General features: G+C 69.1%; 92 protein-coding genes, 1 tRNA gene and 11 pseudogenes (2 of these 104 cut by a window edge). 56 read left to right on the top strand and 48 right to left on the bottom strand.

Translation table 11 applies throughout. From position 1 onward, the window contains the following. Window positions 1–328, bottom strand: partial view of a DUF5954 family protein gene (locus OG462_RS41180; protein WP_406066056.1) — the 5' portion only. The gene continues 362 nt to the left of window position 1, outside the view; only the first 328 of its 690 coding nucleotides appear in the window; the start codon lies at window positions 326–328; the stop codon falls past the left edge of the window. A 784-nt stretch (window positions 329–1,112) separates the two neighbouring features. On the opposite strand from OG462_RS41180, the gene OG462_RS41185 reads away from it, so the two are divergent. Beyond that, the gene (locus tag OG462_RS41185) at window positions 1,113–3,347 is read left to right on the top strand and encodes an arylsulfatase (RefSeq protein WP_406066058.1); all 2,235 of its coding nucleotides are present in this window, start codon (window positions 1,113–1,115) and stop codon (window positions 3,345–3,347) included. Window positions 3,348–3,739: 392 nt separating this feature from the next. Next, the gene (locus OG462_RS41190) at window positions 3,740–4,141 is read left to right on the top strand and encodes an RICIN domain-containing protein (protein WP_406066060.1); all 402 of its coding nucleotides are present in this window, start codon (window positions 3,740–3,742) and stop codon (window positions 4,139–4,141) included. 1,025 nt (window positions 4,142–5,166) lie between these two features. On the opposite strand, the gene OG462_RS41195 is transcribed toward OG462_RS41190, so the two are convergent. After that, the gene (locus OG462_RS41195; RefSeq protein ID WP_406066062.1) at window positions 5,167–5,616 is read right to left on the bottom strand and encodes a hypothetical protein; all 450 of its coding nucleotides are present in this window, start codon (window positions 5,614–5,616) and stop codon (window positions 5,167–5,169) included. Between the two features lie 301 nt (window positions 5,617–5,917). Here OG462_RS41195 and OG462_RS41200 point away from each other — a divergent pair, with 301 nt between their 5' ends. Both OG462_RS41200 and OG462_RS41205 read left to right on the top strand, forming a co-directional pair. After that, window positions 5,918–7,741: a protein kinase domain-containing protein gene (locus tag OG462_RS41200; RefSeq protein ID WP_406066064.1), complete on the top strand. Its 1,824-nt coding sequence runs from the start codon at window positions 5,918–5,920 to the stop codon at window positions 7,739–7,741. Window positions 7,742–7,887: 146 nt separating this feature from the next. Beyond that, window positions 7,888–8,253 carry a hypothetical protein gene (locus tag OG462_RS41205; RefSeq protein WP_406066066.1) on the top strand — a complete coding sequence of 122 codons (366 nt, stop codon included), beginning with the start codon at window positions 7,888–7,890 and terminating at the stop codon, window positions 8,251–8,253. A 432-nt stretch (window positions 8,254–8,685) separates the two neighbouring features. On the opposite strand, the gene OG462_RS41210 is transcribed toward OG462_RS41205, so the two are convergent. Continuing rightward, window positions 8,686–9,690, bottom strand: a complete 1,005-nt coding sequence (locus OG462_RS41210; RefSeq protein ID WP_406066068.1) for a GAF domain-containing protein — start codon at window positions 9,688–9,690, stop codon at window positions 8,686–8,688. Window positions 9,691–10,253: 563 nt separating this feature from the next. Here OG462_RS41210 and OG462_RS41215 point away from each other — a divergent pair. The 8 genes and pseudogenes from OG462_RS41215 to OG462_RS41250 form a co-directional block, all read left to right on the top strand. Next, window positions 10,254–12,218, top strand: coding sequence for a beta-ketoacyl synthase N-terminal-like domain-containing protein (locus OG462_RS41215; RefSeq protein ID WP_406066070.1), 1,965 nt, complete (start codon window positions 10,254–10,256; stop codon window positions 12,216–12,218). Then, window positions 12,215–13,798: an amino acid adenylation domain-containing protein gene (locus tag OG462_RS41220; protein WP_406066071.1), complete on the top strand. Its 1,584-nt coding sequence runs from the start codon at window positions 12,215–12,217 to the stop codon at window positions 13,796–13,798. Before OG462_RS41215 ends, OG462_RS41220 begins: the two co-directional genes overlap by 4 nt. A gap of 85 nt (window positions 13,799–13,883) precedes the next feature. Beyond that, entirely contained in the window at window positions 13,884–15,068 is a 1,185-nt protein-coding gene (locus OG462_RS41225; protein ID WP_406066073.1) for an FAD-dependent oxidoreductase, read from the top strand. A gap of 223 nt (window positions 15,069–15,291) precedes the next feature. Next, window positions 15,292–18,015 (top strand): nitrate- and nitrite sensing domain-containing protein, encoded by a 2,724-nt coding sequence (locus tag OG462_RS41230; RefSeq protein ID WP_406066075.1) that lies wholly within the window; start codon window positions 15,292–15,294, stop codon window positions 18,013–18,015. Between the two features lie 32 nt (window positions 18,016–18,047). After that, on the top strand, window positions 18,048–18,479 hold the full coding sequence (locus OG462_RS41235) for a roadblock/LC7 domain-containing protein (protein ID WP_187620541.1): 432 nt from the start codon (window positions 18,048–18,050) through the stop codon (window positions 18,477–18,479). Beyond that, the gene (locus OG462_RS41240) at window positions 18,472–18,843 is read left to right on the top strand and encodes a DUF742 domain-containing protein (RefSeq protein WP_319312842.1); all 372 of its coding nucleotides are present in this window, start codon (window positions 18,472–18,474) and stop codon (window positions 18,841–18,843) included. Before OG462_RS41235 ends, OG462_RS41240 begins: the two co-directional genes overlap by 8 nt. Next, entirely contained in the window at window positions 18,824–19,420 is a 597-nt protein-coding gene (locus OG462_RS41245) for a GTP-binding protein (protein ID WP_406066078.1), read from the top strand. The genes OG462_RS41240 and OG462_RS41245 overlap by 20 nt, the downstream gene beginning before the upstream one ends. A 508-nt stretch (window positions 19,421–19,928) precedes the next feature. Further along, window positions 19,929–20,215, top strand: a pseudogene (locus OG462_RS41250) (transposase); the annotation flags it as partial. Between the two features lie 31 nt (window positions 20,216–20,246). On the opposite strand, the pseudogene OG462_RS41255 reads toward OG462_RS41250, so the two are convergent. Continuing rightward, window positions 20,247–20,854, bottom strand: a pseudogene (locus OG462_RS41255) (IS5 family transposase); the annotation flags it as partial. Between the two features lie 122 nt (window positions 20,855–20,976). Beyond that, window positions 20,977–21,429: a MerR family transcriptional regulator gene (locus OG462_RS41260; RefSeq protein WP_406066080.1), complete on the bottom strand. Its 453-nt coding sequence runs from the start codon at window positions 21,427–21,429 to the stop codon at window positions 20,977–20,979. Window positions 21,430–21,524: 95 nt separating this feature from the next. On the opposite strand from OG462_RS41260, the gene OG462_RS41265 reads away from it, so the two are divergent. Continuing rightward, on the top strand, window positions 21,525–22,352 hold the full coding sequence (locus OG462_RS41265) for an oxidoreductase (RefSeq protein WP_406066082.1): 828 nt from the start codon (window positions 21,525–21,527) through the stop codon (window positions 22,350–22,352). A 278-nt stretch (window positions 22,353–22,630) separates the two neighbouring features. Here the strand turns inward: OG462_RS41265 and OG462_RS41270 are convergent. The 3 genes and pseudogenes from OG462_RS41270 to OG462_RS41280 form a co-directional block, all read right to left on the bottom strand. Further along, a pseudogene (locus tag OG462_RS41270) lies at window positions 22,631–23,254 on the bottom strand (helix-turn-helix domain-containing protein); the annotation flags it as partial. 221 nt (window positions 23,255–23,475) lie between these two features. Beyond that, window positions 23,476–23,640, bottom strand: a complete 165-nt coding sequence (locus OG462_RS41275; RefSeq protein WP_406066084.1) for a hypothetical protein — start codon at window positions 23,638–23,640, stop codon at window positions 23,476–23,478. A 356-nt stretch (window positions 23,641–23,996) separates the two neighbouring features. Further along, window positions 23,997–27,413: an AfsR/SARP family transcriptional regulator gene (locus tag OG462_RS41280; protein ID WP_406066901.1), complete on the bottom strand. Its 3,417-nt coding sequence runs from the start codon at window positions 27,411–27,413 to the stop codon at window positions 23,997–23,999. A 183-nt stretch (window positions 27,414–27,596) separates the two neighbouring features. Between OG462_RS41280 and OG462_RS41285 the strand changes: the two genes are divergently transcribed. The 3 genes from OG462_RS41285 to OG462_RS41295 are packed head-to-tail and all read left to right on the top strand — an operon-like array spanning window position 27,597 to window position 33,017. After that, window positions 27,597–28,529 (top strand): hypothetical protein, encoded by a 933-nt coding sequence (locus OG462_RS41285; protein ID WP_406066085.1) that lies wholly within the window; start codon window positions 27,597–27,599, stop codon window positions 28,527–28,529. A 16-nt stretch (window positions 28,530–28,545) separates the two neighbouring features. Then, on the top strand, window positions 28,546–30,858 hold the full coding sequence (locus OG462_RS41290; RefSeq protein WP_406066086.1) for a protein kinase domain-containing protein: 2,313 nt from the start codon (window positions 28,546–28,548) through the stop codon (window positions 30,856–30,858). Beyond that, window positions 30,855–33,017: a protein kinase domain-containing protein gene (locus OG462_RS41295; protein ID WP_406066088.1), complete on the top strand. Its 2,163-nt coding sequence runs from the start codon at window positions 30,855–30,857 to the stop codon at window positions 33,015–33,017. The genes OG462_RS41290 and OG462_RS41295 overlap by 4 nt, the downstream gene beginning before the upstream one ends. A gap of 592 nt (window positions 33,018–33,609) precedes the next feature. On the opposite strand, the gene OG462_RS41300 is transcribed toward OG462_RS41295, so the two are convergent. Together OG462_RS41300 and OG462_RS41305 are read right to left on the bottom strand one after the other, a co-directional pair. Then, window positions 33,610–34,062 carry a hypothetical protein gene (locus OG462_RS41300; RefSeq protein ID WP_406066090.1) on the bottom strand — a complete coding sequence of 151 codons (453 nt, stop codon included), beginning with the start codon at window positions 34,060–34,062 and terminating at the stop codon, window positions 33,610–33,612. A gap of 81 nt (window positions 34,063–34,143) precedes the next feature. Then, complete coding sequence (locus OG462_RS41305) at window positions 34,144–35,418, bottom strand: MFS transporter (protein ID WP_406066092.1); 1,275 nt, start codon at window positions 35,416–35,418, stop codon at window positions 34,144–34,146. A 99-nt stretch (window positions 35,419–35,517) separates the two neighbouring features. On the opposite strand from OG462_RS41305, the gene OG462_RS41310 reads away from it, so the two are divergent. Next, window positions 35,518–36,603, top strand: coding sequence for a DUF5937 family protein (locus OG462_RS41310; RefSeq protein ID WP_406066094.1), 1,086 nt, complete (start codon window positions 35,518–35,520; stop codon window positions 36,601–36,603). A 13-nt stretch (window positions 36,604–36,616) separates the two neighbouring features. Here the strand turns inward: OG462_RS41310 and OG462_RS41315 are convergent, their stop codons facing one another. Both OG462_RS41315 and OG462_RS41320 read right to left on the bottom strand, forming a co-directional pair. Further along, window positions 36,617–37,375: a Tn3 family transposase gene (locus OG462_RS41315; protein WP_406066096.1), complete on the bottom strand. Its 759-nt coding sequence runs from the start codon at window positions 37,373–37,375 to the stop codon at window positions 36,617–36,619. Further along, window positions 37,329–37,979, bottom strand: coding sequence for a nitroreductase family protein (locus tag OG462_RS41320; RefSeq protein WP_406066098.1), 651 nt, complete (start codon window positions 37,977–37,979; stop codon window positions 37,329–37,331). The genes OG462_RS41315 and OG462_RS41320 overlap by 47 nt, the downstream gene beginning before the upstream one ends. Window positions 37,980–38,047: 68 nt before the next feature. Here OG462_RS41320 and OG462_RS41325 point away from each other — a divergent pair, with 68 nt between their 5' ends. Then, window positions 38,048–38,437: a winged helix-turn-helix transcriptional regulator gene (locus tag OG462_RS41325; protein ID WP_406066100.1), complete on the top strand. Its 390-nt coding sequence runs from the start codon at window positions 38,048–38,050 to the stop codon at window positions 38,435–38,437. Between the two features lie 863 nt (window positions 38,438–39,300). Here OG462_RS41325 and OG462_RS41330 read toward each other — a convergent pair. Next, window positions 39,301–40,536, bottom strand: a complete 1,236-nt coding sequence (locus OG462_RS41330; protein WP_406066102.1) for a PP2C family protein-serine/threonine phosphatase — start codon at window positions 40,534–40,536, stop codon at window positions 39,301–39,303. A gap of 230 nt (window positions 40,537–40,766) precedes the next feature. Between OG462_RS41330 and OG462_RS41335 the strand changes: the two genes are divergently transcribed. Beyond that, window positions 40,767–41,237: a universal stress protein gene (locus OG462_RS41335; RefSeq protein WP_406066104.1), complete on the top strand. Its 471-nt coding sequence runs from the start codon at window positions 40,767–40,769 to the stop codon at window positions 41,235–41,237. Between the two features lie 557 nt (window positions 41,238–41,794). On the opposite strand, the gene OG462_RS41340 is transcribed toward OG462_RS41335, so the two are convergent. Further along, window positions 41,795–42,268 (bottom strand): hypothetical protein, encoded by a 474-nt coding sequence (locus OG462_RS41340; protein ID WP_406066106.1) that lies wholly within the window; start codon window positions 42,266–42,268, stop codon window positions 41,795–41,797. Window positions 42,269–42,424: 156 nt separating this feature from the next. Between OG462_RS41340 and OG462_RS41345 the strand changes: the two genes are divergently transcribed. Next, window positions 42,425–43,260, top strand: a protein-coding gene (locus tag OG462_RS41345; protein ID WP_406066108.1) for an IS5 family transposase whose coding sequence is annotated in 2 segments (ribosomal slippage) — window positions 42,425–42,794 and window positions 42,794–43,260 — 837 coding nt in all. Because the reading frame shifts where the segments join, the coding sequence is not laid out codon by codon here. A gap of 468 nt (window positions 43,261–43,728) precedes the next feature. Then, window positions 43,729–44,274 carry a hypothetical protein gene (locus OG462_RS41350; protein WP_405862057.1) on the top strand — a complete coding sequence of 182 codons (546 nt, stop codon included), beginning with the start codon at window positions 43,729–43,731 and terminating at the stop codon, window positions 44,272–44,274. Here OG462_RS41350 and OG462_RS41355 read toward each other — a convergent pair. Beyond that, window positions 44,231–44,911: an IS5 family transposase gene (locus OG462_RS41355; RefSeq protein WP_406066110.1), complete on the bottom strand. Its 681-nt coding sequence runs from the start codon at window positions 44,909–44,911 to the stop codon at window positions 44,231–44,233. The genes OG462_RS41350 and OG462_RS41355 overlap by 44 nt on opposite strands. Window positions 44,912–45,440: 529 nt before the next feature. Further along, window positions 45,441–46,241 carry a maleylpyruvate isomerase N-terminal domain-containing protein gene (locus tag OG462_RS41360; RefSeq protein WP_406066112.1) on the bottom strand — a complete coding sequence of 267 codons (801 nt, stop codon included), beginning with the start codon at window positions 46,239–46,241 and terminating at the stop codon, window positions 45,441–45,443. Between the two features lie 858 nt (window positions 46,242–47,099). Between OG462_RS41360 and OG462_RS41365 the strand changes: the two genes are divergently transcribed. The 9 genes from OG462_RS41365 to OG462_RS41405 all read left to right on the top strand — a co-directional run bounded on the left by OG462_RS41365 (window position 47,100) and on the right by OG462_RS41405 (window position 54,542). Beyond that, complete coding sequence (locus tag OG462_RS41365) at window positions 47,100–47,912, top strand: DUF6042 family protein (protein ID WP_406066114.1); 813 nt, start codon at window positions 47,100–47,102, stop codon at window positions 47,910–47,912. Further along, window positions 47,909–48,472, top strand: a complete 564-nt coding sequence (locus OG462_RS41370) for a kinase (RefSeq protein ID WP_406066116.1) — start codon at window positions 47,909–47,911, stop codon at window positions 48,470–48,472. Before OG462_RS41365 ends, OG462_RS41370 begins: the two co-directional genes overlap by 4 nt. Window positions 48,473–49,401: 929 nt before the next feature. Continuing rightward, complete coding sequence (locus OG462_RS41375) at window positions 49,402–49,581, top strand: lasso RiPP family leader peptide-containing protein (protein WP_406066118.1); 180 nt, start codon at window positions 49,402–49,404, stop codon at window positions 49,579–49,581. A 41-nt stretch (window positions 49,582–49,622) separates the two neighbouring features. Continuing rightward, complete coding sequence (locus tag OG462_RS41380; protein ID WP_406066120.1) at window positions 49,623–51,476, top strand: asparagine synthase-related protein; 1,854 nt, start codon at window positions 49,623–49,625, stop codon at window positions 51,474–51,476. Continuing rightward, entirely contained in the window at window positions 51,436–51,759 is a 324-nt protein-coding gene (locus tag OG462_RS41385) for a hypothetical protein (protein WP_406066122.1), read from the top strand. Before OG462_RS41380 ends, OG462_RS41385 begins: the two co-directional genes overlap by 41 nt. Further along, window positions 51,756–52,184, top strand: coding sequence for a lasso peptide biosynthesis B2 protein (locus tag OG462_RS41390; RefSeq protein WP_406066124.1), 429 nt, complete (start codon window positions 51,756–51,758; stop codon window positions 52,182–52,184). The genes OG462_RS41385 and OG462_RS41390 overlap by 4 nt, the downstream gene beginning before the upstream one ends. A gap of 752 nt (window positions 52,185–52,936) precedes the next feature. Then, window positions 52,937–53,167, top strand: coding sequence for a hypothetical protein (locus OG462_RS41395; RefSeq protein WP_406066126.1), 231 nt, complete (start codon window positions 52,937–52,939; stop codon window positions 53,165–53,167). Window positions 53,168–53,283: 116 nt separating this feature from the next. Further along, complete coding sequence (locus tag OG462_RS41400; protein ID WP_406066902.1) at window positions 53,284–53,835, top strand: phosphotransferase family protein; 552 nt, start codon at window positions 53,284–53,286, stop codon at window positions 53,833–53,835. 269 nt (window positions 53,836–54,104) lie between these two features. Then, window positions 54,105–54,542: a hypothetical protein gene (locus tag OG462_RS41405; RefSeq protein ID WP_406066128.1), complete on the top strand. Its 438-nt coding sequence runs from the start codon at window positions 54,105–54,107 to the stop codon at window positions 54,540–54,542. Window positions 54,543–54,590: 48 nt separating this feature from the next. On the opposite strand, the gene OG462_RS41410 is transcribed toward OG462_RS41405, so the two are convergent. Then, window positions 54,591–56,906, bottom strand: a complete 2,316-nt coding sequence (locus OG462_RS41410; RefSeq protein WP_406066129.1) for a tetratricopeptide repeat protein — start codon at window positions 56,904–56,906, stop codon at window positions 54,591–54,593. Window positions 56,907–57,045: 139 nt separating this feature from the next. On the opposite strand from OG462_RS41410, the gene OG462_RS41415 reads away from it, so the two are divergent. Beyond that, window positions 57,046–57,381 (top strand): hypothetical protein, encoded by a 336-nt coding sequence (locus tag OG462_RS41415; protein WP_406066131.1) that lies wholly within the window; start codon window positions 57,046–57,048, stop codon window positions 57,379–57,381. A 105-nt stretch (window positions 57,382–57,486) separates the two neighbouring features. Here OG462_RS41415 and OG462_RS41420 read toward each other — a convergent pair whose 3' ends face one another. After that, a complete protein-coding gene (locus tag OG462_RS41420; protein WP_406066133.1) occupies window positions 57,487–57,897 on the bottom strand; it encodes a hypothetical protein in 411 nt (136 codons plus the stop codon). Window positions 57,898–58,154: 257 nt separating this feature from the next. Here OG462_RS41420 and OG462_RS41425 point away from each other — a divergent pair. Beyond that, window positions 58,155–58,706 (top strand): annotated as a pseudogene (locus OG462_RS41425) (SDR family NAD(P)-dependent oxidoreductase); the annotation flags it as partial. A gap of 36 nt (window positions 58,707–58,742) precedes the next feature. Here OG462_RS41425 and OG462_RS41430 read toward each other — a convergent pair. Together OG462_RS41430 and OG462_RS41435 are read right to left on the bottom strand one after the other, a co-directional pair. Then, a complete protein-coding gene (locus OG462_RS41430; protein WP_406066135.1) occupies window positions 58,743–59,006 on the bottom strand; it encodes a hypothetical protein in 264 nt (87 codons plus the stop codon). A 276-nt stretch (window positions 59,007–59,282) separates the two neighbouring features. Further along, window positions 59,283–59,558: a DUF6296 family protein gene (locus OG462_RS41435; protein ID WP_406066137.1), complete on the bottom strand. Its 276-nt coding sequence runs from the start codon at window positions 59,556–59,558 to the stop codon at window positions 59,283–59,285. 412 nt (window positions 59,559–59,970) lie between these two features. Here OG462_RS41435 and OG462_RS41440 point away from each other — a divergent pair, with 412 nt between their 5' ends. Continuing rightward, window positions 59,971–60,285 carry an HPP family protein gene (locus tag OG462_RS41440; protein ID WP_406066139.1) on the top strand — a complete coding sequence of 105 codons (315 nt, stop codon included), beginning with the start codon at window positions 59,971–59,973 and terminating at the stop codon, window positions 60,283–60,285. A 32-nt stretch (window positions 60,286–60,317) separates the two neighbouring features. On the opposite strand, the gene OG462_RS41445 is transcribed toward OG462_RS41440, so the two are convergent. The 4 genes and pseudogenes from OG462_RS41445 to OG462_RS41460 form a co-directional block, all read right to left on the bottom strand. Further along, complete coding sequence (locus tag OG462_RS41445; protein ID WP_406066141.1) at window positions 60,318–61,436, bottom strand: serine hydrolase domain-containing protein; 1,119 nt, start codon at window positions 61,434–61,436, stop codon at window positions 60,318–60,320. Window positions 61,437–61,805: 369 nt separating this feature from the next. Further along, window positions 61,806–62,527 (bottom strand): annotated as a pseudogene (locus OG462_RS41450) (transposase); the annotation flags it as partial. Window positions 62,528–62,650: 123 nt separating this feature from the next. Next, window positions 62,651–67,318, bottom strand: coding sequence for a glycosyl hydrolase family 18 protein (locus OG462_RS41455; RefSeq protein ID WP_406066143.1), 4,668 nt, complete (start codon window positions 67,316–67,318; stop codon window positions 62,651–62,653). A gap of 283 nt (window positions 67,319–67,601) precedes the next feature. Next, window positions 67,602–68,655, bottom strand: a pseudogene (locus OG462_RS41460) (transposase); the annotation flags it as partial. Between OG462_RS41460 and OG462_RS41465 the strand changes: the two are divergent. Next, a pseudogene (locus tag OG462_RS41465) lies at window positions 68,625–69,516 on the top strand (IS5 family transposase); the annotation flags it as partial. The pseudogenes OG462_RS41460 and OG462_RS41465 sit on opposite strands and share 31 nt — an antisense overlap. Here OG462_RS41465 and OG462_RS41470 read toward each other — a convergent pair. The 3 genes from OG462_RS41470 to OG462_RS41480 all read right to left on the bottom strand — a co-directional run bounded on the left by OG462_RS41470 (window position 69,505) and on the right by OG462_RS41480 (window position 71,863). Beyond that, window positions 69,505–69,855 (bottom strand): hypothetical protein, encoded by a 351-nt coding sequence (locus OG462_RS41470; protein ID WP_406066145.1) that lies wholly within the window; start codon window positions 69,853–69,855, stop codon window positions 69,505–69,507. The pseudogene OG462_RS41465 and the gene OG462_RS41470 sit on opposite strands and share 12 nt — an antisense overlap. Before the next feature lie 51 nt (window positions 69,856–69,906). Next, on the bottom strand, window positions 69,907–71,094 hold the full coding sequence (locus tag OG462_RS41475) for a serine hydrolase domain-containing protein (RefSeq protein ID WP_406066147.1): 1,188 nt from the start codon (window positions 71,092–71,094) through the stop codon (window positions 69,907–69,909). Window positions 71,095–71,230: 136 nt separating this feature from the next. Continuing rightward, a complete protein-coding gene (locus OG462_RS41480; protein ID WP_406066149.1) occupies window positions 71,231–71,863 on the bottom strand; it encodes a TetR/AcrR family transcriptional regulator in 633 nt (210 codons plus the stop codon). A gap of 107 nt (window positions 71,864–71,970) precedes the next feature. Between OG462_RS41480 and OG462_RS41485 the strand changes: the two genes are divergently transcribed. From OG462_RS41485 to OG462_RS41495, 3 genes are all read left to right on the top strand, one after another. After that, a complete protein-coding gene (locus OG462_RS41485; protein ID WP_406066151.1) occupies window positions 71,971–73,527 on the top strand; it encodes an acyl-CoA synthetase in 1,557 nt (518 codons plus the stop codon). 12 nt (window positions 73,528–73,539) lie between these two features. After that, the gene (locus OG462_RS41490) at window positions 73,540–74,709 is read left to right on the top strand and encodes an acyl-CoA dehydrogenase family protein (protein WP_406066153.1); all 1,170 of its coding nucleotides are present in this window, start codon (window positions 73,540–73,542) and stop codon (window positions 74,707–74,709) included. A gap of 124 nt (window positions 74,710–74,833) precedes the next feature. After that, window positions 74,834–76,147, top strand: coding sequence for an MFS transporter (locus tag OG462_RS41495; RefSeq protein WP_406066155.1), 1,314 nt, complete (start codon window positions 74,834–74,836; stop codon window positions 76,145–76,147). Between the two features lie 619 nt (window positions 76,148–76,766). Here the strand turns inward: OG462_RS41495 and OG462_RS41500 are convergent. From OG462_RS41500 to OG462_RS41510, 3 genes are all read right to left on the bottom strand, one after another. Continuing rightward, window positions 76,767–76,846, bottom strand: a tRNA-OTHER gene (locus tag OG462_RS41500). 53 nt (window positions 76,847–76,899) lie between these two features. Next, on the bottom strand, window positions 76,900–77,163 hold the full coding sequence (locus tag OG462_RS41505; protein ID WP_406066157.1) for a hypothetical protein: 264 nt from the start codon (window positions 77,161–77,163) through the stop codon (window positions 76,900–76,902). Window positions 77,164–77,209: 46 nt separating this feature from the next. Then, a complete protein-coding gene (locus OG462_RS41510; protein WP_406066159.1) occupies window positions 77,210–77,413 on the bottom strand; it encodes a hypothetical protein in 204 nt (67 codons plus the stop codon). 437 nt (window positions 77,414–77,850) lie between these two features. Here OG462_RS41510 and OG462_RS41515 point away from each other — a divergent pair, with 437 nt between their 5' ends. Continuing rightward, window positions 77,851–79,125 carry an MFS transporter gene (locus tag OG462_RS41515; protein ID WP_406066161.1) on the top strand — a complete coding sequence of 425 codons (1,275 nt, stop codon included), beginning with the start codon at window positions 77,851–77,853 and terminating at the stop codon, window positions 79,123–79,125. 476 nt (window positions 79,126–79,601) lie between these two features. Beyond that, the gene (locus OG462_RS41520; protein WP_406066162.1) at window positions 79,602–80,069 is read left to right on the top strand and encodes a lamin tail domain-containing protein; all 468 of its coding nucleotides are present in this window, start codon (window positions 79,602–79,604) and stop codon (window positions 80,067–80,069) included. Window positions 80,070–80,249: 180 nt separating this feature from the next. Here the strand turns inward: OG462_RS41520 and OG462_RS41525 are convergent, their stop codons facing one another. From OG462_RS41525 to OG462_RS41535, 3 genes are all read right to left on the bottom strand, one after another. Next, window positions 80,250–80,648, bottom strand: coding sequence for a hypothetical protein (locus OG462_RS41525; RefSeq protein ID WP_406066164.1), 399 nt, complete (start codon window positions 80,646–80,648; stop codon window positions 80,250–80,252). 161 nt (window positions 80,649–80,809) lie between these two features. Then, complete coding sequence (locus OG462_RS41530; RefSeq protein WP_406066165.1) at window positions 80,810–81,067, bottom strand: hypothetical protein; 258 nt, start codon at window positions 81,065–81,067, stop codon at window positions 80,810–80,812. A gap of 82 nt (window positions 81,068–81,149) precedes the next feature. Further along, the gene (locus OG462_RS41535; protein WP_406066167.1) at window positions 81,150–81,404 is read right to left on the bottom strand and encodes an FG-GAP repeat domain-containing protein; all 255 of its coding nucleotides are present in this window, start codon (window positions 81,402–81,404) and stop codon (window positions 81,150–81,152) included. Window positions 81,405–81,772: 368 nt separating this feature from the next. Between OG462_RS41535 and OG462_RS41540 the strand changes: the two genes are divergently transcribed. The 6 genes and pseudogenes from OG462_RS41540 to OG462_RS41565 all read left to right on the top strand — a co-directional run bounded on the left by OG462_RS41540 (window position 81,773) and on the right by OG462_RS41565 (window position 86,531). After that, on the top strand, window positions 81,773–83,449 hold the full coding sequence (locus OG462_RS41540; protein WP_406066169.1) for a protein kinase domain-containing protein: 1,677 nt from the start codon (window positions 81,773–81,775) through the stop codon (window positions 83,447–83,449). Between the two features lie 621 nt (window positions 83,450–84,070). Beyond that, window positions 84,071–84,352 (top strand): annotated as a pseudogene (locus OG462_RS41545) (transposase family protein); the annotation flags it as partial. 213 nt (window positions 84,353–84,565) lie between these two features. Further along, a pseudogene (locus OG462_RS41550) lies at window positions 84,566–84,727 on the top strand (XRE family transcriptional regulator); the annotation flags it as partial. A 21-nt stretch (window positions 84,728–84,748) separates the two neighbouring features. Beyond that, window positions 84,749–85,120: a hypothetical protein gene (locus tag OG462_RS41555; protein WP_406066171.1), complete on the top strand. Its 372-nt coding sequence runs from the start codon at window positions 84,749–84,751 to the stop codon at window positions 85,118–85,120. Window positions 85,121–85,224: 104 nt separating this feature from the next. After that, window positions 85,225–86,178, top strand: a complete 954-nt coding sequence (locus OG462_RS41560; protein WP_406055974.1) for an IS481 family transposase — start codon at window positions 85,225–85,227, stop codon at window positions 86,176–86,178. A gap of 71 nt (window positions 86,179–86,249) precedes the next feature. Next, window positions 86,250–86,531 (top strand): hypothetical protein, encoded by a 282-nt coding sequence (locus tag OG462_RS41565; RefSeq protein WP_406066172.1) that lies wholly within the window; start codon window positions 86,250–86,252, stop codon window positions 86,529–86,531. Window positions 86,532–87,058: 527 nt separating this feature from the next. Here OG462_RS41565 and OG462_RS41570 read toward each other — a convergent pair. Beyond that, a complete protein-coding gene (locus OG462_RS41570) occupies window positions 87,059–87,751 on the bottom strand; it encodes a hypothetical protein (protein ID WP_406066174.1) in 693 nt (230 codons plus the stop codon). Window positions 87,752–87,856: 105 nt separating this feature from the next. Between OG462_RS41570 and OG462_RS41575 the strand changes: the two genes are divergently transcribed. Continuing rightward, the gene (locus tag OG462_RS41575; RefSeq protein ID WP_406066176.1) at window positions 87,857–88,027 is read left to right on the top strand and encodes a hypothetical protein; all 171 of its coding nucleotides are present in this window, start codon (window positions 87,857–87,859) and stop codon (window positions 88,025–88,027) included. Between the two features lie 221 nt (window positions 88,028–88,248). Next, window positions 88,249–88,563 (top strand): hypothetical protein, encoded by a 315-nt coding sequence (locus OG462_RS41580; RefSeq protein ID WP_406066177.1) that lies wholly within the window; start codon window positions 88,249–88,251, stop codon window positions 88,561–88,563. Window positions 88,564–88,582: 19 nt separating this feature from the next. On the opposite strand, the pseudogene tcmP reads toward OG462_RS41580, so the two are convergent. Further along, a pseudogene (tcmP, locus tag OG462_RS41585) lies at window positions 88,583–89,023 on the bottom strand (three-Cys-motif partner protein TcmP); the annotation flags it as partial. 535 nt (window positions 89,024–89,558) lie between these two features. Beyond that, the gene (locus OG462_RS41590) at window positions 89,559–90,413 is read right to left on the bottom strand and encodes a patatin-like phospholipase family protein (protein WP_406066178.1); all 855 of its coding nucleotides are present in this window, start codon (window positions 90,411–90,413) and stop codon (window positions 89,559–89,561) included. Between the two features lie 83 nt (window positions 90,414–90,496). Between OG462_RS41590 and OG462_RS41595 the strand changes: the two genes are divergently transcribed. From OG462_RS41595 to OG462_RS41620, 6 genes and pseudogenes are all read left to right on the top strand, one after another. Further along, window positions 90,497–91,057 (top strand): TetR/AcrR family transcriptional regulator, encoded by a 561-nt coding sequence (locus tag OG462_RS41595; protein WP_406066180.1) that lies wholly within the window; start codon window positions 90,497–90,499, stop codon window positions 91,055–91,057. Between the two features lie 78 nt (window positions 91,058–91,135). Next, window positions 91,136–92,375, top strand: a pseudogene (locus OG462_RS41600) (IS701 family transposase). 795 nt (window positions 92,376–93,170) lie between these two features. After that, entirely contained in the window at window positions 93,171–95,594 is a 2,424-nt protein-coding gene (locus tag OG462_RS41605) for a DNA/RNA non-specific endonuclease (RefSeq protein WP_406066181.1), read from the top strand. Between the two features lie 17 nt (window positions 95,595–95,611). Continuing rightward, window positions 95,612–96,163, top strand: a complete 552-nt coding sequence (locus OG462_RS41610; RefSeq protein ID WP_406066183.1) for a hypothetical protein — start codon at window positions 95,612–95,614, stop codon at window positions 96,161–96,163. Between the two features lie 154 nt (window positions 96,164–96,317). Beyond that, on the top strand, window positions 96,318–97,562 hold the full coding sequence (locus OG462_RS41615; protein ID WP_406066184.1) for a protein kinase domain-containing protein: 1,245 nt from the start codon (window positions 96,318–96,320) through the stop codon (window positions 97,560–97,562). Further along, a complete protein-coding gene (locus OG462_RS41620) occupies window positions 97,546–97,869 on the top strand; it encodes a peptidoglycan-binding protein (protein ID WP_406066186.1) in 324 nt (107 codons plus the stop codon). The genes OG462_RS41615 and OG462_RS41620 overlap by 17 nt, the downstream gene beginning before the upstream one ends. 99 nt (window positions 97,870–97,968) lie before the next feature. On the opposite strand, the gene OG462_RS41625 is transcribed toward OG462_RS41620, so the two are convergent. The 3 genes from OG462_RS41625 to OG462_RS41635 all read right to left on the bottom strand — a co-directional run bounded on the left by OG462_RS41625 (window position 97,969) and on the right by OG462_RS41635 (window position 100,077). Further along, window positions 97,969–98,391: a hypothetical protein gene (locus tag OG462_RS41625; RefSeq protein ID WP_406066188.1), complete on the bottom strand. Its 423-nt coding sequence runs from the start codon at window positions 98,389–98,391 to the stop codon at window positions 97,969–97,971. A 213-nt stretch (window positions 98,392–98,604) separates the two neighbouring features. Continuing rightward, a complete protein-coding gene (locus OG462_RS41630; protein WP_406066190.1) occupies window positions 98,605–98,835 on the bottom strand; it encodes a hypothetical protein in 231 nt (76 codons plus the stop codon). A gap of 402 nt (window positions 98,836–99,237) precedes the next feature. After that, window positions 99,238–100,077, bottom strand: a complete 840-nt coding sequence (locus OG462_RS41635; RefSeq protein ID WP_406066191.1) for a helix-turn-helix domain-containing protein — start codon at window positions 100,075–100,077, stop codon at window positions 99,238–99,240. 478 nt (window positions 100,078–100,555) lie between these two features. Here OG462_RS41635 and OG462_RS41640 point away from each other — a divergent pair, with 478 nt between their 5' ends. Together OG462_RS41640 and OG462_RS41645 are read left to right on the top strand one after the other, a co-directional pair. Continuing rightward, window positions 100,556–100,975, top strand: a complete 420-nt coding sequence (locus OG462_RS41640; RefSeq protein ID WP_406066192.1) for a hypothetical protein — start codon at window positions 100,556–100,558, stop codon at window positions 100,973–100,975. 528 nt (window positions 100,976–101,503) lie between these two features. Further along, entirely contained in the window at window positions 101,504–102,058 is a 555-nt protein-coding gene (locus OG462_RS41645; RefSeq protein ID WP_406066194.1) for an RICIN domain-containing protein, read from the top strand. A 128-nt stretch (window positions 102,059–102,186) separates the two neighbouring features. Here the strand turns inward: OG462_RS41645 and OG462_RS41650 are convergent, their stop codons facing one another. From OG462_RS41650 to OG462_RS41675, 6 genes are all read right to left on the bottom strand, one after another. Beyond that, complete coding sequence (locus OG462_RS41650; protein ID WP_406066196.1) at window positions 102,187–102,936, bottom strand: transposase family protein; 750 nt, start codon at window positions 102,934–102,936, stop codon at window positions 102,187–102,189. A 75-nt stretch (window positions 102,937–103,011) separates the two neighbouring features. Then, a complete protein-coding gene (locus tag OG462_RS41655; RefSeq protein ID WP_406066198.1) occupies window positions 103,012–105,339 on the bottom strand; it encodes a hypothetical protein in 2,328 nt (775 codons plus the stop codon). A gap of 194 nt (window positions 105,340–105,533) precedes the next feature. Then, window positions 105,534–105,941, bottom strand: coding sequence for a hypothetical protein (locus OG462_RS41660; protein WP_406066199.1), 408 nt, complete (start codon window positions 105,939–105,941; stop codon window positions 105,534–105,536). After that, the gene (locus OG462_RS41665; protein WP_406066201.1) at window positions 105,938–106,228 is read right to left on the bottom strand and encodes a hypothetical protein; all 291 of its coding nucleotides are present in this window, start codon (window positions 106,226–106,228) and stop codon (window positions 105,938–105,940) included. The genes OG462_RS41660 and OG462_RS41665 overlap by 4 nt, the downstream gene beginning before the upstream one ends. A 47-nt stretch (window positions 106,229–106,275) precedes the next feature. Further along, on the bottom strand, window positions 106,276–106,518 hold the full coding sequence (locus tag OG462_RS41670; protein WP_406066203.1) for a hypothetical protein: 243 nt from the start codon (window positions 106,516–106,518) through the stop codon (window positions 106,276–106,278). Between the two features lie 17 nt (window positions 106,519–106,535). Then, entirely contained in the window at window positions 106,536–107,174 is a 639-nt protein-coding gene (locus OG462_RS41675; protein WP_406066205.1) for a hypothetical protein, read from the bottom strand. Window positions 107,175–108,067: 893 nt separating this feature from the next. Here OG462_RS41675 and OG462_RS41680 point away from each other — a divergent pair. Beyond that, a complete protein-coding gene (locus OG462_RS41680; protein ID WP_406066206.1) occupies window positions 108,068–108,292 on the top strand; it encodes a hypothetical protein in 225 nt (74 codons plus the stop codon). Between the two features lie 20 nt (window positions 108,293–108,312). Here the strand turns inward: OG462_RS41680 and OG462_RS41685 are convergent, their stop codons facing one another. The 3 genes from OG462_RS41685 to OG462_RS41695 all read right to left on the bottom strand — a co-directional run. After that, complete coding sequence (locus tag OG462_RS41685) at window positions 108,313–108,891, bottom strand: dihydrofolate reductase family protein (protein ID WP_406066208.1); 579 nt, start codon at window positions 108,889–108,891, stop codon at window positions 108,313–108,315. 77 nt (window positions 108,892–108,968) lie between these two features. Beyond that, window positions 108,969–115,025, bottom strand: a complete 6,057-nt coding sequence (locus tag OG462_RS41690) for a hypothetical protein (RefSeq protein WP_406066210.1) — start codon at window positions 115,023–115,025, stop codon at window positions 108,969–108,971. A gap of 168 nt (window positions 115,026–115,193) precedes the next feature. Further along, window positions 115,194–115,343, bottom strand: the end of a protein-coding gene (locus OG462_RS41695; protein WP_406066212.1) for a hypothetical protein. The gene runs 2,199 nt beyond the window's last position; only the last 150 of its 2,349 coding nucleotides appear in the window; its start codon lies off the right edge, out of view — the gene reads right to left on this strand; its stop codon occupies window positions 115,194–115,196.

The raw sequence follows: 115,343 nt of genomic DNA on the forward strand, positions 1-115,343 counted from the left end.
CCAGGGTCCGGCGGGCGTCGTGGGCGGTGGCCTGCAGACCACCGCCCGGTGTCCAGGGCTCGTTGCCGGACCGCTCGACGATCAGGAACGCTGCCGTCATGAGCACGACGTCGGGGTGGGTCTCCAGTGCCTGCGCGGAGTCGTGCAGTACGGGGTACGGGAACCTGGTCCCGGTGTAGGTCAGGGAGCGCAAGGACAGCCGTTCCGAGGTCTGGAACGGGGAGAGGGGTGCGTCCGGGTCCAGGACGAGGCCGTCGTCGACCCGCGGACTGCGGGCGCCGGGGCTCCAGTCGGGGGAGAGGGGTTCGGGTTTCGCCGGATCGTCCACCGTCCCGGGCTGGAGACAACGAGGTCGGCTTCGTCCTCAGGCGGACTTCCGGTGACGCGCCGTCGCTTGCTTCGGCGCCGCCTTCTTCGCAGGGGTCCTCGACAAGCCGACTTCATGACGATGGAGAAGTCCGGGCGCAGCCTCTTCCTTGAGTTTGCCGAGGTGTCGGGCTCGCAGAGCGGGCGGAGAGGCGAAGGGACATGGGGGCGGGCCGGCCTTCTGGCGGTCGTGCGACAGGAAGGGCAGGGACTCGACGTCGACTCGTTCTCGGTGGCCAGGCCGCCTTACGGCAGGACGTCCCGTGCCCCTGCCGTCTGGGCAGAGGTACGGGACGTCCTCGATGACATCGCAGATGTCATGCCGCTCGCTGATCAAGGGCTGCAGATCCGCGCGTCGGGCGGAGCTGACGGCGGAGTCCTACGTCGGCTCCGTCGCGTTGTACGCGCGCTGCGGGGGACCAGACAGCGCACCCCGCTCGCTGACCTGATGGTGGCGGCCTAGCGTGGAGGAGCCCGGGTCTGGCCTTTGTCAGGGCCACGGCCTCCTGCTCGGCCGTCCGGTTCGGATCCCGCGTCGATGGCAGGGCTCTGGGGTCGTAGTAGGCCACACAGCCGCATACACATCACCGGTGTCCGCGCCGCTGGTGGGACGGAGACAGATGGCGCAGTCGTCGTGGAGTGAGTACAGGCCGGGGCAGCGGTTTCCGGGGGAGATCGGTCGGACGACCGATGAGTCGAGTCCGGCGTGGCCGCAGCCGGTGCGGGCGGTGGCGGGTGCGCCGAACGTGCTGTTCATCGTGCTCGACGACACCGGGTTCGGGCAGCTGGGCTGCTACGGCAGTCCGATCGAGACGCCGAATCTGGACGCGCTTGCCGCAGGCGGGTTGCTCTACAGCAACATGCACACCACTGCGCTGTGCTCGCCGTCGCGCTCGTGCATCATCACGGGCCGCAACCACCACGCCAACGGCATGGCGGCGATCACGGAGCTGGCCACCGGCTACCCGGGCTACAACGGGCAGATTCCGTTCGAGAACGGGTTCCTGTCGGAGACGCTGCTGCAGCACGGCTACAACACGTACATGGTCGGCAAGTGGCACCTGATGCCCTCGGAGCAGGAGTCGGCTGCGGGCCCGTACGACCGGTGGCCGCTGGGACGGGGCTTCGAGCGGTTCTACGGGTTCCTGGGCGGCGACACGAGCCAGTGGTATCCGGACCTGGTGTACGACAACCACCAGGTCGAGCCGCCGGCCACGCCGGAGGAGGGGTATCACCTGACGGAGGACCTCGTGGCGCGGGCGATGTCGTTCATCGCCGATGCCAAGCAGGTGGCCCCGGACAAGCCGTTCTTCCTGAACCTGTGCCTCGGTGCGACGCACGCCCCGCACCATGTGCCGCAGGAGTGGGCCGACCGCTACCGGGGACGGTTCGACGACGGCTGGGACGCCTACCGCGAGCAGACCTTCGCCCGGCAGAAGCAGCTCGGCGTGGTGCCTTCGGACGCGCAGCTGTCCCCGCGCGATCCGGACGTGCCCGCGTGGGAGTCGCTGTCCGCGGAGGCGAGGCGACTTGCCGCACGGTTGATGGAGGTCTACGCGGGGTTCCTCTCCCACAGCGACCACCATCTCGGGCGGCTGCTGGCCTTCCTGAAGGAGACCGGCGAGTTCGACAACACGCTGATCATGGTGGTGTCCGACAACGGGGCGAGCGCCGAGGGCGGGGTGACCGGCACCACCAACGAGATGCAGTTCTTCAACAACGCGCCCGAGACGCTGGAGGAAAGCCTGGCGCGGATCGACGAGCTCGGTGGTCCCACCACGTTCAACCACTACCCGTGGGGATGGACATGGGCGGGCAACACGCCGTTCCGGCGGTGGAAGCGGGAGACCTATCGCGGCGGCGTCAGCGACCCGTTCCTCGTCCACTGGCCCGACGGCATCCGGGCCCGCGGTGAGGTCCGCGACCAGTTCGCGCACATCATCGACATGGTCCCCACCGTCCTGGACGTGCTCGGCATCGAGGCGCCCGCGACCATTCGGGGCGTCACCCAGTCGCCCCTGCACGGCGTCAGCTTCGCACACACCTTCGACGACGCCGACGCAGCGAGCCGCCACCGCACCCAGTACTACGAGATGCTCGGACATCGGGCGATCGACCACGACGGGTGGCGCGCCGTCTGTCCCTGGCCCGGCCCGTCATTCGAGGAGGCCGAGCGACCCTTCGGCACGCCGATCACGATGGCGGACCTCGACGACCTCGACGCCCACCACTGGGAGCTCTACCACGTCGACGAGGACATCGCCGAGACCAAGAACCTCGCCCAGGAGCACCGCAGCAAACTCATCGAGATGATCGCACTGTGGTACGTGGAGGCCGGCAAGTACAACGTCATGCCGATCGACGGCAGCGTCCTGCAGCGCATCATGACCGAGCGCCCGCAGATCACCGAGAACCGCACCAGCTACACCTTCCGCTCCGGCACCCAGACCGTGCCCGCCGCAGTCGCCCCCCGGCTCCTCAACCGCCCGCACAGCGTCACCGCCGACGTCGAGATCCCGCCCGGCGGCGCGCAGGGCGTCCTGCTCTGCCAGGGCACCAACGCCGGCGGCTGGTCCCTCTACGTCAAGGACGACCACCTGCACTACGCCCACAACTTCGTCCAGCGGGCCCTGTACCACGTGGTCTCCGGCGAGAGCCTGCCCGAGGGGCGGCACGCGCTGCGTTTCGAGTTCGAGCCCACCGGCGCCCCGGACATCACCCACGGCAAGGGCGCACCAGGGCGCGCCCAGCTCTACATCGACGGCCGCCTCGTCGGACAGAGCGACATGCCGGTCACCACCCCGATCGCCATCAACCCGGGCGGCATGGCCTGCGGCGCCAACCCCGGGTCTGCCGTCACCTCCGACTACCAGGCGCCATTCCACTTCACCGGCACCCTCCACAGCGTCACCGTCGACCTGTCCGGCGACCTCATCGTCGACGCCGAGAGCGAGATGCGCATGCACATGGCCCGCCAGTAAGCCGACCGCCCCGCTGGCGACCGGTCGCCGAGCGGGGGGTGATGGCCCAGCGCCACCCGGTATGGGGGTGGGCGTCCAGGCGCGCGGTGGTCATACCGTGCTGATGCCGGGCGCCCCGCCGATGCCGCTGGCGCCGGGGTCGAGTTGCTTGTCGTAGTTGGTGGCCGCGGCCCGGTCCTGCTCGCAGATATGACGTCCGTGGCAAGCAAGATCAAGATAGGGTCCACCCAGATATGTCTCGGCCGGGACCACCGGCCTTGTCTAGGGGGATCTCCATGAGAAACGGCATCATCCGTATGGTTCGCAGAGCCGTTGGGATAGCGGCGGCGGGCGCTTCCATGGGCCTGTGCCTGGCGTCCTCGCCCGCATCCGCAGCGGCCAGCGTGGCGCCCATGCAGTACGTCAACCAATACAGTGGCAAGTGTCTTGAGGTCGCGGACTGGCGGACGGACAACGGTGCCCCGGTCCGACAGTGGGACTGCTCAGGCCAGCCGAATCAAGCCTGGTACGACTTGGGCCGCGACCCGAACCCCTATTACGTGGATCTCGAGAACCAGCACAGTGGCAAGTGTCTCGAGGTGGCGGACTGGCGGACGGACAACGGTGCCCCGGTCCGACAGTGGGACTGCACAGGCCAGCCGAATCAGCGGTGGATGGTCCGCGTTTCGACCCGAGGGGTCGTCGTCGTCAACAAGCACAGTGGCAAGTGTCTTGAGGTGGCGGACTGGCGGACGGACAACGGTGCCCCGGTCCGACAGTGGGACTGCACAGGTCAGCCGAATCAGCAGTGGTAGTGCGGACTCTCTTCGGCCTGCTCCGGCTTGTGGAGAAGGCCGAAGCGCGCGAGGCGGGTGCGGCCGGCGGATGAAAGGGAGGGCCCGGCTACCCGGGGCTCTTCTGTTTGCCCGGTTCGGCGTGTTGCGGGTATCTGCTGCCGGACAGCCCGGACACCTGTACTTTGAGCTGTCCGGACCGTTCTTGCAGGTGAGAGGCGTAAACGGACACTCGGACTTGCGGGACACCCTGTCGTGGTCACCGCGTGCATTGCCGAGTGTGCAACGACTGGTCCTGTTCGACCTGGATGCACGGGCGTCGAGAGCTATGCACTGTACGACCGCCGCGCGTCGGCCTGCTTGGGGCACCAGCGGTAGTAGCTGTCGTCGAGATTGAGGCTGTGCGTTGCCCGGCCGTGTTGGGGCCGCCATCCATGCCCAGGGGCCGCTCGGCTTTGGCAGCCCGGCCCCTGGGACCCTGACCGCATAACCTCATAACCTCACGTGCTCGCAACCCGGCACCCCAAGAGCAAGCCGCCGGCCGCGAACAGGAGGCCGCTGCCGCGCGGTCCGGACAACCCCTGGGCCGTGACGGACGCCTGTGCCTTGGCGTGGCCAACGGCGCGACATCACGCGCAGCCGCAGCCGCAGCCGTGTGTCGGGGCGCAGGGGCGTGGACGCCCGCGGCCTTTCGCTTTGGGCGAGTCGCGCCGGCGGCGGCCGTAACGCCGGCGCCCGATGTCTTGGGAGTGGCTTCTCAGCGCACGCGAAGAGATCTTGGGCCCCGCCCATCTCATCGTTCTCGGCCGCAGCTATGTCGGCACGTGGACCAGAAGCGCCACAGACGCTACTGGCGCGTCGAGTCCGCCGCGGGACGCGAAGAGCCGCTCTGGATAGCCCCCGGGGCCGCTATCCGGGCCAGTGCCGAGTGGGTGTCGGTCCTGTGCATCGGTGTGTTCTGGCGCTCGCCGACGTCGCCCGGGAGCAGCTGGCTCGGGTTTCCCCAGGGCCCGCTGCCGCGCTGAGGGAGTGCGGGACGGCGTGGGCTACGGGGTATTGATGTCGGTGACTTGCCATACGGAGCCGGCACGGGTGAGGCCTAGCCACGTGTAGCCCTCGGGGCAGTCGATGGAGACGCGCACGGAGTCGGCCGTGTCCTGCTGCTCCTCCTCGTAGTTGGCCGGCGAGCCGAGACATCCGGGCTGGGTGAAGACGTACCTGTCATCCGCCGCGAGCTCAGCGAGCGCCTCGGCGCACGGGACGCCGGGGACTACTGCACGGAAGCGGTCATCGGCCAGCCCGCAGGCCACCTGCGCCTCGCCTCGCGCGAGAGCTTGGGCGAACCGCTGAGCGGTATCGCGGGCGGTGGCCGGCGGCTTCATCTCGGGCGGCGGGCCACCTGGAGAGTCTGAAGAGTCGGCGCACCCCGTGAGAGCCGCTGCTAGTAACAGCGCGACGGTGGCGGTCATGCGAGAGGCGGCGTGCTTAGTGATCACCTCCGCAGCGTAGGCGGGTCGCGGCGGGTGGACCAGAACCGTTGGCAAGGCCCGATGCTGCTCCCGCGGGAGAGGTCCGGGCTCAGGGAGGGCACGCGCCACGACGGGCCACCCAAGATCATTTGAAGGCACTGCCCAGGCCACGCTGCCTGAATGTCCCAGACACTTGTGATTTGCCATGTGGTGGTCAGGTGCATAAGAGGCTGTCTTGGCCGCTGCGAGGCGTCATTCACCGGTGGTGGTTGGTGAGCCTTGGCTAGTCTTGATCGACCGAAGTGGCCTTCCAGGGGAGCTAGTTGTCGTGCAGCCTTTGCAGGAACAGGACCCGGACCGGGTGGCCGACTACCGGCTTCTTGGCCGGCTCGGGGAAGGTGGCATGGGGGTGGTCTATCTGGCCCGGTCGCCGCGGGGCCGGATGGTGGCGGTGAAGACCATCCGTGCCGAGCTGGCGGCGGCCCCGGACTTCCGCCGCCGGTTCGCCAAGGAGACTGCCGTGGCCCAGCAGGTCGGCGGGGACTGGACGGCCGCCGTGCTGGCGGCCGACCCGGAGGCGGCACTGCCGTGGGTCGCCACGGCGTACGTCGCCGGTCCGACCCTGCAACAGGTAGTGGCGGAGCAGAACGGGCCGCTGCCGGAGCATTCGGTGCGCGGCCTGGCCTCAGGACTGTGCCGGGCTCTGGGTGACATACATGCCGCCGGTCTCGTCCACCGTGATCTGAAGCCGTCGAACGTCATGGTGACCATCGACGGGCCGAAGGTCATCGACTTCGGCATCGCCCGTGCCCTGAATTCCACCACTGGTGGTCTGACCAGCACCGGAGTGGTGATCGGGTCGCCCGGCTTCATGTCACCGGAGCAGATCCGCGGCGAGCGGCTGACCGAGGCGAGCGACATCTTCTCGCTGGGCACGGTGCTGGCCTTCGCCGCCTCCGGGCGGCTCCCGTTCGATGTGGCGGAGGGCCAGGCGCACGCCCTGATGTACCGGGTGGTGCACGAGGCACCGGACCTCACCGGGGTGCCCGATTCGCTGCGCGAGCTGACCGAGGCCTGCCTCGCCAAGGATCCCGCGGATCGGCCGACTCTGGCCGAGCTGCGGGAACGGCAGGAGACGCAGTACCGCTCGCTGGGGCCCTGGCTGCCGCTGGAGGTGCTGACCCGGCTCGGGCAGGAAGCCGTCCAACTCCTCGACCAGGAGGACCCGCACACCCGGATGGGTCCGGTCGCGGACGCCGTGCTCGACGGGGGCCCTGCCGCCGAGGCGACGACCGAGGGCCCGACCCGGCCGCTGTACCCGCCCACTGTCGCCGACCAGGCGGAGCGGACAGTCCTGCCCCACCAGGCCGGCCCTGCGGATGAGCCGCCGTCCCGGCTGGTCGACGAACGCCGCCGCGCGCGCGGCAGGACGGAACCGGCCGACGGGTACCGGGCCGCCGTCTACTGGCTGCTCGGACTCTCGGCCCTGGTGTCCGCGCTCACGGCGGTCCACCAGTTCGTCGTCGCCGTCACCGTCCCGGGGCGTGAGTACGACTACGATGATCTTTACCCGGCCTGGGAAGATTCCTGGGAGAACATCGCTGACGTGACGCAATGGGAAAGCATTCCCTTCCACATCCTGTTCGCCGCCCAGCTCCTCTTCGGCGCAGGGCTGGTGGTGAGCTGGCTCCTCTGGTTCGCCCGGGTGCGTGCCGTCGCCGAGCAGTTCGCGCCCGGTCGGCTGCGCTACCGCCCGTACATGGCGGTGGTGGGATGGTTCATCCCCGTCGCTAATCTCTTCCTTCCCAAGCAGATCGCCAACGACGTCTGGCATGCCTCCAGCCCACCCGGCCAGGGCGACGGCACAGCCCCGGCGCCCCGTCTGCTGCAAGGCTGGTGGGCGGCCTGTCTGGTCACCCTCGTACTCGGGCCGCTCGTGCTGAGTCCATGGACCGCCCTCGTCGGCCGGGTGCCCTTCGACGCTGGAATCCCGGAAGGACAGACGTACTCCGAGACGGATTACAGGTACGAGTTCAACCCGGAGACCTGGCTCACCCTGGTCCTGCACGTGCTGGTCGTTCCGGCGGCGGTCGTCGCCGCTCGCTACGTCCGCCGACTCACCGCCATGCAGGCGGCCAAGGCCCGGAACTGACGCTGCCGGGGCCGGGCTACAGCCCGGGCCGTTGTACTTGCCGCGGTGCGGCTTCGTGGTCGCGGACACCGGGTCGGGTCGACCGGCCCGGTGGGGTGGACGGTGCACGCGGTGGTGGAGGCCGGGCCCCGCGCGGTGGGGGACGGGTGGCACACGCTCGTCATCTCGGTCTTGGTGAGGGCGACTTCCTCGAGATCACCGTGCCGTTCCACAACATCGGCGACGAGACCGACCTCGACACAGGCGACGCGTTGGTAGCGGTGATGCTCCGTTCGCGTGCGTACCAGGACCGCCTCGCGGACGAGCACCTTCAGGCGCTCCAGGCCGGAGCGTTCGCGCTGCCGGATGTACGCGAGATGTACGGCCAGTTCACCAGCCCCGGTCGACCGGCCGCCGGGGGCGCGGTCCTCGCCGTCCGGCTGGAGGGTTCGGGGCGGGATTCATTGCGGGTGGCTGCCGTGGTGGACGCCGCGCTGCGGCTTCTGCGCGCGCCCCGGGCCCGGCACACTTGACCCGGACGGCTTCACACCGATCGGGTTGCGTGCCTCGAAGAGTTGGGGCTTCGATGGAGTGACCTGTGGAGTATCAGAGCCTGACCATCGCCACCGAGTACTTTGCGGAACATGGCCCGTAATTGCCGAGGCAGAAGGACATGGTCGGCGGAGTGTATGTGAGGGCTTGGCTTGATCGGCAGATCGCGCAGTATCGCAGTGGCGACCCCACACCCGAGCAGGTTGCACCCTTGAGGGACATCGACCTGCACCAGCTGGTGGAAGGCCACGATGCCCGTGAACTGAGAGGCAATCACCTCTCCACTGGAGGCCATCAGTAGGAGGTGCGCTCTCGGGAGCTCCGCTCCGGGTGCGAGGGCCCCCGCACCCGGAACCGCTAGCGGAACGTTCCTGGGCGGCTGCCTCGATCGGCTCCTGTGTGAGAGTCGGGGCTCACCCGGGCTGACCGGGGAAGGGTGCAGAGCCCCCTCCAGCGCCCAAGCGCTCGAACTGCTGTTGCACGTTGACGGAGAATGCGTGCGGGTCGGAGACCGTTGAGGCGTTCATGGCGACAGTCAGGATGCCGCTGATCGGAGCCCCGGGGGATGTTCTGACAGGAGTGCAGAGGAAGTCGAACTCCTGGTATCCGCCGTGGTCGGCGGTCGGCAGGGAAGCTCGGTGCGTGAACGGCTGTCCGCTGTGAAAGGCGGTATCCATGGCGTCGAAGACGCCGGCACTCCGCAGACCGGGCAGTTCCGACGGACCGGGCAGGTACTGGCGGCCCATGCCGAAGACGACCGCCTGGCGGCCGTTGGCGTAGCGCATCAAGTGGCGGGGGCCTTCGGTGAGCATGATGGGGAAGGGAGCCCCGTCGAAGACGGCGAACAGCTCCTGTTGCTGCGCGAGGAGGCTGTCCCGGAGCCTGAACTCCGACACGAGTGTCTGGGCGAGGTCGTGCATCAGCTCCTTGGTCTGCGGGTCCCATTGGCGGGGCGACGTGTCGGCCACACACAAGGTGCCGAGGATCATGCCGGTGTTGTCGCGCAGGGGAGTGCCGAGGTAGGAACGCACGCCCATGTCGTTGACCAACGGGTTGCCGGCGAAGCGCGGATAGTCGAGCACGTCGTCGAGAGCCAGTTGGGCTCCCTGCGCGACGACGTGGGGACAGAACCCGTAGTCGCCAGGTGCTTCCCGGGCAGCAGAGTTGCTCAGGTCGAACGTGATGCCGGAGTCGGCGCTCGTCAGCTCATCGGGGGAGGCATCAGGGGCCCGGGGTACGTACATGCCCCGGAACATCTGTGTCTGATCGTTGATGAAGTTGACCATGGCCAGAGGTGCTCCGGTCACGGTCGCCGCCACCTTGGCCACTCGATCGAAGGTGGCTTCCGCGTCTGCCGAGTTGAGGCCGAGGGCCTGCAGGCGCTGCCGCCGGGCCTCGCCACTTGTCTGGGGATCCATGAGATCACATGAAATCAGATCCCAGGACCTGGTGGTCCGTCACCTACCCAGATTTTGGGCCTGGTTGGCGGTGTTGAGGCTGTGTGATGCTGCCGAGGCCGTCACGGTTGGTCGATTTGATGCCTTGCGTCACGAAAACCAGCAGTATATCTGAAAAAATCAGATGTTTCAACGAGCAGCGATCAATTCACGCCAACTGATCGACAGAAGGCGAGAAGTGACGGCAAGGCATATGACAATCATGCGGGGTTGATCTAGGACGCGGGAGCACGCGTGGGCCGAGGAGACAGGCATGTGAACACAGTGACCCAGGGGCAGTCGGCCTGGTGGGGGCTGGTCGGCCCTTCGGAGGCGCACTCGAGGTGCCTGAAAGAGGCGGAGCCCCGTCCGGGCTTCACCTGCCACCCATGAACGCCGCTCTGGCGAGGTGCGGTTCGGGCCCCGGACGGGCCCACTCCCAGAACCGCAGGCCAACGCCTACTGTACTGCCCAGGCGCGGTCCGTTGAATTGAAGCTGCTCCGCACTGTACGTGCTGCGGTGAGGCATTGAGGGAGTTTTCTGAATGAACGGAGCGAACGCGGATGCGCGCTCAGTGGCGGTGGTCGGTATGGCCTGCCGACTTCCGGGGGCCAGAGACATCGACGAATTCTGGCAGTTGTTGTGCAATCGGACGGATGCCACCGCGGAATCCTCACCCGATCGCTACGACGCCGACTTCCTGAACGCACCGAAGGCCGAGCCCGGCACCATAGGCAGCCGCCGCGCCGGATACGTGGACGGCCTGGCGGACTTCGACGCCGAGTTCTTCGGCATGTCCAGCAGTGACGCGGCCGAACTCGACCCTCAACAGCGCCTGTTGCTGATGACCGCCTGGGAAGCCCTGGAGGAGGCCGGGCTGAGGCCCGATCGCCTGGCGGGAACCAGGACCGGCGTGTTCGTCGGGGCCACGCGAGCGGACTTCGTCGAGCGCGCCTTCCGTCACGGTCCGCAGGCCATGACGGCCGTGCAGTACCTCAACTTCCGTTCGGTCATTCCCGCTCAGGTGTCGTACGCCTTCGACTTCCGCGGCCCGAGCATGCTCATAGACACGGCGTGCGCCTCCTCCCTGTACGCCGTGCACAGTGCTGTGCAGAGCCTTCGCGTGAGGGAGAGCTCCCTCGCGCTCGCCGCGGGCGTGAACCTCGTGCTGCGCCCCGACGAGGGCATCATGATGGGTCACGCCGGAACGCTGTCGCCGGACGGACGCAGCCGGTTCGGCGACGCCCGGGCAGACGGTCACGCCCCGAGCGACGGGGTCGGAGTGGTGGTCCTCAAGCGACTGGCGGACGCCATCGCCGACGGAGACAGGGTGCACGCGGTCATCGCCGGGAGCGCAGTGGGCACGGACGGCCGCACCACGGACCAGCTCCTGAACCCGTCGCTCACAGGGCAACTTGACGTACTGCGGTGGGCGTACGAGGACGCGGGCGTCGACCCGAGCGAGGTCGACTACGTGGAGGCCCACGGCACCGGCAGCCCCTTGCTCGACCCGCTGGAACTGCAAGCCCTGGGAGAGGTGCTGGGGGAGGGCCGCCCGGACCACAGGCCGCTTCTCGTGGGATCGGCGAAGTCGAACATCGGCCACGCGGAGGCCGCCGGCGGTATGGCCGGCCTGATCAAGACCGTGTTGTGCCTGCGGAACGGGCAGATACCGGCCAGTCTCCACGTCGACGCGCCGACCCCCGAAGTGGACTGGAAGCGGCTGCCGGTGCGGATCCCGGGCGACCTTCAGGACCTCCCGTCATCGGACCGCCCGGCACTCGCCGGCGTGTCGAGCCAGGGCGTGTCCGCCCTCAACGCGCATGTGGTGCTGCGCCAGGCGGACCGGACCCTCGCCCAGCCCCCGCTGGAACCCGCCTCGGACACTCCGTACGTCCTGGCGCTCTCCGCCCGTTCCCCCGAGGCCCTGCTCGACCTCGCCGCCGCCTATGTCACCTACCTCGGGGCAGGCGGTCGCGGCACCGCGTACAACCTGCGCGACATCTGCTACAGCGCGACCGTCCGCCGCACCCACCACGTACACCGGCTGGCCGTTGTCGGGGCCAGCCACGAGGAACTGGCGCTCGCCCTGGCCCCCGGGGGAGCACCGGGACACGGGCGCACCGGGGTCCCCGTACCTCTGTTCGCCGCCGCCGAGCACTACCTGGCCGGCGAAGAGGTGCACTGGGAGGCCCTGTTCGACGAACCCGGGACGGTCGTGCCGCTGCCCCGGTACCCGTGGCAGACCCGCAGATACTGGCCCGGCGAGGATCGGGCGGCCGGCGCGGAGAGCGCCGCGGACTGGTTGCTGCGCGAGCACGCCCGTACCGACTTCGACGACGCCTCGCGCCTCTCCGACATAGGGATCGACTCCCTGGCCAGACTCCAGCTCATCGTGGAACTGAGCCAGCAGACGGGACTGGAGATCGACCCGGAGGAGGTGGGACGGCTCTGCACCGTGGGGGAGTTGCGCCTCTGGACCGACTCGCTCGAGGTCGGTGCGCGATGACCGACCCGCAGCACGTGTACGGCTGGTTCGCTCGATCCGTCGAACGGTACGGCGACCAGCGTGTCGCTCTCGAAGCGGGCGGACAGTCCCTGACGTACCGCCAACTGGGCGCCCTGGCGGAGAACCACGCCGCTCAGATCCTCGCGCGCACCGGATCGGGCCCCCGGCGCGTCGGGCTGCTGGCCGGCCGCACCGTCAGCGCCTATGTCGGCTATCTCGCCGCACTGCGCGCCGGCGCGACCGTCGTTCCCCTCAACCCCGAGCACCCGCCGTCCCGCACCGAGTCCATCGTCGACGCGGCCGGCCTCGACCTCGTGCTCACCGACACCCCGGGAGCCGCCGTCACGCTGGGCGTGACCGAGCTGCTGCTCGAGCCCACGACCGCGCCCGGCCCACCGCCGTCCTCCCCGTCGGACCTCCCCGAACCGGGCCCGGACGACATCGCCTACATCATCTTCACCTCCGGATCGACCGGCAGCCCCAAGGGCGTTCCTGTCCTCCACCGGAATCTCTGCGCCTATCTCACCGCGATGGCCGGCCGCTACGGGATCGGGGCGGACAGCCGGATGTCGGCGGCCTTCGACCTGACCTTCGACGGTTCCGTGCACGACCTCTTCGTCGCCTGGGCGGCCGGTGCGACTCTGGTGGTGCCGAGCGCGGCCCAACTGCTTTCGCCGGTGGCGACGGTCAACAATCTGCGGCTGACACACTGGTTCTCGGTGCCCTCGCTGATCTCCTTCGCGGAGCGGCTTGGCACGCTCAAGCCGAACAGCATGCCCACCCTCCGGTGGAGCGTCTTCGGCGGTGAGGCCCTCCCGCTCACCGCTGCCCGTGCCTGGCGGACCGCGGCACCGCGGAGCGCGATCGAGGTGCTCTACGGGCCGACCGAGCTCACCATCTCCTGCACGGCCTACCGCCTCCCGGACGATCCCTCCGCGTGGCCCACCACGCCCAACGGCACCGCACCGATCGGGCACTGCCATCCGGGCCTGGAGCACCGGATCCTGGACGAGGAAGGGCTTCCCGCCGATACCGGTGAGCTGTTGGTCCGCGGGGCGCAGCGGTTCCCCGGCTACCTGGACCCGACGCACGACGCGGGCCGCTTCCACCCGCCCGCAGCGGGGGAAGGGGACGCGGGCCACCGGGACGACGGGGACCACCGGGTCGACGGCGACGCCGGGGACCACACGGACAAGGTGGCCGTCGACCACTGGTACCGCACCGGAGACCGCGTCACCGTTCTGGACGGCGCTCTCGTGCACCTCGGCCGAACCGACCACCAGATCAAGGTGCGCGGTCACCGCATCGAACCGGGCGAGGTCGAGGCCGTACTGCGCGATCTGGACGGCGTGCGCGAGGCGTACGTACTCGCGGTGCCGGACGTCCACGGCTCGCCCGAACTCCACGCGGTGGTGAGCGGCGGCGCGTGCGATCCGCAGAAGCTGTTCGCGGAGCTCACCGACCGCCTCCCGCCCTACATGCGACCCCGCCGCATCTCGGTCCTCGAGAGCCTTCCCCTGAACGCCAACGGAAAGATCGACCACCGAGCGCTGCTGACAGAGCTGTCCCTTTCACACTGACCGACACCGCGCGGGCCCGGCCTCCCGGGGGGAGGGGCCGGCACCGACGCGATTCAACCCACCATCCCTATGAGGCAGCACCCACATGCTCGACGTCATCGTGGTCGGCGCGCGCGTCGCCGGCTCCGCCACCGCCCTCCAGCTCGCACGGGCGGGCCACCGTGTCCTGGTTCTCGACCGCGCCACGTTTCCCTCCGACACCCTCTCCACGCACCTCATCCACCAGCCGGGAGTGGCGGCTCTGGCCCGGTGGGGCCTGCTGGACGAGTTGAAGGCCACCGGCTGCCCCCCGCTGGAGCGCGTGGGGTACGAGGTCGCCGGCATCCGCCTCGAGGGCTGCGGGCGAGGCGTGGACGGACAACGGGCCGCCTACGCGCCCCGCCGGCACATCCTTGACCCCCTGCTGGCCGAAGCCGCGGCCAAGGCCGGCGCCGAGATACGGCAGGGCTGCCGCGTGACAGGGCTGCTGCACGACACCACGGGCCGGGTCGTCGGCGTGGAGGGCACACACGCCGGGAAGGCCTTCCGTGAGCACGCGCGACTGGTCATCGGCGCGGACGGCATGCGCTCCACCGTCGCCGGCCTCACCCGCGCCGCAGTCACCGTCGAGCACCCACGACTGACGTGTGCCTACTACTCGTACTGGCAGGACATGCCGGCCGACCTCGAACTCTACGAGGCCCCCGACCGCTGGGTCGCCGCCGTCGCAACGCACCAGGCCACCCTGGTGCTGACCTACTTCCCACAGTCCCGCTTCGAGGAGATCCGCGCCGACGCGGAGCACCACCACCTCCAGCAGGTACGGGCCACCGCTCCCGCTCTCTACGAAAGACTGCAGGGAGCCACCCAGGTGGAGCGCCTGCGCGGCACCGGCGACCAGCAGAACTACTTCCGGCAGGCGGCAGGGCCGGGGTGGGCCCTGGTGGGCGACGCGGGACACCACAAGGACTCCATCACCGCGCGCGGCATCAGCGATGCCTTCCTCCAGGCGGAGATGCTGGCCCAGCACGTCGGCGGACGGCTCGACGGTGATCCGGCCATTCTCGACGAGGCCCTCGTCCAGTACGGAAGAGACAGGGACGCCGCCCTGCTGCCCGGCTACGAGGCGACCCTTGCCGTGGGCCGTCTCGCCGAACAGCACCCTCAGCGCCTGAAGTTGCTCCGCGCGATCCGGCAGGATCCCGAACTCACCTCGATCTACTTCGACATGGTCGCCAGCACCGCAACGATCGGTGACCTCTACACCCCGAAGTTGCTCGCGCTGCTGTGACCGGACCCAATCGGTGCCGTCGCTCATCAACTCGCCTTGCCCATGAGTCAGTTGACCGGGTCTGATGGTGGCGGGCGAGGCGTACCGGTAGCACGGACTCCTGATACGGTGCGCCTTGATCACTGCCGTGGTGCTCCTGCGTCAAGACGCCACGCCGCAGGCCGATCAGGACCGCTCAGCATCATCTTCACTGTCGTCAGCTCGCTGCGAGGATTCCATTCAGATGTCAGGCACTAGCGACCCGAAGGCGCGCCACCGGCTTGTCCCGCGCAGGTCTCTCCGCACGCAGCTGATCATGCCGATCGTCGCCCCCGCCATCGCCCTCACCGGCCTCTGGGGCTACACGGCCGCCGGTCTGGCCGGCGAGCAGATCCAGCTCCAGGACGACGCGGAGCGGACCGCGACGACCGGCGGCAGGACGCTGAACGTGGTGTCCGGCCTGCAGCAGGAGCGGCGCCTCACGGCCCTGTGGCAGGCGAGCCGTTCGGCCGCGGCGCGCAGCGCCCTGGACCAGGCCCGCGCGAGGACCGATGCCGCGGTCGTGGAGTTCCGGGCTTCCCTGTCCACCGCGGACAGCTCGCTCGGAGGGCCGGCGCGGCGCCTCGAAACCTCCCTGGACACGCTGGTCGGCCGACGCGAGGCGATCGACGCCCGCACCATGTCCTCCGCCGACGCCTTCGGACACCTCACCGACGTCATCAAGAGCGGTACCGACCTGATCGGCGCCGCGGTGCGCAGCGAGGACGGGCCGCTCTCGCAGGGAGGCAACGCCACCGCCACCCTGGTCCGACTCGTCGAGATGCTGTCGCGCGAGGACGCTCTGCTGTCCGCCGGCCTCCCCCAGGGTGGCATCTCCACAGCCGCCCACCAGCGATTCAGCCACTCCGTGGGCGCCCAGCGGGAGATAAGGGCCTCGCTGGCGGTGGACGACCTGCCCGCCGACGCCCGCGCTCGATACGAGCAGATCGCCGCCACCCCGCAGTCCTCCTCGATCGCCTCCATCGAGGACGCGGTCGTAGCGGCGTCGGCGACACAGCTGCCCTCCTCGGCGAAAGCCTGGAGCGACGACGCCGAGACCCTCGTCACCGACCTGCAGAAACTCACCGCCGCCTCGTTGGACGAGCTGGCCGATGCGGCCTCCGACCGCGCGACCGGTCTGCTCCTCGGTCTGATCGCCGGAACGACGCTCACCGCGGCGCTCCTCACGGCCGGTGCGGTCCTGGGGCTCAGGGCCCGCAGGTCGACCCTGGACGCGGTCGCCGAACTCCAGCGCCGGACCGAGGAGATGGCCCGCCAGTGGCCTCAGGCGCTGGCCCAGTCCGAGCGCGGGGAACCGCTCGCCCCCTTCCCCCAGACGCCGCCGCTCCTGGCCGCCGGTGAACTCGAGCTCCTCGGATCCGCGATCGAGGGACTCCGCCACACGGCCATCGACACCATACTCAGCCAGTCCCGAGGGCACGCGGGCGCCGAGAAGGTACTCGGCCAGTTGACGCGACGCACACAGACCCTGATCCACCGCCTCATCGCGCTCCTGGACGACCTGGAGCGCAAGCACGGCGACTCCGATCTCCTCAAAGACATCTTCAAGGTGGACCACCTCGCCACTCGTGTGCGACGGCACGCCGAGAACCTGGTGATCCTCGGCGACACGCCCCCCAGCCGCCGGATGACCGAACCGGTGACCATCACCGACGTGATGCGCAGCGCCGTCGCCGAGACCGAGCACTACACCCGCGTCAAGGTCGAGAACCTGCCGGCGACGAAGCGGATAGCGCTGGCCGGCCGGGCCGTCGCCGACGTCACCCACCTGCTCGCCGAACTCGTGGAGAACGCCACCAACTTCTCCCCGCCCTACACCCAGGTCGTCGTCAGCGCGTTGCATGTCGCCGAAGGCGTGGCTCTGCACGTCGAGGACCACGGCCTCGGCATCCCGGCGGACAAGCTCGTCCAGGCCAACCACATCCTGGCCCATCCGCAGAAGCCCGACATGGCGGCCCTCGGCGCGGACCCGCGCCTCGGGCACTTCGTGGTCGCCCGCCTGGCCCAGCGCCATCAGATCCGGGTCGAACTGCGCCCCTCGGTCTACGGCGGCACCCTCGCCATCGTGTTCCTGCCGGTTCACATGCTCGAGGAACTCGACTCCCCGGTCATGGACCAGCTCAGGGCCGCCGCCCAGGTCTCCGTCAACGCGATCAACGCCGGCACGGTCCCGCAGCCCGGGGTCGCTCCCTCCTACGGATCCGCGACCTCCGCCCTTCCCGAGCCGACGCCGTACATACAGCCGTTGGACGGGCCGCCCGGCCTCGTCGGGGTGCTCGGGGGCCGCGACGAGTACGACCTCGTCGCGGACACTCGGGACATCGGCGAAGCCCCCGCCGCGCCTCCGCAGGAGACTCACAGCCGAGTCCAGGACTACAGCGGATTCCCCACGTACGGAGGCGCCGGACTCGTCTCGCCGCACCACCCGGACAGCACCGAGTCCCTCGATGCGCATCAGCGGCCGGCGAGCCCCGAGCCTCCCCGCGCCGCACCCCGTCCTCGCCAGGCGCCGACCGGCCGTCCCATGGCCGACGTACCCGTGCCGTCGACGCCGACCGGCCGTCCCATGGCCGACGTACCCGTGCCGTCGACGCCGACCGGCCGTCCCATGGCCGACGTACCCGTGCCGTCGACGCCCATCGCTTCCGAGAGCCCGTACGGAACGCCGGGCGGCCACAGGCCGAACCTCGGGCAACCCACCACACTGCCCCAGCGCACCCGCGGGTCCAGCCTTGCCGTGCAGCTGCGCCGTGAGGCAGCGGAGGCCGGCAGCCGTCTCGACAACGAGGGCGGAGGTCCGCCCTCGCCCGAAGCGTCGGCCCGCGTCATCGCCGCCATCCGACGCGGGATGGACCAGGCCACCGGAACCCACAGCGCACCACGTAACGACGGTGGATGGGCGAACTGAGCATGGGACCCAACGAACTGCGAAGGAATGCAATGACTGAAGTGGCCACCAGCAGGCAGCTGGACTGGGTCCTGGACGATCTCGTGGGCCGTATCCCGGAGATACGATGCGCCATCGTGCTGTCAGGAGACGGTCTCCTGATCGGGAAGTCGCATGATCTGGGCCGGGACGACGCCGAGCGCCTTTCGGCCCTGGCGTCCGGCATGCACAGCCTCGCCCGGGGTACGGCGCAGTACTTCCGCGGCGGCGCGGTCCAGCAGACCGTCATTCAGATGGAGCACGCGTTCCTGTTCATCACCGCTGCCGGTCAGGGGGCGCGTCTGGCGGCCCTCGCCTCGCAGGAGGTGGACGCGGGCATGATGGCCTATGAGATGGGAACCATGGTCAAGCAGGTCGGAGCGTATCTGAGTGCCGCGCCGCGCATTCCAGGCCACCACACCGTCGCACACAGCCAGGATGCCTGAGCCGCGCGAGCTCGACGGGGCGATTGCCGGACGTCACCTCCGGCCCTACACCATCACTGGTGGTCGTACCCGACACAACCACTATCACTTCACGCTGATCACCCTGGTGGTCACGCGATCGCCCGACGTCGACCATCCCCACTTGACGCCGGAGGCGGCGCAGATCCTGGAGCTGTGCCGCCACAGGGCCATAGCGATCGCGGAGATCGCCGCCCATCTGGATCTCCCCGTAAGCGTCGTCAAAGTCCTCTGCGGTGATCTCCTCGGAGACGAGAAGGTCATCGTGCAGGCACCACCCTCACAGTCCGACAGACCGAGCGTGGAACTCATCGAAAGGGTTATCGATGGCATCCGCCAGCTCTGAACAGATCCATCTCCCCACGGCCGTGAAAATCCTTGTCGCGGGTGGATTCGGTGTCGGCAAGACAACGATGGTGGGGTCGGTGAGTGAGATCGCGCCGTTGGAGACGGAGGAACGACTCACTCAGGCCGGCCAGAACGTCGACAGTCTTGACGGCGTGGAAGGCAAGACGTCCACCACGGTCGCCATGGACTTCGGCCGCATCACGATCAGCCCGGAACTGGTGCTGTACCTCTTCGGCACACCGGGCCAGGAACGCTTCTGGTTCATGTGGGACGAGATCGCCCACGGCACGCTGGGTGCGCTCGTCCTCGCGGACACCCGCCGCCTGGAAGCCTCCTTCGGCTCGATCGACTTCTTCGAGGAACGCGGCATCCCCTTCGCGGTCGGTGTGAACTGCTTCAACGGAGAACGGGCCTGGACCACGGAAGAGGTACGCTCCGCCCTCGACCTGGACCCCGCCGTTCCGGTGGTCCTGTGCGACGTCCGCGTCCGGGAGTCCAGCAAGGAAGTCCTCCTCGCCGTCCTGGAAGCCGCCCACCGCCGGGCATCCCCGCAGTTCTCGACGACGGGGCCGTGACGGATCAGCAGAACACGGGACGGTTGCATCACTTCGCGAGTCTTGTTCTCTCGGTCCCGTTCACCAACCACGACCAACAAAAAGCGGTCGGGCGCATGCGAGCACGCCACGCAAGTGCAAGAGCCGGCCTACCGTGCCCACCGAATCGCAGCTGACCGGCTCCGTCGAGCGCGGTGGTTGTTTGGTTCGTGGTGGAGGCCGACCGGCACGGTGTTGCGGGCGTGGCCGAGCGCCTGGTGACCTGCCTCCAGTCGCTCCGGCCGCTGATCGTGGTCGTCTGGTGCCTCCGCGGCCAGCGCCGCGCCGCTGGCCGTCCCGACCGTGCGGGATGAACGCGACCGCCCCCGTCCGTGCGGGGTGGCCGGTCGGTGGAACGTGACCGGTCATTGCGGTCGTGACTGTCGGTGAGGCCTGCGGGGTGCGTGGCTCAAGCCGGAACTCGAAGCCGAGGGTGCCCGGGGCGAGTGCGGTCGCGGCGCCGTCGACGGTGAGCGTCGCACCGTTAGCACTCGTCGAGCATGCCGCCACTCTCGGTATATCGACGTGGAGATCACAGCCCGCAAGCCCGGGACCAGTGGTTTCACCCCGATACCGAAGCGGTGGGCGGTGGAACGGACCTACGGCTGGCTCATGCTCCACCACCGCCTGGCCCGCGACTACGAAACCCTGCCCACCCGCTCGGAAGCCCTGATTCACCTCGCGATGACCGGCCTCATGGCCCGCCGCCCCACCAGCGAGAACACCGCCTCCTGGCGCGACCCGAAGAAGGGCACCAAGCAATCCATATCGGGATGAAACATTGGACGAGAGCGACCTCTTAGAGGTCCTAACAGAGGCGTTGGACGTGTCGGTGGGTGATGAGGCAGGTGGCGAGGCCGAGGAAGGCTTCGTGGATGCCGTCCCGCCGTTCCCAGCGGACGCGTAGGCGCCGGAAACCGTGCAGCCAGGCGATGGTGCGTTCGACGACCCAACGGTGGGCTCCGGGGCCTGATCCGTGTGGGACGCCGCTGCGGGCGATGACCGGCTTGATGCCCTGGGCCCAGACGAGGCGGCGGTACTTGTCGTGGTCGTAGCCCCGGTCGCCGAGCAGGGTCTCAGGCCGCCGTCGCGGCCGGCCGACCAGGCCCGGAACGGGCGGAATCTTCGCGATCAGGGGCATCAGCTGGGTGACGTCGTTGCGGTTTCCGCCGGTCAGTGACACGGCGAGCGGGATGCCCTGCCCGTCGACGAGGACGTGGTGCTTGCTGCCCGGACGTGCTCGGTCGACCGGGCTGGGTCCGCTTTTGGGCCCCGCCGAGCGGCCCGCACGTGGCTGGAGTCGATCACCGCCCTCGACCAGTCCAGCTGCTTCGCCGACCGCAGCTTCGTCAGCAGGACGACGTGCAGTCGGTCCCACACGCCGGCCTCGTTCCACGCAGCGAGTCGTCGCCAGCAGTCGGTTCGAACGGGGTTCCGGGCGGTGCGCAGTCGGATGACGCGGGGCCGTCAGGCTGGGGACTGCGGGTGAAGGAGCGGCAGATGTCGCGGCCGACTTCACACGGGTCGTAACCGGACGATCACGTGCCCTCTGGTGGCTGGCACTCCTGGTGAGTGCTGGCCTGTGCGGCATCTGAGTGGGACGGATTCCAGAGCCGGTCGGCTTCACCGCGGGCGACATGATCCTCGTAGATTCGCACCTTGTGCCGCATCACATCCAGGGTGTCCTGCAGCTCGCGGATCTGCGTCTCCACGTGGTTCTCGTGCTGGCGCAGTAGCTGAAGGCGCTCGTGTTCGTTGCCCGGGCCCTGACGGGCCAGTTCGATGTACTGCCGGATCATCGCCAGGGACATGCCGGAGGAGCGTAGCTTCGTGCAGATGGCCAGCCACTCCAGGTCTTCTTCGTGATAGATCCGGCGGCCGTTGGACAGGCGGCGTACCGGGTTGGCGAACAGGCCCTCCCGCTCGTAGAACCGCAGCGCGTGCACGCTCAGCCCACTGCGTTGTGCCACCTCACCGATGCTCAGGTCCATGAGCGCCCCTCCCTCGCATAACTGTTGATCTAGACACGACTCTAGGTTCTAGCGTCGGGTTGTCGGCCCATCGGGCCATCGGAACAGGGGAGAGCATGAGCGTTTGGTTTGTCACCGGGGCATCGCGTGGGCTCGGCGCGGAGATCACTCGGGAGGCGCTGGACCGAGGGCACAGCGTGATTGCCACAGCGAGGGATGCGTCAGTGGTGCTCCGGGCGTACCCGCAAGAGCCGGACGGGCTGCTGGCGGTGAACGTGGACGTGACCGAACCGGAGCAGCTGATGGCTGCGGTGGAGGCCGGCCTGGCAAATTTCGGCCGGATCGACATCGTGGCCAACAATGCCGGTCACGGCCTCATCGGCGCGATCGAGGAGATCTCCGACAAGGCCGCCCGGGCACTGTTCGACGTCAACGTCTTCGGCGTGCTCAACACGTTGCGGGCGACCCTGCCGACGTTGCGTGCCCAGCGGACCGGACACGTCCTGAACATCGGCTCCGTGGGCGGCTTCGCCACCGCTCCGGCGGCGGGCTTGTACGGCGCGTCGAAGTTCGCCCTCGAGGGCATCTCCGAGGCGCTGCACGGCGAGCTGGCCCCGCTCGGCGTCCGCGTCACGATCGTGGAGCCGGGCGGGTTTCGTACCGACTTCCTCAGCAGATTGAGCATGCAGGTCGAACCGGCCTCCATCGCCGACTACGCCGCCGGCGCGGGGCCGGTGCGCAAGGCACTGGCCAAGAACGACGGCCGCCAGCCGGGCGATCCGGTGAAGGCAGCGAAAGCCATCGTCGACATCACCGAGGTCGCCGAGCCGCCACTGCGCCTACAACTGGGCGCGGACGCGATCGAGCGCGTCGAGGCGAAGCTGGATCTGGTGCGACGCGAACTTGACCAATGGCGCCACGTAGCCCTCTCCACCGGAGCCTGAGCGGCCACCCCCTTACCGGGCTGTCGGTTCGAACGCGGGTGCCTGATCGGGTGGTTGCGCCGGGGCCAACGCATGAAGACGGGGCCTCCTGGTAGCTCGGCGATGCGAGTCGGCTGAGCGCAGGGAGATTCTGTTGTCGTCGTTGTACGCGTCTCGGTCCGCGGAGTCCGACCCGACTGTGTCGTCGTGCGATTGCCTCGCTCACTGGTTCGGCAACGCCGCGGACCGGCCGGACCGGCCCCGTGCTACGGGTCCGATATGAGCGAGGCGGAGTGGATGGCGGTGTGCTGGCGTTCGTCGGGCAGGATCTCGCTGTAGGCCAGGCGGGAGTGGTCGTCGACGGCTGAGTGGATGTAGCTGCAGCCGATCACCGGTGTGCAGCTTTTGCGTTCGGTGGTGGTGGCCTGGCGGTTGCGGTCACCGGCCGCCCTGCCGACGGTTCGCCAGCCGCCGCAGTCGGGGATGTTGCCGAGTTTCTTGATATCGACGTGGACCAGTTCTCCCGGCCTGGCGCGTTCGTAGCGTCGGATCGGTTCGCCGGTGGGGCGGTCGAGCCAGGCAAGGCGGTTCAGACCGTGTCGGACCAGGATGCGGTGCACGGTCGAGGCGGGAAGGCCCAGGATCGGGCCGATCCGTGTCGGGCCGAGTTTGCGGTCGGTCCGCAGTCTGCAGACCCGGGTCTCGACAGCGGTGGACGTCCGGTGCGGGGTCGTGCGGGGCCGGCTGGAACGGTCGCTGAGACCTGCGTCGCCCTCTGCCCGCCAGCGGCGGACCCATTTGTGGGCCGTGGGCCGGGATATGCCCATCTCCGCGGCAACGTGCGCGACCGGACGGCCGGACAGGACACGTTCGATCAGGATCCGCCTGCCGTGAACGGTCAGCCGGGCATTACGGTGTGACACGAAGACCTCCGTGTGCGATGAAGCCTAGACACCTCCACCACACCGGAGGTCTTCGCCATGATCAAGACCAGGCCCCGTTAACAACGCTCGTGATCAATACAGCTAGGTCGCGCACCTTGTGCGGGACCGGGCGCGGCGTCACCCCGGCACGGGAGCGGCGTACGGGAGCATCAGGAGCGTGTTGGCGGCGCCCGGCATCGTCCGGGCCCGGGGCCGCCCGATCACATAGCAAGCGGTCGGGCTACAGGCGTGTAGTGGATGACGGTGGTCTTGCAGGCTTCCGCGTACAAGGTCAGCGCGTCGGCCTCGGCCTCGTCTGCGGAGAGGCCCCAGCGGAGCTTCGTGGCGGTCCACTCGCCGATGTACCGGCAGTGCGCATCGGGCAACGGCGGCATCCACTCGGCCGGGTCACGGTCCGCCTTTGCCTGGTTGACCCGGTCGGTGACCGCGACGAGCGAGGTGGATGCGTCCTGGTCGTTGGCGTAGGCCTCCCGGAGCGCCGGGGTCCACGCGCTCGCACCAGCTGGCGGGGAGCGTCATTCGATTGTGGCGAGGGCGTCGAGCTCGCTGACCGGGTTCACCGGCGGCCCGAGCGGGCCGATGGGGCGGCGGCCTGCGCCGCGGCGGCGCCGAGGCACGAGAAGGCGGCGGCGACGGCCAGGACTGAGGAGATGCGTCCGGTCTAGGTCACACCCTCACAACGGGCCGAGACCCCAACGGACACGCTCGCTCACCCGGGCCGTCAGCAGCTGTCCAGTCCGTCGCGGGCCATGTCGTAGGCGCGGGGGTGGTCGCCCGCCCCGGACAGGGAGAGGGCGGTCCGGAATTCCCGCCGTGCCTCGGTGCGACGGCCCACGGCGGCGTAGCTCTGGCCGAGGCGGGTGCGGACCTCCATTTCCAGCCAGGTGCTCGTGTGCTCGGTGAGGGCCGACAGGGCCTCGTGGTGGGTGTCGACGGCCGCGTGCAGGTCCCCTTGGGCGTGCTCGGCGGCGCCGAGCCGGGACAGGGTGTTCGCGCGCAGGGGCGCGTCGCCCGCCTCGCGGGCCAGGTCCGCCGCCCGTCGCAGCAGGCTCGTGGCCTCCGCGTGGCGGCCGAGGGCCAGGTGGGCGTCGGCGGCGAAGCACAGGGCCTCGCTGATCGTCCTGGGCCGGCCGTTCTTCTCCGCTACGGAGAGCGCGGTGCGGTAGTGCGCCAGGGCCTCCTCGTACCGTCCGTGATTGCCGTGGATGGCGCCGAGGTTCAGGGTCGCGGTCCCCGCCAGCCAGTCGTCGCCGAGCCGGGCCGCCAGCTCCACCGCCTCGCTCAGGTGGGCGACCGCCTCCTCGATGTGTCCCAGCGGCCACCGCGCGGCTCCCATCCCGGCGATCGCCCGGGCCCGGTCCCGTTGATCGCCCTGGCCGCCGCTGAGACGCAGCGCGTCGGTGAACCAGGCGTACGCCTGACGGAACCTGCCCTGGTGGATGTCGACGAGGCCCATGCAGTTGCGGAGGGAGGCGGACATCCGGCGGTCGGTGGCCATGTCCGCGCAGGTCAGGGCCGTCTCCAGGGCGGCGCGGGTCTCGTGGTGATGGCCTTGGCGGACCAGCTGGCCGACCATCGCCTCGGCGATCCAGCAGGCGTGGTCGTACTGCCCTGCGTCAGCGGCGTACGCCACCACGTCGACGAGTTCGCCGCCCGCGCCGTCCAGCCAGGCGGTGGCCTCCCGCCAGTCGGCGAAGGGGGCGGAGGTGACGTCGGGGCCGGTCGGGAAGCCCTCGGGCCCCCAGTCGCCCGCGATGCGGCAGGCGGCCGTGTAGAGGTGCAGTACGGCAGCGTGGTCCGCGGCGGCCTGCCCGGGGGCCTCGGCAGCGAGGCGCCGGGCGTAGGCCCGTACGAGATCGTGCAGCCGGTAGCGGCCGGGCTGCGGCTGGTGCAGCAGGCTCGCGTCGACCAGGTCCTCCAGGAGGTCCTCGGCGTGTTCACGGGAGCTGTCCAGCATGGCGGCGAGGGTGAGTCCGTCGAAACGGGCCGTCGGGGACAGGCTCACCGCACGGAAGCCGCGCTGCAGTTCGGGCGTGAGCTGGTCGTACGACATCCGGAACGCGGCCGCCATGCTGCGGTCCTCGGCCTTCAGCTCGCCGAGGCTGCGCGCGTCGTCGGACATCCGGCCGACCAGATGCGCCAGGGTCCAGGACGGGCGGTTCTGCAGCCGGGCGCCCACGATGCGCAGCGCCAGGGGCAGACCGCCGCAGCGCCGGGCGAGCTCACGGGCGGCCTCGGGCTCGCGGTCCGCCCGGTCCTCGCCGAGCAGCGTGCGCAGCAGGCCGACCGCGCCGCCGGTGTCCAGGGGCTCCACGGTGAGCCGCACATCGGCGTCGAGACCGGGCAGCCGCTGCCGGCCCGCGACCAGGACCCGGCTCCCCGGTCCTGCGGGCAGCAGCGGCCGCACCTGTTCGGCGCTGCGGGCGTCGTCCACGACCAGGAGCAGCCGTAGCGCACTGGTGGCCGTCCGCCAGGCCGTCACCAGATCCGTCAGCTCGTCGGGCCCGTCCTCCGGCAGGTCGTCGCCGGTGCCGCGTACCGTGCGCAGGAGCCGGCGCAGGGCCCGCCGCGGGTCGACGCTCTCGTGCCCGGCCCCGTGCGCGTGCAGGTCCACGTACAGGGAGCCGTCGGGGCAGGCGTCGCCGAGCATCCAGGCGGCCCGCACCACCAGAGCACTCTTGCCGACACCGGCGGTGCCGTCGACAGCCACCACGGACACCGCCCCTGACGGCACAGACGCCGTGAGCAGGCCGAGCTCCGCTTCGCGCCCGACGAGACAGGCGGTGTCGCCGGGAAGTTCGTTGTGGCGGGGCCGGGGGCGGTCGGGGCGGGAGCCGCCACGGAGGGGTGCGGGGGCCTGGGGCGGGGCGGCCGGGAGCGGGGCGTCCTGGGTCCGGCCGTCCTGGAGCGGGAGGCCGCGGGGCGGGGCGTCCCGCCGCCGAGCATCCTCGGGCAGGGCGTCCCGATGCCGGGCGCCCCGGGGCACACCATCCTGGTGCGGGACACCCTGGCGCAGGGAGTCCTGGTGCGGAGCGTCCTGTGACGGCGAGTCCTGGCGCCGACCGTCCTCGTGCGGGACGCCCCGGTGCAGGAAGTCCTGGTGCGGGACGCCTTGGTGCAAGGAGTTCTGGTGCGGAGCGTCCTGAGACGGCGCGTCCTGGCGCCGGCCGTCCTGGTGCCGACCGGCCTCGCGCCAGCCGTCCCCCGGCGCCGAGGCCCCCGGCCCGGCCGCGCGCGGCCCGGGCGACCCAAGCGGCCCGGGCGGCCGGCCAAGCAGCACCCGGTCGTCCCGGCGCAGCACCGCCTGCTGTATCCGGCGCAGTTCCTCGCCTGGCTCCACGCCCAGCTCGTCCAGGAGCCGCCCTCGCGTCTCCTGGTACGCGGTGAGCGCCTCAGCCTGTCGGCCGCTGCCGTACAGCGCGCGCATCCGCAGCGCGGCGAGGGGCTCGTCGTGTGGCTGGGCCAGGGGCACCGCCATGAGCTCGTCCAGGGCGTCCGAGTAGCGCCCGAGCAGGACCAGGCACTCGACGCGGTCCTGGTGCAACGCGCGCCGCTGCCGCGCGAGCCGTCGGCGTTCGGAGTCGGCGAGCGGACCCGGCAGCCCGGTCAGCGGCTCGCCGCGGAACAGGCCGAGGGCCCGACCCGCGTGGCCGAGCGCGGAGTCGTGGTCCCCGGCGGCCTTCGCCCGCCGGGCGAGCGCCGCCTCGGCGGCGAGCTCGTCGAGGTCGGTCCTGGCGCTACCGGGCACGAAACGGTAGCTGCCGCGCCCGCCGAGGATCACCGACCGGTCGGGCCCGGCGCCCGCCGTGTCGAGGGCCTTGCGCAGCGGATAGACGTAGCTCGGCAGGACCCGGTGGCCGGTACCCGGGGGTTCGCTTCCCCATACGTCGTCCAGGAGTTGCCGGTACGTCACCAGGTCCGGGCCGCGCAGGACGAGGGCGGCGAGGAACGCCTGCCGTCGTACCGGGCCGAGGGACAGCGGCGCCTCGGCCCGGCGGGCCCGTACCGGACCTAGAAGGTCGATCCTCAACGGCGCCGTCGTCCCGGCCCGACCCGCGCCGATGCCGGTACCCGTACCCGTACCCGTACCCGTACCCGCACCTGAGCCCGTGCCCGTTCCCGTACCCGCTGCATCCATTCCCACGTCCAAGTCCCCACGTCCCCCGCGCCCCGTGCTGCGCGCGCAGTTCTCAGAATGCTTGCTTCAGCAGGATTTCATCGGCATCGCAGCACCACACCACAGAGTCTGCCAAGTCATGCCGGGATCCGGCCAACCTCGTAGCCCGCGAGCGAGAACCGTACGAGAAGAGAGGGCTGCCCCGTGAGTGAGACCCCGCAGGTGGACCCCCGGCAGAGCTTCGGCGACCGTCCCACCCAACCGTTCGGGCAGGCCGATCCGTCCTGGCGACCGGCGGCGCAGGGCCCCGGCCAGGCGCCGCCCCCGCTGCCGGGGCAGGCCCCGACGCCAGGCCAGGCCCCGCCCCCGTTCCCGCCGCAAGGCCCGCCGCAGGCCCCGCCCCCGTTCCCGCCCCAGGCGCCGGCCGCGCCCTCGGCCTGGGCGCAGCCGGTTCCCGCGGGCCCGGGCGGAGGCCCGCGCGGCGGCGGTTCGCGGGTCTGGCTGATCGCCGGCGCGGCGGCGCTCGCCGTGGCCGTGACCGTCGGTGTGGTCGTCGCCGTGTCGGGCGGTGACGACAAGGGCACGGCCTCGGGGCTGCCGTCCGGTGTGCCGGGAGGTGCCGCACAGCCCGAGGAGCCGACGGAGAAGGCGTTCACCAAGGTGCCCAAGGGGTGCGAACTGGTCAAGGCGTCCACCGTCGAGAGGATCATTCCGGGAGCCGAGTGCACGCCCGGTCTCTTCGACGACAAGGACCTGGCGTCGATGATCACCAGGAGCCCGAGTTGGGAGAGGCCGGGCTATGACGGCCCGTTCCAGAACCTGGACGTGCATCTCTCGGTCGGCGTGGGGGCGAAGGAGAACTACGACATGAAGAAGGGGTCCGCCCTCAAGGACATGGGCACCCTGCGCAAGGTGATGGACTCCAAGCCCGTCAGCGGGCTCGGCCAGGAGGCCTTCGTCGTGTACGCCGGGGACTCCGAGGGGTCCCTGACCCAGGCCCAGGTGATCGTCCGTGAGGGCAACGCCGTGGTCACCTCGGACTACACCTTCAGCCGGAAGGACTCCGACACGACGCAGAAGCAGGCCGAGGACGCCGCCGTCGCCGTGGCCCGTGACGTCCTCGGTTCGCTGAGCTGACCGCCGCGACGACGACGTGCACACACCCTCCTCCTGGGGCGCCGACCCCACGGCCGAGCAGCCTCCGTACACCACGGTTGCGCGGGAGCCGGACGCGGCCACCCGACCGTTCACCGCCGTACCGCTGCCGCGCGGCCAGGTCCCTCAGCAGCAGAGCCCCGCGCGAATCGGCCCCTACGAGGTCTTCCAACTCCTCGGCGAGGGCGGCATGGGCCGGGTCTTCCTGGCCCGGTCTCCGGGATCGCGACTGGTCGCCCTGAAGGTGATCCGGCCCGAGTACGCCGACGCGCCGAACTTCCGCGGGCGTTTCCGACGCGAGGCCGAAGCCGCCCGCAGCGTCAGCGGGTTCTTCACGCCGCCGGTGCTCGACGCGGACGCCGACGCCCCACAGCCCTGGCTTGCCACGGCCTACGTCCCCGCACCCTCGCTGCACGACGTCGTACGCGGCTTCGGCGCGCTGCCCGAGCCCGCCCTGCGCGCCCTGGGCACCGGTCTCGCCGAGGCGCTGCTCGCCATCCACGAGGCGGGCATCGTCCACCGCGACCTCAAGCCGGGCAATGTGCTGATCGCCGAGGACGGGCCCCGCGTCATCGACTTCGGCATCAGCAGGGCGGTGGACGCGACACAGGTGACCCGGACGGACGCGGTGATGGGGACACCTGGCTTCATGGCGCCCGAGCAGATCGTGTCGAGCCGCGAGGCCGGACCGGCGGCCGACGTCTTCTCGCTCGGCTGTGTCCTGGTCTTCGCAGCCACAGGGCAGGGCCCCTTCGGCGCCGGAGGGACGGCCGAGATCCTCTACCGGGCCGTCCACCACCCTCCTCGACTCGACCGCGTTCCCCCGGGGTTGGCCCCGCTGATCGGTGCCTGCCTGGACAAGGACCCCGTCCGCAGGCCGCCCGCCGCGTCGGTGCTCGCCGCGCTGGGGGCCGCCGACCCGGCCGCGCTGCTCACCGAGGGCCTGCGGCAGGATCTCGCGCGGCGGGCGGCGCACGCCGCCGTCCTGGTGACCGCACCGCCCGTACCCATGGCGCCCCTGTCTCAGCCCGTCGCCCCGGCCGGACCGAAGGGGCCGAGCCGTCGTACCTTCCTGTGGATCGCCGCGGGCGGCACCACCGCCGTGGCGGCGGGCGGCGCCGCGGCGCTGACGGAATGGAGGTCCCGGCGCGGCAAGGACCCGGCGCGATCGGGCGGCGGTACGAGCGCGGGCGGGGGTACGGGCGGTGGTTCGGGCACCACCGGGCTCCCCGAGCCCAAGGTCCCGGCAGGCCCCAAGCCACGATGGACGACTCCGCTGAAGAAGCTGGAGAGCGGACAACTCCGGCTCATCGGGAACACCTTGGTCCGCTGGGACACGACCCACGCGATCGGCTACGACACCACGACCGGGAAGCAACGCTGGACGGGTTCGCTCCGTACGCCCTCCGAGGTCACGAGTGCACCGAAATGGCTGGGCGTCCAGGGTTCGACGCTGTTCGCCGAGGGCTGGAGCGGTGAGAACGGCTATCTGTTCGGTGTCGACGCCACGGGCAGGCAGAAGTTCGCGTACGCGGTCACCCGGCCCGGACCCGACGGCCAGAACGCACACTTCATTCACAGCGTCCAGTCCATCGTCGGTTCGATCGCCGTCCTCGGTACCAGTGGCAACGACGGCTACGGAGTCCTTGCGGTCGACCTCGGCTCGGGCAAGGCCCTGTGGTCGCGCAGGATCCGCGGCAGCGACTTCCAGGCCCACGTCTCCGGTCGTCTCTGTTTCCTGCAGGACAACGGCACCCTCCGGGGCCTCGACCTGCGCTCCGGCACCGAGCGGTGGAGCGTCCCGGACGTCATCGAACCCGGCGCCTACCCGCGACTGGCCTCCGACGGGACGACGCTGCTCGTCGTCAGCGTCAAGGTGCAGGCCTTCCGCGCCTCCGACGGCGCGAAACTGTGGACCGCCGTCAACGAGACGACGACCATCAGCCCGTCCACGGTCCGCGGCGGGCGGGCCTACGTCTTCGACGGTCAGGACACCGTGTTCGCCCTGGACATGAAGAGCGGCGAGCAGACGTGGCACACCGCGAGCCCGCTGAACCTGTCGACCTCCGGCGGTGCGATGTCCCAAGGGCCCGTCGTCTCCTCGTCCGTGGTGGCCATCCCCACGTTCGCCACCGGCGAGGTCCCGGGGTTCGTCGTCCTGCGCGCCTCGGACGGCAAGCTGCTCTGGGCGCATCAGCCCGGCGGCAGCGAGGCCGGGCGCAAGGACACCTGGCACCTGCAGACCTCCGGCGAGACCCTCTTCGCCGCGTCCGAGACCACCCTCTACGCCTTCCGGAGCACCACCTCGTGACCACGCCGCCCACCCCTCCGCCGTCGTCCCCGCCACCCCCGCAGGCCGGCTCCACCGGCCCGTACATCGGCCCGTACCGGGTGATCCGTGAGCTCGGTGCGGGGGGCATGGGCCGTGTCCACCTCGCCGCCTCGCGCAGCGGCCGTGCGGTGGCCGTCAAGGTCGTACGCCCCGAACTGGCCGCCGATCCCGACTTCCGCCGCCGCTTCAAGGCCGAGGTGAACGCCGCCCGCGCGGTCTCCGGCGCCTTCACCGCGCCGGTCGTCGACGCCGACCCCGAGGGGCCGCAGCCCTGGCTGGCCACCGCCTACATCCCCGGCCCTTCGCTCTCCGACGCCCTGGACGCCCACGGGCCCATGCCCGAGGCCACGTTGCGCGTGCTCGGCGGAGGCCTGGCCGAGGCGCTTGCCGCGATCCACCGCGCGGGGCTCGTTCACCGCGACCTCAAACCGTCCAACATCCTGCTCACCCTCGACGGCCCCCGGGTGATCGACTTCGGCATCAGCCGGGCCGTCGACGGCACCGTCCTCACCGCCGAGGGCCAGGTCGCCGGCTCGCCCGGCTTCATGTCGCCGGAGCAATCGCAGGGAGCCCAACTCTCGGGTGCGAGCGACGTGTTCGCGTTCGGCGCCGTGCTCGCCTTCGCAGCCACCGGCATACCGCCGTTCGGCACCGGCGCGGCCCACGCCCTGCTCTACCGGGTCGCGTATGAGGAACCGCAGCTGCACGGCGTCCCGCACGGCCTGCTCGGGATCGTCACCGCGTGCCTGGACAAGGACCCCGCCCGGCGGCCCGACGTCGAGCAACTGCAGTCCTGGCTCCGGCCGGAGACCACCACGGGCTGGCTCGGCGCGGTCGAACTCCAGGTGACCGAGGACCAGCGCACCCTGCAGGACGCGGTACGCCCGCCGCTGCTCAGCCGCCGCCGGCTGCTGCTCGGCGGCGGGGTGCTCGCCGTGGCCGCCGCGGCCGGTGGCACCGCCTGGTTCCTGCGCGGGGGCGGCGAGGGCGCCGCGGCCACCCCCGTGCTCGACTGGACCCACGACCTGCCCCGGCCCGGCATGTCCTTGAGCGCGGTGACCAAGTCCACGCTGCTGTGCGTCCAACAGGCCTCGGGGGCCGCCTTCGACCGGGCCACGGGCACATTGCTGTGGCAGGACCCCGGCGGGCAGAACACCGACGCTCTCGTCGACGACGAGCGCGTCTACACGGTTCGTACCGACGGCAAGGTGCACGCGTTCGGCGGCCGGACCGGGAAGGAGGTTTGGAACGCGACCCCGGACGGGGACAACGCGCCCCGACTCGAGTTCGGCGACGGCAAGATCGTCGTCACGGCGAGCGGCGAACGGCTCCAGGCGCTCGACGCGTCGAGCGGAGAGGTGCGCTGGACGTCGTCCGCCGTGAAGGGAGCCCTCGCCGTCATCGGCACCACCCGGGCCGGTGCTCTGATCGCCTGGGGCAGCTCCTCGAAGACGGACCCGGCCGCGACCACCATCGGATACGCCGCCCTCGCCGCGGACTCGGGCGAGCGCGTCTGGGCGAAGGACCTCGTCACCCTCTACCCGCCGGCCGACGGCAAGGTGCTCTACGCCATCGACGCCCGCATGAACCTGCTCGCACTCGATCCCGAGGACGGCAGCACACTCCGGAGCGCGCCCACGAAACTTCCGCCGACGAACAGCGAGGTCCTCCTTTGGAGCGGGTCCTTGAGCCTGCTCGAAGGAACCCTGTTCTGCTACCCGGGCACCGGGGCCAACGGCTCGACGCGCGGCCTGCTCGTCGCCTTCGACCCGGAGACGGGCAAGACCCTGTGGAGCGTAGGGACGGCCGCCCGCGGCAACCGCGGCTACGCCCGCTCCGGCGCGACCGTCTGCTACCTGGACCAGAAGGTCCTGTACGGAATCGACGCCACGACCGGCGCGAAACGCTGGACGGCGGGTTCCGGCCTGGGGGACCCGGTGTTCCTCGGCGCCCTGGGCGGACTCTTCCTCGCCGCGGGCGAGAAGGGCCTGTACGCCTTCCGCGCCGAGACCGGCGAACAGGTCTGGCATCACGCTGCCGACGGCGCCTCCGGCTCCTGGTCGACTCACATCGCCGGCAAGCACCTCTACGCCACGTGGTCGGGCAAGCTGCTCCGCTTCTCGGTGCCGAAGGCCTGACGGCGATGTGACGGGTCCGTTCGAAACGTCGTCATTCAGCCTGCGGCGCACCTCCCGGCCGCCTGCACGACGACCGCAGCCTGGACCTGGCCGCGCAGCGGCGGGCCATTGAGGACGCCCGCCGCGCGGGCATCGCCCGGTTGGACATCACACCGAGGCACCTGCCCCGCACCCCAGCCCTGCCCCGCATCTCAGTCCTGCCCCCGTCCTCGAACACGCCGACGTGATGGCCCGGATCGAGCCGACCCGGCGACCGTGAAGTGGACGCCGAGGCACGACGACCCGACCGTCCGAATCCGACAACGGTGCCACCTCCGGCCGGCCGCGCGCTCCTGCACGGGGCGCCTTCTCCAGCGCAGGGTCGCGTCCCGTGACCGCCGGCAGGCCCTCGTCGCCCGCCGGAACTCGCCACGCGTGCCGCGCACGAGCGCGGTGTCGACCGGGAAACGATCGCCCGGACGATCGGGTTGAGTCAGGCCCATGCAGGCCGGGCGCTGCGCGGGGAGCCCACCACCGAGTAGCCCGACGAGTGCGGTGGCCGGCGGTGGTTCACCTTCGGGCGATTGCTTCGCCGGCCCGCCCGTCGCTCCTGTCAGGTCTGGTCGAGGGCTCGACGTGCGGCCTCGATGTATCGCTCACGAAGGCGGTCGATCCTCCGGCGCTGCTCCGCATCTCGCGATGAACCTTCGGACGCGGCGGCATACTGGCGGCCGGCTTCCTCCACGTCCACCGGCCCTTCCAGTGAGACCAGCTGGACTGCGCTGAGCATCCGTACTCCAGCGTCTGGCTCCCGGTTCACTTGCCAGGCCTGGCAGGCCTCAAGGAGCTGAACGTAGACCTGTCGCCGCTGGTCGACCGCGCGGGCGCGGCGTTGTGCGTCAAGGGTGGTCTGGACGCTGGCGATCAGCGCGTTCGCCTGCGCGTTGCCCGCCGCCTCGGCGGCGGCGGCCTGCCGGTGGCCGGCCTTCCACGCGAAGAACCCTGTCACTGCGCTGCCCAAGATGGCCGACCCGGCGGCGATCAGGGCGAACCCCCACTCAGTCATGCGGGGGATCCTGCCACCTAGGGCTGCGTCCCGGGTTGTTCCTCCGCGCTCCCGACACAAGAAGCCGGAGAACGTCCGCCGCTACTTCGAACCGTCGCCGGAGGCGATGGCCGAGTTCATGAGCCTGCTCGCGCCCGGTGGAATCGACCGCTGAGCCGCGTCTTGATCCTTCTCGGTGGCGACGGCGGAGGCGGAGAGGAGCGTCGCAGCAGCGAGGCTGCCCCAGAGGGCGGCCGGGCCGTGGGGTGCGAGAGTGGTGACGACTGCCGGGGAGACGGCGAGGCCGAAGCCCGTGGAGAGCTGGAAGCGCGCGAGGGTGCGTCCCAGGACATGGGCCGGGGCGAGGGCGGTGATGAGCGCGGTGGCGCTGCCGGCATAGATGATCTCGCCGAGGGTGCAGACCACGGACACCGTGGCGACGGCCGGGGCGCCCCATCCGTGTCCCAGTGAGGCGGCCGCCAGGAAGCCGAGGTAGGACGCGGTGAGGACCACGCCGGCGAGAGCCAGCACGGTCCGCCGGGAGAAGCGGGACATCAGGACGGTGACCGGAACCTGCAGGGTGACCACCAGCACCGTGTTGGCCACGAAGATGGCTGCCGACCACACCGGGGATGCGTGCAACTGGGTCACCAGGACCAGAGGGAGCGCGATTTCGGGGACGTTGAGGCAGAAGGCGTAGACCACGTTGGCGGCCAGCAGCGCGCGCATCCGGGGTGGCGGCCCGTCGTTTTTGTCCTTGGCCGGGGTAACGGCCGGATGCGTGTGCAGGTGGACCGACCATGCCAAGGCCGCGGCAGCGAGATAGGCGAGAGCGGTGACGGCTGCCAGCGCCTGCAATGCGGTGGTGCCGCCCGCCAGGCATGCGGTGGCGAGAAGCGCACCCGCGCCCAGGCCGGCGTTGCGCAGGGCGCGGCCTGCCGCGAGAGCGGCGTCGCGTTCGCGGCCGTGGGCGACCGTGGCCACGAGAGCGGCATGGGCGGCCGGCCATGCCTGGTTGCCGATGCCGAGGAAGAGCGCCGCCGTCGCGAACAGCCAGACGTGCCCTGCCGGGGTGGCCAGCAGCAGCGCCACGCCCAGCACCCGCACCAGCATCGACGCCGCCACGACCGTGCTGCGTGCACCCCGGTCCAGCCATCGGCCCACCGCGGGCATGCACACCAGACCGACAACGACGCCGGCCGTCATGGCGATGCCGGTGGCGGGCGCGGACAGCCTCAGCACGGTCACCCCGTAGAGCAGCAGAAAGGGCCGCAGCAGGCCGGTGCCGAGCGCGTCCACGGCCAGGGCGACGGCATAGCGGGGCCCTCCGGAGGCGCGGACGAGGGCGCGGGGCCGGATCTTGGTGGTGGTTGGCATGGCGCCAACGGTGTGTTCAACCGCCGTGCCGGCCACGTCGGTTGACGACCATCGTCAACCGACGCCGTCGCCGGCCGTCCGGTCGGCGATGATGGGGGAGTGACGTTGAGGATCGACATCAGCGGCCTGCCGTCCGAGCGATTGCGGTTCGCCGCCTCTCCGCTGGCCGAGCTGACCGCGATGCTGCACGTGCTGGCCGAACCCGGGCATCATCCGCGACTCGCCGGCTGGGCCGGGGACGTCTGGGCCAGGCTGCGGCCGGAGCTGGCGGAGCGGCTGCGGGAGGCGGAGTTCCTCTGGCGTTCCTCACGAGCCGATTTCCTGGTCCCCGCCCGGCCTCGGCCGACCCTCGCCGAGGAGTTGGACGGCGTGGACCGGATAGACGACGAAACGTATGTGAGGTCCGCGCTCATCACCACGTGCGGCAGCAACCGGGTCCACTTCGCTGCGCCGTCGCCGCTCACCGACGCGACGGCGCGCGAGCGGGCCCTGGACCTCGCCCAGGCCCGCGGCCCGCTGCAAGAGGCCTTCGCGGAACGGCTGCTCGCAGACCCGGCCGCCGTGCGGGCACGGGTGCGCCGCACCCTCGAACAGTGCGCCGACGCCTTCTTCGACGCCGCCTGGACGAGCGTCGCCGTGCAACTGGCCACCGACCTGCGTCTGAAGAACGACCTGCTGAAGCGCCAGGGCATCGGGGCGGCACTCGCCTCGGTCTCCGGCGCAGTCACCCTGGCACCGGACGGCGACTGCATCACCGTGGACAAACTGCAGGACAAGGCGACCGCCGCCCACGGTACCGGGGTCACCTTCATCCCCAGCGTCTTCGGCCGCCCGCACCTGGTGGCGGTCCACGCGCCCGGGTGGCAGCCGGTGGTGCAGTACCCCGTGGCCGAGCCGAGTCCGGCAGAGCCGGTGTCGCTGGAAGCCGTCACGCTTCGGCTGGAGGCGCTCGCCCATCCGGTACGGCTGCGGCTGCTGCGTACCTTGGCCCGCGGCCCGCACACCACCGGCGAGCTGGCCCACGCCTGGGAACTTTCACCCCCGGAGGTATCCCGCCACCTCGCCGTCCTGCGCCACGCCGGGCTGCTCACGGCCCGGCGGCGCGGTCGCTACGTCCACTACACCCTCGACCTGTCCGCGATGACGGCGCTGGGCACGAACCTGCTGTCGGCGGTGCTGCGCTGAGTGCCCTCGGTGCTCAGTGGCTTCGTCTGCCGGAGACGAGGGCGTCGCGTCGGTCGCCCGCAGGACGACTCGTCGCTCCTGGTCCACGTCGCCCTGATCGACGACGAGCGAAACACGGTGCTGGGTGAGTGGGCCGTGCACTTCTACGACGGGCACGTGGAGGCCGGGAAGGTCTGCGACCAGTGTTCAACGTTGATGAGCGCTCAGACCGAGGGTTCTTCCGGGCGTCGGGGACAGCGGAGGAACCGGCCGAGCGCGCAGATTGGTTGGAGACCCTGCTCGAAAGACCGATCAGCCGCACGGAGTGGCACCACCAGGGCCAGGAGTATGAGACAACCTGGAACTTCGCGGACACCCTTGAGCTCGTCAGCCCCGGCGTCGTACAGGTTGCCAGCACGAGGTGCAGGGTCTTGAAGAGCCGCCCGTAGTGCGTGAACGTGTCCCCGAGCCCGGTGGGTCGCCCGTCGCGATAGACCATGCGGATCAGGCCGTAGCCGCAGACCTCTCCGGTGGTCAGAGAGACGGCCACTCGCAGCGTGCCGCCCCGCACGCGGTCGAGGCGCACGGTGTGGCCGGCGGCTTCCTGGAGGGGGCCGTAGTCGGCGCTCGCGTGGGTGCGCCACAGACAGGCGTTGCCGATGTCGGCGATCCGCGAGGAAGAACTTGGTAGCCGCAGATCGCGAACAGCTCGACCAAGATGTCGGGGTACGAGGCGGTGTCGGCGATCACAGAGCCCCGTACGTTTCGCGGAACACGGTGTGCTCCCGGGCACGCCGCCCCGGATGACGCCGCGCCTCCGCCGGGTAGCCGACCGACACCAACAAGGCGATGGCCAGGTCGTTACGGTCACCGATACCGATCACCTCCTTCACCTTCTTCTCGTCCCAGCCGTTCATGGGCGAAGTCGCCAGGCCCATCTCCGTTGCTGCGAGCATCACGAAGGAAGCCGCGATCATGGCGTCTTTGACCGCGTACTCCCGGAGCAGACCCCGCTGGTCGAGATCCTCCTGGAACGCCCGCGATGCGGCGGAGAACATCGCGACGAACTCGTCGCTCCACGCTCCGCCGCAGCGCGCCTGCTCATAGACGTCGCTGTGGTCATCACGCCAGGACTGAGGCTCGGCGACGAAGACCAGTACGACCGGAGCCTCTTGCGGCTGGGGCTGGCCCCCCGTGGCCCATGCCAGCCCCGCACGGCCCTCGTCTCCGGATACCGCGACGATCGACCGGTCCTGCAGGTTCCAACTGGTGGGGGCCTCAACGGCGAGACCGAGAAGCGCGTCGAGCATGCTTTCCGGGATCGGGTCGGGCAGGTAGTGGCGGATGGTGCGGCGGGTGCGGATCGCTTCTGCGACAGACATCGTGTGACTCGTCATGTCACTCACTATTGGAGAGTCACTCTCCGATAGGAAGAGGGCACTATTTTGTGCGTTACTCTCCCCGCATGGAGACCATTGTGGAATCGTCCGGGCTGCCGGCCGACGTCTACTCCGCGAAGTGCCCGACACGCCAGGTCCTCGATCACATCTCCGGCAAGTGGACCATTCTGGTCGTGGACGCGCTCCTCGCAGGCACCTTGCGGTACACGGACTTGAGCCGACGCATCGAGGGGGTGTCGCAGAAGATGCTCACTCAGACCCTGCGCGGCCTCGAGGCCGACGGGTTCGTCTCCCGCACCGTCCATCCCACCGTTCCGCCCCGGGTCGAATACGACCTGACGGAGCTCGGCCACAGCCTCGCAGAGCCGATCACCGCGCTCCGCCAGTGGACGGAAGCCCACATCAACGAGATCGAGCGGGCCCGGGCCGCGTCGCAGGCCGGGAAGGCCCCCTGATTCGTTGCACCCCCATGCAAACGGCATACCAAGAGCGAGGATCGGCATTCCCCGACTCCCCGCTCTGGCCGCGCGCGGTGGGCTGGGCGCTCTCCCAGCGGTCTCCGCTCAGGAGCTTGGCCAGCGGTCGCCCCCATGCTCGCCGGGCCGGGCGTAGACGTCGCGGCGACGGGAGTGCGGCGGCCCCGGCAGGCCGCGGGTGCCGGGGCCAGGGGCCGGTAGGAACCGAGCGCCGGGGACTACGCCGCGGATGCGGGGCGGGTGGGGGAGATCAGCAGCCGTGCCGAAGGTCGCCAAAAGATGCGCCAGGAAGCTCTCGAAGAACAGCATCAGGCGCCGCCGTCCACGACACCTGCCCAGACGCCCAGGCGTCGCCACGGGTGCAGGCGGCCGAGCGGATAGCCGGCCGCGAGTGCGACGATCACGGCGGCGACGACCATCACGACCACCGCATCCCGAGGGCGGAGAGCTCCTCCGTGCGATCGGGCGCCAGCTTGACGGCCTTCGCCTGCTGCCGGCTGGGTTGTTCAGCGGTCGCGGGTGGCCGCAGTCCGGGCAAGGATGCGCAGGGCGGCGGTGACGGCAACGGGGAAGGGTGCGGAGTCCAAGGCGGTCAGGTCCGCGTGGCGGCGGTGGTCGATCGTGTCCTCGACGGCGGCGCGGGCGCCGGTGGCGGTCAGGACGTGGCGGATGTGGTCGGCAGCGCTTCCAGGCCGATTCGTCCCGCCTCACCGCCTCCGGGTCGATGATCGCCCGGTAGCCCCGGAGCCACCCCGTCCTGCCTCCAGCTGACGCACGCGCCGGAGGCAGGTGTCCCCTGAGGCCGAACTGGATCGCTGGGAGCTGGCTGCCTGTGCGCGTGGTCAGAGGCGGACGACGATCAGGGCGATGTCGTCGCGGGCGCCGCCGGCCACGCCGAGGCGGGCAAGCAGTGCGTCGGCGAGGGCGTCGGGGCCGGTGCGGACGTGGTGGGTGAGGGCGTCGACGAGTCGGTGCAGGCCGGCGTCGATGTCCTCGTCGCGGCGTTCGATGAGTCCGTCGGTGTAGAGCACGAGGGTGTCACCGGAGCTGTAGGGGAGGGCGGCCTGCGGGCGGGTGACGTGTTCGGGACGTGCGCCGAGCGGCGGGTCGGTCGCTTGGACCAGCAGGTCGTAGGTGCCGTCGGAGTGCAGCAGAACGGGCGGGGGATGTCCGGCGCTGCTGTACGCGATTTGTTGCTGACGAGTGTCGATCACGGCCTGGAAGGCGGTGGTGGCCAGCGCGCCTTCGACCGATCGTGAGTACAGGCCGAGGACTTCCAGCGACTTGGCCGGTTCGTGCACGGCTCGGACGGCGGCGCTCAGGGCACTGCGCAGCATGCCCATGACGGCGGCGGCCTCCAGACCGTGGCCGACGACATCGCCGACCGCGACGCCGAAGCAGCCGTCGGGCAGATTGACGACGTCGAACCAGTCGCCGCACACGTTCAGCGACCCGACCGCCGGCAGATAGCGCACCGCGACATTCTGGTATTGCTCCAGGTCAGGCGAGTGCAGCATGGCCTCCTGTAGGGTCACGGCGACCTGGCGTTCGCGGGCGTGTGCCTGCCGCAGCTCCTCGTTCAGCCGCTGCAGCTCCCGTGCCCGTGCGTACAGCTCGGCCTCCATCACCTGCCGCCTGGCCAGTAGCCCCCCGGCCTGTCCGGGCGGCCGGGAGCGGACGAAATCGGTCACGTCCTCCACCCGGTGGATGATCCACGCCACCTGCCCGGCCGGTCCCAGTACGGGGGTGTTGATCGGCGACCACCACCGCTCCTCGAACGTCCCGGGCCGGGACACGACGGGGATGTCGTACTTCTGTACCGCCATCGTGTCCGGTTGCTTCGACCGCAGGACCCGCTGCAGCGAGGCGTTCAGGTTCCGCACGCCGTCCGCGTTCGCGTCCGCCGGGTTGTCCGGGAACGCGTCGAACAGGTGCTGGCCGACCAGGTCCTGCATGGTCCGGCCGGTGGCGCGGAGGTATGCCTCGTTGACGTCGACGATCACCAGGTCCGGACCCAGTACCAGATAGGGACTGGGCGTGGCCGCGAACAACGCCGTGTAGTCAATGTCCGGTCCCACGGCATGCACCGGTCCTCTCAGCTGTGCAGCGGTGAACGTGCGTCGTCACCGGGAATGCCATGCGATGCCCAGGGCTGTGATACGCGAATTGTCCCTCCACGCCGACAGCAGGTCCAGGACCGCTACGGCATCGTCCTGGCTCCCGTGGCCTCCGTCGGCCGCCGCGTTTCGGTGGCAGCGTGAGGGCAGTCCTGGACGCCCTCATCACACGACCTCGACGATTAGGAGTCATGGCAGGCGCTCACTTCCCCGCTCTGGGCTTGCTTGTCGTCGGTGTCGACGGATCGGCCTCCGCACGGACGGCGGTCCTGTGGGCTGCTACCGAGGCCGACATGCGTGGCTGGCTCCACATCGTCCACGCCTGCGACTCCGAGCACCGCACCCACTACCTTTCCCCGGCCGATGTCGCTCGCGTCCACCGAGCCGGCCACGGGTTGCTTGAGGCGACGACCGAAGCGGTCACCGCGCGCCACTCCGCGCTGCCGGTGAGTAATGAGCTCAGCCGTGACGCCCCTGCTTCCAGCCTCGCCCGTGCGGCCTCACGGCGCGACACGATCGTGGTCGGACACCGTGGTCTCGGCGGGTTCTCTTCACTCCTGCTCGGCTCAGTCGGTCTCAAGGCCGCGGCCGGGGCCGTCACGCCAGTCGTGGTTGTCCGGGACGGCGGCGAGCCCGCCGAGGCCGGACGCCTGAAGGCATGAGACGCGCACCCTTCCGAGCGGCCTACCCGCGTCGTCCAGACACAAGGCAGCCGCGGCCAGTTCCCAGGCCCGCAGCTCGCCGTCTGTGCAATTCGCTTGAGCGTCAGTGATGGTCTGCGGGGGAGTGTCAGTGGAGAGTCGTCATCTGGTTGTCAGCGGTGCAGCCCGAGTGCTCTGGTAGCTGGTGCTGATAGGTCGTGGCGGCCTGGTGCTGACATGGGTGACGAAGAGGCAGGTCATTCTCGCGCAGACCATCACCCGTCCTCGCTGAAGCCGGTGCCATCCAAGAATGGTTCGCCGAGGGGGCCGCCAGTCAGTTTCAGGGTAGTCGTGCCCGGTCTGCGGTCTGCGGTCTGCGGTCTGCGGTCTGCGGTCTGCGGTCTGCGGTCTGCGGGGCTCTGGTCGGCACCGGAGCGGGCTCCTGTGAGCACCAGCCGCCGAGCCTCGCCTCGTGCAGGACAGCGCCCGGGACCCCGAACAGGTCGATCCGTTCAAACTGTTCGGGAACTGCCCCCTCCATGGATGCCTGCGGTGCAGGGTGCGCTGGTCGCAGGCGGTCAGAGCTTCAGCAGGCGGGGCCGCCATGTCCACCCGGCGCCGAGAACCGCCTCGCGCAGGACGTTCCTCATGTCCCGGGTGTCGAGCGTCTTGACCCTGCGGCGGCGGCCGTCGGGGCCCTGCTCGTATGTCCATTGCACCGAGAACCCGGCCCCGCGGCCGTACTCACGCGACGCCGACAGCCGGCCCCTGGTGCTCGACCGCTGCTCCTGGAGGGCCCGCACCTCGCGCCGGTGAGGGTCCAGCCGCATGCGGATGCTCAGACGCAGATCCACATCCTCGCCGAAGGCGCGGTGCTGGATCCGCCAGTCCGCTATCAGGTCGGCCTTCTCCGAAGGGCTGGCGAGGCGCACCCGGTAGGGCACCTCCGGGCCGCTCACCGCGAGGATGGCGTCGCGGACCGCGGCCGCGGTGAGCGGTGTCACTCCGCCTGCCGGGTGCCTGGTGCCGGTCAGTCGTTCGAAGAACCCCATCGGGTCAGCCTACGGCGGTCAGTCCAGGGGTCAGGAGGGAGTCCCCACTCCCAGTCGAAGTACCGTGCCTCACTCGCCCCGCGGCCGTGCAGGGCGCGCCCTCCAGCTCCTTAGAGGTCCTAACGGAAGCTGTTGATGGTGTGACTGTCGGCTTGGATGGTCGTTGGTTCCTTCGTGGGGGAGAGGAACTCTCGGCCGTGGGTCGTCTCGGACGAACTGTGGGGATTGATCGAGCCGTTGTTGCCGGTCCCGCCGCCGAAGCTGGTGGTGGGGCGGCCGCGGGTGCCTGACCGGCAGGCTCTGTGCGGGATCCTGTTTGTGCTCCATACGGGGATCCAGTGGGAGTACTTGCCTCAGGAGCTCGGGTTCGGGTCGGGAATGACGTGCTGGCGACGACTCGCTGCGTGGAACGAGGCCGGCGTGTGGGATCGGCTCCATGTCGTCCTGCTGACGAAGCTGCGGTCGGCGAAGCAGCTGGACTGGTCGAGGGCGGTGATCGACTCCAGCCATGTGCGGGCCGCTCGGCGGGGCCCAAAAGCGGGCCCAGCCCGGTCGACCGAGCACGTGCGGGCAGCAAGCACCATGTCCTCGTCGACGGGCAGGGCATCCCGCTCGCCGTGTCGCTGACCGGCGGAAACCGCAACGACGTCACGCAGCTGATGCCCCTGATCGCGAAGATTCCGCCCGTCGCGGGCCTGGTCGGCCGGCCGCGACGGCGGCCTGAGACCCTGCTCGGCGACCGGGGCTACGACCACGACAAGTACCGCCGCCTCGTCTGGGCCCAGGGCATCAAGCCGGTCATCGCTCGGCGCGGTGTCCCGCATGGCTCAGGCCTCGGAGCCCACCGTTGGGTCGTCGAACGCACCATCGCCTGGCTGCACGGTTTCCGACGGCTACGTGTCCGCTGGGAACGGCGGGACGGCATCCACGAAGCCTTCCTCGGCCTCGCCGCCTGCCTCATCACCCACCGACACGTCCAACGCCCCTGTTAGGACCTCTAAGAGGTCGCTCTCGGTGATGAGCGCGGCGCCCTCGGCAAGGTCGACGACGCGCACGAGCAGGATGACGATCTGAAGACCCACCCCCACCCCGCTTCGCGTTGCGATGGTGATGACGATGTAGGCCAGGAGCGTATGCGGAAGCCCGAGAAGTAGTACCTTCCGCACCTTGGCAGCATCTGGGACCTGGGCGGGAGCCGCAACAGGCCTGGGGGGGCAGGAGCGGTGGCGGAGGGGCCGCCGCAGCGCGCCGGCGTGTGGCGGTCTGCGGCGGTGGGCTGTGAGGCACGTGGAGGACCCTGGCCATCAGCTCAGCGAACTCCGGGTGCGCTCGCAATTCGTCGGTCAGCACTGAGAGGTTGTTGTCTTTCCGGGCTTGAGGACTGCGTTCTCGCTGGTCAGGCATAGGGTCGGCGGTCTCGTGGCAGTGGTGTCGTGTCGTTGCTTTGGTGGAGGTCGAGGATGCCGTCGGTCGTGGGACTGCTGGAACAGCGTGAGCTCACCGCTCGCCGTCGTGTCGACGATCTGCGGGAGGAGGCCGACCGCCTCCAGGCGGAGCTGGCCTTGGCTGAGCGGGAGTGGAACGAGTGGGTCATCGCCCGCTCACGCGTTGGCGAGGTACTGGCCCCGGGCAACGACGCCGTCGTCGGCCCCGCCGCCTCCGAGGGTCTGCCGGCTCCCGGTGTGCAACCGGCGCGGCCTGAACCGGCGGAGGCGGCGAAGCCGAAAACAGTGGTGCCGGTGTGGCGCGCGGGGCTGGCCTGGTCGGCGCTGTCGGTGGACTACCAGCGCATCCTGCAGGCCCTCAGCGACCGTAACCGACTCGGTCAAGGAGCGTTGACGTGCCAGGAGATGGCCGCTTGCTTCGGCCTGGACCCCGTACCGGGAAAGGTGGAGGCACTGCGATCGAAGGCCAAGCGGCTGACGGCGCGCGGCTGGCTGATTGAGCCGGCACCTGGCCGATTCACGCTCGCGAAGGACGTGGCCGGGCAACGCGGCGGGTCATGAGCATCGTCATCGACCAGTAGACCATCGCCTCAGCGCTGGCGATGGAACGCTCGAAGTCGCGCACGAGACGGCGACTTCGCATCAGGTGGGCGAAGAACCGCTCGACGATCCACCGCTTGGGCAGCACGACGAAGCCGCGCATGTCGTTGCCGCGTTTGACGATGGCGAGGGCCGCGAGGCAGTACTCGACGAGGCTGCCGGTGTATCCGCCGTCGGCCCAGACCAGGGCCAGCAGGTGGTGCGCGGCAGTGACCTGGGTGAGCAGGACCTGGGCCGCAGCGCGGTCGCCCACATCCGCTGCGGTGACCATCACCGCGAGCAGCAGGCCAAGGGTGTCGACCACGACGTGCCGCTTGCGCCCGTTGATCAGCTTGCCGCCGTCGAAGCCGCGGCTGTCAGAGCCGACGACCTCGTCCGCTTTGACCGACTGCGAATCGATCACGCCCGCGCCCGGCTCCGAGTCCCGCCCGGCCCGCTCGCGGACCAGGCGGCGGAGCCGGTCGTGGAACTCGCGGACCAGATCGTGGTTGCGCCAGCGCCGGAAGAACGCGTAGACCCGGTCCCACGGTGGGAAGTCGGCAGGCATGGCCCGCCACTTCGTGCCGTTGTCGACCAGGTAGCGGATCGCGTCCAGCATCGCGCGGTGGCAATAAGCCTCCGGTTGCCCGCCCCGGCCCCGGCCAGCCCGGCACCGGCAGCAGTGGCCGGACCACCGCCCACTCGGCGTCCGACATGTCGGTGGCATACCGACGCTCGCGCGCCCCGTGGTCTCTGGCGTTCCCGAACCTGTGAGCCAGACAGTCACACGCGAGAGTGGCTGAAGTGGACCCCACTCCCGCGTTGCCGTAGAAATGCGACAACAGGACCTCCTGGAGCGCACGTTGGCTTCGACACCCTTCGAGCTACCAAGAGGCCCTGCTCTCATGCACGGCAGCCGCCGCAGTCACCCGATCGACTGACTTCTCGACGAGATCGGGACGACGACAGTCGCGTCGCTTCTCGTGATCGCTGGGACGGACAAATTCGCACTGCCATCCAGGTAGACGGTCGGCTTGGTGACGCCCCGAGGCCGCCTCGCGGGTTTGAGCCCGGTGCCGCGACTGACGAACCTGGCGAAGAGTCGTGTCCTACCGGCTCGAGGCGCGGCCAACAGCCCCCGCTACGTCCTACTTCTCCTCCGGCTCCCAGGCGCGGAGCAGGTCGAGCAGCCCTGCGTCTCCGTCAACGTGCAAGGAGTCGGCCTGGATCCGGTCGTACAGGTAGAGGACCAGCTCACTGGCCGTGCCGTGGACGGAGGCGCCGGCTGCGTCCGAGTCTTCGCCGGTCGCGGCGGTGGGCGCGGGGATGTGGGTGGTGCGTGCGCCGTCGCCGTCGACGGTGAGGCGCCAGGAGCGGCCCTCGGCGGCGTGGAAGTCGAAGGCCGTGGGCTTGTGCGGCCAGGCACTCGGCGTTGCGCAGACGGTGAACAGGAACTCCTCCACACCGTCGAGTGCCAGCTCGACCGGCAGCGGCTGCGGGGCGCCCCCGGCGAGCTGGGCGTCGTAGGTGTGCACAGCGGTCTCCTGGACCCGGTGCCGGGCGGTGCCGCCGGCGGTCTGCGGTGACTGCGACGCGGGCCACCACGTCCAGCAACCGCTCTCCGGTCCCGCCGCGCGCAGGGCGCCCAGCAGAAGCTGCGTCGACGCGTCCAGCCAGGCCAGCAGGGCCTCACGCTCCTGCGGCACTTCCAGCGCGGCGCGCGCGGCGACGGCCTCGGCCGGGGGAGCGTCGGCAGACCCCGCGCCGACGATGGCGGCCCAGAAACGGTCTCCCCCACCCAGGTGCTTCACCAGATCGAACAGCGTCCACCCGGGGCAGGTCGGCACCTGCGCGTCGAGACCGGGCGCGGCGGCGACCACGGCGCGGAAGGCGGTCGACCGTTCATCGATCAGTCGCAACAGGTCAGGGAACTCAAGATTCTTTTCCACGCCGGATGTCTATCACCGTGCTCCGGTGATCGGACAGCGATTTTCACAGTCGCCGCCGGTTGGCCATTGCGGACGTCCTCGCCTCCCACCGCTCGGGTGACAAGCTGCGCACTGCTGCGAGGACGCTGGTGGTGGCGGTACGCCAGGCGTCGTGCCTGTGGGTGCTCTGGCCTCGCCGTGCGGCCGGGCACCTCGGCGACGTGACGTCCACCCGGTGCGCGCGGTCATGCTGCCGCTCGTTGTGATGGACGCGGAGGTCACGACGGCGGGGAAGGACCGGTCGGGTCGGGAGTTCAGGTGACCCCCGTTCGACCAGCACTCCTCAAGTTCGGAACAACAACAGCCACTGAGGCCACGATGCCTGCTGATCCCTCGCCGGGCTGCTCGTGCAGCCGGGCCGGCGCAGAGGCGCCCAGAGTGCTTCTCTCAAGGCGGCTCCAGACCAGTTCCTGAACTACCGTCTTCTGCCTGGCTGTGACCGGAGTCCCTCCGGTCACACCTGTACCGCTGCAACGGCCAACTCCGAAGCCTGCATCGCCGCCCCTCCCCGCCCAGGGCCTCCACCTGATCAGCCAAGGGCTCAACGACCGTACCGGCAGCCAGATTTCAGTGACAATGAAACGACATGCGTTGTCTCCCGTCAGACCGTCACAGCCCTCGCCGACGGGTTCTGGCCGCCCCTTCGGCACCGGCAGCTTCGCCAGGAGGTGGTAGCCGGCCGAGCAGCGTGACCAGCACCCCCGTCCCAGCCGTGCCCGGAAATGGACATAGGCTCGCGAACCCGTCCACTGAGAACGCTTCGTGCACCACAGTGCGTACGCTGCCAGCGTTTGGCCGTCTTTCGAGGAAGAGCTGCGGATGACTGACAATCCGTCTGTGCCCGGACCGCGCCGGGACATGGCGATGCACAACGACTGGTGGGCTTCGGGCTGGGACCACGTCCTGCCCCGCCAGGGCTTCCCGTTGACGATGCTGATCGGCACCGCGAGCCAGCCCGGCTTCACCGGCTCCCTGGACGACCTCCTGCAGGAGATCTTCGACGGCCACTGGGACATGATCGGCGGCGATCTCGACGGCGCGCTCACGTTCTCGTGGCCCGATGAGGAATGGGACTACGAGGAAGCGCCGGAGGGCCGCGAAGCATCCGAGGCGAACCGCTGGGAGAAGTTCGGCGCCATGCTCACGGCCGCCGGCTTCCCGGTGCCGACGACCGTGCGGGACCTGTCCGAGCTCTACCTGACCTGGAGTCTGGCGCGCCGCGAGGAGACGCCGGACGGCATCCGATGGTCGATGCCCGCCGCGCTGCCGCTGCCCGGTGACCTGCTGCCCCTGGATGCCGAACTCACCAAGCGGCTCGACTGGATCCGCTGGACGATGCGCACCGGCCCGCTCGTCAACGGGCTCATCAAGTACCTGGTCGACGATCTGGGTGAACCGCAGGAGGTCCTCACCTCCCTCGACCGCCTGGCGGTCGCCACCGGCCAGGATGCCGACGACGTCCGCATCGCCCTCGCGGAGCTCGTGGAGTCCGGCGACGCCCAGGTGCACCGCGGGAAGGAGCGGGCCGACGCGGAGAGGCTGGAGGCACATCAGCGCTTCCGCCTGGTCATGGACTGGGACCACTTCAACGAGACCCGGATGCACCTGAGCATCAAGACCGACGACGCATGACCGAGAGCGTGCCGGGCCCGGTGGGAACGCAGGACACGCGCCTGATCGTGGTCCGCGGCAACAGCGCCTCGGGGAAGTCGTCCGTCGCGGCCGGCCTGCGCGAGAAGTTCGGCCGCAACCTCGCGATCGTCGGCCAGGACAACCTGCGCCGGATCGTGCTGCGCGAACACGACCGGCCTGGAGCTGTGAACATCGGCCTGATCGACCTCACCGCCCGCTACGCCCTGGACAACGGCTTCCACGTCGTCGTGGAGGGCATCCTGTACGCCGACCGCTACGGCACGATGCTCCAGGACCTGGTGCACGCCCACCGCGGTGTCTCGCGCTGCTACTACCTCCACGTGCCCTACGCGGAGACGGTGCTGAGGCACGCGACGAAGCCCGACGCCGAGTACCTCAAGCACGTCACCGCCTACCACCTGAGCGACTGGTACAGGGAGAAGGACCTGCTGCCCGACGCCCTGGAGACCGTCATCGACGCGGCCAGCACCCTGCACGACACCATCCAGCAGATCCTGCGGGAGAGCGGCCTGGACCGAGTGCTCCCGATCGACCGCTGACGAGCCAACGGGACATCTATCGTGGCTCGGAGGTCGCATCGTCCAACGACGCCACGTCCTCGGGTGTCACGCTGTGGCCGGCTGTGGCTCCTCCAGGACCTCGGCGACCATTCGCGCGAGCGAGGCGACCTGCGGTGGCAGGTAGCTGTCCAGTGGCGCGGATCAGCGTCATCCGTATCCAGTCGTGCGCGAAAGGTGCGCCGGGATTTGGACGCCGGCAGGATCTTGCCGGACCGCGTGGTGGAGCGGCGGGAGCGGGAGGAGCAGCAAAACGCCTACTCCGCCTTCCTACAAGCTGCCGGAACATACGGACGCCTCCGACACCAGACATGGCGTCCATGGTGATCGCCGCGTACTGCCAGCAGCACACCGATATCTCGATGGACACACTCTCGTCCCACCTCCAGGCCGATCCGCAGCGGCTGTTCACCGAGGCGTGCTTGTACGGGCTGTCGCGGCAGGCGCCGGCTGACCTCGCTCTGGCCGGGCCATGTGAGCGCGGCGCGGCGAAGACGACTGCGCTCCGGCCGCCGCGCCCCGCGCCGGCAGCTGCTATCGGGAGTCTGCCGACCTCGTCCCTCCCTGGTGAGCGACCGAGTCGGCGTCATCCAGCCACAGCGGCTACGTCGAGTGCTTGGCGGAGCTGGTCGACGCCGGGTCGCCCGATCCGCCAACCGAGCGAGCACGACGAGACACCGTCTACCGTGCACGAGCTCGTCAGACACTCACCACCGACCTGGGGCAACGGGAACACGATCCGGCCAACTTGACGCGGTACGGGGAGGAGGGGCCGATTCCCCACTGCGCCGGGATGGACCCGCCGGTGTGGACTGGCCATGCTGACAACTTCGGAAAGCCTCGCGGAAGGCATCACAGACGGTCTATCACGGCCTGTCACTGTTCTTGACGATCCATCGGGAGTGAGAGCGATGAACTCTGCACACCAGCACCGCGACCCCGCACACGAGAACGCCCCCGCCACCGCGGTGGACGGGCGCGACCCCGAACTGCTCCTCGTCGACGCCGGATCGGTGCGTGACGTCACCCTGGGGAACTGGTCGCACGGCCACCCCGACGACACGCAGCACTGGACGCCGACCCACGACTGATGCGCTGGGCGGCCGGGTTCCGGGCAGGACCGGACACGAGCTTGACGCATGTCCCGGCGCCTGTCGCCGGGGAGGGGATCCCCGGCTTCGCCACGGCGTGGACTGTCGGACCCGTCCTGGTGCGCACGGTCGAGGGCGACGGCCCCGGACCGTCCCGGATCGCGGCCGCCGGCGACTGCCCGCCCACGCATGACGAACTCGCCGCCACGCTCCACGCGATACGGGCCGGGCACCTGGACCGGATGCCGGAACGGCCGGGTTCGTGTCTGCTGATGGCCGAGACCCGCGACCGTACGGTGGTCGTCGGCGACCGCGCCGGGGTCTGGCCGGTGTTCTACCGTACGGATCTCGACGGCGGAGTCTGGTGGTCGAACGCGGCGACACCGCTGGCCGCGCTCTCCGGCCCGCCGATCCCGGAACTCCGCGCGCTCGCGGCCCGCACCGCACTGCCCGACGTGGTGCTCGACCCGCACGCCGCCCTGTTCCCGCAGGTCGCCCGCGTGCCACCCGGCATGGCCCTGCTCTGCGAACGTGGCTCGGCCCGCCTCGTCCGTACCGGTACCACCACCCGGGCGCACGCGGAGCACCTCACCCTGCCCGAAGGGACCCGGCTCCTGCGCACCCGGCTGACCGAGGCGGTCGACCGCCGCGTACGGTCGACTTCGCTGCGCTCCGCCGACCTGTCCGGAGGGCTGGACTCCACGACCCTGGCCCACCTCTCCGCGCGGGCGGGCAAGACCCATGCCGTCACGTACACCGACGAGTGGCTGCGCAACGACGATCTCCCGTACGCGACGGCCGCCGCCGACGAGATGCCGGGCGCGGTCCATCACGTGGTGACCGGCGACCGCTCCACCCTCCACTACACCGGACTCAGCCCGGAGCACCTCGCCGTCCCCGTCTCCGACGCCCCGAGCCCCACCGTCGTGCTGTGGGCGATGAAGGCGAAGGTCCTGGGAGCGATGGCCGCGCACGGCTCGCGCGGCCACTTCGTGGGCACCGGCGGCGACACCGTGCTCACCGCGTCCGGTGTCCTGACCGACGCCCTGCGCGCCGGACGGCGCCGCCAGGCCGCCGCGGCGGCCAGGGCGGCGGCCCGGGTCACCCACACCTCCGCATGGAGCCTGTGGCGGGCCGCCCGGTCCAAGGCCGCGCTCACGTTGACCGTGGAGGCCGGGCACCTCACGGACCGGCTGCGCGGGCCCGCAGCCCCGGCCGCCACGGCGCACCGTGGGACCGGCGGCGCCGATGCCGCCTGGCTGCCGGTCCAGACGGTCGCCGGCTGGATGCCCCGCCCGGCCCGTGACCTCCTGGCAGACCACGTAACCGACACCTGCCGGTCCCGCGAACAGCCGAACCGCCTCGCACCCTGGCGCGACGCGCACGGCCTGGCCAGGGTCGGTGACGACGTCGCCCAATATGCGCACCTGGCCGCGAGCCTCGGCATGCCCCTCTGGGCCCCGTACCTGGACGACGAGGTGGTCGCCGTCTGTTTCGGCGTACCGCCGGAGGAGCGGCACGTGCCCGGCGCGTACAAGCCGCTGCTAACTCGCGCCATGCGCGGCATCGTCGCCGACCCGGTCCTGGACCGCCGTACCAAGGGAACCTTCGGCGGGCCCGTCTACGCGGGCCTGGCCGAACACTCCGCCGCACTCACCGAGCTGCTGGGCACGGGCTCCCGCCTTGCCCGACTCGGGCTCGTCGACCCTGCCCCCGTGACCGCCGTACTGCGCCGGGCGGCGCCAGGGCTACCGCTGCCGCTCGGCTCGGTGCACAACCTCGTCGCGGTCGAGGTGTGGCTGCGGCAGCTGGAAACCCAGAGCCGCTCGACGTGGTGGAAGGAGGACCGATCCCGTGCCCTGGGTCCTGCCCCGCACCGTGCACGTCGTCCATGACGAGACCGCGGGCGCCGCTTTGCTCGACGAGCGCTCCGGACGCTGGTACCACCTGTCCCGGCCAGGAGCTGCACTCCTCAAGGCGATCCTCGCCGGCGCCGACCCGGAGGCCGCCGCAGCCGAGGCGGCCGTACCGGGCGATGACGCGTCGCGCTCGGACCGCGCCTTCCTGGCCCTGTTCCACGACCTGCGCGCCGCGGGACTCCTGATCCGGCACCCCGACGTGCCGCCGCGCCGCCGGTGGCCGTTCACCGGACTGTTCACGGGGAGGACCGGACGATGAGCCTGCCCGTCGCTCCTGCCGCCGGCCCGCAGCCCTCCTTGCCCCAACTACTCTGCGGATCCTTCGGCTTCCTCACCGCCGTCCTCCTGCTGAGACTCCCGCTGCACCGCACCACCGCCCTCGTGCGCCTGCTGCACCGTCTGCCCCTGAGGGAACCGGCGCAGCCCCGGGCCGCCCGCATTGTCCAGGCGGCGCGCTCAGCCGGCGCCTGGTGGCCGGGGCGCGCGGCCTGCCTTGAGACCTCGCTCGCCGCGAGCCTGGCGGCCGTCGCCCAGGGCTACCGCCTCTCCTGGTGCCTCGGCGTGCGCTTCCTCCCGCCGCCGCGCGTCCACCACGCCTGGGTCGAGACCGCGTCCGGCCCGACCGGCGAACCCGAGACCGCTCTCCCACACGGCTGGCCCTACGCGACGGCCCTGCGCGTCTGATGCGTGCCGGACACCCGGCGGCTCACGCCTCGTCAGCGCCCGTGGCCGGCCGGTGTAACAACCGCCGTCCCACGTGCCGCGCCACCATCACGAAACCCGAAGCGGTCGACCTCCAGACAGAGAACGACGTCCGGCTCGTGTACTCCCCGGTAGTCACCCCGCACGCCCGTGGCGGCCAGCTCGTGGTACTCCGGCCGGGCCGTCGGGGGTTGCGGTAGATCCGGCAGACGACCGACGGGATGGCGCCAAGCTCGGCGAACGGGTCGCGGCCGTCGATGAGGATCGTCGGCCGCAGGGCGGGGGCGGGTGGGTGGATCCAGTAGGGCGCCGCTGCCATTCCCTGAGGTGGTCGACTGGCGGTGCCGTACCGGAGAGTGGAGCCCGCCCCGGGCTACGCGTAAGGGCCTGCGCGGGGAACACGGTCCGGCAGCAGGCCGGGGGCGGAGTAGAGGAGGAGCTTCGGCGCTGCCTTTTGGCGGCATGCGAAGCCCTGTGCGAGGTGAGCGCCCGCAGGGTCCGCGAAGCACGAGAGCAGTGATCTGACCCTGTTCGTAGAGGTCGTAGCGGGTGCTCGAACTCCAGCTCTGCTGGAGAGCCGTCACCTGGCCCTCGGTGAGGCCGACAGGGCGGCCGATCTTCTCGGTGACCGCTGTCGTGACGTGCAGAGCGCCGTCCCGGGCGAGCAGCCGCGCGGCGTCGTGGATGAAGCGCGGGAGCTCCAAGAACTGGAGAGCGTGATGGCAGGAGATGACGTGGACGGATCCGGGCCGGAGGCGGCCGGGTATCTGGTCGGCGTCGGAGCCGTGCCGGAGGAAGGCGGCGGTGCTGTGGTCACCGTGGAGCTGTACCGGGCGTGCTCGACCGCCACGGTGGAGAAGTCGAAGCCCATGGTGATCAGTTCGAGGCCGGCCAGTTCGCAGGTGAACTGGCCGAGCCCGGCACCTACGTCGATCGCGGCCCTGTCCGGGGCGGGATCCACGTAGTACCGGAACCGGGCGGTCTCGGAGCGGCACGGGCTCCGCGACCACGCCGGGTCGCACGTACATGTGCGCGATCGGTCTCGTTGTGCGAGGACCTGTCGGTGGAATGGCACACGATCGTGCCAGAGGTCGGGACCTCAGCGATCCATGGTGACGCGTGGCCGGGCAACCTGGTCCGAACGCCTGGTGGTCCCCTCCTCATGGACCTGGGGCGTTTCTCTCTGGGGCCAGCAGACTGGGACCTCGTCTCGACGGCAGTCCGGTGGCGGACAACAGGCGCGGTCACCACAACCGAATACCGGCGCTTCTGCGAGATCTACGGCCGAGACGTGACGGCACGGCCCACTACCGTCTGCTTGCCGGGGCCAGAGAACTACGGATGGTCTCCTACGCGGCTCAGCACTCAGCGACCCATGCCGAATGGGCCTCGCAGGCTCAGTGCCGCGTGGACTGCCTTCGCGGCCGTAAGGGTCCTCGCAGTCCTCGCCCCTGGAACTGGAAGGGCATCCTCTAGTCATCTGAGTCAGGAATTCTGTTCAGATATGAGGCGAGGCGGTCGAAGATCTCGTCTGCGGTCCTGGTCCAGATGGAGGGCTTGGGCCGGTGTTCCAGGCTGCCTGGCCGCGTTGGCTGTGCTCGCGGCCATACTCGCAGTAGGGGGCTTCCGGTGACCGGGGGGAGAGGAGCTGGCAGGGTGCCTGAGCGGGTGTGATGGTGGGCCTCGCGCCGTGCGATGTACGCGGGCCCACCACCGTGATCGCCCTGTCGGAGGGGTGTTTCGACGGTACGGGGTGTTGCGGACCTGCGGCGCGGGGAGTTGGTCCGGACGGGGCTCTGGTCCACGGCCTGGAGCGTGGGGGCAGCCCGTCAAGGCGCAACAAGTTCGAGAGGTGCGACGACGCGCTCCCGCCCTCTCAGAGCAAGGGAGAGTGGACACGCGATGAGCGGCGCTGGTTTCGCAGGGAGCATCCGCTACGAGGTCTTCCTGCAACGTGAGAGCCCTGCAGTGGATCGAGCAGCGCAGAGGATCGGAGAGATCCTTGGGCACCCCATCGTCCCCGCCTGGCCTGAGGCCTGCGCGATTTGTACGTGCGGCGACCTCAAGACCGGCTGGGTGCCGTTTCACACGGCCGAGACTCAAGCGGTGAGCCACGGCATCTTTCACCTCACGGAGAAGTTTGACTGGGGAGTTCGCTGCGCTGCCTGCAGCCGCTTTGATGCCGCCTACCTTGACCTTGAGCAGTCGGGGGACAAGCTATGGGTGCTGTCCAAGTGCGACGAGCACCACGGTGTGCCGCAACAGCCAGGGGCGTTCATTGTTGCCACGGAGCAGGTGTTGCCGGGTAGTCCCCCGAAGAAGCGATGGTGGCAGCTGTGATGTGGTGGCCTTGACGAAGGACGGATCCTGCGGGGACACGGCCGGCTCCTACCGCAGTTGCTGGCCAATGCGAGCGAGCAGAGTTGCGGTTGACGTGAGGCCGTCCTGTTCGGAGATGTCGTTGAACTCCTTCTGCGCCTCGAGAGCCCGGTCCCTGGCCTCCTCGGGGCGATCGAGGGCGAGCAGCGCCTCGGCCCAGACCTGTAGGGTCCGGCCGGTCCACAGAGGCTGCCCCAACGGGGTGAGCCGGGCCAGGGCGGCTTCGGCGATCTGAGTCGCCCGGGTTGCGGAACCGCTGCGCAGGGCGATGGTGGCGAGGGCGACGCGGCCGTAGCACTCGCCGAGCCGGTAGTCGATACGCTGGGAGACATCCACCAGCTCTTCGACGCATCGCTCGGCCTGCGGGAATTCCTCCCGCTCTAGATGTAGCTCGACCAGGGCACCGAGGGCGTTGACGCGGCCCCGGCCGCTGCCCAACTCTCGGTAGATGTGCAGCGCACCCAGTGCGCTGCGTTCGGCATCGTCGTAGTCGCGCATGCTGCGTTGCGCCCAGCTCAGCGCACGGAGCGACTCGGCCTGCTCGAAACTGTTGCCCGCCTCCTCGCTCAGTTCACAGGCGGTTGCAGCCAGTGTCGCCGCCTTCTCATAGTGGCCGAGTCTGCGGTGTGCCCAGCTGAGGTTGCGCAGGGCGTAGGCCTCACCGGCGGCGAGCCGCAGGGTGCGGTAGCGCTCAAGCGCTTCCTCTGCGAGTCGGATGGAGACGCTGACGCTCCCACGCTGGAACTCCAGGTCGCTGAGCAGGGCGACAGCGTCGGCCAGACCGGTGGAGTCCTGGACCGAGCGGCACAGGACGCGAGCAGCCTGAAGGGCCTCGTGACACTCATCCCACTGATTACGGAAGAAGGCCAGTCGGCCGGCGAGGAGACTCCCTCGTGCGAGCACGGCGTTCCCGCCCGCAGCCTCAACACGTTGGCGCTGCTCTGTCAGCACATTCAGGTGGAGCATGGCGGAGCCCAGATCGTGGCTCAGTATGGCCTCCTCCGTTGAACGTTCCCATTCCCGTGCCGTCGTCATGTCGCCGACAGCGAAGCGGTGGTACGTCTGCTCAAGGAACATCGTGCGCCCGACTGCCGCGAAGTACCGGGCCGCGGTCTCATGCAGCATGCGCAGCCGAAGGGGTTCCTCGTTCGCGAGGTCGGCAAGCATCGGTTGGCGGATCAGAGCATGGATCTGCCGATGTCCTGTGTCCCCCAGCGGGCGGACGAACGAGTATTGCCGGAAGCGTTCGAACCACCCCTGCGGCAGTTCTTCTCCTGCCAGCAACGTCGCCAGCGCCTCCCGTGTCGGGGACCGCAACACCACAGCAGCTTTGAGGACTTTCTGCTGAGCCGGAGGAAGCCGCGAGAGAAAGACTCGGGGCAGCCAGGTCTGCGCCGGACGCCCGGCAGCTTCCCGGCGCAGCAGACCAGGGCTGAGCCGCTCCCCGCGTTCTGCCAGGGTCTGCTCCAGATCGGCAATGAGCGAGAGCCACAGAGGTACGCCGTGACAGGCCTCGTGGGCTGCCTGCGCAAGGTCCTCGTTGGTCATCTCGCAGGAGGCGAGGAACCTGACCGTATGAAGGGTCTCCCACGCGGAGAGTTCATGGCTCTCGACCCCCAGCCCCTTGGGCATCGGTATCTCGTCACGGCCCGCGACGACCACCTTGATGAGGGGGCTGCTCTGCAGCAACGCGGGAAGTGCGACATGCGTGAACCAATGACTCAGCGGCGGTTGCCCCCGTCCGGGCTGTTCCACTGCGATGTCGTCGAGAAGTGCCAGCAGCTCTGCGGTGTCGAGCAGGAGAACCCCGGGACGCCTCAGGCGACGGACGAGCTCTGTTAGCGCGTGGAGCAATTGCCGCCGGTACTGTGTGTAGACCTCCGCGGACGGCCCAGGATCGATGTTGATGGTGTTGCCGGTGATGACGCCGCCGTTCTCGGCGGTGAGTCTTACGTCGACGTCAGCAGGCTCCAGGAGACGAACCGCCGCCTTCGCTGCGCGTTCGTACTTGGCGATCCGGTGGCTCAGGGACGGGTCCCATGAAGCCACAGCGTGGGCGATGCGTGACAGCAGGTCACCTGTCGGAGGCTGATCTCCCCGGGCCGCGCGGTCGTGGCCCCCGCCGATCAGGACACTCAGGTCGATGAGTTCGCTGCGCTGGTCGGCAGGGACACGGCTGTGTAGTTCATCGAGCAGCCGGGACTTGCCCATTCCGGCGATCCCCCACAGGGCAAGCACTTGAGTGTCCGCCTGCCCGACGAACCGGTCGAAGGCCGCTATCGAGGCTTCTCGGTCTGTGAAGGCTCCCTGCCACGGCTCCACCATGCTGTACCCCTCCGCAATCGCGGAACCCCGCCTAGGATCGCACTGTATCGCTCGTCAAGTCTCCTGCGGGGGTGTACAGATGACTGACCAGAGGGGCCGCGCAATCGCTGTCGCAACTGTCCTTCCGATCATGGCAGGCGTGGTCACCAACCTGATGACCGGCTTCACCGACTGGATCTGGATTGGCGTCGGCGCAGCCGTACTGGCAGCGATTACGGGGGCACTGGTCGCAGTGAACCAGCGGCTGACCGGACGCGGCGATGGACAGCGAACCAGCGTCACGCTCACGGCGACGGGCGCTTCGCAGATCCGGGACTCAAGGCTGGAGACGACCGGCACAGGAAGCATCGACATGACAGCAGCCGAGAACTCGAAGATCGAACAATCCGGCCTCAGCGCAGCCGACAGGGACATCCGCCTTCGCGCCGAAGGCGGAAGTGAAATCTCGGGCACTGATGCCTCCTCACGCGACTGAGGGACCGGCGCACCTCCTGGAGACAAACGCCCTCTCAGGAACATCCCGCGTTAGGGCCGCTGCCATCAGCCACGGCAGAACCCATCCCGTACCTCCTCCAGACCGTCACGTCACGTGTCCGGCCACTATGTTGTGGGCACGGCGATCCCGGCCTTCGTCCGCAGCGATCAGTGAGGTACTGAACCAGCCGTTGGGCTCCGACAGCGTCACTACTGTCGCCGTGGAGTTCAGCAAGATCGTGAACACTGACGACCTATCCACCGCGTCGATGCATCCGGTACGAACCAGCTCTTCCTCGGCCCGCAGAAGGATGTCGATGCTGTCGGCAAGGCCATCGATCGTGTAGCCACGCCTCAAGGCGAGGCGCATTCGATTCAGGAAGACACCCGCGCGCCGGTTGGCCGGGACCAGGTCGTCCCAGAGGAGGAAATCACCCCCGGCGATCAAGGCGTCACGCGCAGGCCCGCATACCGGGGTCTGCTCGCGGAGCATGGCGATGAGGTCGTCGCGAGGCACACAGCGACCTGTGCCACCGAACTGGGATCGATCGCCATCGAAGTTGGACCGAGCGCGGTTTGTGACACCGAAGATGGACCGCCGCAGGTCAAGGTCGATGCGCGGCTGCCCGCGCCATGTCGGTCGGCTGTCGGTGGGGTCACCGACCTGTCGGCGGAATGTGGGTGGCGTGAGGGACCGTGGGAACTGGGCCTGGCCGGCTGTGAATGTGCGGTCCCGCCCGCCTCCAGACCCCTCCGAGAATCCGGGAGACCGCCATGCCCTCCGTACCCCAGGTCCCGCAGTGGGACGTCCGCCGGCTGCCTCACGCCGAAGGAAGGAGCTTCCTGGTCACCGGCGGCAACGCGGGCATCGGGTATTTCGTTGCCGAGCAGCTCGCCGGCACCGGGGCCACGGTCGTTCTCGGTAGCCGCGACAGGGCGAAGGCCGGAGAAGCGATCGCTTCCATCCGCTCGCGCGTCCCCGGCGCCAGGGTGAAGCACCTGCCCTTGGACCTGGCCGATCTCGCTTCGCTCAAGGCATCCGTTGACGCGCTCGGACTGGATCGCCTCGACGCCGTCGTCCACAATGCCGGCGTTGCGCTCGACCATCCACCGCGCCGCGAAACCACGGCCGGCCACGAACTGATGCTCGCGACCAACCACCTGGGGCACTTCGCGCTGACCCACCACCTGGCCCCCCTGCTCAGGGCAACCCCGGGGAGCCGGATCGTCACCACCGGCAGCTTCGCCGCCAAGTCCGAACGCCTGGACCTCGACGATCTCCAGAGCACGCACGATTACCAGCCCAAGCGCGCCTATGGCCGGTCGAATGGCAGATAGGCAGGCGGGCCCGCTCCGGCCTGGTCAAACCGTCAGGCTGACCGGGCCGCCGGTGCTGCTTGGGTAGTTCTCCTGCTCCGGGCACAGACGAGAGAGCCGCTCGTTCGCGAGGTCCACAGCGTCCCGCGCTGCCACCGCAGTCGGCGGGGTCGAAACGCGGCGGCCGGCCGTCGCGGGATCCGAGCCGCCGGGGACTTCACCGGTGTGGCAGCCGCTGCCGACGGCGGCCTGACCGTCGACCTCACTGAGGTCGGCGCCCGGCGCCTCGTCGTGGCTGCGGCCCAGCACGCGACCGTGCTGGAGGCAAGCGACAGGTGGCGCGAGGCGTGATGGCGCGCCCTGCCGAAACGAGGACCTGGTGGATATGGCCATCAGCCGCTTCGGTGAGCCGGACCCATACGTCGTCGCGGAGGCCGCGCGCCGGATGAGGTGGTGGCCGCGCGGCTACGCCCAGCCCTGACAGCCCTGTCCGCCTCTGGCCTCGTCGCCGGGGGAGGGTCGTGAGGCGCCCCTACCCGAACGTGGAGCGCGCTCGCCGGGTAGATCGGCCGGGTCGGGTACCGGTCAGGCCGTGGAGGTGGAGGGGCCGGCGGGATCTTTCGGATCGGCGTCGGTGAGACGCCGGGCCAGGACGTGCTGGGTTGGAGCCTGGTGTCCGCCTGAGGCGAGGATGCGCACCTCGTCCCGGTCGCTGATCTCCGCCCGGATGATGCCGGTGCGGTCGGCGTAGACCGGATGGCCGCCGGGCCCCTTGGAAGAGGTGCGTTCGACGATCACAACGTCCTGGGCCGAACCCGAGTCGTCGTCGGAGAACACCAGCTCGTATCGGAGTGGGCTCATTCGGCCTATTTTACGCCGCAGGCCCGGCTACGCCTCCGGCCGACCAGCCGAGAACCCGCTGGTTAGAGTGGTGCGAGGCCGCGCCGCCGCACCAGGGTCGGGCGCGAGACCGGGCCGGCTGTCGACCACAGGGCCCCCGGGCGACCGACCGCCCCGCTCCGTCTCGTCCGACCCACGGCTGCCTGCCCGGAAACCCCGCATCACAGGAGTACCGACACCGCTCCGCCTCCCGACCCCGCCCCGGCCGTGACCGGCTCCGCCGCCGTCCACCGCAGCCGGCGCCCGCGCCTGGCCCGGATGGCCGGCCGTGCCCCGGCGCGACCGACGCCCGCGGCCACCGCCCACAACGTCAGCGCTGCCACAGCAGCCCTCCTCGCACTCGTCGCGATCGGCGCCGCCCTTCACCAGCCGGGTGCTCATACCCCCGCTCGCCGCCAGCGCCGCACTGGTCCACTGCGCCCCCGCGCTGCCACTGGCCCAGTCGCGAAGCGTGGTCGTCGGCCACCTCCTCGGTGCCGCCGCTGGGTACGCGGTGGCCCTCGCGGCGCACATGGTCAGGAAGCCCCGGCCTCGCGGGAGTGCCGCAGCGAGACCGACAGGCCGGCCACCGCCCACGAGATGCCACAGCCGACGAAGAGGACCTCGGCCGAGAGGACCACGAAAAGTGAAGTCGTCCGCCAGGAAGTCCGCGGCGAAGAGAGATTGTAGGCGTCGCCTGTCCACGTGATCCTGGCGGGTGACGATCGACGAAGCAGAATCCTATTCCTGCTTCGAGCACGCGGCCGCATCAGTGAGCTTCTCGACTGCACCTTTCGTCTTCTGCTGCATGGAGTTCGGGTCGTAGTTCATCGCGATAGTCGATTGACGCTGACCATTCGTCGTTGCGTACGATTCGACGAGGTATCCGGGGAAGTTCCCACTGTGCCCCCACCAGGTTCCGCAGGAGAATTTACGGGGTACGATTCCGAGACCGTATTTTGCGCCACTTTTGCCTGTTACCGTCGTCATCATCTCTTTCAGCAGGTCAGGCGGGAGCAGGCGGCCCGTCAGCAAAGCGTGGTAGAACGACGAGACATCACCTGAGGATGCAATGATTCCACCGCCGGCCCACGCGATGGAGGGACTGAATCGCGTCACGTCGGTAGCGGGCGGCTTCCCGAGCACAAAGTATCCGTGCGCATGGGAGCCGGCGATATCGGGCCCGGTGGGCAAGTAGGAAGAATCCAGCTTGAGTGGTTTGAAGATGCGGTCGTTGAATTGGGTGGCCAGAGAGGCTCCGGCCACCTTCTCGATGATGAGGCCGGCCACCGCATAGTTCGTATTCGAGTATGCGGCGTCTGTGCCAGGCTGAAACGTCCTTGGCAGGGATGTTCCCAATTTCACGAGCTGCTGTGGCGCCGTGACATGCGTGACGTCACCGGCGAGGTACGGGGCCAGGTATTGCGGGTTCTCCTCGTAGTTGGGGATTCCGCTCGAGTGGTTCAGGAGCTGGCGGACGGTGATCTTTTCGCCTTCGGGGACCAGCCCGGGCAGCCACTTCTGCACGGAATCATCGAGAGTCATCTTCCCTTCGTCGACCAACTGAAGAATGACGACTGCCACGTAGGACTTAGCCAGGCTGCCAATCCTAAAGCGGTCCTCCACCTTCATGGGGGTGCGGGATGCGATGTCGCCCAGTCCCCAAGCGTTAGCGACCTGGCTCCCTTTGTCGGCAGTCACCACCACTGCGCCGGGGACGTCACTGGCCAGCACCGCTTCGACGTCCTGTTGCAAATTCTTCTTCTGGGATTCTGAACTCGGTTCTCCCTCATCGCCACAAGCGCTAATGAAGAGGGCAACACCAAGGGGAATGACAATCAGCCTGATCGGAGCCTTCACAGTACACATCTCCAGCGTGGGGGTCGCGGCTCTACAATGCCCATCCTCGAGTCCTGTGTTAGGGAGGCACGCCGTAGCGGGCGGGCTCGGGGAGAGGTCTTACCGGAGTCTGGGGACGTGCAGCGAATAGGCGTGTCTCGGAAGTGGCGGGTCCAACCTCGATCATTCATGAGTCCCCGTCAGCTTGCTGACGGGGACTTTTTGGCTGTGTGATGGGTCTTTTCGGGGCTGGGGCAGGTTGAGGGCCCGGTTGTCGCGTCGGGTGGGCGCCGGGTTCCACTTCGCCGGTGTGGTGGTGCGGGTTGTCGGGATGGTCGAGGTGGCTGGTCAGATGGGGTTCGGGAGCCTGTAGAGCCTGTCGATCGCCTGGGTGCCGCCGCCGGAGTCGGTGCGGATCAGTGTCCGCCGTCCCTGCCGCAGGCGTTGGGGCAGTTGGGCCAGGGCGAGCTGGGCGGTTTCGATGTGGTCGCTCGTGGTGTTGGAGCCCGCGTTGCCGGGCCGTAGCAGGGCGGCCACCGGCTCCCCGGACCCGGTCTGGCCGTGGTCGACGAACGCGACGAGCGGATGATGGCCGAAGGCCTTCTTCCAGGTCGTGGTGGCGTCCTGTTTTTCGGAGTGCGCGAGCACCAGCACACCGTCGATGTCCACGATCACGCTGTCCTCGGCGGCCGGACCGTCCGCACCGGCCAACTCCCAGACTCGCCCGCGCACTTCGGCTCGCGCCGTGCGAATCGCGGTGAGCGCCTTCGGCCCTGCTGCGGCAAGGACGTCGACGAGCCGGGAGACCGTCGGGTCGGACGCCACCCGGCCGAACATGTGGGGCTCGGCCCGCAGCATTCGGCCCGCAGCATGGCGACATCGGCCGGGCAGTCCTCGCCCAGAGCCGTCGCGAGCGCGATATCCAGCAGGACCTTGCCCAGGTCGTGCACCGTCCGCCGCTTGCGCCACGGCGCCGGCGCCGCCGATATCGCGGTGTCCAGGCCCGCCGCGCGGACCGTCTCGACCAACAGCGCCGCCCCAGCTTGCGAGACCACCCCACTGCCATCGCCCTCGACACGAACACGCGGGTACAACCCGATACGCCTGCTCACCTGGAGAGTGCTTCTTCCCGTGCAGCCAACAGGACCCCATACGAGTCCCATCGTTGCAGTTCAGAAGCACTCTCCGTTTATTTGATCAAGACGTGGAGTGTCAGTCTGGGTGGCTGAGAACGGTCAGCTGGCGTTGCCGATCAGCTTCCAGGGCTCGTGGTCGGCGTCGGCCCCGGTCCCCGGTGCACTGCCCTTCGTCTCCCACTTGGCCTTCCAGACCTTGCCGTTGTACTTGACCGTGGTCTGCTCGATCGGCTGGCTGGCCGGGGAGTAGATCTTGGTCGCGTCCCAGTTCCCGGCACTACAGCCACCAGCCGGCGGGGTCGCCGTACCGAGTCCCTTGAGGTTGTCGTTCACCGGCGCGTACGCCGTACCGCCGATCGACAGACTCGTGTTCACCGGGCCGGTGATCGGGAGGAAGTAGATGATCGGCAAGTCGAGCGACTTCCCGGCCGGGATGATCTGGCAGTAGTCCAGCGTCGTGCTGACCCGGTGGAACGTCGTACCGGGCACCAGCTTCCACTGGCCACCTTGGACATCGGTCTGCCAGTTGGCGTCCTTGACCAGCGGTGACGTCGAGGCCGGAATGTCGAACGACAGCTTCGTGTCCTTGCCACCGCCGAGCGTGCGCCCGGTGTTGTTGGTGATCCGGACGGTCGGCTGCAACGGCCACAGGTTCGCCGTGGCGGTCGGATAGTTGACCATCTCGACGCTCAGGTTGGCGGTCACCGTCGGCGCGACACCACCGCTGCCGGTGCGCAGATTGTTGTCATAGGCGCCGATATTGCCCAGCTTCTCGTTCAGCCGCGTGGTCAGCGTGTACCCCATCCCGCACGGGGTGTCCGGCTGGATGTCCGCCGGGCAGGAGTAGTCGCCGCCCAGCTCCCACATCATCACGCCGCCCGCACCGGTCGACTTGACCAGATCGCTGACCGCGTCGATGCCCTGCTCGTCCTCGGTCGACAGGAACACCTTCTTCTGGGCGTTCCACAGCCACGACGTCTTCGTGGCGTCGTCCCAGTACCGGGTGTATTGGCCCGTGCGCCGGTCGGTGATGTCGGTCTCCGGCTTCAGCCCGACGCTGCGCGCATAGACCGGCGTGATGTTCTTCTCCAGGTTCTTGGTGTGCCACAGCGGGTTCGTCCCGGAGCCGAGCTCGCTGCCGTTGTTGGTCTCGTCGTGCCAGATGTTGTCGATGCCGAAGGCGCCGTCACCACACGGCCGCTTGACGCCCGTACCCGGCTCGCACCCACTCGGCTTCCGCGACGTGCCCCACAGACCGTTCGTACCGCCGGTGACGTTCTGCCAGCCGCGCGTGTAGTAGGGCACACCGATGTTGACGCGCCCGGCCTGCATCGCGCCACGCATGTACTTCATCGCCCAATCGGTGTTGAAGTACCCGATCTTCCCGTACTCCGGAGTGGCGTACTGATCGGTCAGTTCCGGGTCCTTGCCGTCGTCGAACAGCGCCGCGTTCGGACCCACCACGTCGTTCCAGGTGCCGTGGTAGTCGTAGGCCATCAGGTTGGTGAAGTCCTGGTAGTCCAGCGCGGTCTGGTTCGCCATCCCGCGGGCCAGGTAGCCGGAGGCCGACGACGCCGAGGTGAGCAGGTAGTACTTGTTGTCCGCGACCGAAGCCCGGTTCAGCGAGTCCCGCAGCGTCTTCATCAACGCGGCGTACGTCGTGGGCAGACCCTTGCGACGCGGGTTCGACACCGCCCAGTCGGTCGGATTGCCGGTGTCCTCGAGGACCGTGGGGTACTCGAAGTCGATGTCGACACCGTCGAACCCGTAGGTCCGCAGGAAGTCCACGACCGAGCGCGAGAACGTGTCGATCCCGCCCTGGTTGACCGAGCCGTCGGCGTTGGTGGTCATCGCGTAGAAGCCACCGGAACCGGCCCAGCCACCGACCGAGATCAGCGTCTTCACCCGCGGGTGCAGGCGTTTGTACTTCGTCAGCAGGTTGAAGTGCCCCTTGTAGGGCAGCGAGGGATCCATTTCGGCGCCGACCTCGCCGGGCCACTCCTTCTGGGTGGCGTTCGAGTCGACCTTGATCTGGTTGTTCTCCACCGACGCGAACGCGTAGTTGAGGTGGGTCACCTTCGACCACGGGATGTTCTTCACCAGGTAGTGCGGCGTGCCGTCGGCGCCCGTGCGGCCACCGTTGAAGTAGCCCACGACCCGGCGGTCCCGGCCCTGACCGAGCCATTCCCGGCCGTCACTCTGATAGACCTTGCAGTACGGCGTCGCCACACCCGCCGTGGCCGCCAGACCGTCCGGCCGGCAGTCGCCGGACGCACCCGGCCGCGAACCGCCGTCGTCGCCACCGGGGTGAGACTCCATCGGGTCACCGGCACCACCGTTGACACCGAGATCACCGGCACCGCCGTCGCTGCGGCTGCCATCGCCGTAGCTCGGCACCAGCCAGCCCTCGATGTCACCGGCGCCACTCGCCACGGCCGCCTTGACGGCGGTCTTCGCCGTCGTACCGGAGCGGATCATGGCGAAGTCCTCGATCCCGTCGCCGTCCAGGTCGGCGAAGGTCCCGATGGTGCCCTGGAACGGATCGTCGGCGCGGATCACGCCCAGCGACTTCCAGCCCTTGGTGACGCTCCATGGAGCGCCGGTGTTCTGCCAGGCCCGGACCTCACCGGTGATGAACTCGACCCGGACCGTGTCGGCCTTGCCGTCACCGGTGATGTCGGCGAAGGCGACCTGCGCGCCGCGAGCCTCCCCCGGAGTGCCGAAACCCTCGACCTTTTCCCAGCCGCCCGGAGTCGGCATTCCCTTGCCCTTGTTCTGCCAGGCGGTCGGGAAGCTCATCCGGTCCAGCGTGATCAGGTCGTCGCGGCCGTCACCGTCGATGTCGGTGAAGTACAGGTCCGGCTCGTAGATGAGGTTGTTCGCGACGATCGTCGGGCTGTCCCAACTGATCTTGCTGCCGCTGCTGGTGTTCCGCGACATCCGCATCGCGGGGATGCCGGTCGGTGAGTCGGGCGGCATCAGGATCCGGATGTAGTCGTCCTTGCCGTCACCGTCGAGGTCGGCGAAGTAGACCCGGTCCGGGTCGTTCCCGCGGTCGGCCGGGCTGATGTCGCCCAGCGAGACCGCGGTCTTGCGCGGGTCGTCGTTGCGCCAGCCGGTGACCTTGCCGTCCGTACCGACCACCGCGTAGTCGGCCTTGCCGTCACCGTTCAGGTCGGGGAACGCGATCTTCGAGCCGGCCGGGGCGGCGTCCCGGATCTTGCCGATCGGCTCCCAGCCGTACGAGCGGCCGCTGATCATGCGCTGCAGGACCGCGATGCGAGCGCCTTCGGCGAAGGCGTCCGCGATCTTCTGGTGTCCGGCGTCGGTCGGGTAGATCTCGTTGGTGATGTCCTGCGGGGTGACCTCGCCCAGGTCGACCAGCACCAGCCGTGCGCCGCCCTTGATCTTGGCGTAGGCGATCGTGCGGAGCTCGCTGTTGTAGGCGTCGATCCGGGCCTGATAGGTCGGGTTCGTCGACGGCGGCAGGGTCCCGAGCAGGACCGTGGTCGTCGGCGAGGCCTGGTAGATCTCGTCCAGGAAGTTCCGCATCTTCCCGGCCGTCGCCGCACCGTCGGCACCGCCGGCCAGGTCGGCCGTGCCCGCGAGCAGGGTCATCATGTTCGGCCGCAGTGTCCGCAGCGCGGGGATCGACTCGGCCTTGATGGCGTCGATGCCCTTGCCGTCGAACCCCATGTGGTCGGGGTCGCCCCGCTTGCCGTTCTTCAGCTCACCGACGAAATCCGTGCGCGTGAAGATGAGACTGGCCGCCGTGCCACCGACCACCGCAATGGTGGTCAGACCCTTCAGGATGGTCTTCAGGTAGTCCCGGAAGCCACCGTCGTCGGTGCTGTGCACACCGGCCGTGATCCCGTCACCGGTCGGCATCAGCCGGAGCTCGTCGATCGCGCCGGGCGACGGGCTGGGACCGGGCGGCGGGCTGGTGCCGCCCGCGTTGAGCCGGCCGGACTGGGTCGGCCGGTGGTCGGAGTTGCCCTCGGGCCGGACCGTGACCGTCAGCGCGTGGTCGAAGTGGGTGGTGACGAAGTAGTCCAGCTCACCACCTTCCTGGTGGGTTCCCTGCCCCGAGCCGTGGATCCGCATGGTCGGTGGGAAGCTCGTCCGCTCCTCGAGGACCTCCGGCTCGACGTTGAAGTCGCCACCGACCGTCGCGTTGTAGGTGACGCCACGCTGGTTACCGAGACTCTCGATCTGGTCGTCGATGGCGTCCAGCAGCGTCCCGGAGTCGCCGCCACCGCCGGACAGGCCGTGCACGGTGAAGTACCACTCGTTGCCGAACCGCGCACCGAGCGCGTTCCGGCCGGCGTCGATCGGGTTGCCGACGACGATCAGCTCGTCGGGCGCCTCGGTCAGGACGAGCGCGTTGTTGACCCGGCCGCCGATCCGGCGCGGGTTGGTCGCGTCGTCGGCGGTCTGCAGGAAGTAGACCTCACGGGTCGGGATGGTGCTGCGGTAACCGCTGTCCACGGTCCATGTCCGGTGCAGCACGGTGAACTGATGCGTGCCGCCGTGGCTGTCGGTCGTGGTGAAGGTCTGGTCGGGCTGTGCGGCGCTGTTTTCAGGCGGGTGCGGGCCGACCTCCTGAAGCATCAGGATCGGCACCTGCAACGCCAGCCGCTGGACCGTGGTCCATTTACTGCCGCTCTTTGCCTTGTTGTCGGCCCCCTGCATGTTCCAGGTGACCAGAGGCGTGGTGGCCGGAGGGAAATCGGTGGCGGCGGCCGGCACGACAAGCGACGCTGTCAACCCGGCCATCACCACCACTGCGGAGATCAATCGGCGGAACAAAAGTCCCCCTTCTCATTCAACAGATCGGGAACGAGTGAATCGTTGGACGGTACATGGTTCTCAACTGCAAGCCTCCAACGTTCATGAGGATCCGTCAGCTCGCCGACGCCCTAGTGGCGAGTTTTCGTCGTGACTTCGGAGTCCGGGCAGGGCTGGGCGCACGGCTGCCGCGTCGGGTGGGCGCCGGGTTCCACGGCTGCGGTTGGCTCGTTCTGCCCGCAGGGACGGGTAGGCGCGGGTCAGCCGGGGCCGGGAGGGCGTGGAGCCGCCCAGGGCGTCGGTGATCACGTCGGTCCAGGGCCGGTGTCCGGCAAGGCGAAGGACGCGGCGGCGGCCGGTGGTGACGAGTTGGGCGGCGGAGAAAGGGCGGAGCCGCAGGCGGCGGCGCTCCCAGAGCCGGGCCTGGCCACTCGGCGCAAGCATCGGCATCGAGGCGAGCAGGTCCACGGCGATCTGGATGATCTCCAGCCGGATCTGGTTCTGCACGGCGTCGTGCAGTGGCAGATTACGCAGGCCAGTGGCGCCTGCGGCACGGATGTGGCCCTCGGCCCGGACCAGCTGCCGGTGATGCAGTCGAGGGCGGCGATCGCCTCCCCGCCGTGTGGGTGGCGCAGCAGGTCAACCGCATGCCGTCGGCGTCGGTGAAGCGCAACTGGGCCCTGAGGTCTGGCCGTTCCTTGCGCACGATCGACCGCAGCCCCTTCGGCCGGCCAGTCAGGCAGTCGCCGGCGAGTTCGGCGACCCAGGCGCCGTCGCGGATGTCGCCGTCGGGTTCGACGGCCGGCGTCCAGGCCGAGGCAGGGACCTTCAAGACGGCCTGGTGGATGGCGTCGGTGAGGTTCATGCCGATCGAGTACTACTGCCACTGCCCGCGCCGGGTGAGCCAGGCGCCGAACTCGTGGGTGCCGCTGCCGGAGTCGGTTGAGGGTCTGGCGTCCCCGCCGGAGGTGCTTCGCCAGCTGGGCCAGGGCCAGTTTCGTGACTTCGATGTGGCCGGCGGCGGTGTCGGAGCTCGCGTTGCCGGGCCTCAGCAGGCCCACGGCCGGCTCGCCGGAGCCGCCCCGGCCGTGGCCGACGAACCTCGTCTGCGGGTGGTGGCCGAAGGTCTTCTTCCAGGTCGCGGCGGTGTCCTGCTTCTCGGAGTGCGCCAGCACGAGAACGCCGCCGATGTCCATGATCACCTGCCCGCCCGCGTCCGGCGCCGCATCACCAGCCAACTTCCGGACAGGTACGCGCACTTCGGCGCGGGCGGTGCGCAGCGCGGCCAAGCCCCGCTTGCCGCCCGACGCCATGGCGGGACCACAGGCAGGTGATCGACGGGATTCTGCACCGGGTTCGGACCGGGGTTCAGTGGCGTGACCTGCCCGAACGGTTCGGCCCGTGGAGGACGGTCTACGAACGCCACCGGCAGTGGTCCGCAGACGGAACGTGGGAGCGTCTGCTCCAGCGGGTCCAGGCCGCGGCGGACGCGGCCGGTGAGATCGACTGGGACGTCTCGGTCGACTCCACCATCGTCCGTGCGCATCAGCACACGGCCGGCGCCCGGACCAATCCGCCGCCGGCACCCGCTTCAAAGGGGGCCGAGCAGGCGGAACACCAGGACGAGACACCGTGGCAGAGTCTTCTCGCCCGCCTGGTGGAGGTGGTGCTGGAGGTGAGGGCCTGGGTCGCTCGCGGGGCGGGTTCACCACCAAGCTCCACCTGAGCGCCGACGGCCGCTGCCGTCCGCTGTCCCTGATCGTTATCCCAGGTCAGCGGGCGGACTGCACCCAGTTCAAGTCGGTGCTGGAGAAGATCCGCGTGCCGAGGATCGGGCCGGGCAGGCCCCGCAAGAGGCCGGTCGGTGTCGTGGCTGACAAGGCCTACAGCAACGGGCCTTGCCGCGAGTACCTGCGCCGACGGGGCATCCGGCACACCATCCAGGAGAAGACCGACAGCCGGGCCGCCCGTCTGCGCAGAGACTCACGCGGCGGACGGCCACCGGGCTTCGACCACCGGGCTTCGACGAGGAGCGGTGCAAGAAGCGCAACACCATCGAACGCGCGATCAACCGTTTGAAACAACACCGGGCGGTCGCCACTCGCTACGACAAACGCGGCTATGTCTTCCTCGGCACCGCGACAGCGGCAGCCCTCGCTATCTGGCTACGAACGTGATTCCGGAGACGATGCCTCGTCGTCGTTGCAGCCGTGGTCGGCCCACTCGGTGAGGAGCTCGGACAGGCTTGCAAGCGGCGTTGTCATCGGCCACGGCACACGTTCTTCGCGGCCCGTCCACGTCAGGTGAACCACGGCCCAGGGGAACGGCCGGTTCGCGACGCTGAACAGGACGTCGTCACATCCTTCGCATCGCGCCACAGCGCCGGCCTTCACTCCGTGCAGTGGGTGACCAAGGGGAAGCTCGCGATGCAGTTCAAACTCGAAATCGTGCATGCCACCACCGGGCACCCACCACGGGGCGGGCAGAAGCGACGGGTGATCCGGCATGTGCTGCATCACAGCATCCTTACAGACCCTCTGGGCCGACCTTGATCGGCCGGACAAGTCCTAGCCGCGGAGGTGCGTGCCGATCTTCAAGAACGCCTGGACCAGGGGGACCTGGGGGACGGACGGGGAGATGATCTGGGATGCGTAGTGGACGATCACCAGGTCGAGGGCGGGGGAGATGAAGAGGCGCTGGCCGTGGATGCCGCTGGCCATGAAGGATCCGTACGGGTCGTTCGGGATCCACCAGAGGTCGTGGTAGGAGAGGGTGGCGGGCGCCTCGGGGGGTGCTGTGGGGAAGCGCACGCGGTGGGCGTAGCCGTCCGGGACGCCGGAGACGATGGTGGAGGTGACGGCTTCCGGGACGATCTGGCGGTCACCGATCGCGCCGCCGCAGCGGATCGTCTCGCCGAGCCGGGCCAGATCGCGGGCGGTGGCGCTGAAGCCGCCGCAGGCGGCCTCGGAGCCCTCTGAGTCGAGGAGGTAGTACGCGTCCTCCTCCGCGCCGATCCGGGACCAGATCATCTCGGACAGGAGAGCCGAGGTGGTGGTGCCGGTGACGCGGCGCAGGACCTCGGCGAGGGCTTCGACGTTGCCGTTCTCGTAGCGGAATTCGCTTCCCGGCTCGGCGGTCGTCCGGGCGGTGGCGAGGTGCTCGCGGATCGTGGCCGGCCCGGTGTAGCCGTAGGGGCGCAGTTGGGGGGCGAGGACGGCGAAGTAGCGCTGCGCTTCGAGTGCCTTGTCGTACGGCCGGCCCGCGTAGCTCATCTGCGTGCCCATGTGGAGGAGGTGGTCGACCTGGGCGTCGCCGAAGGCGGTTCCGGCGAGCTCGGGAACGTACTTCGCGACTTGGGCGCCGCGGTCGAGCTGCCCTTCGTGGGCCAGGACCGCGGCGACGAGTCCGAGGTAGGACTTGGCGGCCGAGGCGTTGAAGTGCGGGACATGGGGCTCGTACCCGTGGAGGTACTCCTCGTGCACGAGGAGTCCGCGGTGCAGGACCAGCAGGGCGTCGGTCTCGGCCCGGGCGAGCAGCTCCGTGAGGGTGAGGGACTGACCGTGTGGTCCTGTGAACGTGAGGTCGTCGAGGGCACCAGCCGGCGAGGTCGGTAGCGCGGACGCGCCGTCGGAGCCGCGCCAGACACTGCGGCTCGGAACGAGTTCCCGCCCTGAGGTCGTGTGGCGTCGGGCCCAGGCCGGATCGGTGTATCCCCGGGCCCATACGAGGTCGGCCAGCGACGGTATGCCTGTCATGCGTCCGCTCCGCTCTTCGGTCATGCACCTTCTGATCGAGTTACCGTACACGCTGTTCGGTAACTCGAGCACAGCTATCAGGCGGTAGGCGGTAGGCGGCAGGCGGCAGGGCGGGAGGCCGCGGTGGAGGCGTGGTTCAGGGGGTGAGGTCGAGAGCTCCCGGGGCGTCGGACGGGGCGAGTCCGGTGGCCCATACACGGCCGTAGACCGACAGGTCGCGCAGATGCGCGGTGATCTCGGCGGCGCTGTAGCCGGTGTCGTTCTCGACCCACCAGGTGAGCAGGCCGATGAGTTCGCCGGTCCATGCCCGGGCGACGACGTCGAGGGGGATTCGCGGTGTCACCGCGAGCTGCTCGGTCCGGGTGCGGAAGGCGGCCTCGGCGTGGGCGCAGATGAGGTCCGTGAACTCCCGTAGGGCCCGGCCGTCGCCTTCGCCTCGCAGGACGACCCGGTAGACGGGCTTCTCCTGCTCGGCGTGTTCGAAGATGTACTTCACCGGCAGTCCGGTGAACCCCTCCGCGTGCGCCTGCCGGACCGCCGGCAGGAGGCGGTCGCGGTCCTCGGCGAGGTCGCGGACGATGCCGACCAGGAGGTCCTCCTTGTCGCGGTAGTGGGCGTAGAAGGTGGCCCGGCCGATATCGGCGCGTTCGGTGATCTCCTCGACCGTGATCGCGTGGAACCCCTTCTCCAGGACCAGTTCGACCAGGGCCTGGCGCAGTGCGGCCCGCGTCCTGCGGACGCGGCGGTCTCCCGCGGGCTTCATGTCCACTTCGTTTCCTTCTCGTCCGAACCGTTGACCTGACCCTAACGCTGCCTTTACGTTGCCGCACACCAAGCTTGCTATCGGACAGATTGTTCGGAAACTCTGGAGGTGCGATGAACTTCGGGCAGTACGTACGCCGGACTGCCGGCCACCAACCCGATGCCGAGGCGGTGGTCTGCGGACCCGTGCGGCTGACGTACGCGGAACTCGACGACCACAGCGACCGGCTCGCGACGGCCCTGCGCACCCTCGGCCTGAGCCGGGGCGACCGGGTTGCGACCCTCGCCGGCAACCGCGCGGAACTGGTCGTCACGGAAGTCGCTCTCTACAAGGCCGGCCTGGCCCGGGCGCCGATCAACGCCAGGCTCGGCACCGCTGAAGTGGCCCACCTGCTCGCGGAGTCGGACGCGCGGGTGCTGTTGACGGACGCGGCCCATCTGGACATCGCCCGCGCCACGGTGCCCGGCACGGGGGTGAAGACCGCCATCGGCTACGACGGCCCGAGCGATCTCGGGCCGGGCTACGCCGAGACCCTCGCGGGCACCGAGCCGGAACCCGTCAAGACGGAGTGCGACGAGGGCGACATCGCCGTACTGCACTTCACCTCGGGTTCCACCGGCAAGCTCAAGGCGGCGGTCCAGACCTACGGCAACCGGCTCGCCCTGATGCGCAAGTCGGTGATGAGCGTCGACACCCGGGTGGGCCCCGGTGACCGGCAGATCCTGGCAGGGCCCGTCACCCACGCCTCGGGTATGCCGCTTATGGGCATCTTCTTCGCCGGCGGCTGTGCGGTCGTCCTGCCGCGCTGGGACGCCGAGGAGTTCCTCGCCACCGTCCAGCGCGAGCGCGCCACCCACGCCTTCGTCGTACCGACCATGGTCAACACCGTCCTCGCGCTGCCGAACGCCCGCGACTACGACCTCTCCACCCTGCGCCAGCTGATCTACGGCGCCGCGCCGATGTCTCCCGCCCGGATCAGGGCCGCCTGGGACCTCTTCGGCCCGGTCCTCTCCCAGGGATACGGGTGTGGCGAGACCACCTCCGGCGTGCTCTTCCTCTCCACGGAGGACCACCGGCGCGCGATCGAGGGCGAGGACGAGGAGCTGCTGCTGTCCTGCGGCCGTCCGCTCGCCGAGGCCGAGGTCGCCATCGTCGACGACAGCGGACAGCCCGTCACAGACGGAGAGATCGGAGAGATCGCCGTCCGCGGCCCCGATGTCGTCCCCGGCTACCACAACGAGCCGAACCTCACGGCGGAGACCTTCCGGGACGGCTGGTTCCTCACCGGCGACCTCGCCCGCCGCCGTTCCGACGGCTACGTATTCATCGTCGACCGCAAGAAGGACATGATCGTCTCCGGCGGGTTCAACATCTACGCCGTCGAGGTCGAGTCCGTCCTGCACCAGCATCCCGACGTCTACGAGGCCGCCGTCGTAGGCGTCCCGGACGAGCAGTGGGGCGAAGCCGTCAAGGCGGTCGTCGTGACGCGCGACGGCGCCACCCTCACGGAGGCCGACCTCATCGACTTCTGCGCCGAGCACCTGGCCCGCATCAAGAAGCCCCGCTCGGTCGACTTCGTCGCGGCCCTGCCCCACAACCCCAACGGCAAGATCGACCGCCGCGCCATCCGCGACCGCTACTGGGTCGGCGCCGAGCGCCGCGTCAACTGAACAGGACCTGGCATGCCCTTCACCCTCGAACCCTCCTACGACGACAATCCGCGCCTCCAGGACCTCGTCGTCCGTCTGCGCGCCTACCTGGCCGACGAGCTCATTCCGTACGAGCGTGAGCACGGCATCACCGCGGAGACCAAGCTCGACCGCACCACCCTCGAACACGTCTGGAAGCGCAGCACCGAACTCGGCTTCTACGGCATCAGTCTGCCACCCGAGCTCGGTGGCCAGGGCCTGAGCTTCTACGAACTGTGCGCCCTCAAAGAGGAGCTGACCGCCTCCGGCGCCGCGCTCTCCCACTCGGTCCTCGGCGACATGGGCGGCCCGCTGCGCGTCGGCGCGATCGTGAAGTACGCCACCGACGAGCAGCGGGAGCGCTACCTGATGCCCGTAGTCCGGGGCGAGCGGGCGTGCTGCTTCTCCATCACGGAGGAGGACGCGGGCTCCGACGTACGACGCATGACGACCACCGCCACCCCGGACAGAGACACCTACGTCCTCAACGGAAAGAAGGTGTTCTCCTCCGCCGCCCCCTTCGCGGACTTCGCCATTGTCGTCGCCCGCATGGCCGGCACCGAGGAGGCGTACAGCGCGTTCCTCGTCGACCTGGACACCCCCGGCTGCACCGTTCTCGATGGCGAAGTCCCCATGTCCGGGCAGCAGATGGAGGGCGACCTCGTCTTCGAGGACTGCCGGATCCCCGCCGCGAACCTCCTCGGCGAGATCGGCCAGGGCCTGCGCATCGGCATCGGCCGCATCACCCTCAACCGCCTGCTGCACTGTCCGTCCCTCATCGGCGCCGCCCGCCGCGCCTGGGACCTTTCGGTGCAGTACGCCATGAACCGCGTCGTCTTCGACCAGCCGCTCCTCGCCCATCAGGCGATCAACCACAAGATCGCCGAGATGGCCACCGAGATCTACGCCGCCCGCGCGATGGTGCTGGCCACCGCCGCCAAGGCCGACCGGGGCGACAACGTCTCTGTCGAGGCCAACATGTGCAAGCTCTTCACCTCGGAGGCGTCCTTCCGCGTCGCCGACCAGGCCGTCCAGATCCACGGCAAGGCCGGGCTGACCCGCGGCCACGAGGTCGAGCAGATCTTCCGCAGCCTGCGGATGTTCCGGATCGTCACCGGAACCACCGAGATCCACAAGAACGCGATCGCCAAGGGCCTGATCTGACCGACCCCTTGCCGCCCAGGGCGGTGCCGCGGGCCCCCGCTTCGGCGAGCGGGCCCGCGGCCTCGGGGGACAACCGCCCACCCGTACGACCCCCTGCTCCACCCGCATCCGCAGGAGTCGCCCCATGGCACCCCGTACCGCCGCCGCGCCGCCCCGGCACATCGCCGCCCCGGCACCCGACCGCCGCAGAGCCTGGCTGATCATGGCGATGATCGTGGCCTTCATGGTCATCAACTTCGCCGACAAGTCGGTCCTCGGCCTCGCCGCCGTTCCGATCATGGAGGAACTCGGCCTCAGCAACAGCACCTACGGCCTGATCTCCAGCTCCTTCTTTTTCCTCTTCAGCATCTCCGGACTCCTCGTCGGCTTCCTCTCCACCCGGATCTCCAGCCGGGTCCTGCTGTTCCTCATGACCGCGGGGTGGGCCGTCGCCCAGCTCCCGGTCCTCGCGGTGGCCTCGGTCCCGACTCTGATGGCCGGCCGCATCCTGCTCGGTGCCGCCGAGGGGCCGGCGGCTTCCATGTCGATGCACGCCCTGTACAAGTGGTTCCCGCCGGAGCGCCGCGCCCTGCCCTCGGCCCTCCAGATCGGCGGCGCGGCCCTGGGCACGCTCATTGCGGCACCCGTGGTCACCTGGCTGATCGACGGCTTCGGCTGGCGCTCGGCCTACGCCGTCCTCGCGGTCGTCAGCGCCTGCTGGGCGCTGCTGTGGTGGCGCGTGGGCCACGACGGCCCGTACGACCACAAGCACACGGCCACCGGATCCAGCGGGCTCCGGCTGCCATACCGCAAGATCCTGCTGACCGGCACCGTGCTCGGCAGCATCGCCAGTGCCTTCGGAGCGGCGTGGGCACTGTCCCTCAGCCATGCCTGGCTGCCCGCCTACCTCAGGACGCAGCTGGACATGTCGGCGGCGGCTTCCGCGACTGCGATCAGCGTCATATCCGGCTTCGGCCTGATACTGCTGCTGGCGGTTTCCCCGTTCGTGGACGCGCTGAAGTCCCGGGGAGTGAGCAGCCGTTGGTCCAGCGGGGCGGCGCAGAGCATCGCCGTGTGCGTGGCGGGGTGCGCGATGGCGGCGTTCCCGTTCGTCGACGCCTTCGGTCCGCGGCTCGTGCTGATCGCGCTGGCCTTCGGCGGCATAGCGATCGCCATTCCCCTCCACTACATGACGACCGCGGAGGTCGTCCCTCCTGCCCAGCGCGGCGCCGTCTTCGGCATCGTCGCGGGTATCGGCACCCTGCCGGGCCTCGTGGCACCGTTCCTTACCGGCCACTTCATAGACGCGGCCGACACCCCGGCCGCCGGCTACACCACCGCCTTCCTCGTCGCCGGCGCCGTGATGCTCACGGCCGGCGCCTTCGCCCTCACGGCCATCCGCCCGGAGCGGGACGCACGACGCCTGGGGCTCGACGCCGGGCCCGGCCCGTTGGGGTAGGCGCCCGACCGGCCTCGGGCACGCGAAGGTCCCGACCCCGATTCCGGGTTTGCCGGACTCGGGGTCGTGGCGTGCGGCACGGCGACGCTCAGGCAAGGTCCCTGTGCTCCTCCGCGATCAGCGGGCTCGACCGGGCGACGGGCGACGGGCGGCGGGCGACGTGGCGCACGCCACGGCTGGTCGCCGGGCCACCGGGCCTTGCGGCCGGCGCCGGCGATCCCGCCCGACGGGCGCGGCATCGGCGACCTCTGCCGTGGCTTGCCGTCCATGTCGGTGACGCCGACCTGGACGCGGCGACATCGAAGGTCGTGGCCGTGGCCTGGGCGAGGGGCGCCTGCGACTTCGGCCGCAACGGATGATCGTCTCGGCGCTCAGGATGGAGGAGGCGATGGCGCACCGGCTGGTTCACCGCATGGAGTATGAGCCTGCCGATCGACAGCATGAGGAAATGCCACGTTCGTGAGACTGACCAGTTGGCCCATCGGCCTGAGACAACGGAAGAACGGCTGGTCAACGACCGCAGCCTGTGCCACGCGCGGCAAGACCCTACAGCTCCCAGGCTATGCAGCCCCGGCCCGTGATCGCACCCCTGGCGGCGCACGGGAAGGGGTGCGGTGGGTTGCCTCGCCGGGATTCGAACCCGGGTTTCCGATTCCGGGCGAACCGGAGACCGGTGTCCTTGGCCGCTGGACGACGAGGGATGTGCGCATTGTACGAGCTGGGCTGATGCGGCGCACCAGGGTTCCGGTGTGTCAGGGGCCGATGACGCGGACCCGGAGCTCGTACGGTTCGCCGCCGCTGATCGCCTGCGCCTGCTCGACGAGGTCGGCGCCGGTGAAGCCGAGGAGTGCGCGGTCGGCGGCCGCGCGGAGCAGCGGCACGATCTCGGCGACCGGCCGGCCGCGGTGTGTGGCGGCGAGCTCGGCGTACGCCCGCTGGTACGGGGCGCCGTAGGTGCTCGCGGGGTCGTGCAGGAGGTGGTGCATGTCCTGCACGCTGACGGTGATCTCACCCATGACCCGACTCCCTGTCCTGGCCGGCCGGGTGGCTCCCGGCCTCTGCTCACGACGCTACGAGCCGCCACTGACAACGCCGGGTGGGTGGCTTCCGGCCGGGCTTCACCGGGACGATCTCGACGTCGCTGACGCCGCCCTCGGACTCCTTGCGCGCCTTGTAGTCCTCGGCGGCGGACAGCCCGTATGTGACGGCGGAGACCTGCTGCTCGTCCCGTCCGTCCTGCTTCCACGTCGGGCGGTAGCTCTTCACGGTGTCCTCCGTCGCTCTTTGGGCGGGCGCCCGGCGGCAGCATCGGCTTCAAGGATGGGCGCCGCCGGGCCCGTGCAGGATCACACGAGGCACTGACACTGATCAGGAGCGGAGAACCGCGCCTGCAGGCGCGACCACGACCCCGTCGGGGTTGCAGTAGGGAGCACGATCGCGTCGGCAGTTCGGTCCGCCGGCCACATCCACGGGTTCCCAGCTCGGCCGGTCGGGACAGGTCAGCCGGCTTGGCTCCGTCTCCCTCGCACTGCCAGCCACAACGAGCCAGTCTCCGCTATGAGTTCATTCATCGTATTGACCTCCGCGCGTTGATCCGCGGCTTCGGGCAATTCCTGCAGGAGCTCAGGGCTCACCACCCGCTTACCATGATCAATGATCAATGGTGAATTGACCGGCGTGGCCCCTTGTAAGGAAAATCTGGAGTGAAACCCATATCTGATGTCAGGCAATTCCGAAGACTGTGGCTGGCGACGGCCACGTCGAACCTCTCGGACGGGGTGAGTCTGGCTGCCGCACCACTGCTCGCGGCCAGCATCACCCGTGACCCCGCGCTGATCGCCGGGATCACGGTGGTCCAGCGGGCTCCCTGGCTGTTCCTGGCCTTCATATCGGGGGCCCTGGCCGACAGACTCGACCGCAGGCGCGTCACGCAGGCGGCGAACTGGATCCGCGCGGCGGCCTTCGCGACCCTGCTGGTCGCGGTGGTCTCCGACAGCATGTCGATGTCGCTGCTGTACGTGGTCTTCTTCGCGATCGGCACCGCCGAGACCCTGTACGACAGTTCGACAGCCGCGTGGCTGCCGACGCTCGTCGAGTCGAAGGACCTGGCCTGGGCCAACGGCCGACTTCAGACCACCTACGTCATCTGCAACGAATTCGTCGGGCCCCCGGTCGGCGGATTCCTCTTCGCTGCCGCCGCATTCGCCCCCTTCGCCCTGGGCACAGCGGGCTACCTGGCCGCGGTGGGTCTGCTCGCGTTGATCCCCGCAGCAGTCAAGCGCCGCCAGGAGGCTGAGTACGAGCCGCTGACGGTGAGAAGCGTCAAGGCGGACATCGGCGTCGGTGCCCGGTGGTACTGGTCCTCGCCCACACTCCGGGCGATGAGTCTGGTCGCCGCGGTGGGAAATGCGGCCAGTGCGGCGAGCTACGGAATCCTCGTCCTGCTCGCGCAGGAGGAACTCGGGGTATCGGAGAGCGGCTACGGAGTCCTGCTCGCCGCAGGTGCCGTCGGCGCGGTCCTGGGCGGGATGGCAGCCGGAAAGGTCGGGGAGTGGCTCCGGCCCGGCACGCTGATCCTCGTTACGAACCTGGTCTCGGCGGCCTCCACGGCCGGCATGGGCCTGGCCGTCAACCCGGCCGTCACGGTCGTGTTCATGGCACTCGACGGATTCGCCGTCCTCATCCAGACCATCCACGTCGTCACACTGCGACAGCAGATCGTCCCGAACGAACTGATGGGACGGGTCACTTCCGTGTACCGCGCCCTCGCGGTCGGTTCCTTCAGCGTCGGTGGGATCGCCGGAGGTCTGTTGGCCAAGTCCTTCGGGATCCCGGCCTCCTTCTACGCAGGCGGAGCGGCCATGGCCATCACTGCCTTCATCGTGCTGCCGGTCCTGAACAACGCGCGGATCGCCCGGGTGAAGGAAGAAGCGGAAGCGTCACAGGCCCCCGAGCAGCAGCGCGAAGAAATCTCGTAGTAGATCTCTCCCACGCGCTGGTGTGTGACCGTCAGTGCCGACGGCGGAACAGGGACCAGAAACAGCTTCTGAGGCGCAGGCCGGGCAGGGGCAAGTCGTCTTCGCGTGCGACAAGTGACCTGGTTGTGCGAAAAAGGTGCAGAACGGCTGTTACGTGGTCTGGTCGCGCGGTTGGCGGAGTGCGATGGGTGGCGCGGCCGGTTGCGCGCCTGAGCATGGAAGGGCTTGTGGTTGATCACTGAACGGGTGGGTGTAGCCGTCAGCGAATGTCAGGGCCACGTCTGACGCGTATGTGTGCCGGATACAGGCGACAGTTACGGATATGTCCGTACCTGGTAACGGGCTCCGGTCGGCGTTTCGGCGGGGCCGGCGGGGTTGCAGAGTTTGGGTCCTCGGCCCGCTCCGGACCGGGACCCGCACCGCTCTCACCAGCCGTAACCGGCTCGTGGAGCACTGTTTTTGAGGAGACATCACCCATGTCTGCTTCTTCGACCGCCCGCCGTATCGCCGCGACCGTCCTTGCGGCCGGTGCCATGGTGTCCGTCGTCGCCCTGCCGGCCTCCGCCCACGACGGCGACCGTCACCGGACGCCGAAGGTGGAGATCAGCGCCGTCCAGGCCGACAGCCCCGGACGCGACAACCGCACCGTCCGGTCGCTGAACGCCGAGTGGGTCGAGATCACCAACAACACCCGCCACTCGGTCGACCTCGACGGCTGGACCCTGAAGGACGAGGACGGCCACCGCTACACGTTCAACGACTACCGTCTCGCCGGCCGCTCCACCGTGCGCATCCACACCGGTGAGGGCCGCGACACCCGCACCGACCTGTTCCAGGACCGCCGCAACTACGTGTGGGACAACCACTCCGACACCGCGACCCTGCGCGACGACCGCGGCCGCACCGTCGACACCGAGTCCTGGGGCCACCACCATCGCCGCTGATCCCACCCACCGGTGCCCCGTCTCCCGCCACGTTCCCAGCGGAAGCCGGGGCACCGGCATGTGACCGTCAGGTACGCCAGAGGCCCTGAGAGAAGCCTTCGGCCCGCCCCATGCCTGGTCCCCCGGCTGCTCACCCGGGCCTCAGCGGCGGGACGCGCGGCCGGGTCGTAGGTGATCGACTCAGTCCGTATCGTCACCGAGAAGGCGTGTCTCCGGGGCAAGCAGGTCCGTGTCATCGAGCTGCGGGACCGTCCAGCCGTTTGCCTGCGCATGTGCGATGAACTGCGCATCGAGCGCCAGATGGTAGTGCTCGACGTAGTGCGCCAGGTCCGAGTACCAAAGCCAGTGCCCGTCCGTCAGCAGGTGCAGCCCGCCGATCACAGGGTTGTCGGGGGCGAGAACGTCAGGTACGAGCGTGCTCGTCGCAGCCAGCAGTACGCCGTTCTGCAGGTACTTGACCAGCTCACGAGCGTGTGCGGGCTCCTCGGCCCTGACCGCGGACCGCAGCGACAGCCCATCTGGGCTGCCCTGCTCAAGCTCTCCGAAGTCGCCGACAAAGGGGACGCGGGCATCGCTCACCAGCAGAGGCTAGAACACCTCACGACCCACGATCCACGAAGATCTCAAACCTCTGCTCTGCCTCGCCCGACGACGATCCGACCGTCCTCTTCGCTATGCTCCGCGACGGCACCTTCTACGAACCCCAGCCCGCCAACGCGGCCTGATCTGCAGAAATTGCACTACGAGGAAGGACGTTCCCCGAGATGCACCGCGGCATCTGAACCGATAGGCCAGTCGGCAACCTCCCTCGGGCTCGCACCATGAAGGTTGGCCTTGTCCGGATCGGCACCGGCCCTGACCAACAGCGACAACACCGTGCCGTCGCCCCGATACGTGAACACGGCCAGCCGCAAAGGCGTATTGCCTTGCGCATCTGGTGCATCCACCCGCGCACCCCGCCGCCAGGAGCGAGCCGACAGCAACGGCATCCTGCTCATCCGCTGCAGAGTGCAGCGGCGTCCACCCCGGGCGGCTGTCGCGGCCCAACCCCCTGATCCTCATTCGCCATACCCGCCATCATCACGACAGCTTGACGAAGGAGATGTTCCCGACGGCCGTGAGGTGGTTGTAGACACCCCAGCCACCGCCGACCTTCACGCGCGTCGCGAACGGGGCCGTGCTGCTGCCCGTGCCGTTGTAGAACCAGAGCTTGCCGGTGCCGTCGGTGGCGAGGAGGCCGGGGCGGCCGTCGCCGTTGAGGTCCGAGCCGCCGGCGAGCTTGTTGTAGCCGCCCCAGCCGGAGCAGCGGCCCGGCTTCACGTGTCGGGAGCACATCGACCACGCGATGGTCCTCGACGCTGGTCAAGAGGGTGGAGTAACACCTATCGGCGGCTGATGACCGACAGCTCGCCGTGCAGGACTCCCGCCCGCGGTTCGCCCGGCGAGTTGTCGGGCGGGTGACCGCGAGACCTGGGCAGCGATCATGGCGGTAGATCCCGGGCCTGGTCGGCGAGGTCGCCCGCCACGAGGGACTCGCGGGCCGGCGCCTGCCCGGCAACGGCCAGTGGACGGCGCCGACCACGATTGCGTCTAATGGATCCGATCAGTGCGCGGTCCGGCAGGAAGTCGGCTGCGCAGCAAGCCGATTGGCATGACGAGGGGTTCTACGTGCGAGGCACCATCGAACCTTCGGCGGCGACCCAATGAGGCCGCTCAAGGCTTCCGATCCCGTCTCGTCCGGTCCATACCGACTGTTAGCCGAGCTGGGCAGCGGCGGCATGGGACGAGTGCTGCTGGGCGCAGCACCTGACGGCCGGCTCGTCGCGGTGAAGCAGGTGCACGCAGGCCTGGCCAACGACGACGGGTTCCGCGCCCGCTTCCAACGGGAGGTGGCCGCCTCACAGAAGGTCTCGGGGGCCTACACAGCGCCCGTGATGGACTCCGATGCGGACGCTCCGACGCCGTGGCTGGCCTCGGTATTCGTGGCCGGTCCCTCATTGGGCGCCGCAGTGGCGGAGGTCGGGACGTTGCCCGAGGATCTGGTACGCCGACTCGCGGCCGGGCTGGCTTCGGCGCTCGCCGAGATCCACCGAGCGGGGCTCATCCACCGTGACCTCAAACCCGACAACGTCCTCCTGTCCGAAGACGGCATCCGCGTCATCGACTTCGGCATTGCGCGGACGGCAGAGACGGGAGCAGAGCACCAGGGGGACCTCGGGCTGACCCGGACCGGCCTGGTGATCGGCTCGCCGCCCTACATGTCGCCGGAGCAGGCCGAGGGAAAGAGACTCACGGCAGCCAGTGACGTGTTCTCCCTCGGCTCGGTGCTGGTCATGGCGGCGACGGGCCGTAGCCCGTTCGTCGCATCGTCGACCCTCCAGACGCTCTACGACGTGGTCCACGCGGAGCCGGACCTGAGTGGTCTTCCGGCCGGGCTGCACGGGATCGTGGCACAGTGCCTGGCCAAGGACCCGGAAGCCCGGCCGACCCCGGCGGGGTTGCTCGGGCTGTTGGGACCCATCGCGCCGGTGGGACGGCAATGGCCGCCCGCCGTCTACCGGATGATCGCCTCGCAGCGGGCCGCCATCGACCGACTGCTCGACGGCCCGCACGACACCGTAGTGGACGCCCCCGGGCGGGCGGAGGAGCCGGGGCGGGCCGGATCGGCCGAAGTGTCGGACCGAGGAGAGCCGACTCAGACCGAGGGCTCGGGGCCGCCCCCCAGGCCCCCGGTCCCGCCCCGGTCCGTACCGGCCCCGACGGCAGCGGAGCGACAGGCCGCTTTACCCACGGAGGCGGCCGTTGCCCGGGTGCATCCCGCGACGCCGAGCCGCGCACGACGCCAGGCCCTGGCCGTGGCCGCCTGCGTACTGGCAGCAGCCGCGCTCGGCGGGACGGCGTACGGCCTGTGGCCCGATGGGGGCACCAGCGCGCCGGAGAAGTACAGCGCTCTCCAGGAATGCGACGGACTGGCGGTGGCGCTGCCCCTCCCGCCGCGGGACCGGGGCAGCGACCGCCACTCCTCGGCGGACGGTGAGACTCGGACCGGCTGCACGTGGTTCGGAAGCAGGGACGGCGGGGCACCCAGCGCCCGGGTCCTGTGGAACCTGCGCCACGACGACGGCGCCCGCGACGCCGCGGCGGTCCAGAGCGAGGCCTTCCGTGCTCTGGTGGCCGACGGGAGGGCGGTGGGCGATCTCGGGTTCGGTGACGAGGCCTTCCGGGGCGCGTCGGACACCACTACCGCCTGTTCCCTCTCCGTCCGCGACGGCAACCTCACCGTCCAGGTCGACCTCGGCAGCGAGGAGTTTCCCGCGCCGACGTGCAACGCATCCACCGTGGACATCGCCCGCGCCGCACTGAACGCCGTACTTCACTGAGCCACGCACCCACCCACCCACTCGGCCCGGCACCGCCTCGCCCAGCCCTCCCCGTCCACCAGCCCTGCTGACGTGGACACATGGGGGAGCGATGGATGCACTTCGCCGAGTGGCCGCGCATCTCGGCAAGCACCGCGTCGGGGGAGCGGCCCCGGTAGCCGCCACGGTGTCGCTCGCCCTGCCCGTCCCCGACGGGGACGAGGGCGGACAGGGACGTCAACAGCCGCCCGAGGAACGGCCGGTGCGGCCGGTAATCCCCCAACACCAGTGCGCGACGACGAGTAAGGGAGCACAGTGGAGAAGCCGTTGAACAGGTTGAACGCACCGAGGGTGCCTCAATGCCGCGACGTCCACGCACGCCGAACACCGCGCTAGCAAACCTGATGCAGTCGGAAGGAACGCTGAGTGCGTATTGGCGCACCTTCCCCTGGGCGCAAACCGTATCCGCGACGCAGGCCATGAACCGGGCAGGTGACAGCAAGGAATATGCGGACTCTGCGGCAGAGGCTTGCCATTCCCTCGCCTGGCATCGACGACCTGGCCGAGCGGGGCTGGGCGTGGGAGTGGTTCTGCGCCGAGGCTGCCGTGCACGAGCTGAGTAGAGCCGGCGAGTTCGAGCTGCCATGGCTCTCCCAAAAGCACAAGCAGCACGGCATGAACGTCCAGGTCATCGCCCGGCCGGACGGCACACCGCTCTGGTTCTCCCGGGCCACGCCGGGACGCACCCACGACCTGACCGCCGCGCGTGCCCATGGCATCGTCCAGGCCTGCCTCACCAGGCACATCCTCGTACTCGCGGACCGCGCCTATCAGGGCGCCGGCGCCACCGTCCGCACCCCCTACTACCGCCACCGCGAACAGCCTGATCGCTACCAGCAGTTCAACTGCCGCAGCCATAGCCAAGCAGGCATCTGCCGAAGCCGCGCAAGCCTCCGCCGAAGCTGACGAGGCGAAGGCGGCAGCAGACAAGTACGCGGCCGACGCCAAGGCATCCGCCAACGCCGCCACTCAGAGCGCCGCAGACGCAGCCGCCTCCGCTTCTACCGCACGCAACGCTGCCGACCGTGCCGCACAGGACGCCGCAGCAGCCGAGAACTCTGCCTCCGAAGCCGCGTTCTGCTCAAGCAGCTCGGCACCTCGGCGGCCGTCGCGGCGGAGATCGGCGTCACCGCCGACTCCGTCAACCGCTACCGCCGCGGCGCCCGCAAACACCCACCCCAACACATCCAGAACCGGATCGACGCCGCAGTACGGTCCCGCTGGCAGCCCCAAGTCCGCGCCTTCGCTGAACTCGGGCCGATGCTCGGCGAACTCAGCGGCGACCGGGCTGCCGCTTCCGCAGCCGCGGACGCGGCCATTGCCCCCCATCGGCCCCAGGAGCTGGGATGGTTCCTGGAAACCGTGGGAACCGCCCCCGAGGTCCAGGGGCAGGGCCTCGGCAGTGCGGTGCTGATTCCCGGCATCCAGGAGGCCGAGCGTGCCCTTCGCGCGGTCGCCGCACCCCGCCAGGGGGACCCGGCCCTCGCCGCGGCCGTCGTATCACAGAAGGTGGCCCGCCATGACCGTGCGACCCGGGGCTTCCCCAACGCCGAGCAGGACCAACACCAGGGCGAGGTGCTGACGTCGCTCGATGAGATCTGCGACCAGGAGTCTGTCAGAGGGGGCCTCTAGGTGTATTGATCACGAGCGTTGTTGACAGTCGCAGGTCTTGATCATGGCGAAGACCTCCGGTGTGGTGGAGGTGTCTAGGCTCCACACCGCACACGGAGGTCTTCGTGTCCCACCGTAATGCCCGGCTGACCGTTCACGGCAGGCGGATCCTGGTCGAACGCGTCCTGGCAGGACGGCCGGTTGCTCATGTGGCGGCCGAGATGGGCATATCGAGGCCCACCGCCCACAAGTGGATTCGCCGCTGGCGGATGGAAGGCGACGCGGGCCTGGTCGACCGCTCCAGCAGGCCGCAGCACACACCGCATCGCACCCCCCAGGCCGTCGAGGCCCGCGTCTGCGATCTCCGCCGCACCCGCAAGCTCGGCCCCGCCAGGATCGGCCCGGTCCTGGGCCTGCCCACCTCGACCGTCCACCGGATCCTGACCCGCCACGGGCTCAATCGGCTGGCCTGGCTGGACCGGCCGACCGGCACGGTGATCCGCCGCTATGAGCGCGACCGGCCCGGCGAGCTGATCCACGTGGACGTCAAGAAACTCGGCCGGATCCCCGACGGCGGCGGCCACAAAACCAACGGCCGCGAGGCCGGCAGGCCAATCCGCGGCATGGGCTTCGACTACGTCCACTCCGCTGTCGACGACCACTCCCGCCTGGCCTACAGCGAGATCCACCCCGACGAGAAGGTCGCGACCTGCGCGAGCTTCCTCACCCGCGCGGCCGCGTTCTTCCACACCCACGGCATCGACCGGATCGAACGGGTCCTGACCGACAACGCCTGGGCCTACCGCAAGGGCCTGGCCTGGAAGACCGTCCTCGCCGACCTCGGCGCAACCGGCAAACTCACCCGGGCCTACCGGCCGCAGACCAACGGCAAGGTCGAACGCTTCAACCGCACCCTGCTCGATGAGTGGGCCTATCTGCGGCCCTACACCTCGAACAACGAGCGGACCGAAGCCCTGGCAGACTTCCTCCACACCTACAACCATCACCGCTGCCACACAGCACTCGACGGCAAGCCACCCATCAGCCGCGTCAACAACGCTGCGGGTCAATACACCTAGGCCACGATCTTGATGCGGGACCTCTGGGCAAGCTGGCGTACGGAACGATTTCCCAGCCCAGGAGCGCCACCGTGACCGAGTCGTACACCAGCAGCCCGATCGGTGACCTGTGGCAGGCGAAGGCCGCAAACGCTCTGGACCGGGCGGTGATCACCACCACGGTGCCGGATGGGTGCCGGGGACTGGCGGTGGAGGTAGTGACCGCCTTGATGAAGGCGCGGCTGCCGATCTCGGATCTCCACGCTGACGCCTTTGAGGACCGATGCGGGGTGGCCCTGTCGGTCGTTCCCGGGGCCTGGTGGCCTTCAGATGCTGTGGCGGCAGCACCCGCACATGGAGGACCGGGCCGATGACGTGTGGGGCGCCCAGCAGTCCGCCATGCACCAGGCCCTGCGCGCGATCCTGGCGGCGCAGGGCTACTGGCTGAAACGCCAGCCTGCTGGGGAAGCACCGATCGTCATGGGGCGAGTCCGACCCTGACCGCCCCACCCTGCTGCCTCATGCCGGTACCACGACCGGCTTCGGACGCAGCGCGGCTAGCGGGGACCGCCGGCCCTTCTCGATCTGGCGCAGCTGCTCCCAGTCAGCCTCGGGATGGGTGGCTTTGTCGTCGATAGTTGAGAACGCTTGTAGCTCACGAGTAAGAGCGGTAAGCAATCAACAAGAACTGTGTTGCCGAGTTCTGAGAGCACTCTGGTACTTGCGCTTGGCCCTCTGCTGTGCGTGCTCCGTTCATGTGGCGGGCCAGGTGCCGAGTGCCTGGGCCAGTCGGCCACTCTGCTCTCCGGCGATGCCCTGGGCGAGGCGGATGTCGCACCGCGGACGCATGCCCCCGTCGCAGTGAAGGATTCCGGGTGCGCGCTGTTCCCTGGCCTTCGTGTCACGCACAGTGCTGAGCGGCCTGGCGGGTGATGTTAACGTCCAGGTCTTCAGGATGTCCTTCTGCTGAGCGCCAGTCGGGTTCGATCGTTCCCTGACGAAGACTTGTGTCGTTGCGGACCCAGTGGATCCCGTTGGCGTCGTAGAACTGGATCACCGCTGCGGGGGTTCCTCCTGCTGGTGGTGCCTTGGTGAAGGGGGATGTCTCCAGATGCTTCAGTGCCTTGTCGAAGGATCCTTCGGGGAACGTGAAGCGAGTGCAGGGCGGCATGTAGGAGAAGCGGATCGAGATGTACCCGGGGTGCGGGTCGAAGGGAAGGACGGGCTCGAAGAGCACTTCCACGTCTGTTACCGGATCCAGCGAGCGGTTCTCGAGGACCGTCATGATGTGTTCGTCCGGCGCCGGCTCCTCCCAGAAGCCCACGCGCGTCGCTTGGGCTCGAAGGCTCTGTGCTGATTGCTGGCGTGCGGTGCTGACGCTGAACCATGCGACGGTTCCGGTGAAGAGCAGACCGATCGCGGCGGCTAGAGCGGACAGCATCGTGCCCCACGAGGAGAGCCAGATCGCCCGTGGGGCTCTCTCGCCGCGTGCAGCATTCGCGACAAGGACCCGGCGGACGGAGGTGTGCGCCCGGAAGTTGACCGGTCGAGCGCGATCGCGCCACGAGGCGCTTACTCGGCGCATGGCGTCCATACTTACGGCTTGGGTCGGCATCTGGGCATACCGACACGGCTTTGCGTGGAGGGGTCCCGGACAGCTTCCCGCCCCGGTTCGGCCCCGCGCCAGACCAGGGCGCGCGTGTCTCTGCGGCCGCTCGCCACGGCCCGCCACACTCACGCGCCGACCGTACGAGGCACACAGTGCAGCCGTCACCGCAGTTCTCACGAGCCCGACCTCGGCCGCGCGTACGTGCGGCAGGAGTACGCGCAGTGGACGAGCGCCGAGCGCGCCGTCCTCTCCGGAACCTGACGGTCGGTCTCTCGGAACCGCCCTCGCTCACCGACGGGGACGGGGAGGCGGACAAGCAGCCGCCGCGTCATGGCTCGACCACGCCCCCGGCCCGTAGGAGGGCCGCACCTACGCCGCCCGGTGCCCCGCCCTGGACGCGCCGGCAGCCGGTCAGGACGGCTGACTGGCAGCCCAAGAAACTGCTGTTCAACGGGGTGATCGCTTCGGTAGCGTCCGGAGGCATGCACATGACCGACGCCGATGTCGGTCAGGCCCGGCCGGTCCAGGCTCTGCTGCATGATGGCGAGCCCGGCGAAGGGATAGTCGGGCGTGAACCTGCCGCATGCGACAAGCTGCTGGGCCCACACCTTGCCCGGGCGCATCCACGCAGCGCCGTAGCGGGAGACGTCGACCGCGAGGAGCACGGGCGCGCCGTCCAGGGAACGCCCCTGAGTGGTCTTCTGATCGCTGACGCCGGCTTCGAACGCTGCGTACTCGGCGGCGCCCAGCGGGCCATCGAGGATCCCGCTGGTGACCTCCCAGCTCACGGCGGCTGAACCAGTTCGGCCCGAAGGTGGTAATCACCTCGCTGGACTTGTTATGAGCGATGCGGCTCATCACGTCCAGCGGTACGTTCACACTGCCCCAGCTGTCAAAGATCCCCAGAATCGGGTGCCCCCACGCGCCCAGCTCCGTCAGTAGGGACAGACTGTCCCGCCCAGCCTCGCCCCGGCGCACCACTACCTTCACTGGCAGGTCTGACAAGGCTCCGAACTTTGATTCCAGCTCTTGGAGCAGGTGCTCGTGGCGGGCACGGTCCTTCTCGATGAAGAGTAGGTGGACCCGCTGCTGGCTCAGGTGCATCCGGTCGACGGCGTGGTGGTGAAGGAGCCGGTCCAGGATGAATACGGGAGATCCTGGCTCGTCTCCCTCGTATCGGCCGGGCCCGGCGAATGCGTCCAGGAGCGTCACCCGCGGGCGGGTGTAGCCGGTGCGTTGCGATGTCTGCAGCAGAATCGGCCACCACGCATCGAGGTAGCGCTGTTACAGCCGATGCTTGGCTGCCGTCGCCGGCTCCAGCTTCCACAGCACCCCCATGGACCCTCCCCTTTCCTCACCTGACCGTGGCGCGATTTTCCGGCATCCCGAGGTATCGCGAAAGAGGACGAGAACAGGCCACAAAGGCAACAAGTAGGACGGTCGATGCAGCAACAGGGGCTGATGCCTGGGTGACCAGGCCACGAGCCGCCCGGCTCAAGGGCCACGACCAGATCGTCATCGCCAAATAGGGCGGATGGCCCCGCACTCCAAGGTCCTGGCCGGCTACCTCGAAGCCGTCGACCAGTGGGAGGACAACGCCCTGCTCGGCGTGCTGTAGTCGGGAGGTCGATCCGCGCTAGAGATCCGCGCTTAGTACTCCAGCGGTAGATCGTGATCTTTACGACCGGATGGTTTGCCGACGGTGGTAGCTCGTCGCGAATCAGCTGTGGGTAGGACCGGGGCCGAGGGCGGGGTCAGCGGGATGGGCAGCAGCCTGGAGATCGGGCGGCGCTCAGGCCATGTCGGATCCGATCTTCCACGCGAGGCGGAGCTGCTCTGCGGCATCGGTGGCTTGGCGAAGGCCCGCCTGGTAAGCCGGTTCCCAGGCCGTCCGGTCACTCAGGTCCGAGCCAAATGCGCGTATTGATGCCGGATCGGGCTCGATGGTCACCACTGTGTGCGCCGCGGCGACCACCAGCTCTTGCTGGAGCAACTCCCGGGGAAACAGGTGCGCCTGCGGGTCGATCACGACGAGCGTGCGGGCTCCGGCCGCGAGTGCGGCATTGGTTGCCGACCGCAGGGAGCCGTCCATGTATCGGCGGCCTTTGATGGTGATCGGTGGGTAGATGCCCGGAAAGGCCGTGCTTGCCGCCACCGCGGAGGGCAGGGGTGCGCCACTCGCGCGGTCGAAGACCTCCTGCTCGCCGGTCTCGGCGTCCATCGCGATGATGAGCAGTTGCCGGTCCGGCCATTGGTCTGTGCCGGCCATGGCGCGCATCCGGGTGATATGTGCCTGCTCGGGGCCCGTTTCGGCGGCGAGCGCGATCTGGCCCACTCGGCGCCAGGCCTCGGCTGGGTTTGAGGCGGCGTTGCCGAGCACGGCGAACGCCTCGCCCAGCCGACGCCCGTCCACCTGGGGCGGGGTGCTGTTGGTGTCGGCGGGGCGTACTGGGGTGGCGAGTCGGTCGGTGTTCTGACCGGTGGCCAGTACTGCGCCGATGATCGCGCCAGTCGACGTGCCGACGATCAGATCGGCCTCGCTGAGATCCACTCCGCCGCGGCGGAGTCCGCAGGCCAGTCCGGCCATCCAGGCCGCACCAACGGGGCCTCCGGCGCCGAGTGCGAGTGCCCGGTCGAGTGTGTACACGACTGCCTCCTTCCCATTGTTGAAACAGTCGTACCATATACTGACGTACGCCCAGGTCCGCAGTACCGAGAGGATGATCCACCGTGGGGCGACCCCCAGATCCCGCCCGACGGGAGGCCACGCTGGTGCGGGCGACCGACTACGTACTGGCACGCGGCCTGGCCGGGTTGAGCCTGAGGCCGCTGGCCGCAGCTCTCGATACCAGCCCGCGGATGCTGCTCTACGACTTCGGCAGCAAGCAGGAGTTGGTATCTGCCGTCCTTGCCGAGGCCCGCCGCCGCGGCGCGACACGGCTGGCCGAGAACCTCCCGGCGCAGGCAGCCTCTGCGGAGGATCACCTGCGCGGCATCTGGGCCTGGATCAGCGCACCTGAGCGAGCCCCGTACGTCCGGCTGATCTTCGAGGTGCACGCCGACGGTCTGGCTCACCCCGAGAACTACCCGGACCAGGCCGAGGCGATCACGGGCTGGTTTGACACCCTCGGCGCCACGATCCGCGACATCGCCACCGACCCTGACGACACCGTCACTCCCACGCTGGTCATGGCCGTCATCCGGGGCCTACTGTTCGATCTCACGACCACCGGGGACCACCGCCGCACCGACCGCGCCCTGGAGCGCTTCTGCGAACTCCTCCGGCATTGAATGAGGACAAACGATCACGCGGTGACCTCAGGTAGCAGCGCAGACCCTGCCCGCTGGCAGGATGCATTCGATGCCCTGATGGACCGGATCGCTGGCAGGTTCACGCGGGTCGAACCCCGCCGTCGGATAAGGCGGTTGGTGCTCGGCCTGCTCTCGGATCTGCCCCGCAAGAACTGCTGGACCATCGCCGAGTGGGCCGGGGAGGCCACCCCCGACGGCATGCAACACCTGCTGAACCGGGCCAAGTGGGAAGCAGACGCCGTACGCGACGACCTTCGCGACTACGTGGCCGAGCACCTACACGACGACCGGGCCATACTCGTGGTCGACGAAACTGGCGACGTGAAGAAGGGCAGCCATACGGTCGGCGTCCAGCGCCAGTACACCGGCACAGCAGGGAGAAATCGAAAACTCCCAAGTCGCCGTCTACCTGGTCTACGCAGGCCGGCGCGGACATGCCGCGGTGGACCGGGAGCTGTACATCCCGCGCTCGTGGACCGACCAGCCCGACCGCTGCCAGGCGGCCGGGCTCTCCCCGGACGCCGCGTTCGCGACCAAGCCCGAACTGGCAGCCCGCATGATCACCCGGTTCCTGGACGCCGGCCACCGTGCCTCCTGGGTGGCCGGCGACGAGGTCTACGGCGGCAACCCGAAACTGCGCACCGCCCTGGAGGCACGCGGCACCGGCTACGTGCTCGCGGTGGCCCGAACCCACGAAGTCACCACCCACGCAGGCAAGTCCCGGGTGGAAGCCCTCGCGAAGAAGCTCCCCAAGCGGGCCTGGCAGAAGCTGTCCGCCGGAGCCGGAGCAAAGGGGCAACGCTTCTACGACTGGGCCCACATCGACCTACCCAGCACCGCCCCCGGCCACCGCCACCTGCTGATCCGCCGAAACCGCACCACCGGTGAACTCGCCTACTACCACTGCTACACGCCCCAACCGGTGCCACTGGCGACCCTGGTCCGGGTCGCTGGATCAAGGTGGCGAGTGGAGGAGACGTTCCAGTCCGGAAAGGGGCTGGCCGAACTGGACGAGCATCAGGTCCGCCGCTACGCGTCCTGGTCCCGCTGGGTCACCCTCGCCATGCTCGCCCACGCCTTCCTCGCCGTCATCCGCGCCGACGAACACACCCGCCAGCCCGCCCGGGACAAGCTGATCCCGATCACCTGCAATGAGATCGCCCGGTTGTTCATCACCCTCGTTGCCCAACGCGTCCACGACACAGCCCACTGGCTCCGCTGGTCCCACTGGAGACGCCGCCACCAGGCCCGGTCCCAAGCGAGCCACTACCACCGCCAAACCGCAGCCCCAGCGTGATCACGATCTACCGCTGGAGTACTAGGTTCCTGAATGGAGGTTCGATACGTGAGGTTACGAGAAGACTGGGTTAGCGCGGCAAAGGCCGTGTCCACCTTCGTCGGCGTCTCGCTCCTGTGGGGAAGCCGCCTCTTGTCTTCTGATTGAGGATCCACTCGTGTGTCTCGGTTGGCAGGCGTCGACGTCGCGATTCGAAGGGCCTCCTTGTGGGTGACGGCATGTCGTCAGCAACCGCGGTCACCGCGGACTTCGTTGTGCTGATCCTCCTCGCACGGACGTGCTGTGGGGACGTTGTCCCTGGAGTTTGGGTAGTCACGTGGGTTGTCACTCAAGTCGTCAACTGAAACATGAGGAAGTTACTCCCCCAGGGTGTTTTCGTCGGTAGCGTGGAATTCCCGGATTCTGGGGTCGGCGGAAGCAACTGGGGGAGTCGCTGTGACGGATGATCATGGGCAGCAGCCGGAATCCGGTGAACGGGAGACTGACGCCCCGCCCCCTCCGCACCCGCCCCGCCCCTCCCAGCCGCCCGTGGCTTCTCCACCGCCGCCCCGGCCGCCCCATGCACCACAGCGGCCCGCGGCGCCTCCGCTGCCGGCCCGGCCTCCCACAGCGGGTGCGTCGGCGGGGTCCCCGCGAGCGGTTGCCGGGTGGTTGCGGCAGTCGCGCGCCCGGTCCTTCACGGCCGCGGGCGCTGCGTTGGCCGTGCTGGCGAGCCTGTTGTACGTGCTGTGGCCCAGCGGGTCGAACGGCTCGGGCGGGTCCGGGGATGCCAAGCACGAGGCATCGGCCCCCCGCATGTCACCGGCCCAGCAGGGCGCTTCGGCGGCGCAGGAGTTAAGCACCCTGCCCGCGGTGAACCTGTCGATGGTCTACGCCCCGGTCGAGCACCAATCCATGACCCGGGCAAACCTGACGGTCACCAGCACAGGGAAGGCGTCGGGAACCCTCAGCAAACCGGTAGCCGGAAAGGCGACCCTCGCGTGGTCCGGCGACCGGCTCTACCTGAAGGGCGACTCGGCCTTCTGGGCTCAGCAGGATCCTCACTTCGGCCACGACTTGACCAGCGCCGGTCACTGGGTCGCGCCGCAGAAGCGCTCCGGCTACTACATGCTCAACAGCTTCGCGGTGAATGCCGGCACGCTGACGCCGGCCTCGCTTGCCGCGCAGGTCCGGCAGGTCACGTCCGATCCCGAGGCGGTTCGGGAGGACAGCGCAACGTTCAAGGGTCGCAAGGCCGTCTCGTACACCTCTCAGGGCTGGACGGTCGTCCTCGCCGCCGAATCGCCCTACTCGGTCCTTGCCATCGGCGGCGACCCCGGCCATGACAGCCCCGTCAAGTCCGCCGTCTGGCACTCTGCCCGGCGCGCCGGACCGGTGATGGAGCCGGCGGGCTATCGTACGAACGCTGTGCCTGTCGCCGAGAGTGACTTCAGCAGCTACCTTCTGCTGGAGCCGAAGCCAGCCACCACCGAGCAGGCCGCCGCGGTCCGTGCCACCACCGCCTCGGCCGTGGCGACCGCCGTCCCGCCCGCCACGTCGGCTGAGGCGGTCTCCAAGACCATGGGGCCCGCCTTCACCATCACCAGCAGCGACGCCTACCTGTGTACGACCAACCCGTGCTCGTACTCCTACACGGTCACCAACAGCGGCGACCAGGCGGGCGCGGCCACGCTCTATCTGTCCCTGCCGAGGGTTCCCGACCAGCCCCACCCGCTTGGCAACCTGCAGCCCAAGCAGTCCAAGACGGTCAGCGGCACCCGCCCCAACATCGCGTGGGGCACCGGACGGACCGTGCACCACACCGACTACGCCTGGGTGTACTCGACCGCCGAGTACGGCCCCGACCCCAAGGTGGGCAGCCGGTTGCACGCCCGCAACCTGCGGCCGGGCAACCTCTCATTCAGCACCCCCTTGCAGCCCACTGTGGCAGGGCTGCTCGACGTCATGACGAAGGACCGGCCGACGAGCGACACCGAGGCGGGCAGCAAAGCCTTCGATGCGATCGAAGCGGCCAACAGCCAGGGCGAGCTGCCCGACCTGGGCGAGATCCTCCACTCCGGCAGACTGGAGAACCCGCAGGACCTGCGCGACATCCTTCCCACCACCGAAAAGACCGACAACCAGCGCGTGCTCCAGGAGATTGCGCTGCTGCTCCAGACCGACCCTCACGCGCACGTCACCTGGACCGCGCCGCCCACTACAGCAGGAGCAACACCGCCAACGGACTACCTCTACACGACCACAGAGCAGGGCCGGCCGGTCAAACGCGCCGTGAAGGCGCAAACGGTGCGGAGCCCGGCGGAACTCGGGTCGCAGGCACGCCTCGGCGCCGCACGACTGAACGGCGAGCAGCCGGGTTCCGGGACCGGCGGGGGCCAGAAGGCGCGGTCCGGATACGAACGGGTGCTACGGCTCGACCTCGAACCGTTCGTGGGACCGCTGCTGGACCTGGCCACCACGCAGGACCTGGAGCACTCCCTCTCCACGGGACAGCAGTTCCAGCAGTTGCGGGACAGCCTCTGCGAGCCGGCCAGCGGCGGCCCCCGCGTCGACCGCCTCGTCATCGTCAACGGCTCCGGCACCCACCAGTGGACCGACCCGAGCCAGCTCGGCGCGAGCTGCGGTTCCGGCGGCTCCTCGGCGTCGCCGGAGCCGTCGAACAGCAGCGGGCCGAACGACAAGCCGACCTGCCTGACGCAGAGTCCGCCGGCCGGCGTCGTCGAGACCAGCGGGGAGGGCTGGATCTACTACGCTCCCACCGGGTCGCACAAGCGGGCTACCGCGGCCACCGTGTGCCTGAAGAATCCGCTGGGTGACGGTACGGCCTCCAATTCCAACAGCCCCGGCATGGACACTGCCCGCAACCGCGCGAAGGCACTGCTCCCGGGTGTGCCGGGAACCCTTGTCAACAGCTGTCACCTGATACCCAAGGAGTTCGGCGGCCGCGGCATACAACGGAACCTCACGCCGTGCTGGGCCACACCCGTGAACGTTGGGGAGATGACGGACATCCAAACGGCAGTCCGCAAATTCCTCAACAAGGGAGGAATCGTGCGGATGACGGTGACGGCCAAGTACAAGGACACTGCGGCCGAGATCCCGTACGCGTTCACCTTCCAGGTCACCGCCTGGGACTCCCGCGGGAATCCGTATCCGCTCGTGATACCCGGCGGTGGCACGGTCCAGAATGTGAAGAGCGGGAAGAACCTCAGCCCCTGACAGGTGGTGGTCCGGTAGTGCGGAACGACATTGCCGAGTTCGCGCGGATCACCGGGGTCGCGCCCGGGACGGCGGGGCCGGCGCTGCCCTGGGGCGACACCCGGGCCGCGTACGGCCTCGACCTGCCCGCCGACTACCGGGCGTTCGTCGACGCCTACGGGCCCGGGACAGTGGGCAGCCGGCTCACACCGCTGATCCCGCTGCCCCCGTACGTCGCTGGCACCGGAGTCGCGGCCCTGGCACCCGTGCTGGACGTGGCTGCCGAGATCGGTGCCCTGCTGCGCGGTCTTCGGGAGAAGCACCCGGAGGCGTTTCCGTACTTCTTCCATCCCGAGGCCGGCGGCCTGCTCGCGTGGGGCGGCGGCGTCGGAGGGGAGCAGTGCTTCTGGCTGACTGAGGACGCGGATCCGGACGCCTGGCCGGTCGTGGTGTGGGACAAAGCGAACTGGCGCCGTTACGACATGGGCATGGTCGCCCTGCTGAACCGCGCCCTCGGCCGGCAGGACGCGTTCCTCGACGAACTCGTCGGGCCCAGGCCCGGGGAGCCGCTGTGGAACCCCGAACTCTGAGCCGTTCGCCGTGTCTCCCGGGTTTCGTACCTGAAGTGGGAAGCAGTAGCCGACCGAGCACCGCGACCGGCAGCCCTGTCTCAGCCTCACCAGGGAATTGACATCAACTCATGAACTGGCCTCAGGCCTCCGAGTTACTCCTATGATCGGTCACATGGGGGATGTGTTTGCGCAAGGTGAGATCTTGGCCGGAGGCCGGTACCGTATCGACGGGTTACTGGGAAGCGGCGGAATGGCCCAGGTCTACCGGGCCTACGACCTCAGCCTGGCACGGGCAGTGGCTGTCAAGACGATGCTGCCCGGACTCGCCCTCGACGCGAGCCATCCGGAGCGATTCCGGCGCGAGGCGCAGGCCATGGCCGCGCTCCGGCACCCGCACGTGGTAACCGTGCACGACACTGGAGAAGAGTCGCGGGCAGACGGGCCGCCGGTGCCGTACTTCGTGATGGAGCTGGTCACGGGGCCTTCGCTAGCGGACCGGCTACGTACAGATGGACTCTCCGCGTCAGCCGCGGCGCGCATCACGGACCAGATCCTGTCCGCATTGGCCGCCAGCCATGCCCAGGGGCTCGTCCACCGCGACATCAAACCGGCGAACATCCTGCTGGCCGGGGACGGCATCACAAAGGTGGCAGATTTCGGTATCGCCCGCGCGGCCGCCGGTGCCAGGAGCGCCCTCACCGGCACGCGGATGACGATCGGCACCCCTCAGTACATGTCACCCGAGCAGGTGCAGGGCTCGGCGCACCTCGACGGACGGTCCGACCTGTATGCAGTCGGCGTGCTGCTCTTCGAACTGATGACGGGCCGGACACCATTCGACGGGCCAGACGCGTTCGCGATCGCTTATCGGCACTTGCACGAACCGCCACCGACACTGGCCTCATTTGGAGTCCTCGGACATCCACGCCTGGAACCGGTGGTGGCCCGTGCGCTCGCCAAGCGGCCCGAGCAGCGCTACCCCGACGCGGAATCGATGCGCGCCGCCCTCCGGATGGCGGTAGCGACCCCACCACCCCCCACACGTGCACCTATATCCCCACCCACACCCGTGCCGGCGCTGCTCCCAGGGTTCACGCCAGATCCGGCGCCCGTGCGCCCGCAGTGGCGAACGCACGTCACACAAGGCGTTCGGCTGACCATCTCCCTGCTCCTGATGTGGGGAGCGACGGCGTTCATCATCATGGCAGAAGACCCCGCCACAAGCCCGCTGACATCGGGTCAGAAGTGGGCCTTCAACAGCTTCGCAGCGGCCTCGGTGCTGGCCGCCATGCCTGCCTGGGTCCGGCGAAGCGGACAGAAGGCACGACTGTGGAAAGTGATCTCCTGGATATTGATGACCTTCTACCTCATCATGTGGCTGGCCGGGGCGATGGTCATGGATGCGGCAGAGATGTAAGAGGTCGTTCCCTCCCGGTGTTTCATCCCCTGCACTACGTTTCGCGCTGTGGGCGCGCAGCGGTAAAAGGGGACGGCTTCACAGGGAGCAGCCGACGGAATCTCTCGGCTCCTCGCGGGCCCACCCATACCGACAGAACCTCGCGAAAGCTCACGAACCGCCCTCTGAGATCGACGGAAACTTCGGCAGCGGCACCGAAGCCGCCGTCAAGGCCGTCCAGCAGTGTTCCGGCATCAAGGCCGACGGCCAGGTCGGCCCACAGACATGGAAGTACCTCGAGTACCCCATGTCCGGCTGCGAACACTGACCACGTGGCTTTGTTCACGGGAACGGGCTCTGGCTCAACTTCCGTGGCCTGTGACCGTGGGTCACCTGGGAGGTCAGTGGCAGCTGGCAGTGCCCGCTCTCACTCCGCTCGCGCTGCGCGTCGGCGACGCCAGGCCAGCGCGGGTGCCGTGATGGCCAGAGCGAAGAGGACGGCCGCCATGATGAGGTGCGGGACCGTGTGGCCCTGCGCGAGCGTGTAGAGCCCGCAGGCCGCGCCGCCGGCAGCGACGCCCAGCGCTGGCGGCCATCGGTCGGCGGTCAGGCCGGTGCCGACCACGAACAGCGTGGGCATCGAAGCGAGGAACAACACCCAGCTGCGCAACTCGTAGCCGTCGGCGGCGACGCAGCCGCGCCTGGGCCCGCGCTTGCAGCCGCCTTCGACGAACCCCAGGAACCCCCAGGTCGCGGCCGCCAGGACGACGACGACCAGTGGAATCCACCACCCCCGCGACCAGTTCTTCTCATCGAGCGACCACCTGCGCGTCGAACGCCCGCCGTTCATACCCCTACCCCCATGTCGATGACCGCCGAGATCATAGAGCGCACCCGCCGGCCGAGCGCTTCGCGGGATGGCGGATCGCCCTCACGACCATGCCTCTCCTGACGGCCCAGCAGCTCATTCACGGCGGCCTGGCGCACAGTCCGGGCCAGCCCAGCCGTCGCTCAGGGTGCCCGGAACCACACAAGCTGAGCCAGAGCCCCACTTGGCTCTGGCTCAACTTCTGTGGTCTGCCCCCTCCTCGCTCGCAGAAGGTGACGCCCAGATGTCGGCCAGCCGAGCCAGCCGCCAGGTCTTGCGCACACAGACGACTGCAACAGCAAGCGCGATGACCGTAAAGAAGACGACCAGGATTGGGCTCTGACACGTGGTCGCAGTCACCACCATGTAGGCGAGGACAGCCCAGTCCAGCCAGGTCCCCTTCATCAACGCACCGGTGCGACTCACGATCCCTCCCGGCGCGACAGTAGACCACGCGGCGCAAGGCGTCACTCAACGTATGCACCTCACAGAAGTTAAGCCAGAGCCCGTTCTCATGAACAAAGCCAGCCGTAGTCGGTGTAGTCCTGGTCGTCCACCACTCGGCGCCTGCGAGCCGGTCGCGTAGGTCGTGGAGGTCGAACTCGAAGCTAGGGGCAGGAAGGCGGTCAAGGAGCTTGCCGAACGGCGCAACGCCTTGCAGCACTACGGGCTCATCGGCAAGGCCGCCAGCTCCTTCGCTGTGGAGAGCAAGACGGCGGAGGTCACGGCGGGCAGGCGGTGGCAGCGGCTTGGCCGGCCAGGCGTCGACCGATTCGGCCCTACCTCGAGCCCGGAGGGGGAACACGATGTGGGTGGACTCGCCCGCCACTACCCTGGGCGCTTGGCAGGTTGGTCCGGGTCGTCGGGCGTGAAGATGCTGAGGTTGATCCGGGCGCCGGGCGCGAGGATGGGCTCCGCGAGGCAGGTCGTGAGACGGCCTGGGCCGTGGACAGCGTGACGGAGCTGGAGTTCGGATCCGTCGGCGAACGGAAGGGGGACCGCGGCGCCGTCGCGGTAGAGCGGGCCAGCCACCGGGTCGTCGAGGACGTCCCGCTCCAGGCGGTTGAGTGCGGCGTTGTCGGGGCGCAGCTCCACAGACTGTCTGAGGTGGGGCATGATGGCCGGCGCCCAGTGGCCGGTCCAGTCCGTCAGGACCTGGGTGCGGGCCTCGGAGTCCAGGAGCAGCCAGCGCGCGATGTTGGCGGGGACCTGTTCGCGGGGGAAGAGAAGCCGGAAGTCCTCGTTGTGGGTGACGACGTTCCACTCGGCGTCGCAGATGTACGCCAAGGTGCCGGTGATGCCTTCGATGACCTGCCGCCACATGCCGGCAAGGGTGGTGCCCGCGCTCCCGTGCAGCGTGCTGGGCGGGTTCTCCTTGCGGGTCAGCTGCCAGAGGAACGTCCACTCCTGCTCGCTGAGCCTGAGGACCTTCGCGACGGAGGACAGAAGGTCCGCGCCGGGGTTGACGAGCTGACCGTTCTCGAAGCGGTTGTACGTGCCCTGGGCACGCACGAGTAGCTCGTCCATCTGCTCCTGGCTCAGACCGACGGCCCGTCTTCCGGGACCGGGCAACCGTCTTGGAAAACCCCTGGTCACTGGGTCTATGGAGGCCCGGCGCTCCTGAAGGACCTTCTTCAGGGAGTGGCGGTCGTGGGCGGAGAGTCGCATCTGACGTATCCATCGGTCGGGGACGGGTGCCGACCGATTATCTGCGAGATCCCCGCATGGAAACGGGGGTCGGGGGGCGGAATACTCGTGCCGTGGCGCGGCACCGACAGTACCGAGCACTCTCTGACACGGAGACAACAGTGAACTTCAAGCGCAAGCTCGCGACCTAGGCGTTTGCCGCAGCCCCTGCCGCGCGGCCTCTCGCCACCGCCTCCTGAGCGGACTGGCAGCGACCGCAACGCCGGCAGCGGCGGTCGGAGGCTGCCCCTCAAACAGCCTCTGCCGCAGCACGTAGTACCGCGAGCTCGTCCTCGCTTAGACCAGCACCGCAGCATGCTTCAAGCTCATCGACTACGGCCTGACAATTCCGTGGAACGGTATGAACTCATACGTCTCACGCGCACGGCCGACGGAGAAACGTAGCGAGTAGCGGGTTGCTGCAGTGCCCCGATTGAAACCGAGCGGAGGCTTGAGTTCGATGCTCAAGCCGACCGCCGCCCAAGAGACAACCACGAGAAAGATCACGCGGAACATGAGCATGAGCTTGCGTAAGAAGGTTGCCACTACCGTCGGGGCCGTCGCCCTGGCCTTCGCCGGGGTGTTGGGCTCCGCAGGTCAGTCGTTCGCTGGATCGAACGGCCAGCAGATCCACTTCCACGACAACAGCAGCGTCGTCTACTCCATCCGCATCCAGGGCTACAACCAGAACGGCGATGCGGCATCCGGATGCTTCCCCACCCCGACCAAGGACACCTGGATCGGTGGCTGGTGGTGGAAGGGGGAGGCCAACGTCACCTTCTACAAGAACAACTCCTGCTCGTTCGCGACCTATTACGGGGAGACAACCGTTTGGGTGCCCAACTCGCAGAGCGGCGATTGGACTTCCGTCTACTCCTGATCTCGCCGTATCACTCCTGCGGCGCTCTCTCGTGCAGTACGCAGGGGGCGGGCGGACGCCGCAGGCGCGGCGCATTCAAGAGAAATAAGAGCCCACGGGGTCTCCAGCCTTTGAGGTCTCTGGCGACCGAGGGAGTGCCTGGGGTAGCCAGGACCGAACCGCGACTCACACGCGGGCAATCCTCCGAAGGGCCGTGCAACCTTTTGTTGCATGGAGCCGTTTGTACCTTCTCGGCATGATCGCAATATCGAACGATGCTTCCCGCTGAGTGATCACGAGGCGCCCCACTGTGAGAGGCCAGGTCTTGGGGCCGAGCAAGGGAGTCGGCTGCATCAACTAGTCACGCCGGTCTGTCGTGTCGCGAGCAGGCCACGCGAACCGCTGCGAAGCCCTCTCGCGAGGACGGCCGAGCGGGAGACGCAGCGAGTCATAAGCCGCGGCAGTGCCCAGATTGAAGCCGAGAGGAGTTGGAGTTCGACGCCCGATCCGACTTCCACCCCGCAAACGAACAAAAAGAATGGAATGCGCATGCCAGTCAAATTTGATCTTGCCAGGTTTGTTCGCCGTACTCTCGGGATGGTTGCTGCGAGTGTGCTGGTGTCCCTTTTCCTACCCGCATCGCCTGCGTCTGCGGAGCTCGGAAGCGGGTGGCAGAGGCTTACCAGCTACCACAGTGGTAAGTGTCTTGAGATCGCGGACTGGAGCACTGCGAATGGTGCTGCGGCCCGGCAGTGGGACTGCCATCTAGGGAAGAATCAGTGGTGGTTCTTCCTGCCGCAAGATAATGGGTCGGACTTGCTTTTCAACGAGCACAGCGGTAAGTGCCTTGAGGTCGCGGACTGGAGCACTGCGAACGGTGCCGTGGTCCGGCAGTGGGACTGTCATGAGGGGGCCAACCAGCAGTGGGTGTGGATGGGAACCACCACTACTGACGGACTCGACGTGATTGCCCTTAAGAATGTGCACAGCGGTAAGTGCCTCGAGATGGCTGATTGGCGCTTGGATAACGGTGCTCCGGCCCGCCAGTGGGACTGCCATTACGGGGATAATCAGCTGTGGTATGCCGCCGACATTCCTCGCTGACCACCCTCCCGCCGGAGTGCTGGCCTGGTGTGAGAGGTTCGGCTGACGGGCTTCCCCAGCCGGCGCAGTCAGCCGAGACGCCGGCAGTTCCGCCAGACCTCAACCGTCATGACGATCAGTGAGCGTTTTCAACGTTGCCTCTCCAGGGTGAGGACAGCTTTGGCGATGACGGTCATGCGGTTGGGGCTGATGCGGGATCTGCGGAAGATCTGCCATGACTTCAGTCGTGCCATGCCGCGTTCGACCGGTGCCCTTGCCGCGGCCAGGGCCCGGTTGACGGTGCGCTGGGTGAGGGTGAGTTCGCCGCCCGGTGGGCGTTTGAGTCCGGTGGTGACCCAGGGGCCGGCGCCCTGGTAGGCGCGGTCGGCGAGGATCGGGACGCCCTGGCGTTCGCAGATCCGGATGATGCGGTGGGTGCGGGCCGCGGTCAGGTCGTGGGTGCGGCCCGGCAGTGCGGGCGAGATCCACAGCACCTCGCCGGCGGGGTCGGTGACGACCTGGACGTTCACGCCGTGCCGGCGGTGCTTGGCCGAGTAATCGGCTCGGCTGTCGCCGACGCGGTCGCACTCGGCGAGGGTCCCGTCCAGGAGGACGAACTCCGGATCATGCTCGCGCAGCGTCTTGAGCAGGCCCGGGGCCCGTTCGGCAAGCAGGCCGGTCACGGCGGTGACATACGCGTGGGCGGTGCCGACGGATATCCCGAACCCGGACGCGATCCGGGCGAGGGTGTCGTGGCGGCGCAGGTACACCAGAGCGACGAGCGCACGCTGGTGCGGCGGGAGCTTGCACCGTCGGTCACCCTCACGGGTGACGACGAGTATCGTGACCCACTCGACGAGGGCATGCGGGAGGTCGAGTGCGGCAGGATAGGGAACCAACGAGGCTCCTGTGCCGGTGGGTTGAGACTTCGAACACCTCCCCCAACGGCACGGGGGCCTTGCGTGTTGCGGCCCTCACCTCAACCTCACCGGCGTCACCCGATCAGTGGCCACGCTGAAAACGCTCAGTGTGCGCACCTCGTTGGGCTTCGTGGCGCTCCAGCGGGATACCAGCTCGACGACGGCCCGGTCGTTGCCGTCGCGGGCAGCGGACAGCAGCACTGCTGCCGCCTCGCTGTCTCTTCCCTCGCTCTCCAAGAACCTCTCCAGGTCGAACGGAGCGGTCGTCGCCCCGACGTCCAGCAAGGCCCGCAGCAGCATCTCGGTCACCTTCGTGTATCCGAGTCCCGCCAGTCGGGCCTGCCACCCGAGAGGCAGCAGCGAGGGATCTACGCGAAGGCGGTGTGCCAGCGCAGTCACTTCGCGATGCGATGCATGCCCCAGGACGCTCTGGTCCTGGTCCGGCGCACTGCCTACTCCGGACAGCACGCTCTTGATCCTTGCTGCCAGAGCCGGAACAACTGCCGCTTCGGCTGCAGGGTGTTCGTCTCTTTGACGTGCGTAGGCGACAAGGCGTGCTGCGTCCTCATGGTGACCAGAGTCCTCCCACAGCTCGGCCAGGGAGAAAGCCGCGTCCACATGCCCGGCGTCGAAGGATTCGGCGAGCAGTTCCGCCGCCAGAGCGCAGACCTCCTCGTCGGACTCGTCGCTGCCGATGCTCGCCAGTGTGGAACCGAGGTACCACAGGCTGTAGCCGCGACCATCGGCATCGTGAGCGAGGCCGACGAGCTCTTCGCGACCGTCGGCGGTGAGGATGCGACCGGTTTCGGTGTAGGTAAAGCACAGGCCCTCGACCGCATCCGCGCTGCCCCGCTCGTGGGCGCGCAGATACAGCGTGCGGGAGATCCGGAAGCGGCCTCGGGAGAAGGCCTGCATTGCCAGGCGGTTGATGTCCTGACCCGTATCGAGGTGCTGGTGCGCGGCGTCCCAGAACGCGGCAGGCGGAACGTGATCCCAGCGAAGAGCCCCGGCATGCTGCTCGAGGTAGTCCGCCAGGTCGACCACACCTGGCAGCGGACCCATACCGGTCGGATGAGGCACGGGCTGCAGAGCGCTGGTGACCTGTTTGATCGGACGACACGCATAGTCCAGCGCATCACGGAACCACGACGAGGGATCCACTTCGGCCCGCTCACGAGGGGTGAGGTATCCGGTAGCTGCGTGCTGCAGGAAGACTTCCGGAAGCGGCGCACGCGTCCCGAGCCTTCTCGCATCGATGGCAGCACTGATCACTGCCTTGCCGTAGATCTGTGGGGCCTGCTGCCAGTGCTCCATCAGCTCGGGGCCAGCCGCAAGAAGCTGGGCCACACTCCCGCCCTCGCCGGCCGACGCCGCCACTGCGCACAGCGACGCGTCCGCCGCGGACCGGCGCACGAACTCCTCCCACGCCTCACCGGTAAACGCCTCGGGAACGACCACCATCGACCCACGAGCAAGCAGAGAACGGGCCTGGCCGTAACGGTCTGCCTGACCCTCCAGGGGAGTGGAGACCAGCGTCTTGTATTTGTCCGGCCAGATCGTCGCCACAGCCGCCACAGGCCCCGGTTGATCCAACAGTTCCCTCAGCAGCCCCGCCGCCTGCTCCCCTGCCGACTCGGCAAGCAGCCGGTGAAGATCGTCCAGCCACAACACTGTCCCCGCCGGCAAGGGCACGCCAGACAGCAGTTCCACCACCGCCTGGGCGGTCTTTGGATACACCAGCCGCCAGTCGGGCATCACTTCGCGCACCGCCTCGAACGCAGTTCGCGTCTTGCCCGTACACGAGCCACCACGCAGCACCAGAAGCTGCGTCCCGCCGCCCTCGACGAGCTTCCGCAACCAGTCGCGTACTTGTTCATCGTGCGCACGTGGAACGTAGGCCGGCAGCACGAACTCCTCGCCGCCGCCACGCCTCTCGCCTGCGACTGCGGCGTGCACACCGAGCTGATCAGCGGTCCACACGTGTACTTCGCGATCCGGCGTGGGCGTGTGGACCGGCACACCCTGCGCCCGCTGTGCCCGACCTGCCCGAGCCGACCGGCTGCACCCCTCGCCGCGGGCGGCCTGCACCGCACGGTGCGCAGCGGACCAGTCGACGTGGTCGAGGCGGGCCACGAAGTCAGCGGCACGAGGCTCCTTGGAGCTGCGTGCCGCAGCAAGGAGCACTGCAGCCACCTTCTTCACGCCATCAACCTCATCGGGGACCAATCCCCTCCGAAGCCATCCTTTCAGGGTGCTGCTCGCCACCCCGACCTGGTCAGCCAGACCGCGCCAGGACACGTCGACCAGGCCGAGCAGGTTGCCCAGGGACAGCAGCGAGGCGCGGAAGTACTCCTCCGCCTCGTTGCTCTGCCGACTCGTCATTGCGCTCTGACTCTTCTCCGCTGCCGCCCCGCAGATACGACGCGTGTATCTCGTCGGACACCCAGCAGGACGAAGAACAGCTCTGACCTGCGCACACGGCTGTCCGACCCCCGCCCCGTCCGACTGGCGTGACGGACAGACGACCTTCTCGGCACCTTAGGGGCATCACACCACGCCGCACAGCGCGGTTCGTCTCAACCGAATGAGAAATCATGCCCCTTGACGTTGTCGTCGCCCTTCTCGTCCTCGCCGTCACGATCCTGTGCGCCGCCGCCATCGCGGGCACGGCCGGCTTGCTGCACCGCCTGGACGGCGCGAGCTGGCCCACCACGCCGCGAGCAGAGGGTGGGCGGAAACAGCCAGCTGCCGGGCCTGGTGAGGGACTGGTCCCGGTAGGCAATCGCTGCCCACTCGGCCGGGTCGGCTCCGAGAGCGGTGACCGGCCGCCAGCGGCCGCCGTCCATGGGCAGGAAGACTCCGGGGTTGAGGAACAGTTCGCGCGGCACGGCCTCAACTGCTGCTCGCCACTGTGGGGAGGTGAGGATGCCGGCGGTCTCCAGCCGGTCGGCGAGTGCACGCCGCTGAGGGGCGGTATCGGTCATCGGGCGGCTTCTCCTTGGGTGAGCAGGTCGGCGAGTGCGGCGGCCATCGGCAGCCCGGTGTTCTGCTCCAGCCACCCCCATTGGCCGTTGGGGTTTAGCTCCAGCCACCAGTAGTCGCCTGCCCGGTCTACTGCGGGGTCGAAGGATTCGGTGGGGAGGGCGAAGTGGTCGAGGTAGGCGCGCAGGGTCTTTGCCAGGTGGTCCGACAGGTCTACCAGTGTGTACCCGCCTGCCCTCGTGACGGTCTGGTCGTCGGTGCCCCAGAGAGCCTGCCCGAGGAAGTACATGGGGATCACCTCATAGTCTCCGCACCAAGGGCACGTACGCGCAGCGGTCAGCGGGCGGCCTTCTTCTGGAGGACCCAGACGTAGTGCCACTTGCCGTGTGCGCGTTTGGGTTTGATATCGCCGAAGGCCTGGATGGTCGGCCACAGTCCGGTGGCACCGGCGGCGAGCGTCGCGCCGGCGGCCAGCGCGCCTTGAAGGGCCTCGGGCCGGACCGCGGCGAGGATGGCGCTCGTCGTACCCAGTACAGCTCCGGAGCGGGTGAGGGCGCGGGAACGGGCCGCTGTGCTCATCTCGGCGTTAGCAGCGTTCAACTGTCACGGATGGCCAAAGCGACACGTTCGAGGGCCACCTGCGAGTCGACCCCTTCGAGCGCGTCGTCGAGTTCAAGCAGCTGGGAACGCATGAAGTCGCGGTACTGGCGGTAGGAGTCGAACTCCTCGGCGGTGACTTGCGCGAAATCGCTGAGACTGAGCCCGTCGATGAAAGGAAGGTCCATTTCCAGGATCGGCCGGACCACCCGGCTGGCGAGCGGCTTCGCCCGGGACAGATCCACCGCCCGACCGTGCTCCACCACGAAATCGATGGACCGGTCGCGGAACGAAGGCAGGGGCCCGGGCTCTGTGTGATGCATGACAAACGCGAGATTCCCACCGGCCCTCCCTTCCTGGAAGACCGGTCCGTACCAGACCAGTCCGCTGCGGAGCAGATGTTCAGCTCCCAAGAGCCACTGCCCCAACTCGGCAAGATCCCTGGTCACCATCCCGTAGTGCCACTCACGATGTTCAAAGTCCATCATGGGTCCAACGCCGTCAGCGGCATCCCCATAGACGGTTTGGCTCGCCTCCCGAGTCCCGAGTTCGTGCACCGTTCCGGCCCCGTGGTCGGACAGCAGCACCGTGTCCGTGACCAGCACAACTCGCTTGGTGACATGGGTGAAGCTCGCCATGTCAGAGGACAGCCCGACGTAGTACGGCGAGGTCGACGCGGACTTCAACGAGAGGAGGCGCTCGTAGGGGGGGGTAGAGCGTGCGGCCGTACTTGAGGGCGACGTCTCGCGCGGACGCTCTCTCCTGCACCGAGAGCGCGTCATAGAACTCGTTCATCCTGGTAGCGACGTCCCGGTTCTCCCAGGCCCTATGCCCCTGCCACCTTCGCAACGTACGTCGAAGCATCGGACAAGCATGCTCGTCGGCCGAGCCCTCGTCCAGCCACTGGTCTCCCCTAAGGAACGCCCGTTCTCGTTCCGCTGTTCTGCAGGGTGCGAGACCTTCGGCAGCAGCAGTGGCAGGCAGCTCGGATCGGTGCTCGCTGGGGCGGTTTGCCGTCGCTGGATACCGACCGGGAATCGGGTTCCTGGCTTCGTCACGCAAGACTGCGACACCAGGGCGTCCTGATGCTCGGTTATTCGACACCAGCGAGCTGTTCAGGAGGTTCTCCTCGCATGCGCCGGGCACCCGACGACCACCCAATCGAGACGGCCGTTCGGGCACCAAGTCCCCTTGTGGCCGGCCCCAACGAGGGTGCCGAGCTGGAGCTGAGACACAGACGCTGCTCCCTGCACCCGCGGGGGATGGCCCTTCTTCGGAGCCCTGGGACGGGGAGCCGGTCAGCCTGCTCCCCGCATCTGCAGGGATGGTCAAAGCATTCAGCCCGCTGCCCACGGCTCAGCCCGCCAGCGCGGGAGTTCTTTGTCCAGCCATTCTTCGACGGTCCGCCGCCAGGGGTCGGTGGCATCACTGTCGGCGACATCGGCCCAGGTGTCTTCAGCGATGTCCGGATCGATGACGAGGCTGTCGAGGTAGGTGCCGAAGTCGTAAGAATCGGGGCGTTGGCCCCGGCATGGGAGGAACCTCGACCGACCCGCACGAACCGCTGGAACCGTCCCACAGCTACCCCGACGAACTGCCCCCGCCCCGCCAACGCGGCGACGTGAACCTGGTGGGCCTGCTCAGCGTCGCCGACGACATCGCCCGCAGCCTGACGGCGCTGAAGATCCGGGTGCAGCCCCACGATCCCAAGACCTCGCTCGTCAGCCCCGAGAAGGCCCGCGAGAACACGGAGTAGGAAGTCAGCCGGCACAGGCCTCAGCGTGCCGGGCGGTAGGTCGCGATGATCACGCCGCTGCTGGTGGGCTGGGCGCTGACCAGCTCCAGCTTCTTCAGCGCCGCATCGTCGGCTAACAGCTTCTTGCGGCCTTCGCCGGCGACGACCGGGTGGATCAGCAGGACCAGCTCGTCCAACAGGTCCTGCTCCAGCAGCGAGCGCACCAGCGTCGGGCTGCCCGCGACGGTGATGTCCTTGCCCTCGCCAACCTTGAGCTCCTTGACCGCCGCGGCCAGATCGCGCTTGATCAGAGTGCTGTTGGACCAGTCGTCGACGCTGTCCAGAGTCGAGGAGACGACGTACTTCGGCGACTCGTTGATCCACTGGGCGAAGCCGGCGTCGTCACCGCTGGTAACCGTCGGCCAGTACCCGGCCCACTCGGTGAACGTCACCTGCCCCAGCAGGATCGTGTCGCACGTCTCCAGAGTGCCGGCGAGCGCCGCGCCCATCTCCTCGTCGAACGCGAACTGCCACTGGTCGGGCGCCCGACGGGACGCACGAGCCGCGCCGCGGGGGGCAACACCGGATCGGCATCCCGGCACCGGCGACGTACCCGCCATGGGCGAGCGTCGACTCAGATAGGCGAGTGAGTTCGGAGGGACCGTGTTGCTGAGGACACAGCCCCTCCGAAGGACAGTCACTCCTTGGTGCCGACGATGCCGAGCACCGCGTGCAGGGTCGGCTCGACGCGCAGCCGAGTGCCGTCCCTGTCCAGGGCCTGGAGGGTCACCAGGCAGGTGATGGCCCAGCGGGCGTCCTCGGGCGAGAGGCCCGCGAGTTCGGCCGCGGTCGCGCAGTCGGCTTCAGGGTTCCAATCTGTGCCGAGTTCCGCCACGACGGCTTCGTAGGCGCGCCTGACGAGTTCGTCCTCACCGTCCACGGGGGCCAGGGACGGCTGCGCCAGGCCCACGGCTTCGATGAACTCCTGGGCGTTCTCTTTGCGGGCCAGCCATTTGCCCAGTTCTTCCAGGGCCTGGTCCTGATCCCGGTGCCGGTCGCGCAGGGCCAGGACCTTGTCCAGCAGGAGCGGCCAGCCTCCGGTGAGGGAGGCCAGCCTGGTGAGCCGCTCCTCCGTCTCGTATGCGCTGTGCTGCTGTGCCCAGTCCCTCAGTCCGCGCCGGTCGTAGCGGCGCAGGACGACGGCCGTGTCGCCTTCTCCGGTGGCTTCCCCTGCATCGGTGAGGAGGTCACGCCAGAAGCTGAGCTGTTCGGGGCTGGACACCAGTACCACCGACCGGGTCGCCTCGGATTCGGTGGGGAGTGTCGTCCTGGCGAGTTCCAGGGACTGCCGACAGGACTTGTCGCTCCCCTGCGCGAGGTCGCTGATGAGCAGGCGTCGTTCTCCCCTCCGGCCAGCCGCGAGCTGCTTGCGGTAAGTGTTGGCGTTGCCGATCGGCGGGAGGGTCCAGCCGGCCACCCGGCCCGTCGCGTCCCGTAGTGTGCGCTCCACGTCCCTGATACCCGTCGCGTGGGTACCGAGGACGACGCGGACCTGGTTGCCCCGCTCGCCGAGCAGGTAGTCGATCTGATTGATCGTCAAGGGTGCGGAGCGCTGCCCGCCGTCGAGGTCGGGGCGGCTCTCCAGGACGACGGCCTCCTCAAGCCGGTACTCCCGCTCGGCGCCGAGGAGCCGCGCCTCGATCTCCTGTGCGGTGCCGATCATGCGCAGGGCGTTGGGGCCGCGCAGGTGCCAGCCCTGTCCGTCGTGGTTGGGTGCGAGAACTCCGAGCCCCACCATTTCCTGCAGATAGGCCCTGAAGCCCTCGCTGTCCAGTTGGTTGAAGCCCTGCGGCCACCAGCCGGCGCACTCGTCGCGCAGTTCCCTGTCGCTGAGCCGCGTCTCCAGCCCGTTGTCGCGGGCGTGTTGGGCGAGGACGTTGGCCACGACGTTGTAGCGGTCGTCGAGGGCGAGGGTGTCCTTGAAGGCCGCGGTGATGTCGGAGCGCAGCGACGCGTCCTGCTCCACGGCGTCCACGTCGCCCGCCTCGATCGTGTAGGGCGGAGGGAGTATGGGCTGCCGTGCTCGCTTGGTCTGCATGACCTGCACCATCCGACTGCCGAAGATCTGCAGCAGGAATGGCTGGTACGAGCAGAATCCCAGGACACGGTTGACGAGGTCGACGTCCTCGAACTCGAAGCCCAGCGCCCGCATGGGCTGGACGATCAGATCGGCGGCGAACTGCGGCGTGAGTGGTCCGACAACGGTCGGTGTTTGGGCGAGGTGGCTGAAGGGTCCGTTCCGGGCGAGTCGGGTGAAGCGCTGTACGGAGTGCAGACCGGCGAAGACCACCTTCGCGCGGCCCCGCGAGGTGTCCCCGAGGCCGCGCAGACGACGCGTCTCGGTGCACTCGGGCACATCGGCTTCGAAGAAGCGGTCGCACTCGTCGAGGAGGATGAGCAGGCGCCGGTCGGAGTCCTCCTCCAGCCAGGCGGCGATGCCGTCCGAGACTCGCTGCCACGGTTCCGGCTGCACTCCCTTACGGCGGGGCTCCTCCAGGACACCTGCCTTGGTCAGTTCCTGGTCCAGCGTCGTCCAGATCGCCGCCGCTCCGAGTGCGGTGCCCTTGCCGATGCCGATCTTGTCGAGGTTGAGGTAGAGCTTGCGGTGCGAACCCGGGTTCTGACCCACAAACCGGTCGCCCGCGTCGGCGAGCAACGCCGACTTTCCGAGGCCACGGCCTCCGTAGATGATCTGCGTCCCGGCAGGGTCGATGATGTTCTTGCGCTCGCGGTCGCGTCCGTAGAACATTTCGCGGCCGATCTGGCCCCGCTTCTCCTTAATGTACGGGTTCACCCCCGAGAAGGGCAGGAGGGTCTCGGTGGCGGCGTCGACCCGCCGGTTGCCGTGCGCGGTGAGATAGGCCAGGGCCGCGTCGTCCACGACGAGGATGGGCTTCCCTCCTTGCGACGCGGCGGCGAGCTCGGCGCGGGTCCGGCTGTCGATCGTGCCGAAGTGGACGACGAGCAGGCTGCTTTCGTCGGGGTCCTGGCCGATACGGCTGAGGAGCAGTTTCGCCGCCGGTCGTCCCCAGATGAGGAGGGCGCGCAGCTTGTTGCCCCGGTCCTTGATCTGTGAGCCGAAAGCGGGCGCCCAGGCCCTGCCGGTGACCTCCGTCTCGGTGAGTTCGAAGAAGCGGTAGTCGGCGCCGTATCTCAGACCGTGCAAGGGCAGGGCCTTCCTCGCCTCGAAGCCGAGGAGGGACAGGGCGGGATTCAGGTCGACCCGGGGGTTGATGTTGACCCGATCACGGGTCGTGGCCAGCTTGGCCCAGCGTTCGAGGGCGCCCGCGGCCCGTTCGGCCGCGCCTTCGGACAGGGACGAGTAGTCCAGCACGACTGACTCGCCGAGCCGTCGGCGCGATTGGACGGCCTCGATCAGTTCGGGGGTGATGCCGCTGGCCAGGGCATCCGGTACGGCGGGGAAGAACCTCTCCAGGTGCGAGTCCTCGTCCCTGATCTCCGGGACCGATTCGCCGAGTTCGAGGAAGTAGACCAGTTCGGCGGCGGTCGCCAGGGTGCCGTCGGCCAGGTTGTGCAGGACGCGCCTGCGGTCGTCCTCGCTGACTTCGGGCAGGGCGGCGAGCCGCGCTTGGAGTCTGTTCGCGGCCTCCTCGCGGTGGTGCGGGATCAGCTCGGCCACCCGGTCCAGATTGCGGCGGATGACGGACAGCTCTCGCGGTTCCCCGCTCGCCGTGTGCGGCGCGGAGTCCGCGAGGAGCTCCTGGAGGTTGACGTCCTGCTCGTCGGTGAGGGCCGCGTCCGCCTGAGCGCGGCGCAGTTCCGCCCCGAGCTCGCGCGCCTTGTCGGCGAGCGCGTCGTGGCGCTCCCGCTCCGCCCGCGTGAGGCGAGTGACTCGATCCGCGGACGTGTCCAGGGTGTGGCCCGCGGGCAGGACCTTCCGTTCGGCTAGGTTCAAGATCGTCCGTATGGCGGCGAAACCGTCTCGCATGGTCTGGAAACCGATGGCCTCGTCCCATGTCCGGTCCACGGCCGCGATCAGAGCGGCCACGGTGGGGTCGGCGCCTGGCCAGTCCGGCATCTTGCACAGCTCGACGTCCAGCAGTTCCGCGACGTCGACCTCGCCGCCGTACCGCGCCGGGGGCGTGGCCGACTCGAGTTCGTCGAGGACCTCGGTGAGCATGTCCTCGGAGGCGATGGCGGTGGCCTTGCCCACGGCCCGTGACCGCTGGCCGGCAGTCGCCAGGTCGCCCATGACTCCCTTGCGGAGCCCGAGGAGGGACAGCCTCAGACCGGCCACCGAGTCGGCGGCCCACGCCGTCTCCTCGGACGGGACGTTTCCCAGCTCGCGCTGGATCGTGCGCCATTCCCACACCGCGGCGCGCACCCGCTTGAGGAGTTGGCGCACGTTGTTGCGCCCGGCCCCGTGGATGGCGCGCCCGCCGGTGCCGCGGAATTCGGCATCCATCCGGTCGATCTCGTCCTCGATACGCGCGCTCCGGTCCAGCCGGTCCAACAGCGCGTCGGCGAGGTCGGCGGCGCCGGCGGAACCGTCGACGATGGCCGCCAGCACCCTGCCCAGCGAGCCGGTGGGCAAAAGCCACGTCTTGACCATCTGGGACGCGCGCTGGAACTGCATCCGGGGTGCCACCATCAGGTTGCGGCAGGTGTCGATCGCGTTCTGGAGGCGGATCTCGGTCTGGGAGGCGTCGGCGACGATGGTGTGCAGCGGTGCCAGGATCAGCGCGCTGTTCAGAGTGCGCTCGGCCACCTCCGTGGCCACCTTCTGGAGGTTGTCGGGCAGGTGCTGGGAGAGCGCTTTGAGCTGAGCGCCGACGACCGGTGACCCGGTCACCAGCGCCGCCTTCACGAGGACGGGAAGCAGGAGCAGTTCCAGTCCGCCTGCCGCGGCTCCCTCTTGGGAGTCCCATGTGCGCAGAGCGTCCTCGACGAACAGCGCGGCCCCGTCGGAGCGGGGGTTCAGCAGCGCCGAAGCTGCGGACAGCCGCAGCACCGCGGCCTCCGCCTGGGGCCGACCCGCCGTGGCCGAGAGGTGGGCGGCGAGCCCGAAGCGTTTCTCGGCGATGAGACGTGCGAGGATCGGGTCGATGTCCTCCCGCGGGCCGCCTTCGCCGCCCTCCGGGAGCGGCCCGACGTCGGCGGTCCCTTCGGCCGCGACTGCTTTGATGCCGGTGCCGACGGACTTGGCTGTGCTGGTGAGCGACGCCGTCTTGAGCGGGTCGGCCATGTGCCAATCGGATCGGGCGGCCGACGAGACGGGTTCCGCCGTTCCACCGGATTCGGCTTCTTCAGCGACGGGGACCGGCACGTCGTCCGTCGGCTGCCCGGAGCGGTCGGCAGGCGTGTCGGGGACGACCTCTCGGACCGCGGACTCAGGCTGCTCCTGTCCCTCCTCCGGTACGTCGCCGGCCGGCGCGGCCACCACACGCGCCGTGGTGTCCTGCTCCGACGGAGGTGCCATCGTGATCTGCTCGTGCAGGACGGCGGCCACGGCGTACGGAGGGTGCGCTAGCGAGAGCTGCTGTTGGACCTCGACGAGTGTCTGCTGGGGAACCTCGGCGTCGCTGACCTCGACGAGACGTACCAGCAGCGTGAGGAAGTGGGCGCATGCCTCGTCCTGCTCCTCCCACTGCCGCACGGCGAGGAGCTTCTCGGCCCGCTGCCTGGCATCCGCGATCACGCCCGCCACCGCACTGTCCGGCGGGCAGCGGAGACTGAGCACGCTTGCCACGGCCCGACGGGTGAGTTCGTCCTTCTCGTCGCGGTGAACGGTCGTGCGGTAGGCCTCGATCGCGACGCCGATGGCGTCGAGGCGATCGACGGTCTCCGCGAGACCGGATCCCGCGAACACCGTCCGGGCACGGGCGAACGCGACCCCGACGGCGGTGAGGGCCTCCAGATCGGATGCTGCCGGCGGACATTCCTCCTCCAGCGCGAGCCGCACGCGGCCGACGGCGGCTCTCGCCTCGCCGAAGACACCCGTCAATTCCTCCTGAAGGGCGTCGAGTGTCCGCAGTGTGGTCTGTGGCACGGCTGGCTCCACCCTGGTCCGTTCCTCTTCCGCGTCGTCGTGGGCCTGATGCCGCGGAGCGGCGGTCGTGGCCCCTCGGCCCGCTGTCCGCTGCTCCCCGTCAACGATTCCGGCGTCCTTGCCCGCACTGACTGTCTCGGCCCCGAACGCCTGGCGGGGCCGAAAGTCCGGTACCGAATCGATGACGTCCTGAGCGGCGGTGCGGACCGCCTCGCGGGTGGCGTCGTCAGCCTCGACGCCGTACCAGCCGTGCTCGGCCGCCCGAACGAGGAGATGCGCGTCGAAGGCCGACGCTTTGACCCGGCAGAAGAACGCGAGGCGGACGAGTCGTGTGCCCCATCGGTCGGCGGGGCTGTTGGTGCCGCGCTCCGGCAGGTCCATGACGTCGTCAAGGATGTCGTTCACGATGCGGCCGGTGAGATGCAAGGCGGTGTGACGCCGCTCGTCGGCCCGTTCTAGCCGCTGGATCCGTCGCAGCACCTGTTCGCTCAGCACCTGCCCGAACCGGCGCGGAACGACCCGCCGGAACCCGAGCCTCTGCATGATCGCCTGACGGTCCTGGATGGTGAGGGCATTGAGAGCCAGTCCCGTTTCCTCGACGGTGAGTTCCGCGAGGGCGGTGTTCACGACCGGCCCGAGCTCCACCAGGACGGAACTCAGCTCCTGGAGCGGTTCGACGGGCACGCCCCGTGGCGAGAACGGTGGATCTGTGACCACCGGATAGGTAAGGGTCATTCGGTGTCCGACTTCTCGTATCGATTTGCTGAGTGGTGACTTGCGGTGAGCGGAGCATGGGCCGCCCGGCCCGGTGAGGCCCGAACCGAGTGGCCGGCTATGGCGGGTAGCCGTCCGTCAGCGCCTACGGACGTGAGAGGTGACGAAGGTGTAGCCACGGGGCAGTTCCCATCCGTCGGCCTTTCCGACGCGGCGGCAGCTCGCGCGGTAGGCGGCGCGCTGGGCATCGCTCGGTTCCCGACCCTGGGGCAGTCTTCGCAGGAAGCC

The sequence above is a fragment of the Streptomyces sp. NBC_01077 genome, assembly GCF_045162855.1.
GTDB lineage: Bacteria > Actinomycetota > Actinomycetes > Streptomycetales > Streptomycetaceae > Streptomyces.

What these genes read in the sequence shown, in the direction of transcription:
- OG462_RS41375 (WP_406066118.1), top strand. Translation starts at nt 49,402, where the DNA reads ATGAACTCTGCACACCAGCACCGCGACCCCGCACACGAGAACGCCCCC.
- OG462_RS41245 (WP_406066078.1), top strand. Translation starts at nt 18,824, where the DNA reads ATGGCATCCGCCAGCTCTGAACAGATCCATCTCCCCACGGCCGTGAAA.
- OG462_RS41675 (WP_406066205.1), bottom strand. Translation starts at nt 107,174, where the DNA reads ATGGCGAGCTTCACCCATGTCACCAAGCGAGTTGTGCTGGTCACGGAC.
- OG462_RS41410 (WP_406066129.1), bottom strand. Translation starts at nt 56,906, where the DNA reads ATGGTGGAGCCGTGGCAGGGAGCCTTCACAGACCGAGAAGCCTCGATA.
- OG462_RS41365 (WP_406066114.1), top strand. Translation starts at nt 47,100, where the DNA reads ATGACTGACAATCCGTCTGTGCCCGGACCGCGCCGGGACATGGCGATG.
- OG462_RS41475 (WP_406066147.1), bottom strand. Translation starts at nt 71,094, where the DNA reads ATGACAGGCATACCGTCGCTGGCCGACCTCGTATGGGCCCGGGGATAC.
- OG462_RS41235 (WP_187620541.1), top strand. Translation starts at nt 18,048, where the DNA reads ATGACTGAAGTGGCCACCAGCAGGCAGCTGGACTGGGTCCTGGACGAT.
- OG462_RS41530 (WP_406066165.1), bottom strand. Translation starts at nt 81,067, where the DNA reads ATGAGCAGGATGCCGTTGCTGTCGGCTCGCTCCTGGCGGCGGGGTGCG.
- OG462_RS41535 (WP_406066167.1), bottom strand. Translation starts at nt 81,404, where the DNA reads ATGTGCTCCCGACACGTGAAGCCGGGCCGCTGCTCCGGCTGGGGCGGC.
- OG462_RS41570 (WP_406066174.1), bottom strand. Translation starts at nt 87,751, where the DNA reads ATGGACGCCATGCGCCGAGTAAGCGCCTCGTGGCGCGATCGCGCTCGA.
- OG462_RS41540 (WP_406066169.1), top strand. Translation starts at nt 81,773, where the DNA reads ATGAGGCCGCTCAAGGCTTCCGATCCCGTCTCGTCCGGTCCATACCGA.
- OG462_RS41625 (WP_406066188.1), bottom strand. Translation starts at nt 98,391, where the DNA reads ATGAACGGCGGGCGTTCGACGCGCAGGTGGTCGCTCGATGAGAAGAAC.
- OG462_RS41615 (WP_406066184.1), top strand. Translation starts at nt 96,318, where the DNA reads ATGGGGGATGTGTTTGCGCAAGGTGAGATCTTGGCCGGAGGCCGGTAC.
- OG462_RS41215 (WP_406066070.1), top strand. Translation starts at nt 10,254, where the DNA reads ATGAACGGAGCGAACGCGGATGCGCGCTCAGTGGCGGTGGTCGGTATG.
- OG462_RS41350 (WP_405862057.1), top strand. Translation starts at nt 43,729, where the DNA reads ATGCCGTCGGTCGTGGGACTGCTGGAACAGCGTGAGCTCACCGCTCGC.
- OG462_RS41225 (WP_406066073.1), top strand. Translation starts at nt 13,884, where the DNA reads ATGCTCGACGTCATCGTGGTCGGCGCGCGCGTCGCCGGCTCCGCCACC.
- OG462_RS41390 (WP_406066124.1), top strand. Translation starts at nt 51,756, where the DNA reads ATGAGCCTGCCCGTCGCTCCTGCCGCCGGCCCGCAGCCCTCCTTGCCC.
- OG462_RS41660 (WP_406066199.1), bottom strand. Translation starts at nt 105,941, where the DNA reads ATGACCGATACCGCCCCTCAGCGGCGTGCACTCGCCGACCGGCTGGAG.
- OG462_RS41320 (WP_406066098.1), bottom strand. Translation starts at nt 37,979, where the DNA reads ATGACGAGTCACACGATGTCTGTCGCAGAAGCGATCCGCACCCGCCGC.
- OG462_RS41220 (WP_406066071.1), top strand. Translation starts at nt 12,215, where the DNA reads ATGACCGACCCGCAGCACGTGTACGGCTGGTTCGCTCGATCCGTCGAA.
- OG462_RS41210 (WP_406066068.1), bottom strand. Translation starts at nt 9,690, where the DNA reads ATGGATCCCCAGACAAGTGGCGAGGCCCGGCGGCAGCGCCTGCAGGCC.
- OG462_RS41240 (WP_319312842.1), top strand. Translation starts at nt 18,472, where the DNA reads ATGCCTGAGCCGCGCGAGCTCGACGGGGCGATTGCCGGACGTCACCTC.
- OG462_RS41655 (WP_406066198.1), bottom strand. Translation starts at nt 105,339, where the DNA reads ATGACGAGTCGGCAGAGCAACGAGGCGGAGGAGTACTTCCGCGCCTCG.
- OG462_RS41505 (WP_406066157.1), bottom strand. Translation starts at nt 77,163, where the DNA reads ATGGGTGAGATCACCGTCAGCGTGCAGGACATGCACCACCTCCTGCAC.
- OG462_RS41580 (WP_406066177.1), top strand. Translation starts at nt 88,249, where the DNA reads ATGCACATGACCGACGCCGATGTCGGTCAGGCCCGGCCGGTCCAGGCT.
- OG462_RS41520 (WP_406066162.1), top strand. Translation starts at nt 79,602, where the DNA reads ATGTCTGCTTCTTCGACCGCCCGCCGTATCGCCGCGACCGTCCTTGCG.
- OG462_RS41645 (WP_406066194.1), top strand. Translation starts at nt 101,504, where the DNA reads ATGCCAGTCAAATTTGATCTTGCCAGGTTTGTTCGCCGTACTCTCGGG.
- OG462_RS41265 (WP_406066082.1), top strand. Translation starts at nt 21,525, where the DNA reads ATGAGCGTTTGGTTTGTCACCGGGGCATCGCGTGGGCTCGGCGCGGAG.
- OG462_RS41485 (WP_406066151.1), top strand. Translation starts at nt 71,971, where the DNA reads ATGAACTTCGGGCAGTACGTACGCCGGACTGCCGGCCACCAACCCGAT.
- OG462_RS41280 (WP_406066901.1), bottom strand. Translation starts at nt 27,413, where the DNA reads ATGGATGCAGCGGGTACGGGAACGGGCACGGGCTCAGGTGCGGGTACG.
- OG462_RS41685 (WP_406066208.1), bottom strand. Translation starts at nt 108,891, where the DNA reads ATGGCGGGTACGTCGCCGGTGCCGGGATGCCGATCCGGTGTTGCCCCC.
- OG462_RS41325 (WP_406066100.1), top strand. Translation starts at nt 38,048, where the DNA reads ATGGAGACCATTGTGGAATCGTCCGGGCTGCCGGCCGACGTCTACTCC.
- OG462_RS41230 (WP_406066075.1), top strand. Translation starts at nt 15,292, where the DNA reads ATGTCAGGCACTAGCGACCCGAAGGCGCGCCACCGGCTTGTCCCGCGC.
- OG462_RS41405 (WP_406066128.1), top strand. Translation starts at nt 54,105, where the DNA reads ATGAGCGGCGCTGGTTTCGCAGGGAGCATCCGCTACGAGGTCTTCCTG.
- OG462_RS41555 (WP_406066171.1), top strand. Translation starts at nt 84,749, where the DNA reads ATGCTCGGCGAACTCAGCGGCGACCGGGCTGCCGCTTCCGCAGCCGCG.
- OG462_RS41260 (WP_406066080.1), bottom strand. Translation starts at nt 21,429, where the DNA reads ATGGACCTGAGCATCGGTGAGGTGGCACAACGCAGTGGGCTGAGCGTG.
- OG462_RS41190 (WP_406066060.1), top strand. Translation starts at nt 3,740, where the DNA reads ATGCAGTACGTCAACCAATACAGTGGCAAGTGTCTTGAGGTCGCGGAC.
- OG462_RS41490 (WP_406066153.1), top strand. Translation starts at nt 73,540, where the DNA reads ATGCCCTTCACCCTCGAACCCTCCTACGACGACAATCCGCGCCTCCAG.
- OG462_RS41435 (WP_406066137.1), bottom strand. Translation starts at nt 59,558, where the DNA reads ATGAGCCCACTCCGATACGAGCTGGTGTTCTCCGACGACGACTCGGGT.
- OG462_RS41665 (WP_406066201.1), bottom strand. Translation starts at nt 106,228, where the DNA reads ATGTACTTCCTCGGGCAGGCTCTCTGGGGCACCGACGACCAGACCGTC.
- OG462_RS41495 (WP_406066155.1), top strand. Translation starts at nt 74,834, where the DNA reads ATGGCACCCCGTACCGCCGCCGCGCCGCCCCGGCACATCGCCGCCCCG.
- OG462_RS41640 (WP_406066192.1), top strand. Translation starts at nt 100,556, where the DNA reads ATGCTCAAGCCGACCGCCGCCCAAGAGACAACCACGAGAAAGATCACG.
- OG462_RS41620 (WP_406066186.1), top strand. Translation starts at nt 97,546, where the DNA reads ATGCGGCAGAGATGTAAGAGGTCGTTCCCTCCCGGTGTTTCATCCCCT.
- OG462_RS41605 (WP_406066181.1), top strand. Translation starts at nt 93,171, where the DNA reads ATGTCACCGGCCCAGCAGGGCGCTTCGGCGGCGCAGGAGTTAAGCACC.
- OG462_RS41680 (WP_406066206.1), top strand. Translation starts at nt 108,068, where the DNA reads ATGGGAGGAACCTCGACCGACCCGCACGAACCGCTGGAACCGTCCCAC.
- OG462_RS41355 (WP_406066110.1), bottom strand. Translation starts at nt 44,911, where the DNA reads ATGCTGGACGCGATCCGCTACCTGGTCGACAACGGCACGAAGTGGCGG.
- OG462_RS41335 (WP_406066104.1), top strand. Translation starts at nt 40,767, where the DNA reads ATGGCAGGCGCTCACTTCCCCGCTCTGGGCTTGCTTGTCGTCGGTGTC.
- OG462_RS41300 (WP_406066090.1), bottom strand. Translation starts at nt 34,062, where the DNA reads ATGACTGAGTGGGGGTTCGCCCTGATCGCCGCCGGGTCGGCCATCTTG.
- OG462_RS41670 (WP_406066203.1), bottom strand. Translation starts at nt 106,518, where the DNA reads ATGAGCACAGCGGCCCGTTCCCGCGCCCTCACCCGCTCCGGAGCTGTA.
- OG462_RS41340 (WP_406066106.1), bottom strand. Translation starts at nt 42,268, where the DNA reads ATGGGGTTCTTCGAACGACTGACCGGCACCAGGCACCCGGCAGGCGGA.
- OG462_RS41470 (WP_406066145.1), bottom strand. Translation starts at nt 69,855, where the DNA reads ATGCAGCACATGCCGGATCACCCGTCGCTTCTGCCCGCCCCGTGGTGG.
- OG462_RS41370 (WP_406066116.1), top strand. Translation starts at nt 47,909, where the DNA reads ATGACCGAGAGCGTGCCGGGCCCGGTGGGAACGCAGGACACGCGCCTG.
- OG462_RS41635 (WP_406066191.1), bottom strand. Translation starts at nt 100,077, where the DNA reads ATGCGACTCTCCGCCCACGACCGCCACTCCCTGAAGAAGGTCCTTCAG.
- OG462_RS41305 (WP_406066092.1), bottom strand. Translation starts at nt 35,418, where the DNA reads ATGCCAACCACCACCAAGATCCGGCCCCGCGCCCTCGTCCGCGCCTCC.